The sequence below is a fragment of the Pseudoalteromonas sp. CO348 genome (genome assembly GCF_004208845.1).
In the GTDB taxonomy this organism is placed as follows: Bacteria; Pseudomonadota; Gammaproteobacteria; order Enterobacterales; family Alteromonadaceae; genus Pseudoalteromonas; species Pseudoalteromonas maricaloris.
In genome coordinates, this window is record NZ_SGPI01000021.1 from 173,014 (window position 1) to 288,356 (window position 115,343).

The 115,343-nt window shown below is 43.0% G+C and carries 102 protein-coding genes and 1 tRNA gene (2 of these 103 only partly in view); 15 read left to right on the forward strand and 88 right to left on the reverse strand.

All coding sequences use genetic code 11. The features are described 5' to 3' along the window. The 24 genes from EXT48_RS10985 to EXT48_RS11100 all read right to left on the reverse strand — a co-directional run. Positions 1 to 1,054 carry the 5' portion of a chemotaxis protein CheA gene (locus tag EXT48_RS10985; protein ID WP_010369102.1) on the reverse strand. 1,178 nt of this gene lie to the left of the window's left edge, so only the first 1,054 of its 2,232 coding nucleotides appear in the window; the start codon lies at positions 1,052 to 1,054; the stop codon falls past the left edge of the window. Positions 1,055 to 1,067: 13 nt separating this feature from the next. Then, positions 1,068 to 1,844, reverse strand: a complete 777-nt coding sequence (locus tag EXT48_RS10990) for a protein phosphatase CheZ (RefSeq protein ID WP_039492497.1) — start codon at positions 1,842 to 1,844, stop codon at positions 1,068 to 1,070. 19 nt (positions 1,845 to 1,863) lie between these two features. Next, a complete protein-coding gene (gene cheY, locus EXT48_RS10995; protein WP_010369104.1) occupies positions 1,864 to 2,247 on the reverse strand; it encodes a chemotaxis response regulator CheY in 384 nt (127 codons plus the stop codon). 42 nt (positions 2,248 to 2,289) lie between these two features. Beyond that, positions 2,290 to 3,024, reverse strand: a complete 735-nt coding sequence (locus EXT48_RS11000) for an RNA polymerase sigma factor FliA (protein ID WP_010369105.1) — start codon at positions 3,022 to 3,024, stop codon at positions 2,290 to 2,292. Between the two features lie 2 nt (positions 3,025 to 3,026). Then, positions 3,027 to 3,887 carry a MinD/ParA family protein gene (locus EXT48_RS11005; protein WP_010369106.1) on the reverse strand — a complete coding sequence of 287 codons (861 nt, stop codon included), beginning with the start codon at positions 3,885 to 3,887 and terminating at the stop codon, positions 3,027 to 3,029. After that, complete coding sequence (gene flhF, locus EXT48_RS11010) at positions 3,880 to 5,355, reverse strand: flagellar biosynthesis protein FlhF (protein WP_130164486.1); 1,476 nt, start codon at positions 5,353 to 5,355, stop codon at positions 3,880 to 3,882. Before flhF ends, EXT48_RS11005 begins: the two co-directional genes overlap by 8 nt. 19 nt (positions 5,356 to 5,374) lie before the next feature. Then, a complete protein-coding gene (gene flhA / locus EXT48_RS11015; RefSeq protein WP_039492505.1) occupies positions 5,375 to 7,477 on the reverse strand; it encodes a flagellar biosynthesis protein FlhA in 2,103 nt (700 codons plus the stop codon). Between the two features lie 83 nt (positions 7,478 to 7,560). Further along, positions 7,561 to 8,691 carry a flagellar biosynthesis protein FlhB gene (gene flhB / locus EXT48_RS11020; RefSeq protein ID WP_069018764.1) on the reverse strand — a complete coding sequence of 377 codons (1,131 nt, stop codon included), beginning with the start codon at positions 8,689 to 8,691 and terminating at the stop codon, positions 7,561 to 7,563. 9 nt (positions 8,692 to 8,700) lie between these two features. After that, on the reverse strand, positions 8,701 to 9,480 hold the full coding sequence (gene fliR, locus EXT48_RS11025) for a flagellar biosynthetic protein FliR (RefSeq protein WP_130164487.1): 780 nt from the start codon (positions 9,478 to 9,480) through the stop codon (positions 8,701 to 8,703). Positions 9,481 to 9,482: 2 nt separating this feature from the next. Then, positions 9,483 to 9,752, reverse strand: coding sequence for a flagellar biosynthesis protein FliQ (fliQ, locus tag EXT48_RS11030; RefSeq protein ID WP_039492511.1), 270 nt, complete (start codon positions 9,750 to 9,752; stop codon positions 9,483 to 9,485). A 1-nt stretch (position 9,753) separates the two neighbouring features. After that, positions 9,754 to 10,491: a flagellar type III secretion system pore protein FliP gene (fliP, locus tag EXT48_RS11035; RefSeq protein ID WP_010369122.1), complete on the reverse strand. Its 738-nt coding sequence runs from the start codon at positions 10,489 to 10,491 to the stop codon at positions 9,754 to 9,756. Continuing rightward, complete coding sequence (fliO, locus tag EXT48_RS11040; RefSeq protein WP_039492513.1) at positions 10,484 to 10,942, reverse strand: flagellar biosynthetic protein FliO; 459 nt, start codon at positions 10,940 to 10,942, stop codon at positions 10,484 to 10,486. The genes fliP and fliO overlap by 8 nt, the downstream gene beginning before the upstream one ends. Next, positions 10,942 to 11,340 (reverse strand): flagellar motor switch protein FliN, encoded by a 399-nt coding sequence (fliN, locus tag EXT48_RS11045; RefSeq protein WP_010369124.1) that lies wholly within the window; start codon positions 11,338 to 11,340, stop codon positions 10,942 to 10,944. Before fliN ends, fliO begins: the two co-directional genes overlap by 1 nt. 72 nt (positions 11,341 to 11,412) lie before the next feature. Then, positions 11,413 to 12,507 carry a flagellar motor switch protein FliM gene (fliM, locus tag EXT48_RS11050; protein WP_010369125.1) on the reverse strand — a complete coding sequence of 365 codons (1,095 nt, stop codon included), beginning with the start codon at positions 12,505 to 12,507 and terminating at the stop codon, positions 11,413 to 11,415. Positions 12,508 to 12,517: 10 nt separating this feature from the next. Further along, on the reverse strand, positions 12,518 to 13,042 hold the full coding sequence (gene fliL / locus EXT48_RS11055; RefSeq protein ID WP_039492515.1) for a flagellar basal body-associated protein FliL: 525 nt from the start codon (positions 13,040 to 13,042) through the stop codon (positions 12,518 to 12,520). A gap of 43 nt (positions 13,043 to 13,085) precedes the next feature. Then, entirely contained in the window at positions 13,086 to 15,173 is a 2,088-nt protein-coding gene (locus EXT48_RS11060) for a flagellar hook-length control protein FliK (protein WP_130164488.1), read from the reverse strand. Between the two features lie 142 nt (positions 15,174 to 15,315). Then, positions 15,316 to 15,762: a flagellar export protein FliJ gene (fliJ, locus tag EXT48_RS11065; RefSeq protein ID WP_130164489.1), complete on the reverse strand. Its 447-nt coding sequence runs from the start codon at positions 15,760 to 15,762 to the stop codon at positions 15,316 to 15,318. Then, positions 15,762 to 17,093, reverse strand: coding sequence for a flagellar protein export ATPase FliI (fliI, locus tag EXT48_RS11070; protein ID WP_130164490.1), 1,332 nt, complete (start codon positions 17,091 to 17,093; stop codon positions 15,762 to 15,764). Before fliI ends, fliJ begins: the two co-directional genes overlap by 1 nt. 72 nt (positions 17,094 to 17,165) lie before the next feature. Continuing rightward, positions 17,166 to 17,981, reverse strand: a complete 816-nt coding sequence (gene fliH / locus EXT48_RS11075; RefSeq protein ID WP_039492521.1) for a flagellar assembly protein FliH — start codon at positions 17,979 to 17,981, stop codon at positions 17,166 to 17,168. Positions 17,982 to 17,984: 3 nt separating this feature from the next. Next, positions 17,985 to 19,025 carry a flagellar motor switch protein FliG gene (gene fliG, locus EXT48_RS11080; protein ID WP_010369151.1) on the reverse strand — a complete coding sequence of 347 codons (1,041 nt, stop codon included), beginning with the start codon at positions 19,023 to 19,025 and terminating at the stop codon, positions 17,985 to 17,987. After that, positions 19,018 to 20,736: a flagellar basal-body MS-ring/collar protein FliF gene (gene fliF, locus EXT48_RS11085; RefSeq protein WP_130126591.1), complete on the reverse strand. Its 1,719-nt coding sequence runs from the start codon at positions 20,734 to 20,736 to the stop codon at positions 19,018 to 19,020. The genes fliG and fliF overlap by 8 nt, the downstream gene beginning before the upstream one ends. A gap of 20 nt (positions 20,737 to 20,756) precedes the next feature. After that, positions 20,757 to 21,089, reverse strand: coding sequence for a flagellar hook-basal body complex protein FliE (gene fliE, locus EXT48_RS11090; RefSeq protein WP_010369155.1), 333 nt, complete (start codon positions 21,087 to 21,089; stop codon positions 20,757 to 20,759). Positions 21,090 to 21,346: 257 nt separating this feature from the next. Next, positions 21,347 to 22,726 (reverse strand): sigma-54 dependent transcriptional regulator, encoded by a 1,380-nt coding sequence (locus EXT48_RS11095; RefSeq protein WP_130164491.1) that lies wholly within the window; start codon positions 22,724 to 22,726, stop codon positions 21,347 to 21,349. Continuing rightward, on the reverse strand, positions 22,723 to 23,823 hold the full coding sequence (locus EXT48_RS11100; RefSeq protein ID WP_045961672.1) for a PAS domain-containing sensor histidine kinase: 1,101 nt from the start codon (positions 23,821 to 23,823) through the stop codon (positions 22,723 to 22,725). The genes EXT48_RS11095 and EXT48_RS11100 overlap by 4 nt, the downstream gene beginning before the upstream one ends. Before the next feature lie 236 nt (positions 23,824 to 24,059). Between EXT48_RS11100 and EXT48_RS11105 the strand changes: the two genes are divergently transcribed. Continuing rightward, positions 24,060 to 24,659, forward strand: coding sequence for a DNA-3-methyladenine glycosylase I (locus tag EXT48_RS11105; RefSeq protein ID WP_130164492.1), 600 nt, complete (start codon positions 24,060 to 24,062; stop codon positions 24,657 to 24,659). A gap of 268 nt (positions 24,660 to 24,927) precedes the next feature. Here EXT48_RS11105 and EXT48_RS11110 read toward each other — a convergent pair whose 3' ends face one another. After that, complete coding sequence (locus EXT48_RS11110; protein ID WP_039492533.1) at positions 24,928 to 26,367, reverse strand: sigma-54 dependent transcriptional regulator; 1,440 nt, start codon at positions 26,365 to 26,367, stop codon at positions 24,928 to 24,930. Between the two features lie 148 nt (positions 26,368 to 26,515). Then, the gene (locus tag EXT48_RS11115) at positions 26,516 to 27,301 is read right to left on the reverse strand and encodes a flagellin (protein WP_039492535.1); all 786 of its coding nucleotides are present in this window, start codon (positions 27,299 to 27,301) and stop codon (positions 26,516 to 26,518) included. A 223-nt stretch (positions 27,302 to 27,524) separates the two neighbouring features. On the opposite strand from EXT48_RS11115, the gene pseB reads away from it, so the two are divergent. From pseB to EXT48_RS11135, 4 genes are read left to right on the forward strand one after another with little or no spacing between them, the layout of a single operon-like run. Beyond that, entirely contained in the window at positions 27,525 to 28,526 is a 1,002-nt protein-coding gene (pseB, locus tag EXT48_RS11120; RefSeq protein WP_039492537.1) for a UDP-N-acetylglucosamine 4,6-dehydratase (inverting), read from the forward strand. Continuing rightward, on the forward strand, positions 28,523 to 29,665 hold the full coding sequence (gene pseC, locus EXT48_RS11125; protein WP_045989532.1) for a UDP-4-amino-4,6-dideoxy-N-acetyl-beta-L-altrosamine transaminase: 1,143 nt from the start codon (positions 28,523 to 28,525) through the stop codon (positions 29,663 to 29,665). The genes pseB and pseC overlap by 4 nt, the downstream gene beginning before the upstream one ends. Further along, positions 29,662 to 30,543 carry an aldo/keto reductase gene (locus tag EXT48_RS11130; RefSeq protein ID WP_069018751.1) on the forward strand — a complete coding sequence of 294 codons (882 nt, stop codon included), beginning with the start codon at positions 29,662 to 29,664 and terminating at the stop codon, positions 30,541 to 30,543. Before pseC ends, EXT48_RS11130 begins: the two co-directional genes overlap by 4 nt. Before the next feature lie 15 nt (positions 30,544 to 30,558). After that, on the forward strand, positions 30,559 to 31,707 hold the full coding sequence (locus tag EXT48_RS11135; protein ID WP_239652680.1) for a Gfo/Idh/MocA family protein: 1,149 nt from the start codon (positions 30,559 to 30,561) through the stop codon (positions 31,705 to 31,707). A 309-nt stretch (positions 31,708 to 32,016) separates the two neighbouring features. Here the strand turns inward: EXT48_RS11135 and EXT48_RS11140 are convergent, their stop codons facing one another. The 29 genes from EXT48_RS11140 to EXT48_RS11280 form a co-directional block, all read right to left on the reverse strand. Continuing rightward, on the reverse strand, positions 32,017 to 34,341 hold the full coding sequence (locus EXT48_RS11140) for a glycosyltransferase (RefSeq protein WP_130164493.1): 2,325 nt from the start codon (positions 34,339 to 34,341) through the stop codon (positions 32,017 to 32,019). Positions 34,342 to 34,373: 32 nt separating this feature from the next. After that, the gene (locus EXT48_RS11145) at positions 34,374 to 35,885 is read right to left on the reverse strand and encodes a class I adenylate-forming enzyme family protein (RefSeq protein ID WP_130164494.1); all 1,512 of its coding nucleotides are present in this window, start codon (positions 35,883 to 35,885) and stop codon (positions 34,374 to 34,376) included. Continuing rightward, the gene (gene pseG / locus EXT48_RS11150; protein ID WP_130164495.1) at positions 35,878 to 37,449 is read right to left on the reverse strand and encodes a UDP-2,4-diacetamido-2,4,6-trideoxy-beta-L-altropyranose hydrolase; all 1,572 of its coding nucleotides are present in this window, start codon (positions 37,447 to 37,449) and stop codon (positions 35,878 to 35,880) included. Before pseG ends, EXT48_RS11145 begins: the two co-directional genes overlap by 8 nt. Beyond that, positions 37,449 to 37,694: a phosphopantetheine-binding protein gene (locus tag EXT48_RS11155; protein WP_039492552.1), complete on the reverse strand. Its 246-nt coding sequence runs from the start codon at positions 37,692 to 37,694 to the stop codon at positions 37,449 to 37,451. The genes pseG and EXT48_RS11155 overlap by 1 nt, the downstream gene beginning before the upstream one ends. Next, positions 37,694 to 38,734, reverse strand: coding sequence for a pseudaminic acid synthase (gene pseI / locus EXT48_RS11160; RefSeq protein WP_130164496.1), 1,041 nt, complete (start codon positions 38,732 to 38,734; stop codon positions 37,694 to 37,696). Before pseI ends, EXT48_RS11155 begins: the two co-directional genes overlap by 1 nt. 2 nt (positions 38,735 to 38,736) lie before the next feature. Next, positions 38,737 to 39,501, reverse strand: coding sequence for an NTP transferase domain-containing protein (locus EXT48_RS11165; RefSeq protein WP_082083462.1), 765 nt, complete (start codon positions 39,499 to 39,501; stop codon positions 38,737 to 38,739). Between the two features lie 48 nt (positions 39,502 to 39,549). After that, the gene (locus tag EXT48_RS11170; protein WP_083229820.1) at positions 39,550 to 40,053 is read right to left on the reverse strand and encodes a GNAT family N-acetyltransferase; all 504 of its coding nucleotides are present in this window, start codon (positions 40,051 to 40,053) and stop codon (positions 39,550 to 39,552) included. Between the two features lie 52 nt (positions 40,054 to 40,105). Then, positions 40,106 to 41,413 carry an aminotransferase class III-fold pyridoxal phosphate-dependent enzyme gene (locus EXT48_RS11175; RefSeq protein ID WP_130164497.1) on the reverse strand — a complete coding sequence of 436 codons (1,308 nt, stop codon included), beginning with the start codon at positions 41,411 to 41,413 and terminating at the stop codon, positions 40,106 to 40,108. Between the two features lie 347 nt (positions 41,414 to 41,760). After that, the gene (locus tag EXT48_RS11180) at positions 41,761 to 43,839 is read right to left on the reverse strand and encodes a 6-hydroxymethylpterin diphosphokinase MptE-like protein (protein ID WP_069018745.1); all 2,079 of its coding nucleotides are present in this window, start codon (positions 43,837 to 43,839) and stop codon (positions 41,761 to 41,763) included. A 4-nt stretch (positions 43,840 to 43,843) separates the two neighbouring features. Beyond that, the gene (locus EXT48_RS11185; protein WP_130126599.1) at positions 43,844 to 44,140 is read right to left on the reverse strand and encodes a hypothetical protein; all 297 of its coding nucleotides are present in this window, start codon (positions 44,138 to 44,140) and stop codon (positions 43,844 to 43,846) included. Beyond that, positions 44,133 to 44,561, reverse strand: a complete 429-nt coding sequence (fliS, locus tag EXT48_RS11190) for a flagellar export chaperone FliS (protein WP_039492563.1) — start codon at positions 44,559 to 44,561, stop codon at positions 44,133 to 44,135. Before fliS ends, EXT48_RS11185 begins: the two co-directional genes overlap by 8 nt. 15 nt (positions 44,562 to 44,576) lie before the next feature. Further along, complete coding sequence (fliD, locus tag EXT48_RS11195) at positions 44,577 to 46,001, reverse strand: flagellar filament capping protein FliD (RefSeq protein ID WP_130164498.1); 1,425 nt, start codon at positions 45,999 to 46,001, stop codon at positions 44,577 to 44,579. Between the two features lie 20 nt (positions 46,002 to 46,021). Then, positions 46,022 to 46,429 (reverse strand): flagellar protein FlaG, encoded by a 408-nt coding sequence (locus EXT48_RS11200; protein ID WP_039492567.1) that lies wholly within the window; start codon positions 46,427 to 46,429, stop codon positions 46,022 to 46,024. A gap of 78 nt (positions 46,430 to 46,507) precedes the next feature. Beyond that, on the reverse strand, positions 46,508 to 47,479 hold the full coding sequence (locus tag EXT48_RS11205; RefSeq protein ID WP_039492670.1) for a flagellin: 972 nt from the start codon (positions 47,477 to 47,479) through the stop codon (positions 46,508 to 46,510). A 154-nt stretch (positions 47,480 to 47,633) separates the two neighbouring features. Continuing rightward, complete coding sequence (locus EXT48_RS11210; RefSeq protein WP_130164499.1) at positions 47,634 to 48,608, reverse strand: flagellin; 975 nt, start codon at positions 48,606 to 48,608, stop codon at positions 47,634 to 47,636. Between the two features lie 688 nt (positions 48,609 to 49,296). After that, complete coding sequence (locus EXT48_RS11215; protein ID WP_039492570.1) at positions 49,297 to 50,268, reverse strand: flagellin; 972 nt, start codon at positions 50,266 to 50,268, stop codon at positions 49,297 to 49,299. Positions 50,269 to 50,584: 316 nt separating this feature from the next. Then, positions 50,585 to 51,820, reverse strand: a complete 1,236-nt coding sequence (gene flgL, locus EXT48_RS11220) for a flagellar hook-associated protein FlgL (protein ID WP_039492572.1) — start codon at positions 51,818 to 51,820, stop codon at positions 50,585 to 50,587. Between the two features lie 2 nt (positions 51,821 to 51,822). Continuing rightward, a complete protein-coding gene (gene flgK / locus EXT48_RS11225; protein ID WP_039492574.1) occupies positions 51,823 to 53,835 on the reverse strand; it encodes a flagellar hook-associated protein FlgK in 2,013 nt (670 codons plus the stop codon). Between the two features lies 1 nt (position 53,836). After that, complete coding sequence (gene flgJ, locus EXT48_RS11230) at positions 53,837 to 54,811, reverse strand: flagellar assembly peptidoglycan hydrolase FlgJ (RefSeq protein WP_130164500.1); 975 nt, start codon at positions 54,809 to 54,811, stop codon at positions 53,837 to 53,839. A 108-nt stretch (positions 54,812 to 54,919) separates the two neighbouring features. Next, the gene (locus EXT48_RS11235; protein ID WP_010606307.1) at positions 54,920 to 56,020 is read right to left on the reverse strand and encodes a flagellar basal body P-ring protein FlgI; all 1,101 of its coding nucleotides are present in this window, start codon (positions 56,018 to 56,020) and stop codon (positions 54,920 to 54,922) included. 19 nt (positions 56,021 to 56,039) lie between these two features. Further along, entirely contained in the window at positions 56,040 to 56,723 is a 684-nt protein-coding gene (gene flgH, locus EXT48_RS11240) for a flagellar basal body L-ring protein FlgH (RefSeq protein ID WP_010369278.1), read from the reverse strand. A gap of 16 nt (positions 56,724 to 56,739) precedes the next feature. After that, positions 56,740 to 57,528 carry a flagellar basal-body rod protein FlgG gene (gene flgG, locus EXT48_RS11245; RefSeq protein WP_130164501.1) on the reverse strand — a complete coding sequence of 263 codons (789 nt, stop codon included), beginning with the start codon at positions 57,526 to 57,528 and terminating at the stop codon, positions 56,740 to 56,742. Between the two features lie 16 nt (positions 57,529 to 57,544). After that, positions 57,545 to 58,309, reverse strand: a complete 765-nt coding sequence (locus EXT48_RS11250; protein WP_010369280.1) for a flagellar basal body rod protein FlgF — start codon at positions 58,307 to 58,309, stop codon at positions 57,545 to 57,547. A 123-nt stretch (positions 58,310 to 58,432) separates the two neighbouring features. Then, positions 58,433 to 59,833 (reverse strand): flagellar hook protein FlgE, encoded by a 1,401-nt coding sequence (gene flgE, locus EXT48_RS11255; RefSeq protein WP_039492582.1) that lies wholly within the window; start codon positions 59,831 to 59,833, stop codon positions 58,433 to 58,435. A gap of 41 nt (positions 59,834 to 59,874) precedes the next feature. Further along, positions 59,875 to 60,558, reverse strand: a complete 684-nt coding sequence (locus EXT48_RS11260) for a flagellar hook assembly protein FlgD (RefSeq protein ID WP_010606303.1) — start codon at positions 60,556 to 60,558, stop codon at positions 59,875 to 59,877. A gap of 17 nt (positions 60,559 to 60,575) precedes the next feature. Then, on the reverse strand, positions 60,576 to 61,007 hold the full coding sequence (gene flgC / locus EXT48_RS11265) for a flagellar basal body rod protein FlgC (RefSeq protein WP_010369286.1): 432 nt from the start codon (positions 61,005 to 61,007) through the stop codon (positions 60,576 to 60,578). A gap of 2 nt (positions 61,008 to 61,009) precedes the next feature. Further along, the gene (gene flgB, locus EXT48_RS11270) at positions 61,010 to 61,420 is read right to left on the reverse strand and encodes a flagellar basal body rod protein FlgB (protein ID WP_017218088.1); all 411 of its coding nucleotides are present in this window, start codon (positions 61,418 to 61,420) and stop codon (positions 61,010 to 61,012) included. Between the two features lie 280 nt (positions 61,421 to 61,700). Further along, on the reverse strand, positions 61,701 to 62,534 hold the full coding sequence (locus EXT48_RS11275) for a protein-glutamate O-methyltransferase CheR (RefSeq protein ID WP_010369291.1): 834 nt from the start codon (positions 62,532 to 62,534) through the stop codon (positions 61,701 to 61,703). A gap of 15 nt (positions 62,535 to 62,549) precedes the next feature. After that, the gene (locus tag EXT48_RS11280; RefSeq protein WP_010606301.1) at positions 62,550 to 63,482 is read right to left on the reverse strand and encodes a chemotaxis protein CheV; all 933 of its coding nucleotides are present in this window, start codon (positions 63,480 to 63,482) and stop codon (positions 62,550 to 62,552) included. A 140-nt stretch (positions 63,483 to 63,622) separates the two neighbouring features. Here EXT48_RS11280 and flgA point away from each other — a divergent pair, with 140 nt between their 5' ends. From flgA to flgN, 3 genes are all read left to right on the forward strand, one after another. Next, positions 63,623 to 64,330, forward strand: a complete 708-nt coding sequence (gene flgA, locus EXT48_RS11285) for a flagellar basal body P-ring formation chaperone FlgA (RefSeq protein WP_130164502.1) — start codon at positions 63,623 to 63,625, stop codon at positions 64,328 to 64,330. Between the two features lie 72 nt (positions 64,331 to 64,402). After that, a complete protein-coding gene (gene flgM, locus EXT48_RS11290) occupies positions 64,403 to 64,726 on the forward strand; it encodes a flagellar biosynthesis anti-sigma factor FlgM (RefSeq protein WP_010369298.1) in 324 nt (107 codons plus the stop codon). Then, positions 64,719 to 65,147: a flagellar protein FlgN gene (flgN, locus tag EXT48_RS11295; protein WP_045961738.1), complete on the forward strand. Its 429-nt coding sequence runs from the start codon at positions 64,719 to 64,721 to the stop codon at positions 65,145 to 65,147. The genes flgM and flgN overlap by 8 nt, the downstream gene beginning before the upstream one ends. Before the next feature lie 74 nt (positions 65,148 to 65,221). Here the strand turns inward: flgN and EXT48_RS11300 are convergent, their stop codons facing one another. Further along, complete coding sequence (locus tag EXT48_RS11300) at positions 65,222 to 65,698, reverse strand: LPP20 family lipoprotein (protein ID WP_039492591.1); 477 nt, start codon at positions 65,696 to 65,698, stop codon at positions 65,222 to 65,224. Positions 65,699 to 65,903: 205 nt separating this feature from the next. Here EXT48_RS11300 and EXT48_RS11305 point away from each other — a divergent pair, with 205 nt between their 5' ends. Further along, positions 65,904 to 67,100, forward strand: a complete 1,197-nt coding sequence (locus tag EXT48_RS11305) for a flagellar assembly protein T N-terminal domain-containing protein (RefSeq protein ID WP_130164503.1) — start codon at positions 65,904 to 65,906, stop codon at positions 67,098 to 67,100. Between the two features lie 110 nt (positions 67,101 to 67,210). Here the strand turns inward: EXT48_RS11305 and EXT48_RS11310 are convergent. The 16 genes from EXT48_RS11310 to rppH form a co-directional block, all read right to left on the reverse strand. Continuing rightward, a tRNA-Arg gene (locus tag EXT48_RS11310) sits at positions 67,211 to 67,285 on the reverse strand. 332 nt (positions 67,286 to 67,617) lie between these two features. Next, positions 67,618 to 68,259 (reverse strand): FlgO family outer membrane protein, encoded by a 642-nt coding sequence (locus EXT48_RS11315; RefSeq protein ID WP_240703376.1) that lies wholly within the window; start codon positions 68,257 to 68,259, stop codon positions 67,618 to 67,620. Positions 68,260 to 68,269: 10 nt separating this feature from the next. Beyond that, complete coding sequence (locus EXT48_RS11320; protein ID WP_017218092.1) at positions 68,270 to 68,923, reverse strand: FlgO family outer membrane protein; 654 nt, start codon at positions 68,921 to 68,923, stop codon at positions 68,270 to 68,272. A 14-nt stretch (positions 68,924 to 68,937) separates the two neighbouring features. Then, the gene (locus EXT48_RS11325) at positions 68,938 to 69,519 is read right to left on the reverse strand and encodes a FlgO family outer membrane protein (RefSeq protein ID WP_010369312.1); all 582 of its coding nucleotides are present in this window, start codon (positions 69,517 to 69,519) and stop codon (positions 68,938 to 68,940) included. 54 nt (positions 69,520 to 69,573) lie between these two features. Further along, positions 69,574 to 70,179 (reverse strand): SPOR domain-containing protein, encoded by a 606-nt coding sequence (locus EXT48_RS11330; RefSeq protein WP_130164504.1) that lies wholly within the window; start codon positions 70,177 to 70,179, stop codon positions 69,574 to 69,576. Beyond that, positions 70,166 to 73,108 carry a hypothetical protein gene (locus EXT48_RS11335; protein WP_240703377.1) on the reverse strand — a complete coding sequence of 981 codons (2,943 nt, stop codon included), beginning with the start codon at positions 73,106 to 73,108 and terminating at the stop codon, positions 70,166 to 70,168. Before EXT48_RS11335 ends, EXT48_RS11330 begins: the two co-directional genes overlap by 14 nt. 19 nt (positions 73,109 to 73,127) lie before the next feature. Then, positions 73,128 to 73,910, reverse strand: a complete 783-nt coding sequence (locus EXT48_RS11340; RefSeq protein ID WP_188249491.1) for a molecular chaperone — start codon at positions 73,908 to 73,910, stop codon at positions 73,128 to 73,130. Positions 73,911 to 74,178: 268 nt separating this feature from the next. After that, positions 74,179 to 74,625 carry a DUF4402 domain-containing protein gene (locus EXT48_RS11355; protein ID WP_130164505.1) on the reverse strand — a complete coding sequence of 149 codons (447 nt, stop codon included), beginning with the start codon at positions 74,623 to 74,625 and terminating at the stop codon, positions 74,179 to 74,181. Between the two features lie 15 nt (positions 74,626 to 74,640). Further along, positions 74,641 to 75,222: a DUF4402 domain-containing protein gene (locus EXT48_RS11360; RefSeq protein ID WP_130164506.1), complete on the reverse strand. Its 582-nt coding sequence runs from the start codon at positions 75,220 to 75,222 to the stop codon at positions 74,641 to 74,643. Positions 75,223 to 75,319: 97 nt separating this feature from the next. Continuing rightward, positions 75,320 to 75,829 (reverse strand): hypothetical protein, encoded by a 510-nt coding sequence (locus EXT48_RS11365; RefSeq protein ID WP_045989513.1) that lies wholly within the window; start codon positions 75,827 to 75,829, stop codon positions 75,320 to 75,322. 101 nt (positions 75,830 to 75,930) lie between these two features. Then, positions 75,931 to 76,815, reverse strand: a complete 885-nt coding sequence (galU, locus tag EXT48_RS11370) for a UTP--glucose-1-phosphate uridylyltransferase GalU (RefSeq protein ID WP_130164507.1) — start codon at positions 76,813 to 76,815, stop codon at positions 75,931 to 75,933. Between the two features lie 8 nt (positions 76,816 to 76,823). Then, positions 76,824 to 77,657, reverse strand: a complete 834-nt coding sequence (locus EXT48_RS11375) for a thymidylate synthase (protein ID WP_130164508.1) — start codon at positions 77,655 to 77,657, stop codon at positions 76,824 to 76,826. Positions 77,658 to 77,670: 13 nt separating this feature from the next. Further along, positions 77,671 to 78,483, reverse strand: coding sequence for a prolipoprotein diacylglyceryl transferase (lgt, locus tag EXT48_RS11380; protein WP_017218100.1), 813 nt, complete (start codon positions 78,481 to 78,483; stop codon positions 77,671 to 77,673). Between the two features lie 9 nt (positions 78,484 to 78,492). Next, complete coding sequence (locus tag EXT48_RS11385; protein WP_130164509.1) at positions 78,493 to 79,302, reverse strand: sulfite exporter TauE/SafE family protein; 810 nt, start codon at positions 79,300 to 79,302, stop codon at positions 78,493 to 78,495. A 47-nt stretch (positions 79,303 to 79,349) separates the two neighbouring features. Next, the gene (ptsP, locus tag EXT48_RS11390; RefSeq protein ID WP_017218101.1) at positions 79,350 to 81,638 is read right to left on the reverse strand and encodes a phosphoenolpyruvate--protein phosphotransferase; all 2,289 of its coding nucleotides are present in this window, start codon (positions 81,636 to 81,638) and stop codon (positions 79,350 to 79,352) included. Between the two features lie 15 nt (positions 81,639 to 81,653). After that, positions 81,654 to 82,178: an RNA pyrophosphohydrolase gene (rppH, locus tag EXT48_RS11395; RefSeq protein ID WP_010369331.1), complete on the reverse strand. Its 525-nt coding sequence runs from the start codon at positions 82,176 to 82,178 to the stop codon at positions 81,654 to 81,656. A 439-nt stretch (positions 82,179 to 82,617) separates the two neighbouring features. Here rppH and mutH point away from each other — a divergent pair, with 439 nt between their 5' ends. Both mutH and EXT48_RS11405 read left to right on the forward strand, forming a co-directional pair. Further along, positions 82,618 to 83,292, forward strand: a complete 675-nt coding sequence (gene mutH, locus EXT48_RS11400) for a DNA mismatch repair endonuclease MutH (protein WP_130164510.1) — start codon at positions 82,618 to 82,620, stop codon at positions 83,290 to 83,292. A 100-nt stretch (positions 83,293 to 83,392) separates the two neighbouring features. Continuing rightward, positions 83,393 to 83,584, forward strand: a complete 192-nt coding sequence (locus tag EXT48_RS11405) for a hypothetical protein (protein WP_010369334.1) — start codon at positions 83,393 to 83,395, stop codon at positions 83,582 to 83,584. Between the two features lie 57 nt (positions 83,585 to 83,641). Here EXT48_RS11405 and eno read toward each other — a convergent pair whose 3' ends face one another. From eno to rlmD, 5 genes are all read right to left on the reverse strand, one after another. After that, positions 83,642 to 84,934 carry a phosphopyruvate hydratase gene (gene eno / locus EXT48_RS11410; protein ID WP_130164511.1) on the reverse strand — a complete coding sequence of 431 codons (1,293 nt, stop codon included), beginning with the start codon at positions 84,932 to 84,934 and terminating at the stop codon, positions 83,642 to 83,644. Positions 84,935 to 85,176: 242 nt separating this feature from the next. Continuing rightward, positions 85,177 to 86,811 (reverse strand): CTP synthase, encoded by a 1,635-nt coding sequence (locus EXT48_RS11420; RefSeq protein ID WP_010369341.1) that lies wholly within the window; start codon positions 86,809 to 86,811, stop codon positions 85,177 to 85,179. Between the two features lie 157 nt (positions 86,812 to 86,968). Further along, positions 86,969 to 87,793, reverse strand: coding sequence for a nucleoside triphosphate pyrophosphohydrolase (mazG, locus tag EXT48_RS11425; protein WP_130164512.1), 825 nt, complete (start codon positions 87,791 to 87,793; stop codon positions 86,969 to 86,971). Continuing rightward, positions 87,777 to 89,930 (reverse strand): GTP diphosphokinase, encoded by a 2,154-nt coding sequence (relA, locus tag EXT48_RS11430; RefSeq protein ID WP_010369348.1) that lies wholly within the window; start codon positions 89,928 to 89,930, stop codon positions 87,777 to 87,779. Before relA ends, mazG begins: the two co-directional genes overlap by 17 nt. Before the next feature lie 92 nt (positions 89,931 to 90,022). After that, entirely contained in the window at positions 90,023 to 91,342 is a 1,320-nt protein-coding gene (rlmD, locus tag EXT48_RS11435) for a 23S rRNA (uracil(1939)-C(5))-methyltransferase RlmD (RefSeq protein ID WP_130164513.1), read from the reverse strand. A gap of 78 nt (positions 91,343 to 91,420) precedes the next feature. On the opposite strand from rlmD, the gene barA reads away from it, so the two are divergent. Together barA and EXT48_RS11445 are read left to right on the forward strand one after the other, a co-directional pair. After that, positions 91,421 to 94,186 (forward strand): two-component sensor histidine kinase BarA, encoded by a 2,766-nt coding sequence (gene barA, locus EXT48_RS11440; RefSeq protein ID WP_130164514.1) that lies wholly within the window; start codon positions 91,421 to 91,423, stop codon positions 94,184 to 94,186. Between the two features lie 210 nt (positions 94,187 to 94,396). Next, positions 94,397 to 95,182, forward strand: a complete 786-nt coding sequence (locus EXT48_RS11445) for a MipA/OmpV family protein (RefSeq protein WP_130126609.1) — start codon at positions 94,397 to 94,399, stop codon at positions 95,180 to 95,182. Between the two features lie 85 nt (positions 95,183 to 95,267). Here the strand turns inward: EXT48_RS11445 and purF are convergent, their stop codons facing one another. The 10 genes from purF to EXT48_RS11495 all read right to left on the reverse strand — a co-directional run bounded on the left by purF (position 95,268) and on the right by EXT48_RS11495 (position 109,518). Beyond that, positions 95,268 to 96,800 carry an amidophosphoribosyltransferase gene (gene purF, locus EXT48_RS11450; RefSeq protein WP_010369357.1) on the reverse strand — a complete coding sequence of 511 codons (1,533 nt, stop codon included), beginning with the start codon at positions 96,798 to 96,800 and terminating at the stop codon, positions 95,268 to 95,270. A gap of 18 nt (positions 96,801 to 96,818) precedes the next feature. Continuing rightward, the gene (locus EXT48_RS11455) at positions 96,819 to 97,313 is read right to left on the reverse strand and encodes a CvpA family protein (RefSeq protein WP_010369359.1); all 495 of its coding nucleotides are present in this window, start codon (positions 97,311 to 97,313) and stop codon (positions 96,819 to 96,821) included. 61 nt (positions 97,314 to 97,374) lie between these two features. After that, positions 97,375 to 98,001, reverse strand: coding sequence for an SPOR domain-containing protein (locus tag EXT48_RS11460; protein ID WP_039492635.1), 627 nt, complete (start codon positions 97,999 to 98,001; stop codon positions 97,375 to 97,377). A 36-nt stretch (positions 98,002 to 98,037) separates the two neighbouring features. Next, positions 98,038 to 99,294 (reverse strand): bifunctional tetrahydrofolate synthase/dihydrofolate synthase, encoded by a 1,257-nt coding sequence (folC, locus tag EXT48_RS11465; RefSeq protein ID WP_130164515.1) that lies wholly within the window; start codon positions 99,292 to 99,294, stop codon positions 98,038 to 98,040. Between the two features lie 26 nt (positions 99,295 to 99,320). Beyond that, the gene (gene accD, locus EXT48_RS11470; RefSeq protein WP_017218111.1) at positions 99,321 to 100,196 is read right to left on the reverse strand and encodes an acetyl-CoA carboxylase, carboxyltransferase subunit beta; all 876 of its coding nucleotides are present in this window, start codon (positions 100,194 to 100,196) and stop codon (positions 99,321 to 99,323) included. Positions 100,197 to 100,330: 134 nt separating this feature from the next. Beyond that, complete coding sequence (gene truA / locus EXT48_RS11475; protein ID WP_017218112.1) at positions 100,331 to 101,125, reverse strand: tRNA pseudouridine(38-40) synthase TruA; 795 nt, start codon at positions 101,123 to 101,125, stop codon at positions 100,331 to 100,333. Positions 101,126 to 101,267: 142 nt separating this feature from the next. Beyond that, positions 101,268 to 106,646, reverse strand: a complete 5,379-nt coding sequence (locus EXT48_RS11480; RefSeq protein WP_130164516.1) for a FimV/HubP family polar landmark protein — start codon at positions 106,644 to 106,646, stop codon at positions 101,268 to 101,270. A 289-nt stretch (positions 106,647 to 106,935) separates the two neighbouring features. Continuing rightward, positions 106,936 to 107,952 (reverse strand): aspartate-semialdehyde dehydrogenase, encoded by a 1,017-nt coding sequence (locus EXT48_RS11485; RefSeq protein ID WP_130164517.1) that lies wholly within the window; start codon positions 107,950 to 107,952, stop codon positions 106,936 to 106,938. 37 nt (positions 107,953 to 107,989) lie between these two features. Continuing rightward, on the reverse strand, positions 107,990 to 109,114 hold the full coding sequence (locus tag EXT48_RS11490) for a 4-phosphoerythronate dehydrogenase (protein ID WP_130164518.1): 1,125 nt from the start codon (positions 109,112 to 109,114) through the stop codon (positions 107,990 to 107,992). Positions 109,115 to 109,197: 83 nt separating this feature from the next. Then, positions 109,198 to 109,518, reverse strand: a complete 321-nt coding sequence (locus EXT48_RS11495) for a DUF6419 family natural product biosynthesis protein (RefSeq protein WP_130164519.1) — start codon at positions 109,516 to 109,518, stop codon at positions 109,198 to 109,200. A 532-nt stretch (positions 109,519 to 110,050) separates the two neighbouring features. Here EXT48_RS11495 and fadE point away from each other — a divergent pair. Then, positions 110,051 to 112,504 (forward strand): acyl-CoA dehydrogenase FadE, encoded by a 2,454-nt coding sequence (gene fadE / locus EXT48_RS11500; RefSeq protein ID WP_039496080.1) that lies wholly within the window; start codon positions 110,051 to 110,053, stop codon positions 112,502 to 112,504. 117 nt (positions 112,505 to 112,621) lie between these two features. Here fadE and EXT48_RS11505 read toward each other — a convergent pair whose 3' ends face one another. Then, positions 112,622 to 114,880, reverse strand: coding sequence for a DUF5916 domain-containing protein (locus EXT48_RS11505; protein WP_130164520.1), 2,259 nt, complete (start codon positions 114,878 to 114,880; stop codon positions 112,622 to 112,624). A 189-nt stretch (positions 114,881 to 115,069) separates the two neighbouring features. Between EXT48_RS11505 and EXT48_RS11510 the strand changes: the two genes are divergently transcribed. Beyond that, positions 115,070 to 115,343, forward strand: the beginning of a protein-coding gene (locus EXT48_RS11510; RefSeq protein WP_130164521.1) for a winged helix-turn-helix domain-containing protein. Its footprint extends 1,694 nt past the window's final position; 274 of the gene's 1,968 nt are visible here — the first part of the coding sequence; the start codon lies at positions 115,070 to 115,072; the stop codon falls past the right edge of the window.

The following is a 115,343-nucleotide window of genomic DNA, read 5'->3' on the forward strand; positions in this document are numbered from 1 at the left end:
TCGCAGCGGCTGGTGTGGAAGCTTTTGCAGCCTCGGGCTCTTTTTGCGGTGCTGGTGCTGGAGTCGCAGGCTTAGCTTCAACTTTGGGCGCAGGCTTTGGCGCAGGTTTCGGCGCTGGCGCGGCTTTAACAGGCTCTGGTTGCGCAGGTTTAGTCTCTGAAACCTCTACTGGCGATTCATCGACCGCTTTAGGTGCACTGCCTTTACCATGAAGCTCGTCCAACAAAGCTTCAAACTCATCGTCGGTAATTTCTTCGTCGCCAGTAGACCCACTTGGGGCTGCTGGTGAGGTTGATTTAGCCTTAGGTTCACTCGCTTCTGGGGCAACAGCATCTTCTGCATTTGGTGCTCCACCGAATTTACCAACACCATGAAGTTCATCTAAGAGGTTATCGAATTCGTCATCAGTGATATCACCATCATCTGTGGTTGATACAGCTTCAGGTTTAGTTGCCGGAGCAACAGCAGGCGCATTACCCGAACCGTGTAATTCATCTAAAAGATTTTCAAATTCTTCTTCTGTTATCTCATCGATGCTGGAGCCGCTATCATCGCCTGAACCAACATCGGCGTCGAATAAAATATCATCAGCACTTAAATCTGGCACCACAGGTTCTGGCTCAGAAGTAGGTTCGTCAATCACTTCACTGACTTCGTCTTCAGATGCAGGCTGGCTAAGTTTGTGGAGTGTTTCAAGCAACACAGGGTCGGCCGCTTCTGGTTCCTCACGGTTTTGAATACAAGCGAACATTTCGTTGATCGTATCCAAAGATTGCAAAATAACATCCATCAGTTCGGAAGTTACTTTTCGTTGCCCTTGTCGTAGTACATCAAACACGTTTTCCGCACCGTGACAGGCATCGACCAGTTCGGTCATACCTAGGAAGCCAGCCCCACCTTTTACGGTATGGAAGCCACGGAAAATCGCATTGAGAAGTTCTTTATCTTCAGGATTATTTTCTAGTTCAACAAGCTGTTCAGATAACAGTTCTAATATTTCGCCTGCTTCAACAAGAAAGTCCTGCAAGATATCTTCATCGACTTCAAAGCTCATACACACTCTCCAACTAGAAGCCTAAACTAGATAGCAAGTCATCGACTTCGTCTTGACCAGAAACCACGTCATCTCGCGATTCAGCGTCAATAATTGGACCTTCAGGTCCAGACAATTCATCACTGATAGTCTCGGTTGTTTTTATTTCGTTTTCATTCGCTTTCACAGCAGTTGAAGGCGCTTCATCTGAAGTACCAAAAACAGTCAGGAGGTGAATGAGACTATCTTCTACTTCTCTCACAAGCTCAATGACGCGCCGAATAACCTGCCCAGTCAAATCCTGATAGTCCTGAGCCATCAGCACATTAGTCATTAAACCTTGTAATTCGTCTGTACGTGTCTTTGAAGTCTGCATAAAGCTGTCGAGATCATGACACAGAGATTTAAACTCACCGAGTTGAATGTCTCTGCTCATCAATCGATCCCAAGTGGGCTTTATTTGCGCTAACTCATCCGCTAGGTTCTGCGCAAGAGGTAAGCTTTCTTCGACCGCGTCCATCGTTTTGTTAGCAGCGCTTTCTGTCATTTCCATAACATAATTAAGACGCTGCTTGGCGTCAGGAATAGCCTCTGTCGTGAGATCTGCGAGGCGAGTATCCAGCTCAAAGTTCTTCAAGGACTCGTGTAATTGGCGAGTCAGCTTTCCGACTTCTGCAAATAACTCCGATTGCTCTTTGTTAGCAGCTTCTAAAATCAGCTGGTCAGCTTTTTCTTGTTCACCTTGCTCTAGAAGCTCAACAAGTTGCTTAGCTTGTTCAAGTGTAATTTGAGGCGCAGCATTTACAGACATAGGCCATATCCCCTTGCTGTTAGCCTAGTCGCTCAAATACTTTTTCAAGCTTAGTTTTGAGCGTACCTGCAGTAAACGGTTTAACAATATATCCGTTCACCCCAGCTTGCGCTGCTGCAACAATTTGTTCTTTTTTCGCTTCTGCGGTAACCATCAACACTGGAATGTGCTTAAGCTTTTCATCTGCGCGTATTGCACGAAGCAAATCAATACCTTGCATGCCCGGCATATTCCAATCAGTTACTACAAAGTCAAACTCCTGATTTTGTAGCATCGGAAGTGCTGTACTACCATCATCAGCTTCTTGAACATTGGTAAAGCCTAAATCTCTTAATAGGTTTTTGATTATTCTTCTCATAGTAGAGAAATCATCAACCACGAGAATCTTCATGTTCTTATCCAAAACTTCCTCCAGTGAGGTTCGAACCCAACTATTTTATGTACTCTAATTTATCCAGTCATTGATTTTAGCTTTAAGCTTTATCATTGCCTGACCGTGAATTTGGCTTACTCGAGATTCACTGACATCAAGGATGGCACCAATCTCTTTTAAATTCATTTCGTCGTTATAGTAAAGTGATAAAACCAGAGCATCCCTTTCGGGTAACGCTTTGATAGCATTTACTAAAGACTCGTTAAAACGTTCATTTTTAACGTTATTAAACGGTTTGTCTAGCGCAAAATCGCTGTTTGCTGGGGTTATCACGTCTTCATCAACCCCAAGATCCTCAATACCGATGACTTTACTTGCATTTACATCATGTAAAATATGATGGTACTCATCTAGAGATATATCAAGTTTTTCAGCGATTTCAGTGTCTTTTGGTTCTCGACCAAGGAGAGATTCTAACTCGGAGATAGCTTCTGCAACCATTCTGCTATTTTTGTGAACAGAACGAGGCGCCCAATCACCACGACGGATTTCATCCAGCATTGCGCCTCGAATACGGATCCCCGCAAAGGTTTCGAAACTAGCGCCTTTAGTTGCATCGAAATTTTTAGATGCTTCAATCAATCCAATCATACCTGACTGGATCAGATCGTCGAGTTGCACACTTGCCGGAAGTCGAGCAATCAGGTGGCATGCCACTTTTTTGACAAGTGGAGCATGCCGTTCAACCACCTTATGAATGTGGTCTGAAGTTTGATATCCCGCAGCTCTATTGACCGGAGAAGCCATAATCACCCGTTTACAAGTTGTTCAATGAAAAATTCTAGATGACCAGAAGGTTGATGCGGAATTGGCCATTTAACTGCCTTAGCAGCTAGTCCCTTAATCGCAATCGCCGCAGGGGAACTCGGAAATAAATCCACGATAGCTCTTTGTCTGCGAGAAGATTTACGCATGTTTTCGTCAAACGGTACGGTGGCCACTAATTCCAGTGCTACATCAAGAAAACGGTCTGTAACTTTTGAAAGTTTAGCAAATAATTCTTGCCCTTCACGCATACTGCGGACCATGTTGGCAACAATTTTAAAACGATAGACACCATGCTCTCTGCTCAAAACTTTGATCAACGCGTAAGCATCTGTAATGGAAGTCGGTTCATCACACACCACAACCATCACATCTTGTGCAGCTCGAGAGAAGCTCAGAACCATATCTGAGATACCGGCTGCGGTATCAACAATTAAAACATCAAATTGCGTGTTAAGCTCGCTAAATGCACGAATAAGTCCTGCATGCTCTGCGGGAGTCAGCTCTACCATACTTTGAGAGCCTGAGGTCGCCGGTACAATTTTAATTCCAGCGGGACCTTCTACGAGAATCTCATCTAGTTCACATTCACCCGACAACACGTGCGACAGGTTTTTTTCTACCCTTAGACCTAACATCACATCACAGTTTGCCAAGCCCAAGTCCGCATCTAAAACGAGAACTCGCTGTCCTTGTTGGCCCATAGCGATGGCAGTATTGAGCGAGACGTTGGTTTTACCCACCCCACCTTTTCCACCGGTCACGGCTATTACTTTTACACCCTGGTTGCTATTTTGACTCATTCTACGCAGGCCACTTGCTTGATCTAAAACTGTGTTAATCATACATTCCTACTGACTCTGACGCTACAGGTACACGTCGAGAGTGCTGTGCTTTTATTCTTTTTAAATACAATTGCTCAGCCTTTTTTACTAGCTTTTGAGCATTTGCTACGCGAATGTCTTCTGGCACTCGCTGACCGTTGGTAAGATACCCTATTGGCAAGCGATTTTGAATCGCTATGCTAATTATCTCACCTAAACTTAGACTTTCATCAAGTTTTGTGAAAATACAGCCACTTAAATTTACTTTTTTGAAGTGTCTTACTGTTTCTTGTAACACATTCATCTGTGCTGTCGCACTTAATACTAAATAGCTGCGAATATCTACTCTCGCGCTACGCATAAGTGTATTTAACTGTTCAGTTAAGCGCAAATCTCTTTGACTCATTCCCGCCGTATCTATTAATACTAGACGCTTATTGCGTAAATGATAAAGCACTTCTGCAAGTTCATTTGCATCTTTAACTTGCTTAACCGGACAACCAATGATTCTACCATAGGTAGCTAACTGCTCGTAAGCGCCTATTCTGTAGGTATCAGTCGTTATTAACGCCACTTTATCTGCACCGTATTTTTGTGCACCTAATGCCGCTAATTTTGCAACCGTTGTGGTTTTACCAACACCAGTTGGACCCACCATCGCAAATACTCCACCTTGACGAAGAATATCATTGTTAGTGGTGTGCATTTGGTTGATCACCATATTTAACAATGCATTCCAGGCTTCTTTACGAGAAACATCATCAGGGATAAAGCATGCCATTTGCTCAGCAACGTCTTTGTCTATGCCCATTCCTTCCAGACGATCTACAAGACACGCACGGGTTGGGTCGCGACGAGCCATTTCTTGTTTCATCAGACCCGATACTTGATGTTCAAGTAATTGACGAATAGCGTTCATTTCTTCGCGCATTGCACTCATTTCGTCAGGCTTGGCATTTAACTCAGGTAAATCATCACCAAAACCGTTGTCTAACTCATCCGACTCGCCCCAATGCTGTGGCTGCTCAAATGCATCATCATCAAAGTCAAAAGATTGGCGACGAGCTTGCTGTGGCTTCGCTTGGTGCGTCGGTGCAGCAGTTTGTGTTTTACGTTGGCTGCTTAACATTTGCTCTGTATCTATCCCCGACTGGGAGAACATAGAAGCAAGTTCTGGTGAGCGTGGGCGCGGTGCCTGACGCTCTAGCAATGCCGCTAAGCTATCGGCAACTTGCGCTTGTTTTGCTGGCTGTGCTTGGCGAGGCTCTGGACGGACAAAGCGGGTCGGAGCCTCGTTTGAGGCAGTCGCACGGGCAGCTGGAGCTTGCTTAACAGGTGCAGCAGCACGGTCATTGTCAACTGCTGCGACGATTTCAACACCATCTGCTAACTTTTTGTTAGACATAATGACAGCATCTGCACCAAGCTCTTCTTTTACTTCATTTAAAGCCGTACGCATATCTTTTGCGAAGAAACGTTTAATTTTCATGTTACAGCCCCTTTATCCTCTATTGTCCAACCGAGCTCACTATCTTAATTTGTCTTTCTTCCGGCACTTCTTGATATGACATCACTCTAAGACCTGGAATTGTATGTTTAACAAATCGAGATAACACACTTCTTAACATACCTGAGGTTAATAAGATGGACGGTTCCCCTAGCATTTCTTGGTTGTGATGTGCTTCTCTTAATGATTCTTGAAGCCTCTCAGCCAAGCCAGGTTCAATACCTGCCCCCTCATCACCTGCGTTCTGAAGTGACTGATGCAACATCTGTTCCAACTCAGGCGCCAATGTTATGACAGGAATTTCTTCTTCGCTTCCAACGGCATCTTGAACAATCAATCTACGTAATGAAATTCTTACCGCAGCCGTTAATACATCAGGGTCTTGGCTACGTGGTCCGTACTCAACTAAGGTTTGTACAATCGAGCGCATATCTCGAATTGCAACGCCCTCATTAAGCAGATTTTGTAGCACTTTTACCACGGTAGTGAGCGGTAAAATATCAGGTACTAAGCCTTCTACTAATCTAGGGTGACTTTTCGCAAGCATATCTAATAGATTTTGTACCTCTTCATGACCAAGTAATAGTGACGCATTATTCGTTAATAATTGACTAATATGTGTTGCCACCACAGTTGCAGCATCTACTACTGTATAGCCAAGTGAATGCGCCTCATCTTTTTGGTCTGGCTTAATCCATACTGCATCTAGGCCAAATGCAGGATCTTTAGTCTCTATGCCTTTAATCGGCCCAAACACCTGCCCTGGGTTAATTGCGAGCTCATCGCCATGCTTCAACTCACCGGTTCCTGAGCCAACTCCCATTAAAGTAATATTGTATGCATTTGGATCTAATTCTAGGTTATCGCGGATATGTACCGGCGGTACTAAAAAGCCCAGTTCCTGAGATAGCTTTTTACGCACCCCTTTAATACGACTGAGAAGTTCCCCGCCTTGGGCTTGGTCAACTAGAGGAATTAGGCGATAACCTACCTCTAAACCAATCACATCAACAGGTTGTACATCATCCCAACCAAGCTCTTTTTGATCTTGTTGATGGCCTCCTTTGGCGGCAGGCCCTTTGGCAGCTTGTTCCGCCTTTTCAATCTCCGCCTTTTTCTTTTGCTGACTTGTGTAATAGGCTATATAGCCAAGTAATACGCCTAATCCTAAGAAGGCAACATGTGGCATGCCTGGAACGAGTCCCATGGTGATCAAAATGCCTGACGCGATAGCCAGCGACTTTTCATTACCCAGTTGGTTTTTAAACTGATCGCCCATGTTGTGCGATTCATTTTGACGCGTTACGACAATTGCAGTGCCAATTGAGAGTAAAAGAGAAGGAATTTGCGCGACCAGACCGTCACCGATTGTCAGCATGGTATATACTTCCATCGCGTGACCAAAGCTTAAATCATGCTGGATCATCCCAACGAAAAGGCCACCTATTATATTAATGGCAAGGATCACGATACCTGCAATAGCATCACCTTTAACGAATTTACTTGCACCGTCCATTGAACCGTAAAAGTCAGCTTCTCGAGTCACTTCTTCACGACGAGCCCGGGCGTCATCTGCAGAGATAAAACCGGCATTTAAGTCCGCATCAATGGCCATTTGCTTACCCGGCATAGCATCAAGGGTGAAACGCGCAGACACCTCAGAAATACGACCTGCACCTTTGGTAATTACAACAAAGTTAATAATAATAAGGATAAGAAATACAACTAAACCGACGGCGTAGTTACCACCAATAACAACACTACCAAAGGCTTCGATCACCTTACCTGCCGCATCACCACCATTATGACCTTCAAGTAATACGACGCGAGTACTCGCTACGTTTAGTGCCAATCGCATGATAGTCGCGATCAGTAGTACCGCCGGAAACATACCAAATTCAAGTGGCTTCAAGGTATAAACAGTCACCAATAGCACCACAAGTGCCAATGCAATGTTGAAGGAAAATAGAATATCAAGCAAAAAAGGAGGTAGCGGCAGAATAACCATGCCAAGTGCTGCAAGCACCAACAATGGAGTACCCACACCTTTAGCATATTCTTTTTTATCTCGATTGAGTTGTTGTAAAACTGCTTTAAATTCCATAACTTAACACAAGCAAAAAATTGACACATAGCAACAAATGCAATATGCGTTCCAATTAATAGCTTATTTTTATGAGAGCAATTTTAATGCTTCAAATCGTCTGGGATTGGTAAATCTCGAGTAAGTGCAACGGGTCTTTTCCCTTTGCCCTTTTGAAAACGATTCAGCTGAAATACATAAGCAAGTACCTGTGCAACCGCAGTAAACAATTGTTCAGGGATTTGATCACCTACTTCTGTGGTGTGATAAAGTGAACGAGTCAATACGGGTGACTCCACAATCGGCACTTCATTTCCTTTGGCTATTTTCCTAATTTGCATCGCAAGTTCATCAACCCCTTTTGCAATAACTATAGGCGCTCCCGCTCGTTCAGTGTCGTATTTAAGCGCAACCGAATAGTGAGTAGGGTTGGTCACAACAACATCTGCATCTGGTACATCTTGCATCATACGTCGTTGCGACATTTCTCTTTGTGTTCGACGGATCCGCGCTTTTATCTGAGGGTCACCTTCTGAGTTTTTGTATTCATCCTTGACTTCTTGCAGCGTCATTTTTAGCTGCTTATGGTGATTATAACTTTGATAAGGGGCATCAATCGCTGAAATAATGATCATAGTGCAACTAAGTGCTAAGAACATCCACGCAATGATTTCTAACGCATGCTCTATACTCGATGGGATTTGCTCAATACTCAAGTGTAATATTTCGTTAAAATACATATTGATAAGCAAGATTGCAAAGCCAGCTACTAATACAAACTTAAGAACGGACTTCAATAACTCTATGGCCGCTTGCGGGCCTAACATTCGCTTCAATCCCTTCATTGGGGACATTTTACTTGCTTTTGGAGCGGCTGCCTGCCAAGAAAAGTTAAAGCCCCCGAGTAACGTATTCCCCACTATTCCTGCAATTGCGATGATAAAAACAAACATGGCCATTGGAAATAGCAGTTCAGCAGCAATATCTCCCCACACAGCAAACATCTTGGTTGTGTCGTAGGTTTCATTCCGATTAAGCGACAACATTCGCCCCATAACATTGTAGAGCGCCTTCCCAATTCCAGGCCCATACAAAAGTAGAGCTATTGCAGAAAACAATAACACAAACGTCGTGCCGAGTTCTTTTGAACGGGCTATTTGGCCCTTCTTCCTAGCATCGTCTATTTTCTTGGAGGTGGGTTCTTCGGTGCGTTCTTGACCGGAATCTTCTGCCATTTCAGACTCCTATACCGTGCAACCAATTAGATCGCACATCAGCTCTGTCATTTTGAGCCATTGAAATTCAAATTGTGCTAAAAAATTACCCAATGTCGCCCAAATAATGGTAAGCCCTGCAACTAAGGTAAAAGCAAACCCCACAGAGAAAATGTTCATTTGAGGCGCGGCTCGAGTCATAATCCCAAATGAGATATTGATAATCAACATTGCAGTTAACGGAGCTAATGCAAGTGCAAGAGCCGTAGAGAACATCCATCCCCCCCAATTAACTATTCGCCAAAAATTGTCTACCGCCCACCAGTTCCCTGCAATGGGAAAGCTTTCAAAACTATACACAACCATTTGGATCATCATCAGATGGCCGTTATAAACAAAAAACAGTAATGTCGCTAATATTAAATAGAACTGACCGACAGCAGGTACACTCAACCCATTGGCCGGATCTACAACAGATGCGAAACCAAGGCCGGTTTGCATAGCAAGGATTTGACCCGCAATGATAAAAGTATTCAGAAGTAGCAATGAACCAAACCCAATAGCTACCCCAGTGACCATTTCTTGAATAACAACTAAAATCATCGAAAAGGAGAACAAATCGATAAATTCTGATTTGGGCAAAACGGGGACCACGGCAAAAGTGACGACCACGGCGAGTGCAAACTTAATTCGGGCAGGTACACTCTGTGCCCCAAGCCCCGCCATTACCATCATCATTGAACTTATCCGCACCAGTGGAAGTAAAAAATCACTTAGCCACTGCATGATTACCGCAAAGGTGAACTCCATGATTAGCCTGCAATTTCAGGGATGCGCATCACCAAAGAGGTAAAATAGTCCATTAGTTCTTGAGTGAGCCAATGGCCGCCAATGATCAGCGCAAGGATAGTAATAATGAGACGAGGTAAAAAGCTTAATGTTTGTTCATTAATCGATGTTGCTGCTTGAAACACAGCAACAACTAAACCAACTAGAAGCCCAGGTACTACAATCGCCGCCACCAGCTTGATGACTAAAAACAATGCATCACTTAAGATATCAACAAAGACTTCTGGTTCCACATTACACCCCCAATCCGAAGCTTCTGGCCAGTGTACCCATGACCAAACTCCAACCATCGACGAGCACAAAAAGCATAATCTTAAACGGCAAGGAAACTATCATTGGAGATAACATCATCATACCCATGGCCATCAAGACACTGGCTACGACTAAGTCGACTATCAAAAATGGAATAAAGAACATAAAGCCGATAATAAAAGCCGTTTGCAGCTCGGATGTAACGAAAGCCGGAATAATAACGATAAACGGCGTGTCTTCAGGGCTATCAAGCTTGTCATAACCCGCTATCTTGGCAAAGGTTTCAAGGTCTTTAATTCGAGTTTGTGACAGCATAAAGGCTTTCATCGGTTCTTTAGCACGTTCAAGTGCTTGGATTGACGTGATTTCTTCCTTTATGTACGGCTGCACCGCCTCATCATTTATCTGCGAAAATATGGGTGCCATTATAAACAACGTCAAAAACAACGATAAACCGAGTAAAATTTGATTCGATGGCGACTGCTGCAGACCAATCGCCTGTCTCAAAATCGCAAGCACAACAATTATTCGAGTAAACGAAGTCATCATGATAACAGCTGCTGGAATAAAACTCAGCGCTGTCATAATGGCGAGTACTTGAAGTGTCACTGAGTACTCTTGAGAGCCATCAGGGTTTGTTGTAACGTTTATTGCTTCTATCCCTTCTGCAGAAGCTACCCCAGAAAACAGTAATAAACAGAGTATCAGCAATCTAATCATGACTTTTCTTATTATGGTTATTGGCTACTCGCCCTTTGCCCGCTAAAAACTTTTGTAACTCATTTGCAAATGGTGTTCGGCTAACATCATCTAACGGTGTTTCCAACTGGTATAAGTAGTTGATATTATTTGGTGTTACTCCAAGCAAATGCTGCTTTTCATCCAATTCGATAACCAGCAAACGTTCTTTCGTACCGAGCGATATACTGCGGATCACCTTAAAGTCTTTCTGGTTTACAATATTGGGATTTAAACGTTTTAAAACGAACGCTAAGCCTAAAATAAGTAGGATCACCAACATCAGAGACAACCCCATGGAAAGTAGCTCTGAGCTTAACCCCGCGGTACCTGCCCCTACAGAAGATTTAGGTACTGTCTCTGAGGTTGTTGCAGTGACAGCCCGTGTATAAAAAGCGATGCCAAACACTGCTAAAGACCAACCCCAGCGCATTAACGTAGCTTTTTAATACGCTCAACCTGACTAATGACGTCCGTTAAGCGAATACCAAACTTGTCGTTTACTACAACCACTTCACCGTGCGCTATCAATGTGCCATTAACAAGCACATCTAACGGTTCACCGGCCACGCGATCAAGCTCAACAACAGAACCCTGATTTAGCTGGAGTAAATTACGAATATTAATTTTAGAACGGCCAACTTCCATAGAAATGGTGACTGGAATGTCTAAAATGGTATCGAGTTTACGTTTTTCATCTGACGATAATGCAGGCGCTGAATCTTTGAGTTCATCTAACTCTGCAACTTCTGGCTCACTGCCACCTTCGGCACCTTCGGCTTCAGCGAGTGCTGCTGCCCATTCGTCCATAGTATCTTGATCATCGCTCATTGGATTACTACCTGATTAAGTTAATTTGTTGTCCATAATTAGTCTCACGATTTTGCCTATACAAGTCCGCGACTACCAATCTAAATCTACACCTTCGGAAAGATGTAGATCTTCTTCTAATTCTGCCAGTTCAGCATCAGAATCGAGCTTTTTACCACCTTTGGTAAATACATGAAGCTCAGACTTAACTGATTCTGGACGTTTAATTTTTTCACTGATCTGTAACGCGACATTGTCACGAGAACGGCCCATTTTTGCTCTAAACGTTGGCAATTCCTCAATAAAAACCGTTACATGTTCTGGCATTTCGACAGGAATAACATCACCAGCTTGAAGCTTCATTATTTGCTCAAGCGATAAGTCAACTTCCAGTAGCTGGGAAGAAATCTCAACTTCTACATCCATAATCTCATCACGAAGCGCCTTACTCCAACGCAGATCGGTATCTTCAGTATCTGATTGAACACCAGCATCGAGTAACTCTCGAATAGGTTCCAACATAGAGTAAGGCAGTGAAATATGGAAATCGCCCCCTCCACCGTCTAACTCGATGTGAAAAGAGCTAATCACCACCACTTCTGTCGGTGACACAATATTAGCCATCGCTGGGTTCACCTCTGAGTCGAGGTATTCAAATGACACATCCATCACCGGCGCCCAGGCTTCTTTGTAATCTTCAAAGATGATTTTAAGGAGCATCTGCACGATACGACGTTCCGTTGGTGTAAACTCACGCCCCTCTATCTTGGCATGATAACGACCATCCCCACCAAAAAAGTTGTCTACAAGAATAAAGACCAGACGCGCTTCCATGGTTATCAGGCCAGTACCTTTTAGCGGTCTAAAGCGCACCATATTCAAGCTGGTAGGAACGAATAGAGTATGGATATATTCGCCAAATTTCAGCATTTGTACGCCATTGATAGAGACCTCAGCGGTGCGGCGCATCATGTTGAAAAGGCTGATCCGCATATGGCGGGCAAATCGTTCATTTACGATTTCAAGCGTCGGCATTCGCCCACGCACAATTCTATCTTGAGACGAAAAGTCATACTGTAAGGCACCTGCACCTTCGCCGTCACCACCGTCGCCGATTTCGTCTTCTTCGACCTCATCTACACCATGGAGTAGCGCATCAATTTCGTCTTGGGATAATAAATCGCTCACAAATACTACCTTATTGCATTACAAAGCCAGTAAACAACACACGTTCGATTACTTTGCTACCTTCAACCCCTTCCATCGCAGCTTGGACTTTATCTAGCGCCGTTAAGCGCAAAGTTTCTTTACCTGCACTCGTGCTTAGCTCATCAGCCGTAGTCGTTGAAAACACGCTCAGTAAAGTACCTTCAATCAAGGGAATATGCTTCTTTGCTACTTCTTCATTAACATCACCGCGAACCAACAGCTGAACTTTAATTTGCACGATTCTATCGCGACTGGCACCTGGCACATTAAAAACAAAAGGGCGAGGCATAGCAACGTACAGTGCGCTCCCCATTTGCGCAGCGCTACCTTGCTCCGCTTTAACTTCGCTTGCTGTTGTTTCTTCCGCAAGGGATTCTTCTGGTGCGTCTGAGCCTGAAAATAAGAAAAACCCTGCGACACCGCCGAGTACCAATACCGCCGCGGCAATAATGATAATCAGCTTTTTCTTAGAACCACCCGTTTCTTCTATTTCTAAGTCGGTTTCTTCAGCCATAGCAAGCCCTTATGATCTTTATTAATTACAATAATAGCAGGTGTTAGGCATAGTAATCTATTGCAGAATCAGTATTTCTCTGTTGCGGCGATTGTGAATTATCAGAAACCCCCGATTCATCACCTAAAGTTTGCTGTCCACTCGTATTGCCACCAGCAGTTTGCGACTCTGATTCAGTATTTCCACCTTGCTGATGTGATATTTGGCTGTCACCCAGCTCAATACCCTGCTCAGCTAACATTTCTCTTAGTCTTGGAAGTGATTGCTCTAACAACTCTTTAGCTTGCTGATTTTGCACCACAATATTCACTTGAGCCTGCTCTGCATCGCTTTTTATCCGAATTTGCATCGCCCCTAGCTCTGGCGGGTCTAAGCGAATTTCAGCTTCTTTATTGTTAAGATTAAGCATCAGCCCTACCCGTTGATGAAGCTCTTTAGCGGCATCTTGACGCGCTATGTTAATCGCCTGTTGAAGATTAGCATCTGTTGCTTGTTTTGTCTGTGTTGTACTTTGGTTTGTTGGCTGAGACTGTTGAATTTGCTGAACTTCTTTCAATGTTTGGTTTAGTGAGCTTGTGTCTTGCGATGCACTTACAGGGCTTGCTTCAGGCTTGGCTGGAATTGGTATCGCTGTTGCGGTATTGGCCGATTGACGCTCATTTTTGACAGCCTCTTTCGCGATGCTTGCTTCCGCTTGCATCAGCTTACTATTTTCTTTATCAACTACCTTTTCACTTATTTGTTTTTCTAAGTTCTGTTTTTCTGAACTCTGCTTCTCTGCAGCCAACTTTTCATCGCTAGTCAATTTATTTACAGCTATATTTTTTTCAGCACGTTCACCCTCTTTAACTGCCACAGCCTGCTGCTCACTATTGTTAGACTTTTCTTGCGTGCTATTTACATTAAAAGACGCTTGAGTAGTATTTTTAACATCTGTAGCAGCTTCTTGCGGCGTGTTTGTTGAAGTTTGTGTTACGACAGAGGATGGCACAAATGCTTTAAACGGCTGTACATTTGCGATATCAACACCTTTACCAATTAACTGAGCTACGGCTTTTTGTACACTTGGTGACGCATCGTAAATATCCAGCTTACCAGCCATCACGGCTTTTAATTCTTGTTGTTGCTGTACGGTCAACTTTTCTACCATGGTTTGCACATCTGTAGTGCTTTTTGTACTTACTGCGTTTTTGTCTTTCGCAGTTTGTGTACTAGCCTCAGAGACGATTTGCTTTGTCTCTGATTGCTTAGCTTCAGATGAGGAAACCGATTGAGCAAGCTCTGATTTCTTAGCGGCTAAGAGTTCTTTCAGTTGCGCGGTTTCAGACTCATCTTCAACTTGAGTCCCAACTGACTTATCAGCACCTAGATCCCGCTTTTCTACGTTTGTATTGGTAACCAAGGCTTGAGTGCCAGTATCCTTTTGCAACTTAGGCTGTAATATTTGCTCTTCAGTCTCTGCGCTGTCGTTTCTTAACGAAGGTTTAGCAACCTCACCGTCTGCGTCTTGACTATCCAAAGAAACGGTTGGTTGTAGCAAAGTATTTGTTTTAGTGCCGGCGTTTTCAGTTTGGCCTTTCTCCCCTCGAATGAGTTTACTTGCTTCGTCTTGTAGCGGCTCCTGAGATGGCGCACTATCGCTAGCTACAACCTCTTCATCAGTCAAAGAAGCATTGCCCAATGCTTCTTTGACTGATTGCGCAATTGCTGTTGGGGATTGGCTCAATGAAGTGCTCTGCTGTTTTGCAGCGTTGATCTGAGCATACAAGTCATTATCCGGGAGATCAGGAAGCGGTTTGTCCACAACTACCTGACCTTTGTCAGTGTAGCTAACAGTAGAAGTTGGTACTTCCCCTTGCTGCTTAGAAGAAGAGGCTTGTGCTTTACTATCTGCCTGCGGAGCATCATCTGATGCGACTTCGCTATCTATTGGCGCATCCAGATCTAAGGTTACAGGATCTGCAGATTCTTTTACCTGCTTACTTGCACTCTCTTGTTCCGCTAGCTCAGCCATTAAAGCACTAAACCCAGAGCCGCCCTCAGAACCCTCAGCATCCATATCTTGGGATTTTTCTTTAATATCAACCTCGTTACTGCCTCGTTGCAGCATGGATGCAAGCATTAGATTCATCTTAAAGCTACCTCATAAAGTGGCAATGTCCTGCCGTTGTAATACACCGTTAAAAACCAACACTATGAATATTAGTGACTTTTACGAGTGAACTACCTAAATAATAAAACGCTAATTATTACGAAGCATATTTCGAGCCAACTTACCAAGCACGCTCTCTTCGTACAAACTGATTCGTTGCAAACTCATCAAGCATCTTTTGCTCTGCTTTGGCAAGACGAGTTTGCTTCGCGAGGGCTTGCTTCTCGATAAGCTTTTCAATTGCCTTCGTTTTAGCCTGTTGCGCTAGCCATAGCTTGCGACGTTGTTCAACCACCTGCTTCGCGGTGTTGACCGTTTTTGCTTGCTGATCAATTGCCTGCTCAATCTTATTAATAAAGTTATGATATTGATTGAATCCGCCACTAGACAGACCAACTTGTGCTTTAGTATGAAGCTGCATGCTGTATTCCAGACGAAAATCGTTTAGTCCCGATAACCGTTGTTGGTTTGTTGCTAAGTGCTGCTGGGCTTGAACAAAGTTCGCTCGAAGGCTATCTTCTTTGTCTTTTTCTAGCTTAAGCAATAAAGTCAGTTTGTTATTTGCCATTATGCTTGTCCTAGTAGCTTAGCGAGGCCTTGTAAACACTCGTCATAATTGATCACGTCTTTCATGCCTTGCTGAAGGAAGTTATTCATCGCAGGCATCATATTTATCGCCTGATCTAACATCTGATCACTGCCACGTTGATAAGCACCTAAGGTGATCATGTCTTTATTTTGCTGGTACATTGAATAGACTTGTTTGAGCACTCTGGCTTGCTGCATATGTGCCTCTGATACCACTTGAGGCATGACTCGACTAATGGACTTTTCAATATCTATCGCTGGATAATGACCACTATCGGCAAGCTCTCGTGATAACACAATATGACCATCCAAAATAGCTCGAGCAGCATCGGCAATGGGGTCTTGCATATCATCACCTTCACTCAATACCGTAAAGAATGCGGTAATTGAGCCTTGTCCTTCACCACCATTACCTGCGCGCTCAACCAATGCTGGGAGCTTTGCAAACACGGAAGGCGGATATCCTTTTGTGGCTGGCGGCTCACCAACCGCAAGCGCTATCTCACGCTGTGCCATGGCATAACGCGTCACCGAATCCAGTAATAACAGTACGTTTAATCCTTGATCGCGGAAATACTCCGCAATAGTCACTGCACTCTCACAGCCTTTTAAGCGCATCAGCGGTGAGGCATCGGCGGGAGCGGCAACCACGACGGAGCGGCGTCTACCCTCGACGCCCAAAATCTCATCAATAAATTCTTTCACCTCACGACCGCGTTCACCGACCAAGCCAACGACGATAACATCCGCCTCACTGCCTCGTGTCATCATGCCAAGCAGTACCGATTTACCCACACCACTCCCTGCAAACAGACCCATACGTTGGCCTTGACCCACTGTCACGATCGAATTTATCGCGCGTACACCTACGTCCATTGGTGAGTCGATTGGACGCCTTGCAAGTGGGTTAATGGGCGCTGCGGCAAATTTCAGATGCTTCTCAGCGTCAATGGCTCCAAGGCCATCTAGTGGCCTACCAAGTCCGTCAACCACGCGGCCAAGTAGACCCATTCCGACAGGTAATCCAGCATCCTTAACTTTTGGGATCACTCGCGCTCCAGGAAGGACGCCTGTAATATGATCGTTTGGCATAAGGTAAAGCGTTTCTTGATTGAAACCGATGACTTCTGCATCAATAAAACCGCCCAGTGTCTCGATTTTACATTGGCTGCCGACGGGAGCACTTAGCCCCCTAGCTTCAAGGGTGAGGCCAACCACACGGGTGAGGCTGCCTGCAACCGCAACCCCATATGGTTTAATAAATTTCTGATACTTACTGATGCGCTCGCTCATAGCAGCAGATGTCGACATGTTCGCAATTACCTTAGGAAGGCATCGTTATCCTGATTTGATTGCTTCGCTTATCTAGATAACAGTGCAGTATTATTGGTTTATACCGCTATCTTGCAAAAATGATTCCAACACTTCGCTAATACGGTTCTTAAGCGTCATATCAATGGATGACTGTGGCGTTTTCACCTCGCAGCCACCTCTGTCCAACGTCGGCTCTGGAAGTAACTGCCAATGCTGTGATTGTATATGTTCTTCGCCGTACATGGCTTGCACTAAGGCCAAATCTTCTGGATGCAGATGGATGCGTACTGTTTGATCTTTGACAGGCAACGCGTCCATTGCTTTTTTCAACGCGTTTAAAATGAGGTCAGGCGTGGTCTTAAGCTCTTTAAAAATAACCTGCTCCGCCAATAAATTGACAAGTACAACCAGCTGCTTTTCACACTCATCATCAACCTTTTTCAGTGGGGTTTGCATGCCATCTAGTATAGTGGATAGCGCCTTCATCCTCTCTTCAATAAGCGGTTGTGCTTCCTCAAGTCCCTTTTCTTTACCTATTTCTACGCCTTCTTTATAACCGGCTTCTTTACCTTCAGAAACCCCTTTGTCAAAGCCTTCAATATAGCCCTGCTCATGGCCTTGCTTTATTCCTTCGTCGTAGGCGTCCTGGCGGATCTGCTCTAATTCTTCAATGGTCAAAGTAGGAAATTCAGGCTCTTGTGGCTCAGGTTCGGGGTGTGCCTGCTTTTTCGTATACAACTCTTCAAGTGGTGTACCGAATGCGGTCGAACGACCGCGGAATTTTTCGGGCTTATCCGTAACATCTGGAATGGGCCAGTTTTCTAATAACTCATCCAGCGCTTCGGTGCTGACTGGGCGGCCTTTATACAACTTTTTATCGACCATGGTTTATAGGAACTCCTCACCACCACCGCCACCAAGCATAATTTCGCCTGAGTCAGCCAAACGTCTAGCCGTTGCCAAAATTTCTTTTTGTGCAGCTTCCACTTCACTGATCCGCACTGGAGGCATAGCCTCAAGGTCATCTTGCATCATCTCAGCAGCACGCTTAGACATATTCTTCATAATCTTTTCTTTTAAAGATTCGTCCGCGCCTTTAATTGCTTTCATCAGTACGTCTTGCTGCACTTCACGCAGTATGGCTTGGATACCTCTGTCTTCTACATCCATCAAGTTTTCAAACACAAACATGAGGTCTTGAATTTGTTGCGACATTTCTTCGTCATGTTCTCGGATTGAATCCATCAACTGACCTTCAATATTAGTATCCAAGTAGTTCATGATATCTGCAGCGGCTTTTAAGCCACCCATTTTCGCTGCTTGTGCACCAGCTTGACCAGCGAACTGCTTCTCCATGATCTCGTTGAGTTCTTGTAGTGCCGCAGGTTGTACTTCTTCTAAGTTTGCAATACGCATTGTTAAATCTAAGCGTACTTTCTCAGGAAACTGAGACAAGATTTCGGCGGATTGCTCAGGCTCGAGATAAGACAATACAATCGTTTGGATCTGCGGGTGTTCGTTGCGGATAATATTGGCAACTTGCTTCGAGTCCATCCACTTCAACGAATCCAACCCTTTTGCACCGGAGCCCATAACGATTTGGTCAATAAGACTTGCCGCTTTATCTTCACCAAGTGCTGCGGTTAGCGCCTTCTTAATGAAATCTTCCGATTGGAAACCAATTGTACTAAAACTTTGAATTTGTTCGATAAACAAATTGTGCACAGCTGCTATTTTAGCCTGAGATAGGTCATCCATGGAGGCCATTGCCATACCGACCTTTTGCACTTGTTTTGGCTCTAAGTGTTTCAAAATCTGAGCCGCATCTTCTTCAGTCAAACTAAGCAGTAAGATGGCAGCCTTGTCGACGCCATCTAGCTTGTCAACGTCAAAGGCTGCGGGCAATTGTTTTTGTTCTTGATCAGTCATCTTCTGTCAACCACGCTTTCACAACTTGTGATGAGAGTTCTGGTTCGTTAGCAACTAGGGCACGTACTGCTTTGAGTAAGTCCTCGTCGCCATGTAAGTCTGGCAATTGTAATCTACCGTCAGAAGAGAAGCCAACCGCAGACTCATCGAATTCGTTATTTAGCATATCGAGTGTACTGTCACCTAAATCTACACCACTGGTCAACGCATCTTCATCAAAATCTTCTAGCGTATCATCTGGGTAAATTAGACGCTTAAGCATAGGTCTTACTACCGCTAAGATTAGCACAATGATCACTAAGGTACCTGCTGCAAGACGGATTGTCTTTTGGAACCAATCTTGCTCCCAAAGTGGTATCTCTTGCATTTCAGTGAGGTCTTCACGTACGAATGGCACAGTCACTACCTCTAGCGCATCACCTCGCTGCATATCAAAGCCCACACCACCTTGTAGCAAACGACGGATGTTATTTAACTCTTCTTGCGTACGCGGCGCCATTGCCATGTTACCTTCAGCATCAGGTTTTGCGAGGTAGTCAACGGCCACACTCACACTGATCCGGCGAATAACCCCAGTTTGCTGACGTTTATGGCTAATAGTGGTATCTAACTCATAGTTACGGGTTGCTTCTTTTTGATTACTGCTTGGTGTTGCACTTTGACCATTGCCGCCTTGACCCGCAATCTCTGGGATATTCGAGTTTATGGGAGGTTGATTAGTCAGTGCCCCCGGAATACCTACAGCTAAACCACCAATATTATTTTCTTCATACGTCGTTTCGCTACGAACCGCAGGTAAATCTGGGTTATAACGTTTTTGCGTTTCTTCAACTGCGCTGAAGTCCATCGTTAAGTCAACCTGCGCGGTAAAGTTACCAAGACCTACAGTTGGGATCAGGATGCTATCAATTTTTTCTAGATACTCTTGTTCACGCTTACGTTCGATTTCATACTCTTTTCTCGAGCGTGCAGCTAAAGAGTCTTGAGAACCAGAGTTGAGTAGACGACCGTTTTGATCGGTGACGGTCACGCGTGAAGGTTCTAGGCCTTGTACCGCTGATGCCACGATGTCTACGATTGAATCAACTTCTTCGCCGCCAAGCGTTTTGCCACGTTTAAGGGTAATAACTACGGTTGCTGAGGGCTTTTTCTCGCGACGCGCAAAGACGTTTTCTTTTGGTATTGCAAGCAACACTTTTGCACGATTTACGTCTTGTAACTCTTCAATTGTTCTCGCAAGTTGTTGCTCACGGCTATGCTTTAAGCGCTCTCTTTCAAGACGTTGGCTAACACCAAAACCCATATCTTGCATCAGAATATCAGTGCCAGAACTCGGAGACTGGGTAAAACCGTCACGCGCCATGCGTAGTTTTATGTCTTGATAGTCCGACTCAGCGACTAAAATGGTATTACCATCTAATTGGTATTCAATTTTTTGTTGGTCTAAAAAGTCTAACGTTTCAACGAGTTCTTCTGTTGGATATTTACCAAGTGGGCGCATATCTGGTTGGCGCGCCCAAATGATAATAAAGATTGCGATTGCTAAACAAATAGCAAGGGCAATAACCAGAGTAACCTGGCGCAACATATCAACACCGCTTAGCGCACTGAAGTAGCCTGATTTTTGCTCTTGTTGCTCATCCGAACCGCTGTCATTATTCAGCGCTGCATCGGAAAGCGTAAGATCTGTTGATTGATTAGTAGCCACGATTACTCTCCACAGTCACTCAATTAAACTGGCATGCTCATGATTTCTTTATAGGCCTCAACAAGTTTATTACGAACTTGCACTGTTGCCTCAAAAGCGACCGACGATTTTTGTTTCGCTATCATGGCTTCTGCAAGAGAAACGCTTCTGTCACCCATTTCAACAGCGGTGACTTTTTGTTTCGCTTCTTGTTGTAAGCCATGAACCGTATTAAGTGCATCTGAGAGTAAATCGCCAAACTGAGCCGACGAAGATGCCGCAGTCTTAACCGGCTGCACTGATGGCTGTGTGTTTCTCGTCGCTTCTGCAGCCATTGCCTGCATTTCTTGAAATAGCGCTGATGATTGTACTTTCATGATGCTTTACTCAAAATAACTCTTAGTTACCTGTAATAAAGCAGAAAACGTGCCAACTTAAAACCATTTATTTTCAACATCTTACAACATTTTAACCATGTCGAAAAATTGGCAGTACATAGAAGTGAAAACTAGGCGCCTAAGATCTGCTGATCTTTATAGGCACCTGATTAAATTTGAATTAACAGATAAAGCTTAGCCTGAGATGTGGATAAACAACGAACTAACTCATTGTTTTTAAGCTCAGCTAACCTAGGTTAAGCGGGTAGCGCAATCCCTAAATCTCGCATTTTTGCCAGCTTGTAGCGAAGTGTGCGAGGACTCATACCTAATACCTCCGCCACCTCTTTGCGTTTACCATTAAACTTTGCCAGCGTATCTAAAATAATTTGGTGTTCTTTATCCTGTAGCTCATCTTTATAGCTAATGATCTCATCCTCACCTTGAGATCGCTCCATTAAAGCTGATGCTTCATTATTTACAAGTGGTGCTGACTCAATCAAAGCCATCGGTGAGAAATTTTCGATAAAAATATCATCTTCTTGAATTTCATTACCTTGGAACAAAATCAGGGCACGTTGAATAACGTTATCTAGCTCTCTTACGTTTCCAGGCCAACTGTGCGAACTGAGCTTGTGCTTTGCACCGCTGCTTAATATAGGTGTTGGCTTGCCTGCTTTTTGCGTATGTCTTACCAACAAATGCTCGGCTAACACAGCGATATCACCCGCTCTATCCTTCAGTGGCAACCACTCTAGCGGGAAAACATTGAGGCGATAATATAAATCTTCTCTAAATACCCCATCCTCCACCGCTTCTTTTAAATCGCGGTTACTGGTTGCCAACACTCTGACGTCCAGTGAAATGGTTTTTCTGCTGCCTAAACGCTCTACCTCGCGCTCTTGTAACACGCGAAGTAATTTTGCTTGTAATCCCAAATCCATCTCTGTGATCTCATCAAGCAAAATCGTTCCCTTTTGTGCTTGCTCAAATTTTCCAGGACACGCCTGAATGGCACCTGTAAACGCCCCCTTTTCGTAACCAAATAGAGTCGCTTCGAGCATATTTTCCGGGATTGCAGCGCAGTTAATTGCGATAAAGGGCTCGTCTGCTCTGTCGGATTTATCGTGAATATAGCGAGCCAACACTTCTTTACCTGAACCGCTCGGTCCAAGTACCATAACGCTGGCATCTGACTTAGCTACTTTTACAGCCAGTTCAAGTAGTTTAATACTCTTTGGATCGGCAACAATGGGGCCGTCTGTCTCTTTTTCCTTCTCAGGTAGATAACGTCCAACCATATTGAGCAATACTTCAGGCGCAAACGGCTTAGCCATATAGTCGATGGCACCCAATCTCATCGCTTCAACCGCATCATCAATGGTCGCGTATGCTGTCATCATCAATACCGGTAATTCGGGATAGTTGAGTTTAATGGTCTTTAACAAGTCAAGCCCACTCATGGCACCCATTTGCACATCACTCACCACCAAAGAAAAGGTTTCCTGCTTTAGCAATAAAACGGCTTGTTCCGCACAACTTGCTTCTACGCACTCGATATTTGAAAGCTGCAATGTATCGATGAGTGCTTCTCTTAAACCAGCATCATCTTCAACAACTAAAACTCTGTTACTCATAGTTCCTCCGCCTCAATTAGTGGTAGTACCAAACTAAAACGTGCGCCCTTACCTTCAACATTGTCTGCCTGCGCAAACCCTTTGTGCGCGTTAGCGACCGAATTAACCACCGCAAGTCCTAGCCCAGTCCCCTGCGACTTAGTTGTAAAAAATGGTTCAAACAACTTGTCGACTAAGGTTTCATCGATGCCAGGTCCATTATCAACAACTGAGATACGTACATACTCGCCACACGGCTCGCGCTCTGCATTAAGTTCAATGTGTGCCGCACTGCCAATTATTTGAATACTGTTGTGGATCAGGTTTTGGATCGCACTTGCAAGCGCAGTACGATTACCTAATATTTCGATATCTGGCTCGGGTAAAAATGCTTCCAATTTTGCTTGGTTAAGCTCAACCATAGCGTCAGCACCCGCTTTGACTTCACTTAATAATTGTTGCATTGACACTCGCTCAACCACTTGTTGTTCACCGCTTTTAGCGAACAACAGCATGTCATTAACTTGGCTTTCTAAGTCTTTTAACCGAGACATCAACTTATCGTGAAACTTTTCTCGAGAAGCCGGAGGAAGATTAGCTGCACCTAGATTTGCACCATATAACATCGCAGCCGATAACGGCGTACGCACTTGATGCGCCAATGAAGCAACCATTTTTCCCAACGCACTTAACCTTTGCATATGCGCAACACGACTTTGGAGTCGGCGCGTTTCGGTAAGATCTGTCATCAAAATGAGTTGCCCAGGTTCCGGTGTTAGCGCGGTTATATCTAACTTAATTCTTCTGCCATCTTTAAGAGAGACTTCATGACCATCGTCCTGCTGTGGTCGAAATGAACGCTGAATAACGCTAAACCACTTTTCACCTTCGAGTGGTTCACCCAACATATCCATCGCGATTTGATTCGCCTTGGCAATCATACCTTGACCATCAAGTACCACAACACCTGCAGGCATAGTATCAACTAGATGACTTAACCAACTCGCCTGCTGTCTAAGGTCGCTCAATTCACCAACGTAGGCTTCTTGCAGCAAACAGGGATTGTAGCGATTCGTCGTTGGTACAAATTGTGGATTAATAACATGTGCTAATGCCATTTTTCCGCTCTCTTAAAAATAAACTCAATGGATAAAAGCAAAAAACGATCCAACTTTATATTTGATATAAAACATAGAGTTACAGAACACTTAACAATATCAATTTATTGACACTGTTTTTATATACAGCATTATGCTAGAGTTTTTGAAAGCCAAATGTGATGCCGCAATGAGTAGTTGGCGTAGTAAATCATTTAGCTTATTCATACTCACAATTAGATAGAAGAGAGCCAACAATGACAATACGATGCGGCTGGGTAGACGAGAGCAAACCCGATTATGTTGAATACCATGATAAGGAATGGGGAAGACCTGTACTAGATGACCAGAGCTTGTTTGAGTTTATCACATTGGAATCTGCACAAGCTGGCTTAAGCTGGTATACCATTTTGAAAAAACGTGAAGGCTATAGAAAAGCATTCCACGATTTTGATGTACACAAAGTGAGCCAGATGACAGAGCAAGATGTCGAGCGGCTATTAGCATTTGACGGAATTATCAGAAACCGTGCAAAAATCGCAGCCACGATAAACAACGCTAAGCGATTTATTGAAATTCAGCAAGAGTTTGGCAGCTTTGCAAAATACCAGTGGCAATTTGTTAATTACAAGCCTGTTATCAATCCCATACATGACAAACACGATGCCGTTGCCACCAGTGAACTCAGCGACAAATTTGCCAAGGACTTAAAAAAACGTGGATTTAAGTTTTTAGGCTCAACGACCGTGTATGCACATATGCAAGCTTGCGGCATGGTTAACGACCATGCCGATAACTGTTTTTGCAAACAAACCATTATTGCCAGTTATCAAGACTTGGATTTTACTCGACTTTAAACAATAAAACACAAGGCCGCGTATTAAGCGGCCTTGTTGAGTTGATTAGGTAACCTGAACTTGGAATAACAACTTGTTCTCTAGCAGCTGTTACCCCTTACTACTGCGTTAAATTTGCTTACAATAGGCCAGCTATTGACGCACAAATTTGCCTTGTATTAAGAAATAACTTCTGGCTAGAGTGATACTTCGCTTTTGAATTTAGTGATTTTAGTGGATTAACTTACTTCTTATCCCGAGTTCAGGTTAGGTAGTAATTGATGAACTATCAATCACGATTGAGATTATACTTTTTCATCTTCTCAACTAATGTTGTACGGCGAACGCCCAAGATTTCAGCCGCGCGAGCAACCACATAATCGTAGCGCTCTAAAGCTTGAGTGATCAAATCAATTTCAAGCTCTGCTAAATATTCTTTTAACTCTATCCCCTCGTCCGGCAGTAAGCCAACATTCGATGCTTGCGGCGCAAAATCTTCTGCTACCATATCCTCTTCATCGTCACTAAAACCATCGCTAAATAGTTCGTTGAAGGCATCTTTTTCCAAAAGTTCTTCTGGATATTCAGGCTCAAACGCTTCGACTTCTATATAGCGGTACTTTTGTGGTAAATCAGTCACATCGACAACCTTGTCTGGGAACATAATCACCATTCGTTCCACAAGGTTTGCAAGCTCTCGAATATTCCCAGGCCAAGCGTGCGACTTTAAGCTGTCTACGGCTCTATCCGTAAACTTAACCGAATTGCCCGTTTGTTCATTTACTCTACGTGTTAGTTCTTTTAGCAGTAGCGCAATATCTTCCGCACGCTCGTTTAAAGAGGGGTTTTCAATGGGGAATACATTGAGTCTATAAAATAAGTCTTCGCGAAACTTGCCGTCTTCAATCATGGTTTCAAGATTACGGTGCGTTGCGGCAATCACACGAACATCCGCCTGAATCGGCTTTGTGCCCCCTACTCGTTCATAGGTGCGTTCTTGTAAAACTCGTAACAATTTCACCTGCATTTGCAGTGGCATATCACCGATTTCATCGAGAAAAAGCGTACCTCCTTGCGCCAGTTCAAAACGCCCTTTTCTGGCTGAAATCGCGCCAGTAAACGCGCCTTTTTCATGACCAAAAAGCTCGCTTTCTAACAACTCCCCAGGGATAGCACCACAGTTAACTGGCACAAATGGTCCCTGTGCACGTTTAGACAATAAGTGTACGTTACGTGCAACCACTTCCTTACCGGTTCCCGATTCACCCAAAATAAGGACATTGGCGTCGGTTTTAGCCACTTGAGAAATCAAGAAACGAACGTTTTTAACCGCTTCGGTTTCCCCAACTAAACCATCAAAGCTCTTATTTAGTAGCTTGTTCTCTTTATTTGGAAGCATACGTAAATATTGCTGACAGTCATGTAGCAATTGCATCGTGACTTCTTGCCCAAAGGGTTCGGTGATAAGCCCTATTACATTCGGTAATGCAAGTAGCGGCCTGAGCGTTTCACCTATTAATAAAAACGGGACGGCGGGATGAGATTTTATCAACGCTTCGTGTGTTAAGCTTTGCAAAGCGCCTAGCACAAAAATTGGTTCTTGGTTGTTATCAAGGATCTTGGGCTCATAACGCTCTTCGGCCAGCACTTCATTTGCTTGACCGACAAAACTAAGTGCCGCACCTAATCCGATCGCTCTTTTGTTGTTGTTATCTAAGATCAAGACCATTGCTTGAGAACCAATCTACTTAAAATTTTTTCAATAGTTAGATTGTAAGAGAGATTAAGGGGGATGCAATACCTAAGTGGCAACTTTTTGACATTAACGCCAAAAAATCGCCACTAGAGCTGTTCTATATCAATACTTTGGTATTAATTTATAATAAACCTAGTACCGATGATGCAGACTGATTAGCTTGACCACGCAAAGCAATAGAAGCTTGCGATAAAATATCGTTGGCAACTTGATCGCTCACCGCTTGCGCGTAATCGGTGTCTTGAATTCGACTTTGGCTCGCCGCAATGTTCTCACGTTGGTTACTTGCAGAGCGAATTGTACTAGATACCGCATTTTCAAATGCGCCAAGCTCCGCGCGTTGGCTGTTTAAATCCTCAGAGACTGTATCTGCCGCATCAATGGCAGCTTGTGCGCCCGCCTGCGTCGAAATGTCTACACTCAATATTGCACTGGCAAAACCACCATCAGTCTGCTGTAGCGACTGAGTGGTATTAGCGTCGGGACCTACCTGAAAACTACGAGACTCACCGTCAAAAATTTGTGCGCCACCAAATGTAGTATTTTCAAACGTTTCGCTGATTTGCGTTTGCAACTGCGATACTTCCTCTTGCAACGCTTGACGGTCACTATCTGTCAGCGCCCCATTACCGGCTTGAATCGATAATTCTCTAATTCGGGAAACCGCATCATTCACACCAGATAATGCCGAGTCAGCAGTTTGCGAATACGAGATACCATCATATGCGTTACGAATAGATTGACTGTAGCCGTCCTGTTGAGACGTCAAACGATTAATGATCTGCAAAGCCGCAGCGTCGTCTGCAGCAGAATTAACCTTCTTACCAGAAGCCAGCTGTTGATTGAGTTTATTAGCAGTCTGCTCCGTACGATTAAAAAAAGCAGTACTTTGTGATTGGATTTTCATATATACCCCCATTCACTATCATTAGGTTAAATCTACGCTATTGTGAGCAAAAAGTCACCATAGCCGTTAAATTTCCTGCAATGACTGGCATAAATACTGCAAAACACATAGAAGTGATATAAAGTATTGAGTAGTAGCTAATTTATTGTATCGGTGAGATATCTAGAGCAGTTTCGATACTCGATACTGTAAAGTTTTGATTGCACCTGTAGGTGGACACCCTATGTTTGATAATAAAACCATTTTAATAACCGGCGGCACAGGCTCTTTTGGCAAAAAATATGTAAAAACTTTGCTCGAGAGATACAAGCCTAAAAAAATCATTATCTTTTCTCGAGATGAGTTAAAACAGTTTGAGATGCAACAAGAGTTTAATCAACGCTGCATGCGATACTTTATCGGAGATGTACGAGATAAAGATAGGTTACGAAGAGCAATGCAAGGCGTCAACTACGTCATTCATGCCGCTGCATTGAAACAAGTTCCTGCTGCTGAATATAATCCTATGGAGTGTATTAAAACCAATATTAATGGGGCTGAAAATGTGATTGAAGCCGCTTTAGATAATGATGTAGAAAAGGTTATCGCACTTTCTACAGATAAAGCAGCAAATCCAATTAATTTATACGGTGCTACGAAGCTCGCATCAGATAAACTTTTCGTCGCTGCGAACAATATTGCAGGTGGACATAAAACTCTTTTTTCCGTTGTCCGTTATGGCAATGTTGTCTGCTCCAGAGGCTCTGTAGTTCCTGTCTTTCAAAAGTTCATTGATGAAGGTAAAGATCACATTCCTATCACACACCCTGAAATGACCCGTTTTTGGATAAGCCTGCAGCAAGGGGTTGACTTTGTACTGAAGAATTTTGAGCGGATGCTAGGTGGTGAAATCTTCGTTCCAAAGATACCTTCCATAAAGATTACGGATTTGGCGACCGCGATGGCCCCCAACTTACCGCAGAAAATTATTGGTATACGTCCAGGCGAAAAACTTCACGAAGTAATGTGTCCTGCAGACTTATGCTTTGATACTTTTGAATATGACGATCATTTCGTTATCGCTCCAGGTATAAAGTTCAGTAGTCGAAGTAACGACTTTACGATCAACGCAATTGGCGAAAAAGGCCACCCTGTTAGTACTAACTTCGAATTTAACTCTCTCGATAACCCTGATTATATGTCTGTTGAAGAAATATTGGCATTTAACATTGAGGCAATTAAATGATCCCATATGGCAGACAAGATATTAATCAAGATGATATAGATGCTGTCATTGAAGTTCTAAAGTCAGACTGGCTAACCCAAGGCCCTAAAGTTCAAGATTTTGAGTTAAAAGTTGCGCAACACTGCAATGTTGAACATGCTATAGCATGTAATAGTGCTACTTCTGCTTTGCACATAGCGTGCTTAGCATTAGAAATCGGTCCAGATGATATCGTTTGGACATCACCAGTCTCATTCGTAGCAAGTAGTAACTGTGCCCTATATTGCGGTGCAAGCATCGACTTTGTTGATATAGACACCCAAACGGGTAATATGTCGATTCAAGCTTTGACAAAAAAACTTGAGCAATCAAAATCTGAAAATAAATTACCCAAAGCTATCATTCCAGTGCACCTTGCAGGTCAGCCTTGCGATATGTATGAAATTGCTGAACTGTCGAAAAAATATGGATTTAAAGTAATAGAGGATGCCTCCCACGCTATCGGTGCGAATTACAAAGGGGAACCTGTAGGAAACTGTAAATACAGTGATATCTGCGTATTTAGCTTTCATCCAGTAAAGATTGTCACAAGTGCTGAAGGAGGCATGCTTACAACTAAGCATGGACAATTAGCACACAGAGCCAAGTCATTTAGAAGCCACGGTATTACCTCTGATCCAAAAGAATTAGTCCAGCAAAGTCACGGCCCTTGGTATTATGAACAGCAATCTTTAGGCTTTAATTATCGACTGACAGATATACAAGCTGCTCTCGGACTAAGTCAAATGTCGCGCCTAGAAGATTTTGTCACTCGGCGAAACCAGTTGGCTGAGATTTACAGTGATAATTTGCCTAAGCAGCTTTGCCATTTAACTCGGCTATCTAATCGTCGCTCCTCCTATCACCTTTATATCGTGCTGCTACCTGAAGGCTTGGACCAAAAATACGTGGTCACACATTTACGCGATAAGGGAGTGTTTGCACACGTCCATTATATCCCGATTCATTTACAGCCGTTTTACCAATCTCTCGGATTTAAAAAAGGTGATTTTCCCAATGCGGAAGCGTACTATAAACGTGCCATTACTTTGCCTCTACACCCTAATTTGACAACACAAGATATTGCTTACATCTCGTCCATATTGTCGGAGCTATTATGAAGTTAGCACTAGGTACCGTTCAATTTGGTTTAGATTATGGAGTGAGTAATTTTGATGGCAGACCGGGCACAGCAGAAGTGGCTCAAATTCTAGAGATTGCTGAAAAAAATAATATCAACTTGATTGATACTGCTATCGGTTACGGCAATAGTCACAACGTCCTAAACGATCATCATGTAGCCAAACGTGATTTCAATCTGATCACGAAACTTCCTCCGCTCAACAAAGCTTACTTCGAAAAGTCGGATGTAGACCATTACCTGCAATATATTGAAAGTGCTTTTGAGGAACTCGGCGCCGACTCTTTATACGGCGTGTTATTTCACCAAAGTGCAGATCTCCTAAAGCCCGGAGTAGAAGCAATCTGGCAAAGACTAACAGCCCTTCAAAGTGAAAAAAAAATTTCAAAGCTAGGTGTATCGATGTATGCCAATGCTGACTGTAAACAGCTCTTATCACTTTATCAGCTTGATCTAGTTCAACTACCATACAATGTATTGGACAGATACTTTGAACAGACAGGATGGTTAGCTCAATTCCGACAACGAGGAATTGAAGTTCATGCTCGAAGTATATTTCTACAGGGGTTGCTTTTGATGGAATCTGACAAAGTACCGCCTTACTTCAAGCCTTGGATAAGCAACCTTGAACAGATTTCAAAACTCGCAGAGACCTTCAATACCTCCAAGTTAGTTATTAGCCTCGCTTATGTATTACAGCAAAAAGCGATAGATCACTGTGTTGTTGGAGTAAATAAGGCTCGAGAGCTTACTGACATACTATCAGCTTTTGAGAATGCGATTCACATAGCTTCAAGTGACTTGCCAGATTTGAGTGTGGATGATTTAGCGTTAACCAACCCCGCACTGTGGCCATAACGAATAGGAATTAAAATGCAAATGAAGACAAACCAGTCCCCACTAAAGCTTGCGTTCATTGGTGGTGGCAATAATTCAGCTGTCGGTTATGTACACTTTGCAGCCACTCAACTCGACAACAAATTCACCGTTGTTGCTGGTGCTTTTTCACGAGATACGGAACAAAACATTGCAACCTCAAATCGCTGGGGTATATCAGAGCAACGCACTTATCGTTGCTGGAAAGAGCTTATAAAAAAAGAGAAAAGTAACGTAGATGCATTTGTTATACTGACACCTACACCCCACCATATCGAAGTTCTCACAACTTTGTTGGAGCAAGATATACCCGTAATTTGCGAAAAATCATTAGTTTGCGGCCCACTTGAAATAGCAACTCTCGAGAAGACTTATAACGCCAGTAAGCACTTCTTAGCAGTTACCTATAACTATTCAGGTTATGCCATGATCAGAGAGCTAAAGCATCTGATTAAGCACGATAAGCTGGGAACCATACAGAAAGTTCATTTAGAGATGCCTCAAGAGGGTTTTCGTAGACCTCCAGATATTGCGGGGAAAGCTTCTAGCCCTCAGGCTTGGCGCTTACACGACAGCGAAGTTCCAACAATTTGTTTGGATTTAGGCGTTCATTTACATCACTTGTCCACTTACTTGCTCGACATTGAACCAAACGAAACCATAGCAGAATTTGCGAATCACTCGCAGTACCCAAATTTAGTAGATGATGTACATATGCTATTAAAATATCCATGTAATATTAAAGGTAGTATGTGGATGTCTAAGACAGCAATAGGACATAGGAATGGCTTAAAAGTGCGCATTTATGGTGAAAAAGGGAGTGCGTTTTGGTATCAACTCAACCCAGATGAACTTGAACTCAACTATAATGATGGCCGCAGAGAAATTTTGGACCGCGCTGGGCAATGTGAGTACGCAGGTCAATTTCGGTATAACCGTATGAAGCCAGGCCACCCTACCGGGTTTGTCGAAGCATTCGCTAACCTATACGCAGATATACACCACGAGCTATGCTTATATCTGGAAGGTGAAAAGAAAAGCAATGACTACGTATTTGGCCTAGAGCAAGCTAAAGCAGGTCTGTGCCTATTTAAAGCCGCCAAAGAATCTGTACACTCTGGTACTTGGGAAAAAATAGCGAATTAATATCGTTTCAATAGACCTTATTTATTCCCTAATCAATTTTAGGGAATAAATTTTCAGCCAATTGCATCAAACACTTCGCTCTTGAGTTCTGAATGAGCCAAGCTTTGCTAACGACTTTTACCTTCGGTTTAGCTCTTCATACCACTAAAATAAAAATCACTTTCGGGATATCTCCCCCTTGCATAAGGTGTTGTTCAACCTATCTTTTGTAGCTCACCTTGTGCTGAACATAATAGTGCTTTTACATCGTGTAGCCTCAAAGCCAGCCGTAAACGTGCAATCGGCCTTCCAGTTTGTCCGCTGTTCTGATTAGATAATAAGCTTGTTAATCAAACGGCTGTCAGGCAAGCGTAGTTGCTTAAATTCTCTATATATCGGAGCATAGTACTGAACCGCTGCGATAAACACCGGTGTCTGGGTTTTTGTCAGCATATCTGGTGCATAAATCGGTTTACCCATAAACGTGGTTCCAATTTTATTGGGGTCTGGATCAACAAAATAAGCTAACTCGACTCTTTTGAAGTAGTTGCTATGCTCCAATAACAGACGTGCTGTTTCTCCTGCCCCCCAAAGAGCAACAGGCACTTTGGAGTCCGCTAACGCGACGATATCATTCAGCCCAGCCAGCTCCAATTTATCCGCTAACAACGCCTCTTCATCAGCGCTTAACTCTCCGATACGCATGAGTATCAAGTCGTCTAAATAAACCACGTGTGCGCCAAGCTGCTTTAATGATTTATATAAACGCACAATAAGCACCAAATCATCGCTGCTAATACGCTCTTCTTTAAAATCAAAACTTATCTGAAAATTACAAGCTTTCAGCTGATATCGATCAATTAGCTCGGCAAACGCACGAATTTCCGCTTGAAACTTATTTCCATCCGTGAATATGTATTTAACCGTAACGGCTTCGGCATTAGCACTGGAGTACTTTACAAGGTTTTCCATCACCTTATGTAAGCTGTTTTTACCCCTTATCTTGACAAACGTTTCTTCAGTCCCCGCATCTATACTCGTAAATATGCTAACTTTCTTAGCGAGCAGTAGCTCATAGATCGCTTTATTAAACACTACCGCATTAGTTATAACCCGGTTGCTTGATAGCGGTAATCGCTCCGTTGTCTGCAAAAGTAATTTAGAAAAATGCTTATCAGAGGTAGGCTCCCCCCCACCCCAAATGCAAAGCGCTTTTTCACTCAGTCGTTGCTCATCTAATAATGCTTTTTGCAAAGCCAGTACGTCGTAAGCTGGCTTTTCTCCACCGTAGTAAGTATCGCTACAGTAGCTACATTTCAAGTTACATACTGAGTGATGCTCATACGATACCTTTGTAATTTTACTAGATTCAATCGCCCCCCACTGTTTAAACTCTAGGTAAGGGCAACCATCGCAACCTGTCGGCTCACCCATATTGATATCTGCAAATAGCTTTTTCTTTGCATCCATTATCGTTTTTACTAGATTTTCGGATTGCTCTAGCTGCTCACTATTAACAATAGTTACGTCGCCACGCATTTCGTTGTCAACAAAGAAACGCTTACAGCAAGTACGAATTTCTTTTGGTGCAAGAAACGCGGAGTGATGTAAGTCTATACAGCTCCACTTTTTCCCTTCGTTTTCTTCTAGGAATTCATCTATTACTTCACTTCGGCGCTGCGCTGCGGTTTCATGCGTCATCATGGTATTAAGAAAGTGTTTTACTAACAAACTGTAATAGGTTTTGTCCAATGGTAGGCTATCAATAGGCACAGAAAAATCGTTAAGTTGTTTAAACGTATATTCATAGAGAGGCTCTCGAAGCTCCTTACTTGGCGCTTTTAAGAATATTTTCCTGATGCAAGTAGCAACCAACCCAATTACACCGGTTAAGAAAGCAGTATACAGGCTTTGGTTCTTTGAAACTGATTTGAGGAGTGTGTGGATCACTGCATAAGAACGATAAAATCCTTTGATGTGAGACGTGCTAACCGAATTCACTATTGAACCAGGTCGTGGGGTTTTTAAATAAATAACTTCATCCAGTAATTTTACTTCCCTTGCATGCCAGTACACTAAAAAGGTAAAGTCAATATCTTCATGGAAGCCACCAGCAAAGGACACCTGATGCTCTATCAATAATTGACGCTTGATCATCAAGTAAATTGCCGAATGATCCATTCTAAATTTTACGTATTTTTCTAACAACAACGCTTTTTCATTTGTAAATTCAGGTTTATCAAACCGACCTTCAAAATGAAATGTCTCATTGTTAACGTTATCTTTTTTATATCGCCAGTCAAAAGCCACCACATCACAATTAACGGTTTCGGGATCAACAAATTGTATCAACTGCTTTAACGCTAGATCAGTCAATGCGTCATCACTGTCAACAAATAAAATCCACTCCCCTTTAGCATGCTCTATACCCAAGTTACGCGCAACTCCCGGACCACTATTAGTCTCAGTCTGGAGCACATGCACAGCTTGATTGCGCTCTGCAAAAGCTGATAACAACGCAAAAGTACCATCCGTTGAGCAATCATCAATTACGATGATCTCAGCGAAATCTTCTAATTGAGTCACCAAACTTGCAAGACAAGCTTGAATATACTCAGCGCTGTTGTAAGTTGGTACTATTAGTGAAATCTTCATGCTATTACTCTCTAAAGTGCTTATCTACCTGACTAGCTGTATGTCTCTTTGACTTGCTGCCGGAGTACTTTTCCCATCGCATTTCGGGCTAAATTGTCACACTTTTCAATAATCCGAGGCTGTTGATAATCGGTCAATTCAGCGAAGCATAATTTACGTAACGCTTGCTCAAGGCTTTCTTCTTGTTGTACTTTCGCCTGCTCGTAGACTACTTTAATGACTTCTCCTAAAGTAGGATCGGCAACGCCAAAAGCAACGCAATCAGTAACTAAGGGGTGACGTTTTATTACCTCTTCAATATCTTGTGGGTAAATATTGATGCCACCACTTGATATTACCTCTTTTTTGCGACCCACATAAAATAGAAAACCGTCCTTACTCAGGTAGCCCAAATCGCCTGTGTAAAAATAACCTGTATCATCATATGCAGCTTTTGTTGCCTCTAACTGTTTCAAATAACCTGAAAATTGAGTTGTAGTTTTACAGGCAATTTCTCCGACAACTCCGATTTCAACAAGTTTTCTGTGGCCGTCACAGATCTTTACATCAACAAATGGGAGAGGTTTACCTACACTGCCCTGATTTCCACCTTCATCATCGATACAAAAGTCCGTTACTACCCCCACTTCAGATGCACCATAGCATTCATGAAACTCGCAGCTAAGTAACTTTAATAACTTCCCTTTCGTCACTGTATTTAAAACAGCTGATGAAGACACAAGTATTCGGACGGAGGAAATGTCTTTGTTTTCGACACCTTGGGCAACTAACCCCTCTAGCTGTGAAGACACCGCAAACAAGAAACTGACTTGATACTGTTCGATAGCACCTAGCCAGCTTTGTAACTGAAACTTAGGTAAAATCACAGTTGTAGCGCCGAGCATTAACGGCATTAATACCCCCCGTTGGGCAAGGGAATGATAAAGCGGTGTTGCGACCAAAATGACATCATCTGACGTTAATTGATAGTAATTTATCGTTGCTGAAAACGCGCGTTCAATCTTACACTTTTGACTTAACACGATTGGTTTTGGTGAACCTGTTGAGCCTGACGTCATAGTCAAAATAAAGTCCAACTCAGGCGCTGCATCCGAGTATTCTTCGTCATGTTCTACATCGGTGAAAATATCTTCCCAACAACGTTCACCGAGAACGCTTTCACCTATAGTTATTACCTCATCTTCTCTCACAACCGCACTTTCCAGTAAAGTACGACTAACAGTGGGCCAACAAATGGCCATACTTACAGGAGTCTTCTTCAGCGCTATTTCTAACGCAGCTCCCTTTAGGGTTATTGGCAACGGTACCACAGCTAAACCCAATTTCGCAGCAGCTAGCAATACAACAGGGTATTCAATGCCATTGGGTGCAAACAATGCAATTCGCTGCCCCGGTGTTAGACCCTGCTCCTTAAAAAAACGACTTAAAATTAGGACGTAATTAAACAACGAGCGGTAGGTAACTTCCGTTCCTGAAAATACTACTGCTACCTTATCTGGCGACTTTTCCACATTTCGATGAAAAAGGTGGTATATATTAACCATGCTCGTTCTCTCTCGTTAACATTACATAATTAAACTTTTTAGGATCAGCTGATGGGAAAATTGATTGTGTAACCTGAAAATGAGGACTATCGACCTCAATAGCTTTGAAACCATTATGCTGATTCAGCAAATTAACAAACTTATTGTCTTTATGGATTACTGCAAGCCAAATACCATCAGGATATTCTTCCTCACAGAGTTTTAGCTGCCAGTTTAATGCCAACTGGACATACGCAAAATTAACCTGCTCAAGGGCTGAAAACCAGCCGCCATATAAGTATGTTTGTCCGTTTTGCTCTAGTGATTGGTGCCAAATATAGATGAGAGGATTACCATCTAATTCAACGACAAAGTTTTCACGCTGATTTTGATGCCACCACTTGTAGTGACCAAGTGTCGGGATAGCTTCCGTGATAGTCATTCTGACGTTATTATGTTGACTATTGCGGGCGTGTAAATAGCGATTAATATCAAAAAAGTCTACCATCCTAACGGTTAAATCTGCTGCTATAGGTAGATATTCACGTATACAAAGTGACTGTATTTCCGCTTCAGACTGTGTCTGTTGTGATAATAAATAACTTGAAACTCTAGCAGCTCCCCTGCCATCGACGCAAACTTTACTGTGGTTTCTGTACTCAGCTAGCTTGTCTGAATTATCAAGTAATATATTAATTAATTCAACGACTTCCAACGGATCACTAGATAAAAACTCAGGCAGATGTAAACAGTGCCCTAAATCATCCAACCAGCTCTGATTATGCTCTTGATTTTTAGCCATACTAAATGTTAGTGCAGGTGTTTTTGTTGCAGCAAGTTCATACAACGAAGTACCCAACGCACCAACAAATAACTGTGCTCTAATAAAGCTTGGGTACAAACTCTCTGGACTTCTGTTTATCTCAACTTGTGGATAAATATGCTGCAATGATATTATCGAGTCATAATTTGTTGCAGATGGTCCTAGGACAATTTCTATCGGCTGACATGGCCTAAGCTGACACACTAATTCAATTATAGGAGTCAATAACTCCCAATCCCCGCCACCACCGAGAGAAAATAGCAGATGAGAACGTTCTATATCTGCGCGCGAACTGTCGTGATATACACTTTCAAGTAAAGCATATTTAGGTCCCAAAAGCGTTTCACAGTCATGAGATACCAAATGATGATAATAAGCTTCGGTTTGATCTCCTCGCCATCTAATATCTATTAATGTATTGGCTAAATGTTCACGACCCAAATCATCTATTACAACAAGTTTAAATTGATCTTGAATTTGGCTTTCCCACTCTCTACCTAATAGATAAGAGTCAACAACGATAGCTTCAGCACCTACTTGGTAAGCGATAGATAAAGTTTGTTGGGCATCATCATATTCACTCGTCCCATGAGCAATTAAGGTGACGCTGTAGTTAATACCACTGATATAGTCACTCAGACAGTCATTTTCATCTAAAATGAAATGACTACCACAACCCCGAACACTAAGCTCCTTAGCCAAATTCAAGCATCGTTTTAGGTGGCCAATTCCTTGAGTGCTGTTAACACGAAAAACAAACATCAAGACCTCAAGATTACATCAATGAGGCCACCCACTGTCGCTGAGTCTGGTCTCAACATTTGCTCAGGTGTTAGGCGAACCCCAAAATCGGTTTCGATCTGCATTACCATTGATAACATTTCAAATGAGTCTAATAACCCGGACTCCATAAAATTAAAACTTTGTAGCTGTTCACTCTTAACGGCTACACCACGAGCTAATAGAAAGGTCTGAAAAAATTCAAGTAGCTGAGTTTCGCTAGGCATTAACAAAAATCCTCCCATTTAAGCTGAGTACCTGCAGGTAAAGACTTATTTACTCGTCGCCCGATAAGCGATGGCAAGTGCTTTGGTTGAATTTCGCCTCCACCAGGGCGCATTTGTCGCAAATGCATATTAGACAGCGTTTCACCCGATTCAACGTCCTTAATAAGGTAAACACAACGGCGTTTTTGACAAGGAGTATCTGGGTAATGTACTCGCCCCATTGCTTTCTCAATCTGTCTTATTCCATGTACAAGGTTTTGTAATTCTTCTGGTGTCATTGAGAAAAAGCTATCTGCAGTTTGATCATTTTTATCCATTACAAAGTGCTTTTCGATAACACATCCACCCACAGCAACCGACGCTAAAGGCACATCGTTCCCTAGTGTATGATCTGACAAACCAACAGGAACCGAAAAAGCTTCTCGCATATGCGGTATTGTTCTTAGATTAATACTATCAGCAGGTGCCGGATAAGTACTGGTACACTTTAACAGGCATAATTCAGTGACACCGGCATCTTTTGCTACTTTTACTGCGTCTGCAATTTCAGGCAGCGTCGCACCGCCAGTAGACATAATCACAGGCTTGCCGGTTGCGGCAACATCACGAATAAGTTGATGATCAATCAGCTCTGGAGACGCAATTTTATATGCCGGCGCATCAAGTTGTTCTAATAAATCAACAGCTGATTTATCGAATGGTGAAGAAAAGCAAGTAATCCCTATTTTTTTAGCTAATTCAAAAAGTTCAGCATGAAACTCCCAGGGCATGTACGCATGTTGATAAAGATCGTATAAATACTGCCCCTTCCACGGCCCATCTTTAATAAAAAAATGTGGTAAGTCACACTTAATTGTAAGCGTGTCGGCACTATATGTTTGTAATTTAATTGCATCGGCACCCGCTTCCTTTGCCGCATAAACCAACTCTTTGGCTCGACTTAAGCTTTGTCCATGGTTTGCTGACATCTCAGCAATAATATAATTTGGGTGTTGATGTCCGACTAGACGCCCATCTATTTTAAGCTCTTGTTTAAACATATTTATCCAACTTTTACTTGCTCAACATGTTTATTTATGTCGAGTACTTCTGGGTGTGCTTTTAATTTTCTCTTCAGTTCAGGAAAACTAAATTCAGTCTTATTATCGAAGAGCTGAAAAACTTTCTGTATTGCTAGATAGTCATCTGGTTCGTCTAAAGTCAAACGCCAACCAGATAAATCCTCATGATAACTATAATCAGCGACCTTCAAGTTTTTCACTATATACTGTGTCAGGTGCTCTCTCTCAAAATCTTGGCTAGCACTGGCATGTGCTTGTGCTAGCGCTGCGAATGTAAATACCTCGGTGTCAAGGCCATTTGGAAATCCACAATGAGGACCCGCGCATACATAATCAAAATTGTTGCGGATATTAAAGAAATGAGAAACGACCTTAGCGGTTTCATAGGCATCAATCAAAGGGCAATCACTAGTACAGCGAACAAGTACTGTATCTGGTTTCGCGTTTACTAACTCTGCTGCTAAGTAATACCTGCTGAGCACATCGTGAGTATCCCCCTCAACAAACCTTACCCCCAAAGACTTGCACAGTTCGGTAATTGGGGTTTGGGAGCCATCATTGGTTGTTGCTACAATAATTTTGTCTTTGAAAGGGGATAAACGCTCAATCATAACCTGAAGCACTGGACGTCCACACAAAGGCAACATCACTTTTTTCGGCAAGCGAGTTGATGTCATCCGCGCCTGAATAATAATATGAAAGTCCTTATTTTTTAAGCTTTCATAAATAGAGTCACTTTGATTCATACTAATAACTAAAATACTTCAATGCTTTGTTATCGGCCAAACCAATAACTAATTTAATAACAATTCCATTTTAACCCCAGAGAGACTTTCATCATCGAGCTGATCAGGTTCCAAAGTCTTGAAACCCATTTTAATGTACGCTTTCACAGCTGGGACATTAGACTTATCAACGCCCAAAAACACTCTCTTAAGGTTGTATTTGTCTTTTGCTATTGTGATAAAAGCAAAAATTGCCTCTTTCGCAACTCCCTTGCCATGCCAATTTTTATCGCCAATCAAGATCCCCATTTCAGCCGAGGTCCCACCAGAATATTCTGAAAGAATAAACTTCACGTTGCCAATATGCTGCTCAGCTTCCTTTGTAAAAATTCCATACAAATAAGTATCTGGCGTATTATTTTGTGTATTGATATATGTCACTAAATCGTCGGTCGTTTGTTGTCGGTTTAAAATAAACTGACTGACGTCACTATTTAACCATGAAAGATAATCAGCGGTTGCGTCGGACGGAGTTAACCCTCTCATTTTGAAACGCTCGGAAACAATCATCATTTTGTGCTTTCCCGTCTAATATCAAATATCAGTCTTCAAAAAGTTGTTAATATTAATTTAACCTTTTAAAACCAGCAGTTGTCGGAGTAACCTCCTTCAGCACTTCAGGATCATGCAGAGCGACTTTTACTGCTTTAAATGCATTGTCTACTGCAGATAGATATTCATCTACGTGTTCTTCTTTATGTGCATACATTGCATAGAACATATTTGTAGCTAACACTCCTTGGTTTATCATCTGCTCTATAAAATACGCCTTCAACTGCAGTGGGTTATCATGCTCGAAAGAAAAATGACACAGGGCATCAATACCAGAAATATGAATGCTCAAGCCATGTTTTTCAGCAAGAGACTGCCAACCGGCTTTAACCAGTGCACCAATTTTTTGAAGATGATCATGCACGTTATTTGCTTCATAATAACGTATAGTTGCTAGTGCTGCGGTTGGACCCACTCGCTCCGTCCACATCGTACTGGAAATGAAACTTGATTGTGCAGCATCCATCCACTCCTCTTTTCCGATTATTGCGGCCATCGCATAACCATTCGCTAGTGCTTTAGAAAACACGGCAATATCAGGTTCTATACCAAGCAGTAAATGCGATCCTCCACAATTAATTCTGAAACCCATCGATATTTCATCAATTATTAATGGGATACCCAGTGATTTGGCTATTTTTCCAACGAAACTCCAATACTCTGAATTAGGTGCAATATTACGCATTGGCTCCATAACAATAGCGCCCAGCTCAGGGCCATGTTGCTCGACGACCTCTTTTAGAGAGTCAATGTCATTATATGAAAATGGTATTGCAGTGCCGGCCAACGCTTTTGGAACACCCGCTGGAGATAAACCCGCAATTAAATGCTCATCTAGGTTTTCTTTCGAGGACACATTTGCCGCCAAGTACCAGTCATGCCAGCCATGGTAACCACAAAATGCAATTTTATCTTTTCCCGTCGCGGCGCGAGCAATTCTTACAGCAATTGTCATTGCCTCTCCACCGCACCTTGCGAATCGGACTTGATCTGACCATGGATGCAGCTCTACTAATTTCTCTGCCAACATGACCTCTTCTGGACAGTTTAAACTAGAACTAACCCCATTATTGATTGTTTCAATTACAGCCTGATCGACGGCAGGCTCAGCATACCCTAGAATGTTTGCCCCTATGCCAGATATCGACATATCAAGATATCGTTGCTCATTGAGGTCCCAAACATAACAACCTTTCGCTTTGCTGAAGTAACCTGGCCACACACTTTGATTAAACATGTCGGGTCGCTTTGACAATAATTGTGAAAGACCAGGGATCAGTTGCTTCGCTTTTGCTTGCATTTCAGTATTTTTATTCGTCATGATTTCTCAACTAACATTTTCAACTTCACTGATGAAGCAAAGTTAGTACCAATTAGGTGGTAACTAACCTTTAAATTTGGCTTGAGTCACTTTTAATCTTCAGTAAACAACTCCTTCAGGGAAATCAAGGGTAGTTTTACTGATATTTTTCACTCAAGAATCAGATTTCAGTAAAGTGTAAGGGAATTTTAAATAAACAGCTAATTTTAAAAGAAAATGGGGGGAAACGTAGAGAGTAACAAGCCATGCAAAACGTTTATTATTTCTGGTTTAAGCTGGCTCCGAAGTGTCTACTCATTAACTTCGGAGCCGCGACAAAATCTTGTCACCCTTTTACATATCGACTTTTACTGACAAAGTCTATTTCTTTGGCGGTAGTATTCAGGACATTGCTTAAGAAAATCAACCCAAGCCTTTAACGCTTTTCTAAAATACGGAACCACTTCGTAATCATCACCAAAGTTATGAAGAATTGAAATTAATATTGATGACGTATAAAGAGCTTCACCTTCTAGTAACTGATACAAGCCTAAATGATCTGCAGAATTTCTAAATGAGTACAAATACCTGAGACTTTTCAGTAAAACTTCTTGCGCAGATTCTCGACAATCAAACTCTTCTTCCAAAAGCTCCACCATTGTGCCGCACAGCTGCTCAAACTCTTCTTCACAAAGTAGCTTTTCCATAGATTCAATGTCAGCTTTAGCTGCAAAAAGGTTAGTTTTGATATGCTCCACAACTTGGTGTTTATCAACTCCCCTTTCAGGCAACAAAATGTCTTTACTCTCCAGTGGTATAGAGTGCTTAATCTTTGCACCATTACTACAGTTGTAACAGTTTACATTTTCTTTAAGAAATGATTCTAGAATCCTTTCCATTTGACAGTTGCCAACATACATAAACTCATCAGAAAGTACCGTTTCACAAAAGTTTCCTGGGATCCTGACTTGCCCCCCTATTTTGGTTGGTTCAATGACAGTCTCACCTTCTTCACTGTAATAAAAGCTTGCCTTACTATGATGATGTTCAGGGTCTATGTAGCCATTATCCACACCAAACAGATAGATGTCTTTAAATCCAAGATGACATGCATAACTCAGCGCAGTATTGCCCACGAGAGGATTTGAAAATGAAAGGCTTCGAAGCACTTTATTCTCATTCCTGTAATGAGATAGTTGCAACATTTGTGTACCTGACTCACCAGGTTTAAGCGCCATTCCCGCCCATCCAAATAGACCAGCCACATCTGGATGCATCACATTAGTAACAAGCAAATTTAAGTCTTTGCGCATCGATTCGGGTATATGCTGCTTGAGGAAATAATAGGTTGATTTAGTTCGTTCCAGTGCAACGTGAAAATCGGGAATAATCCCATGCTTTATTAATGCTGTAGTCGCTGAGTTACACGCGAATATAATGACTTTATCTTGGATCCGTTTTAGCGGTTCAATATTGGCGTCTAATGAAGGACCGTTTGCAACCACTACGGCTGGTATATCATGCAATAGCGCTTTATCTTGCTGTTCATTGGCAGAAAACATGAAGTTGCAGTTGTTTTTAACATTCCCCAATGAGTTAGCTATCCCGATCATAGCATCATCGAAGAAGCCAAATCCCGCGAAAAACTGGTGGTAATTCTTTTTAAATTCCGCGATCCATTTATTTACTTCAACTGATGGGTAATGCTGATAAAACCAAGAGTGGCAGACACTGGCTACACTTATTTCTCTTGAGCGTGAATAAACCTTTTCGTAAATTTCATGTTCTGTGACCCCTACACCTAGATAAAGGTAAGCACCTTGAGCCTCAATTTTTTCAAGTATAGAAACCCAATCGGAAACAAACAAACTAGCAAAAAAGTAGTCTTCATTCGGTTCAAAAATATTTACGTAACCAGCTTTACAAGCATCGATAACGTCTTCAAGGTGATAGCCAAGCCCAATACCGAAAATCATCTTGTTTGGAACTGCACTACCTAACTTCTTAAATGGCGCTAAGTTCGATTTCGTCTCAACAAAGATTTCCCCTAAGTTTCGCATCAATTCAACATGAAGAAACTCGATGTCACCATTTTCAACAAATGCAACACCGGAGTGGTCTAAACGTCCAAGAATTGGATTTTCGATATTTTTCTGTGTCTGCTTTTGTATTTGTGAAACTGGGTCTTCGCTATACATCGGTACACCAGTTTTATAATCAATAATATTGGCGCTGCCGTTAGGATTAACAAATAAGTTAAACAGCGAGTTTGGCTCGTAGGTTAAGTATTTTTCGTAAATTTCTGGAAAATGTGATTTGAAGGCTTTGAGGTTTCTTTCAAATTTTAAATTGGCAGCTTCTATAAACAACTCTTCTCTAAGCGCCTGTTCTTCCACGGCCTTTAATTTTACTTCAAGAGTTTCTAACTGGGACTTAATTGGATCCATGATATTATTTGAACTCGTTATATTTCTTGATTGAGGATTGTTTTCGCTGAATCTTCAGCAACTGCTCTCGGGTACTTCTTTTTTCTTGATTCATACGTTCAATCACTTCATTCAACATTGCGATTGACTCTTCTAAGTAGACCCTTTTTTCTTCAACATCTTCTATCAAGTCTGAACGCTTTTGAATATATAAACAAAATTTCTTTGTTTCTGTTTCAGCGAGTTCCATCTCACCTCTTTGAAGGTGTTCGAAAATCAAACACAACAATTCCCCAAGTTCGTCTCTATGCTGGCTATCCATGACTAGCGTCTTGAGAAGCATTATTCAGTGTTTTAATGCGGACATCTACAGGGATCGCATCCCAAGCTGATTTAATTTCTTTCAACAGGTTAGACACTTCATCTACGATGGCTGAATCATTTTGTACTGATGCATCCAGTAGCCTATCCATCATATAACTGTACAGGGCATATAAGTTTTCTGTTACTTCACCACCAACATCAAAGTCCAAGCATTCACGTAACGCTTCAATAATTGCTGATGCTCTTGAAATATGTTCGGATTTGGCTTCAAGATTTCTTTTATCAATAGCTACCTTTGCCAGTACCATTTTTTCAATAGCGCCTGCCATCAACATCTGGATAATTTCATAACGATCCGCACCTGCCACTCGAGTTTTAAGCGCTTCTCTCTGGTAATTCTTAACTTTTGCATTATACATGTTCAATCCTCTCTATTACTTGGATTTGGTAAAGCCTGGAAGATTAGAAAGTTGAGCTCCCAAATAAGATTGAGTTTGCTGCATTTGCGCGATAAGTACATCAAGCCCTGCATATTTTTGACGTAAGCTAGCTTCAAATGACTTCATACGCTCCTGGTGATTTATGACATCGTCCTCTAAATCGTCAAGTTGAGCATTCAAACTAGTCTCACGTTGTTTCATAAGTCCATCTGAATCGACGTAGTTTCCGAGCAATTCTTCTAATTTTTTGGCTACACCATTTTCCCCTGCAAATGCTGTACCAATATCATCGTAATTATCATCCATTGCTTCGTTTAAGCTGCGAACTAGTGATGACTTTTCTAAATAACCTTCTTTATTAACACCAAGGCCCATGTCAAACACTGACTCAAATGGTCCAGCATCAGTCAACGTAGAACCCAGAGTAGAAACCAACTGATCACTCAATGCTCTCATCGAAGCATCACCATTTAGAGGCTTTCCGACTCGAGTTTGCAGGCCAATCATTCCAACGAGATTATTGTAATTTGTAATCAACTCATCGACGAGCTTAGTGACAGACTCTCTGTCATAATCTACGTCCAATTTAGCTGTTAATTTTGTACCAGATGTGTCCTCAGGGCTAACTTCGAGTGCTCTTATCGTCATATCTTGAACAGCATCTTTAAATGTGTTTGTATCGCTGTTAACTGTAAGGCCATCTACCGTTATAATTGCATCTTGCGCTTTGTCTGCATCCGCAATTACCATGCCACCAGACGGGTTTGTTGTCGCGTCATATGTCTCAATAGCATCAAGCTCAGTAGTATCACTTGTAATCACTAGGTCGTTTCCATCGCCACTGACATTTGACGTAAAAACAAGTTTGGAGCCTACATCGGGATCACCTGTGTTAATAATATTGGCAGTGATACCGAAGTTGGTATCTGATGCATTAATAGCATCTCTTAACTCAGCCAGAGTCATTCCAGCAGTTACTTCTAAATCAAATGATTTATCCGCACCTGCTGAAAAAGACAAAGTACCACCACTTGCACTAACAACTGCGTCGGCTGAAGCAAAAGCACCGTCCGCAGAAACGGCTCGGCTTCCTTGCGCCAATTGTTCTACAGCAATCTTGAAATTACCCGTAGAAATATCTGACGTTGGTGTTACGCTGATTATTTCAGCACCATCTGGTTGACGAATATTCGCGATTCGCTTGCCAAAGTTATCGATGTCCGCTAGTTTTTCAATTGTGTCTTTAAGTTTTGAAATGGCAGATTTAACCTCACCGACAGAAGACAACTCAACTTTCAGTGATTCTTGCTTTGCAGCAAACCTTTGCATCTTGGGTACGTTTTCCGCATCCACAGAAGCTTTTATAATTGACTCTAAATCAAGCCCTGAGCCAACACCCGCAGATGTAATAAGTGGCATAATCTACCTCCAAATCTATATCAGGCGGTTCTATCAAATAACACGCCACGCTTTGTAAGTTTATCGGCAAACTCTTCCAAAGCCTTAGCTACTTCCCTAAACTCTTTTGAAGGAATTTCCCTAATTACTTCATTGCTAGACTTATCTAAAACAAGAACAACTGGAGGATCACCCTCTTCATCAAGTTGAAACTGTAAGTTCGTAGCCGTAACGGGGATAACATCGTTTAGTCTAGCTAAATTGTCTTTAACTTCTGATATTAACTGTTCATTACTGCTAGCACCTTTGCCATTATGCTCAGGTGAATCTTCAGGCTTTACTCCATCTGGAGTATTACCGCGTTCATTGTTTAATTCTTGTCTTGGTTGCTTAATCAGTTGGCTATCAACCGAATAGTTTAGCCCTTGAGAAATTTGAACATCACTCATCTAGACCTCCTGTAAAGCCTATAAAGAGTATACGCCAAGTTCGCGAACATTCCCAAACTTGACGCTTTTCTCAGAATATTACCCAAGTAACGATAGTGCTACCTGTGGACGCTGATTAGCTTGGCTCAAAATAGAGCTACTCGCTTGTTGTAAAATCTGCATCTTAGTCAGGTTGGCTGTTTCTTGAGCAAAATCGGTATCTCTAACTCGAGATTGAGCTGCTGATAAGTTTTCTTGGATATTTGACTGGTTACGAATAGTTGACTGGAATCGGTTTTGTACCGCACCAAGCTCAGCACGTTTCTTATCAACTACCGCAATCATGGTATCCATTGCAGCCAGTACTTGCTGTGCATTTTCTTGCGAAGATACACTAATTACGGTGGCAGCCATGTTGGTGAAACCAGCGGTAGCCTCTGTAACTCCAGTACCAACATTACTGATACCAGCAGCTAATGTTGACATTGTTTTTCCTGATACTGCTGACGCAATGCCGGCGATACCAGACATTGTGAAGCCACCATTTGCTGTCAAAGAGTTAGAGCCGTTTGAAGACGAACCAACGTCTTTCATACTAAAGCTTATAGTCTGAACGGCATCAGAGCCAACTTGGAAATTTGAATCATAGGTGCCATCTAGTAGATTTTGACCACCAAAAGTTGTGTCTTTAGCAACACGGTTAACTTCCGACGCCAATGAGCGAATTTCTTCTTGCAGTGCTAATCGGTCTTCGTCTGTATTCGAACCATTTGATGCTTGTTGCGCTAGCGTACGAATACGCTGAAACATTTGTGTCGTCTCATCCAAAGCACCCTCTGCGGTTTGCGCAAGAGAAATACCATCATTCGCATTTCGAATACCTTGGTTTAATCCGTTAATTTGTCCTGTTAGACGGTTCGAGATCTGCATACCTGCAGCATCATCTTTTGCACTGTTTATTCTAAAGCCTGATGACAATCTTTTAAAAGAAGTATCAAGCGCACTACCTGAGTTCATCAATTGTCTTTGTGCATTCAATGAACTGACATTGGTATTAACGTAAATAGCCATAATAGCCTCCGCTTTATAATACATATTTCAATGCTGCGGGATACCCCTACCCTGCAGTATTGAAGAGGTTAGAGTACTAGATTGATAGTTCTCTAACTCTTCTATCGACTATAAAAGAGGAAGCTTTAGCTTTTTTTTTAAAAAATTTAACTCATTAGCCTTGTAGTAGACTTAAAGCTGCTTGAGGTCGTTGATTTGCTTGACCTAATATAGTTTGGCTAGCTTGTTGTAAAATCTGATTCTTCGTTAACTTTGCAGTTTCTAAAGCAAAGTCCGCGTCTTTTACTCGCGATTTCGCTGAGTTTAGATTTTCAGATACGTTCGACTGATTTCGAATGGTCGACTGAAAGCGGTTTTGAACAGCACCCAGCTCTGCACGTTTTTTATCCACCACTGCTATCATTGCATCCATCGCTGCGAGAACTTGTTGTGCATTTTCTTGCGAAGAAACACTGATCAAAGTTGCAGCCATGTTCGTAAAACCGGCAGTCGCTTCTGTTACTCCGGTGCCAACATTACTAATACCAGCAGCCAACACTGACATCCCTTTACCTGAAACCGCAGACGCAATCCCCGCTATTCCAGACATAGTGAAGCCACCATTGGTGGTCATTGAGTTGCTACCGTTAGCAGAAGAGCCAACTTCCTTCATGCTAAAGCCAATTGTTTGAACGGCATCTGCACCTACTTGGAAGTTTGCAGAGTAGGTTCCATCAAGTAGATTTTGACCACCAAATGTTGTATCACTTGCGACTCGATTTACTTCAGCTGATAGCTGACGAATCTCTTCTTGGATCGCTAAACGGTCTTCATCAGTATTAGAGCCGTTTGCAGCCTGTTGTGCAAGCGTCCTAATTCGCTGGAACATAGAGGTGATTTCGTCCATTGCACCTTCAGCTGTTTGAGCAAGAGAAATACCGTCATTCGCATTACGGTTGCCTTGTTCAAGTCCCATGATCTGTGAATTTAATCGGTCGGAGATCTGTAAACCTGCAGCATCATCAGCAGCACTGTTTATCCGCAAACCAGATGATAGACGCTTGAAAGAAGTATCTAGTTCATTACCTGAATTAGTCAATTGTCTTTGTGCATTAATTGCACTGACATTGGTATTTACATATAAAGCCATAACTCACTCTCTTTTTGCCAAATCAATATCTAATTGATAGATAGTTAAATGACAAAGCGGCATGCATGTTTCAGGTTTTCTTTTTACTAAGGCAACCAATTGCCACTTTGACGCCAAAATTAACTCTACTGGGTTTAAAGCAAGTTACAGGCCAAAAAGACACAAGGTTATAGACATAGCTAAAAATTTAATTTAAAACCATGATAAATATGAAATTTATAGATTTCTATTTTGAAATTTGGATATAGATATTATCTTAGCGTCAATTTACTGTGCTTATTTGAGCGGTACTCATATACCGTGTGAGCGATGCTCACCAATAAATCTTAGACAAAATAGCCTAGGCATTGAAGTCGCTGGTTAAATAATCTGTGCATCGAACATCTAATGCCTTATCCAAACCTCATACATTGATTTAGCGGCAAACAAACAGATTTTACGCTCTATATATAGTTGGTATAAAGGAAGTTATATGAAGTAAAAGAGGGGCTGGCTAGCCCCTCTTTAGTAAGTTTGAGAGTGAGTGTCATTTTTTTAACACAAACTTGGCATGGTATGTGCTTTAATTAACGTGTTCATTGTTTTAATGAACGCTATTGGATTTTTTAGCTCCTCCGCTTTATCATCCAATTCGGTGCCTAAGCAAATACCCCATCTGGCTTAGGCACCTTTTACCATCCTAGTTAAATTATCCTAGTAGACTTAGTGCAGCTTGAGGACGTTGGTTAGCCTGGCTTAGAATTGTTTGGCTTGCCTGCTGTAGAATCTGCATTTTAGTCAAGCTAGCTGTTTCTTGAGCAAAGTCAGTATCTTTCACTCGAGATTTTGCAGCTGATAAGTTTTCCTGAATATTCGATTGGTTACGAATAGTTGATTGGAATCGGTTTTGTACCGCACCAAGCTCAGCTCGTTTCTTATCAACTACTGCAATCATTGAATCCATCGCAGCTAACACTTGTTGTGCATTTTCCTGTGACGATACACTAATGATTGTAGCTGCCATGTTGGTGAAACCAGCTGTCGCTTCTGTAACACCTGTACCAACATTACTGATACCAGCAGCAAGGGTCGACATTGTTTTGCCAGTTACCGCGGAAGCGATCCCCGCGATACCAGACATTGTGAAGCCGCCATTTGCTGTCAAAGAGTTGGAACCATTCGCAGACGAACCAACGTTTTTCATGCTGAAGCCAATTGTCTGTACTGCATCAGCACCGACTTGGAAGTTAGCCTCGTATGAGCCATCTAGTAAATTTTGTCCACCAAAAGTTGTATCTTTTGCTACACGGTTAACTTCTGATGCTAAAGAACGGATTTCTTCTTGAATCGCCAATCTGTCTTCATCAGTATTCGAACCGTTTGAAGCTTGTTGAGCTAGGGTACGCATACGTTGGAACATTGAAGTTACTTCGTCCATTGCCCCTTCTGCAGTTTGAGCAAGAGAGATACCGTCGTTCGCGTTACGGTTACCTTGATTAAGACCATTGATTTGTGAAGTCAAACGGTCAGAAATTTGTAGGCCTGCAGCATCATCAGCAGCGCTGTTGATACGAAAGCCTGAAGATAGACGCTTAAATGATGTATCTAGTGCGTTACCAGATTGCATTAATTGTCTTTGTGCGTTCAATGAACTTACGTTAGTATTTACATAAAGTGCCATGATGGTTCTCCCACTTTAAATCGAGTCTTTCACTCTCAAACTTAGAAACTTTCCAACCTTTGAATGTTTTTCACTCTCCGGCTTGGTTATTTAAGTTATCGGTCGGCAAAAATTTTCCTTTAGTGTTTTTTTTAAAAAAAACATAAACAACTGATTTATCGAGACTTTTTGTTTTATATGGAACAAAGGACAGGAAGTTATGGCTATGAGCTTATACTGAAGAAATGTATTGAAAGTACTATTACTTTCAATACATTAAATTAGATAGTAGTGTTTTAGGCTGTTTTGAAGAAGGTAACCTTTAAAGGCCACCTTTTTAACGAATGTAGTCTAATAAAGAAAGGTTAGTTAGGCGGCCAAATGTTGCCTGAGAGGCCTGTAATGCAGTTTCATGCTTGGTGAGCTCTGAAATCGCTGAATAAAAATCGACTTCAATCAAAGCCGCTTTATTTGCTTTATTATCAACGTCCAAGTCTGAATTTGCATCAGATACAAGCTTTGCAGCATTTAACCTGCCACCAAGCCCCGCTTGTCCTTGCGATATTTTAATCTTGGCATTATCTAGGCCAGTAATGCCGTCAGCCAGTACCTGTTTGTAATCATCACCCGTAATGCTGGTGTCTCTCAATGACGTAATCATAGATTCTAATGTATTTAGAATGTTTTCCTTCTGAGGTTTTTCCAAATCAAAGCTTATTTGGCCTGGCGCAGCACCAGCGAAGTCAAACTCCATGCCAGCGACTTTAATAGTTCCGCCTTCTGCAGTACCGGTTGAAATAACCGTTCCCCCCTGCTCAAGCTGGTAAGTATTTGGCGTACCCGCTGTCACCACTAAGTCAAAGGTGTTTGCACCTGCAGGCGCACTTGGATCCGCGTTGTAATTCGCTTTATGAAACTTATCAAACACAGCTTGCTCATCTACATAAACCGATGCAGAGGTGATACCACCAGAAACCACACCTGTATTTGAAGTAATATTCAGTCGCTTCTCTGCACTTTCAAATACATCAAAACCGTTATCACTGGAACGTATCTCGACCCCTTCAGAGACTTTTATTTTATGCTGTCCTTGGTCACCGTTATATACGTACTTTCCAGTGGCTGAATCGAAACTATAAGTTTGCGTATTGTCTTGGTAGCCGGAAAATATAAACTTACCATCTTCACTTTTTGAGTTCATCAAATCCAAAATAGTATCTTGGATTGACTCTAGCTCGTCAGCGATTGCTTGGCGGTCAACATCGGATAACCCACCATTACCTGCTTGTATCGACTTGGTATAAGCACTATCAATGGCCGTTTTAATATTTTCTAGTACTGACTCTTGAGTGTCTAATCTCGAAGACAACATAGTCAAATTCTTAGTAAACTGATCGTTTGCTTGGATCCGGTCGTCAAAAAGCATGGCTCTAGCAGTCGCTGAAGCATCATCAGAAGCACTCAACACCCGCTTTTGCGTGTTCAACTGCTGTGTTGCTTTATTCACGTCTTGCTGATTACGCAAAATAGAATTGAGATTAGAATTAAAAATTTGATTTTGAGATAAACGCATAATTACCTCGCTGCACTTAATAAGGTATCGAACACAGTTCTTGCTGCCGAAATGACTTGCGCCGAAGCCGAGTAAGACTGTTGGAAACGTAACAAGTTAGCCGCCTCTTCATCTAGGTTCACGCCCGAAAGAGACTCAAACCATGCGCTTGACTGATTGGCTAACGCTTCAAATGCCGCGCCATTGGTTTTCGCTTGATTGGTAATAACCCCTACACCAGTGACAATATCGGCATATGCTTCATTAAAGGTTTTATGGCTTTCTGTACTACCTGTAGACTCTACATTTTGTCTAACTAAATCCGATGATTTCAGACCATCGAGCGCTGCACCATTACGGTTGTCATCAAAGCCACCAGTGTTAAAACTAATCTCAAAACTATCACCGGTATTCGGCGTACCCTCAATATCGAAAGTGAAGCCAAGATTATCAAAAGGTGCAGGCGCAGCTCCCACTCCAGAAAGAATATCTTTGCCATCCGCAGGAGCCGTAAAGGTATGCGTTGTACCTGAATTACTGGTTAACGTATATTCGTTAGCATTGGCTGTTTTAGTCAAAGTATAAGGACCATCATTCAACGTTGGCGGCGTTCCCGCAGTAAACGCACTGGTCGTGGGATCGGTATCAGTGACGACTCCGGCTGAAATGGTCGCCGTACCATTATTGTCTGCTGATTTTTCAGTACGAATTGGCGACGCTAATGCGAGTGCTTCTGGTCTTTGAGTTGCAAGCTCCAAGCCAGTTGCAGCCTGTTGATTTAATTTCACAAGAAATCTATCACCTGTTGCACCACTACCCGTTACGTTCATTTGTAAGCCAAAATAATCGCCCGTTCCCGTGATGACTCCACCTGCAATATTACCAGTCGTCGGAGTACCGATAGGATTGCCTTTGGCATCTACAGCTGTTATTTCAACGGTTGTTGCACTGGTATAAGTAACTTGGAAATCGGTAGCTGGCAACTCATTGCCGCGCCCTGGCTCAAGGGTTGCCGTAAGCGCTGCGGTGCCTGTATTTTCGCTGTAAGCAAAGCCACCCACGGTAGGTATTTTAAATATATCTCCACCTATGTTGCCATCTAAGTCCATTCCCAATCTATTTTGCTGATTAAAAGCATCTGCCAATGCGAGGCCAATTTGACCTAGTTGGTTTTGTGCCGGGATCAACACTTCATCTCTAAACGCCAGTAACCCACCGATTTTGCCTTTCAAGCTGCCGCTATCTAACTCGAGCTGCACAACATTTTTATCTTTAATGTCTAGGATTAGTTCTTTATGGTTAGGATCTGGGTTGCCTTTCATCGCGAATAAATTGAAGGCTCCACCTTGCATCACAAGTGCATCCCCAGTGCCTAAAAATACGAGCTTCTCGCCATTTTCACCATCGAGTGTTTCTATATCTACAAGTTCAGCGAGTTCCTTGATAGCTTGATCTCGCTCGTTAAGTACACTGTGATCGACATTGTTCAGATTGAGTGCTGATTTACTCGCTACTTGTTTATTTAACTCGCTGATTTTTTGAACAAGGTTGTTAGCTTCTTCTGAGAATATATCCAATTGCTCGTTCACAATACTGTTTTGATCAACAACTATTCCTGACAGTCTATCCATTTGATCAACAAGACCTTGAGCACCCGTCATAAATAAAGAGCGGTTAGTTGTCGATGAAGGCAAGTTAATCGCGCTTTGTAAATTGTTAAACATAGAGTTGATGCTCTTGCTCAGACTGTTTGAGTCTTGTGCAAACAACGTATCAACGCGGCTTGCCTCAGTGACAAACTGCTCATAGTAAGACTGATTAGAAATATCACGATTTAATTGCTGCTGCGCAAATTGGTTGAGCAAACGCACGGTTTCACCGCGGCCAACCATGCCACCTATCATTGTTCCGTGTTCAGTCCGTTCACGGATATACCCTTTGGTATTTAGGTTAGCGATGTTTTTACTGGTGGTTTGTAGTAACTCAGAGTTAGCCCTAACCCCTGCTGCACCAATATTTAATAGATCAAATGACATCTCATCTGACTCCCTTTGTTAGCGCACCGGATAAGAAATCGGATACATCAATACGCTTTAAAACTGACTTAATTTTGTTGGCATAATTCGGATCGGTCGCGTAGCCTGCATTTTGAAGCTCACTTAAATAAGCATGACTATCACCAGCCTTGTTTAAGGCTTGCTCGTATCTCGGATTACCTTTTAGGAAACTCACATAATCATCAAAGCTTTGTTCTAGCGACTTATAAGCACGGAAATCGGCTTGCTTTTGCACCGGTAACCCTTGCTCAAATTCAAGTGTCGATTTTCTGGCACTTTCACCACTCCAGCGGCTATCCGCTTTGATATTGAATAGATTAAAACTGCTACTACCATCTTTTTTGCTGATGATGTGCTTACCCCAACCGGTTTCCAGTGCAGCTTGTGCAACCATTACCGCAGGGTTCAAGCCTAACTTTTTCGCCGCTGTTTGAGCGTATTCCCAAATTTTGTCGACGAATTCCTCAGGAGAAGCAAAGCCTGTTTGTTCATCGCTTGAGGTATCTGCCTTAACATTGACAGCCTGCGGTTCAGGTTTACGTACACTCTCACTCGCTGTCGCCTGTCTTTTAAAGGAAATATCGCCGTCAGCTCTCATTACTGAGGCAGGCTTATACTTTTCAGAATTAGGAGACAACTGCTGCACAATCAGATCTGCAAGTCCTAAGCTGCCCTGCTCAGATAAATGCATCGAAAGTTGCTGATCATGCATTTCTTCAAAAAATTTGACACCACTAGAGTTAAATGGACTGTCTTTATCCTCTAGCGCCTCATTCGCTTTACGCATGCTTTGTAACAACATTTGCGTAAAGATAGACTCAAACTGTTGTGCCGCCTTTTTCAATGCCTGATCTGAGGCACCTTGATCGCCAGCACCTTTCAGCGCCTCTTTACGGATCGAATCAAGGTTTCCTAGGTCAAAAAAGCTTTGATTTTTCAATTGGTCGGTGTTCATACACTCAGCACTGTTTGACGTTAATAACTATACAAATAGAAATGCAAAATCCGAGCCAAAAAAAAGCCCCACAATTGTGAGGCTAACTAGTTGATTAATAATAGAACATCAAATGACGACTAATTGACCATTTATTGCGCCCGCTTCTTTTAGCGCTTCAAGGATCGCCATTAAATCACCAGGCGCTGCGCCAACTTGGTTAATTGCCCTAACCAAATCATCAAGGCTCACGCCTGGGTCAAACACAAACGCTCGAGAGTCGTCCTGATTTACGTCAATAATACTTTGCTGCGTCACTGTTGTTTCGCCATTTGCCAGCGCATTAGGTTGAGACACATTTTGTTGCTCAGCAATCGTTACGGTAAGACCGCCATGAGTAATTGCCGCAGGCTGCAACTTGACATTTTTGCCGATAACGATAGTACCTGTGCGCGAGTTAACGATGATCTTCGCAGCGGTATCCGCTGGTTTGAATTCAAGATTCTCAAGCGTAGATAGATACGCAACGCGCTGAGACGGATCTCTTGGTGCAATTACTCGAACTGAAGCTGCATCCATAGGTTTAGCACTGTTTGGTCCAACAAGACCATTGATAGTGTCGGCCAAGCGCTTTGCGGTAGTAAAATCCGGCCTATTCAAGTTAAAGGTAATGTAATCACCCTGAGTAAACGGACTAGGTACTGCTCGCTCCACTGTCGCGCCGTTTGCCACCCGACCTACTGTCGGGGTATTGATCACAACTCGACTCCCGTCGGCGCCATCAGCGCCCAAACCACCGACAATCAAGCTACCTTGCGCAATTGCATATACGTTACCATCAACCCCTTTAAGAAAGGTCTGAAGTAACGTGCCGCCTCGTAAACTACCAGCACTACCAATAGATGACACAGTAACGTCAATGGTTTGACCGGGTTTAACAAAAGGTGGTAAGTCAGCATGAACCGCAACAGCCGCGACATTTTTAATTTTTGGCTTTAAGCTTGCTGGCATCGTGATCCCAAAGCTATTCAACATCGCTTTAAAGCTTTGCTCGGTAAATCTGGTTTGCTCACCGGTACCAGGTAAGCCCACAACTAGGCCGTAACCAACCAGTTGGTTTGAACGAACACCTTCAACCATACTGACATCTTTAACTCGCTCAGCAGATGCCAAAGAAGAAAAACCAACCAACGTAATGGCCGCACCGATAAGCAAAATATTCTTAAGCATATTGTTCATTTTCAGCACCTTAAAACGGCATCAGCGCGCTCATAAAGAAACTCGTTAACCAACCTGCACTTTGCACTTCTTGTTGGTCGCCTTTACCTGAATATTGAATTCTAGCGTTTGCCACTCGATTGGATTCAACGGTGTTATCTGCGGTCACATCCTGAGGCCTTACTAACCCTTCTAAGCGAATAAACTCTTCGCCAGTATTGAGCGTTAACCACTTTTCGCCACGGATCACTAAATTGCCGTTTGGAAGTACTCGGGTGACATTGACCGATATATTACCAAATAGGCTGTTTGACTGATTGGCTTGAGAATCACCAGAGAATGAAGAGCTTGAACTTGCTCCAAATTGTATCGCTTCCTTACCAATATTGATGGCATTGCCACCAAGGCCAATAATCGGATCAAGACTAGCGTCACTAGATTTATCAAGTTGAGAATTCGCAGCTTTGGTCGCCTGGGTCGTTTCTCTGAGTACAATGGTAATAATATCACCGACTCTTAACGCTTTTTTGTCAGCATAAAGATCATTGGAAAACTGCGTATTAAACAATGACCCTGTTGCCACCATTTGGGCTTGATTATCCTCGGGATAGATAGGTGCATAATACGGGTCGTCACGCACCACATTTTTATTTTGTGTTGTACTACATCCAGATAATGCAGCGACCGTTACGATGGCTAAATATAATGCACGCATAATACCCCCTACCCAATTACAACTGTTGATTAATGTAGCTCAGCATCTGATCTACCGTTGAAATCACTTTTGAGTTCATCTCATACACGCGTTGTGTCTCGATTAGATTTACAAGCTCTTCGGTCACATTAACGTTTGACGTCTCAAGTGCGCCTTGAACTACTTTACCTAGCCCTTCAACGCTTGGATTACCTTGTACAGGTGCACCACTTACCGCAGTTTCTGTGTACAGATTTTGACCAACTGGCTCAAGACCTGATGGATTAATAAAGTCACTGATCGTCAATTGCCCAATGACAACGTTTTCAGCTTGCCCTGCAACGCGCACTGATACTTCGCCATCTTGAGAAATAGTGATTGACTGTGCATCGTCGGGCACATTCATCTCTGGTAACACAGGAAAACCCGCCCCAGAAGTAACTATCCGTCCCTCTTCATCCGTCGTGAACTGACCGTTTCTTGAATACGCAGTTGTGCCATCTGGCATCTGAATCTCAAAAAAGCCCGGACCTTGGATCATCCAATCCAAAGAGTTTTCGGTACTTAACATATTACCTTGAGAAAAATTCTTTTGGTTAGCGACCACTTTGGCACCTGCACCAAGCATTAAGCCTGATGGTAGTTCTGTATCCTGAGAGCTGCGGCCACCTGGTTGATTGATGTTTTGATACAGCAAGTCTTCGAATATCGCCCGACTCTTTTTGTAGCCGACGGTACTGGCGTTCGCCAAGTTGTTCGAAATAACTGAAATATCAGTTTGCTGAGCATCTAAGCCTGTTTTACTTATCCACAATGCTGGATTCATAATCTCTACCTCACTCTTAAACTATGCGTAGGAGCGAAGTGTGTCGCTCATCTATTTCTTCAGCTGTTTTCATCAGCTTAATTTGCATTTCAAATTGTCTTTGATGGTTGATCATATCCACCATCTCATGAACGGGATTGACGTTGGACATCTCTAAGAAGCCACTCATTACTTTTGCAGTTGGAGATATTTCACAAAAGCCACAGATCCCATCTTCTAGCTTATCTTCTTTTGGTCTATACAGGCCGTCATTGCCCTTTTGTAGCTTACTATTATCTGCTTCAATAATTTTCAGCCTATCAACCACCTCAAGAAAGTTAGCGGGGGCACCTTGTGGACGCACTTGAATAGAGCCATCGTCACTAAACACCACTTTATCAACGGGAATAGGTAAAACAATAGGTCCACCTTCGCCAATAAGTTGACGCCCGTGAGCTGTGACTAACGCACCGTCATTACGAATATTAAGCGTGCCGACTTTGGTGTAAGCTTCTTCGCCCGAGGCGTCAACGACGCTGATCCACGACTTATCATCTACTGCAATATCAAGCTCACGACCAGTTTCAACGATTGCACCACCGGTCATATTCGTACCAGGACGTTCTTGCATAGCAAAAACCCGAGAGGGTAACCCTTCTCCGAATGCCTGCATTGAACGCGCTTGAGCAAAATCTGCTTTGAAGCCAGTCGTGTTGGCATTAGCAAGGTTATTCGCTTTGAGTGCCACACCGCGTAAGCTCTGCTTAGCGCCTGACATTGCGATATACACCATTTTATCCATGACGATGACCTATAAAATTCAAACTTAATCTAGTTAATGCAAACACAGTGCCAAAGTGATGAGATGTTTTTGACGGGCATAAAAAAGGCTGCCTTTGTAGCAGCCTTTGGAGGGCATAATATATTATCGGATCTGTAATATATTTTGTTGTAATGTTGAGTTAACCTCAAGCGCTCGAGAGTTCGCTTGGAAGTTACGCTGGGCACTGATAAGGTCAACCAACTCGTTTGTGAGGTTGACGTTCGATTGCTCTAACGCCGATGAACTAATACCACCAAGCGTACCTGTGTTTGGCTCGCCTGCTAGGGGCTCACCGGAAGATAGACTTTTCTTCCACTCAGTATTACCAATCGCTTGGAGGCCTTGAGAATTCGGGAAGCGTACGAGCGCGACTTGCCCTAGGAAAGTCGAGTCACCGTTAGTGTATGAAGCTACTACTTTGCCATCAGTACCAATATCAATACCAGCTAGTCGACCTACGGTTGCACCGTCTTGTTCCAGCGCTTTCACTTCAAATCGACCTGATGAATATTGTGTCGGTAACTTCTGAGCCGTGTTTGCTTCATCACGCCAGTTAACAACAATATCATTCGGGAAGGTTGCGCCGTTTTCTAACAAGTTTGACATACCAATAGTTGGATCGACCGCATCTTGAGGACCTGCAAGACTAAGCGGGTTAAACGTCGTACCCGTATTGTTACTAAATGTCAGTGGTGAAGCTGATGGATCATCCGCTGTTTGTGAAGGAATACCACTTGCGTCAAAACGAAATACGCTTACTGGAGTGTATGGCACAGGTGGTGTAGCGGTTGGATCAATTTGCTGCGCATTGTGGTTAAATGGCTTATCGTCCATTGTTGCGTAAGTTGACCATTCATTATCCGCCGTTTTTCTGAAGAATAGCTGCAGTGTATGTGATTCACCCAGTGAGTCATATACCGTAATTGCCGTTCTTGAGTTATACGATGCACTTTGCGTAGGATCGAATGCAATCGTAGGTGGCTGCGCCGTTGCATCTAGATTAAATGATGTATAAATTTGCGATGTTGCTCGAGGAGACCCTGATGCATCTGGAATTTGAATTGGCGATGTTGTGCTTAGACTCAAAGACGTTGTATCACCTGTTGATGGATCAACAGGGAAGCCTTGCAAGTAGTCACCTTTTGCATTCACGATAAAGTTGTCTTTATTTAATTTAAATGCACCAGCTCGAGAATACGTAAAATCCTGTGATTGAAGAGAATTTGACATGGCAAAATAGCCTTCGCCCTCAATCGCCAAGTCTAGCGAGTTCTGCGTGAACTTTAATGACCCTTGGTGAAACTGCTGCGCTACCATAGTAGTTTGTACACCATCACCATTTTTCGTTTTGCCAGAGCTAAAAACCGAAGACGCGTAAACATCAGCAAATTCTGCGCGAGATTCTTTAAAACCCGTCGTGTTCACGTTAGCAATGTTATTTGCTGTTACGTCCAAGTCTTTTTGCGCGGCGGCAATACCTGTCAGTGCTATATTGAAACTCATACTCTCACCTCTAAGTTCTTAAGGTTAATTCTTTAAAACTACTATGCTATTTCAGCAATATCAGTTAAGCGCACCGCGCCTTCTTTGGTATTAATGACGATGCCGTTAGCACCATTAACATTAACACTGTCAATATTTCTAAATGTGGCCGAAGGTAAAGTCTGATATTCACCTTCAATCATGCCTTCGGCTTTTATGGTGTATTCCCCAGGGGGCATCATCTCGCCATCTTTATTCTTACCATCCCACTCAAAACGCACAGCGCCTACACTTTGCTCACCAAACTCAAGCGTCTTAACAATCGCTCCAGATTCGTCATAAATACCCACAGATAAATTCTGCACAGGCTCTTGGACAATCACCGAGCCCTTTGTAAGTGCATCATCACCATGTTCTAACGTCGTTGATTCGAGTAATGCTTTTTTACCAATCAGCGTTGATGCTTGAAGCGCTGAGTTAGAAGTCATTGATGCAGCTAACGAGTCAAAATTCTCATTTAGCTTCGAGATCCCCTCAGCCATGGTAAAACTGGTCATCTGCGCGATCATCTGATCGTTGTCCGCAGGCTTACTTGGGTCTTGGAAAGAGAGCTGTTGAGTAAGCAGCGAGAAGAAATCTTCTTGCGATAGCTCATCTCTGGGCTTTTTCTCCTCGGCCTGCTTTTGCCTATCCCAGTAGAGTGAATCTACACCCGTTGAAGAAGTGGCATTTACATTATTACTCATCAGCTGTTACTCCCAATTTAGCGCTGGCCTAGTTGCAATGTTTTACTAAGCATTTGCTTTGCAGCGTCTGCAACTTGAACATTGGTTTGGTAAGAGCGAGAAGCAGAAATCATGTTTGCCATCTCCTCTACCACATTCACATTCGGTTTATAAATGTAGCCATTTGCGTCAGCACTTGGGTGGTTTGGGTTGTACTCAACTTGAAGCGGCTTGTCGCTTTCAACCACACCTAAGACTTTTACTCCAACTGAAGATCCCGCAACATTGTTCTGGGAAGCTGCAGCTTTGGAAAGTTCAGCGGCAAATACAGGGTGTCTAGCGCGATACACAGTATCCTGACTAGAGCTCACTGAGTTTGCGTTTGAGATATTACTTGCGGTGGTATTAAGTCGCACATTCTGTGCGCTCATTCCTGAACCCGCAATATCGAAAACGTTATATAGACTCATTGTTATGCCCCTTGCCCGCCGAGTGCCTTTTTAAGGCTACTGAACTTACCACCAAGAAATTGCAAACTGGCTTGGTACTCTAATGCATTCTGTACATACAAGTTTCGTTCCACTTGTATATCAACTGAGTTACCATCACCTGTATCTGCTTGATTTGGCGAACGATATAGCTCAGATGAATTACTCATTTTGGTACCACCAGTGAGGTGTTTTGCATCTGTTCTAACCATATCATTGCCGCTTCTTTGCATTGTCTTTGCCGCTTTTAAAGCACTAGCAAAGTCAATATCTTTAGCTTTGTATCCTGGAGTGTCTGCGTTTGCGATATTGCTTGCTAGAATTTCAGCGCGCTGTGAGCGCAGCAGCATCGTATGCTGATGTATACCCAACGCTTTATCGAAACTAATTGCCATTATCTGACTCCAAAAAATTGACTCAGGTATGATAAAGCAATCTTTAGGCCAGTTTTAAAACAAGATTTATTCATTAAATTTCAATGTGTTACATTGTGTTTTTGGAATAATTAAACTTGAGCCAATATTGAGGAGTGAAATAAATAAGAGGAAGCGTCTGAAGAGTCAGCGGTTGAACTTAGAAAATCCAAGGTTAATTAGTGTAGACACTGGAACTGCGACTGAGTACAAATATTCAATACCTAATTATAGCGAACGTCCCTGCCGCTATATGTGAATATTAAGTCTTTTTCTGATAGATAATACCAGGATTACAACGGATCATATTAAAGTCGTCACTTAAACCCGCCATCGATTCTGACGCACCTAAAAACAAATAACCATTAGGATTTAACGACTGAGCAAATTGCGAAATGATTTTGGCTTTCACTTCCGGTGAAAAGTATATCAGGACGTTACGGCAGAAAATTACATCAAACTTACCCATCAATGCATAAGAATCTAGCAGGTTTAAATGTCTAAAACTGACCATTTTACGGATCGGTTCAACAACCTTAGCCATTCCATTGCCACTATCCATAAAGAACTTCTTTCTACGCTCAGGCGACAACCCTCGCGCCAACGCTAGCGCGTCATATTCAGCATTCTTACACATATCCAGCATGGTGTTAGAAATGTCTGTACCGACGATCTGCACCCCCATTTTCAGCGCGCCAGGGCTTTTACTCACATACTCACTCGCAGACATCGCGATTGAATATGGCTCTTGTCCTGATGAACTTGCCGCCGACCAAATCTTAACTGGACGTCTTAAGTCTTTAAACTCTGGTAAGATTTTCGATTTAATTAGCTCGAACGGATAAGTATCCCTAAACCAAAGCGTTTCATTCGTTGTCATCGCGTCCACCACAGCGGCACGCAATTGCCGCTCATGGGGACTGAGTGTTTTAGCTACTAAGGACGAAAGTGTTTCCACACCAAAGCGAGCCATCAGAGGAGCGAGTCGGCTTTTGACCAAGTACAATTTATTGTCACCCAGTACAATACCGCACTGTTGCTCCAAAAAGGTTCTAAATTGATCGTACTCTTTTTGCTCTAAATGCTTATTTTCCAAGTGCTACCACCAGCTTTAATCACAATGAACCCATTTTTTAACCGCTGAAGCTAATTCATCTGGGTTAAACTTAGCAATAAAATCATCAGCGCCAACTTTCTCAATCATGGCCTGATTAAATACACCACTCAGTGAAGTATGGAGTATCACATGCAATGGCGCTAATTTTGGATCAGCTTTTATTTCAGCCGTTAGCGTATAACCATCCATTTCCGGCATTTCAACGTCAGAAATTAATAGCCCTACTCGCTCAGTGACATTATTTTGACAGTCCATTTCCGCAATTTCACGAAGCCTGATAAGTGCTTCTTTGCCGTTCTTCGCAAGTTCAGTCTGAACACCTAATGGCTCCAATGCGCGTTTGACCTGATTACGAGCAACTGCGGAGTCATCAGCGATAAAGACAATACGTTCGCCTAAATCTTTTTGCATTTCACCATCAGATACAATGTCAGCACTGACTTCTGTGTTGATTGGGCAAATTTCATTGAGGATCTTTTCTACGTCTAATATTTCAACTAGCTCGTTTTCAATTTCTGTAACCGCTGTCAAATAGGAATAACGACCAGCCCCAGATGGCGGGGGCATTATTTTTTCCCAGTTCATATTCACAATGCGTTCTACCGCACTGACTAGAAAACCTTGAACTGAACGGTTGTATTCTGCAATCACAATAAAACAGTTACGAATATCTTGAATAGGAGGTCCACCTACCGCAAGTGACATATCAATTACGGATATAGTTTGGCCTCGAATATGAGCAACCCCTCGGATAAGCGGGTTTGACTTGGGCATGCTTGTCAATGCTGGACATTGAAGCACTTCTCGGACTTTGAAAACATTAATGCCGAAGCGCTGTCGACCTTGAAGTCGAAAAAGTAATAGCTCGAGACGGTTTTGTCCAACCAGCTGTGTACGTTGGTTAACCGAGTCTAAAATACCTGCCATTTCAATCTCCTACTGTATAAACCGCTAATCGGAACGATCTTTGCTTCGACTCTGATATGGTTTACCACCCTTGATTAGGTGCAGTTATTAAAGCAGAATCTTTATACCTTGTTTCACCCCATAAGCATAGTCGAAACATCATGAGTTTGTTAAAAAAAACCCATTACATTCAGTTTTTTTGTTTGTTCGCTTATTTTATAGGCGTTGACTATGGTTATTGTCAGCAATATGACAACAAAACTTTAGAACAAAACGCAATAGAATTTGTTGAACCGAATGTAGAGCAAGATCCCGATAGTCAGCTGTCACTGACTGCTATACCACTTGATTCAAGAATTCCAGCACGGGATTGTCAATCGCCATTACAATATAGTACAGCGATGGCTCCACCTTTTGATACTCAAGTGACAGTTCAAATTAGATGCAACGATACCCTCAGCTGGACTCAATACGTCCACGTACGTATCGATCACCTCTTCCCCATATTAGTTAGTGCAACCATGTTAGAAAAAGGCCGTATTATTCAAGATGAAGATGTAAAAATAGAGTATCAGCCAAAACGTTTTCGCAGAGTTTCTTATATAGAAGATAAGTCAATACTAATAGGCAGTCGCAGCAAACGTAATATAAGGGAGGGCCAAGCCTTTACCCAAGCCCATATTTGCATGGTCTGCAAAGGCGATACTGTGACGATTATTGCTAAATCAGGTGGACTCGTGATCAAAACTCAAGGAGAAGCACAGCAAGATGGCAACCGTGGTGAACTTATTAATATTAAAAACTCTCGCTCTGGCAAAACCTTACGTGCTAGAGTAATAGAAGTGGAAACAGTAGAGGTGAATTTATAAAAAATTTGCTAAAGTAATACTACTAAACGCCGATAACAAGGCTGAGAGTATAATTTTATTGGGTCTACAATCATGGTTAATCAAGTTAACGGTCAGAATCAGTCTACATCCGTTGCTAATAATGTTAAGCAACAGAAAGCTGAATTGCAAAGAAATGATGCCAATAGCGCATCAGTTAAATCACCAGCTACACCGAAAGCAGCGGCGGATTCAGTCAGTCTGACTCCACAAGCGCAACAGCTGAAAACAGTCAACGAAAAAGCGCAGCAATCATCAGGCTTTGACGACAAGAAAGTCGAAGAACTGAAAAAAGCGATAGCAGAAGGCAAGTATCAAGTTGACGCGGAAAAACTCGCCAAAAACATAGCTGCATTTGAGTTCGAAATATATGGATGATTTGGTTCGGCTTTGCCACCACAAACTTTCAGAACAAATCTCGACGCTAGAAGCGATGACCCAGCTTCTAGCGCGTGAGCTTGACGAGCTTGCGTCCCGACGTGGCGACAATTTAAAAGAAATCGCTCGTGAAAAGCTAACTCTCATTTCAAAACTGCAAAAGCTCGACAATGAATTGTCAAAAACTGAGTCTCACGTCTTTGAACACAATGAAGTAGCCCCGCTCGTCGCTAAAGTGCGAGCATTACTCAGTGAGTGCCAAACCAAAAATGAAATCAATGCTAAAACGGCTCATCAGGCCAATGTAAGCACACGTGAACTAAAAGGGATCTTAATTGGCGCACCAACTTCGATTACATATGGTCAGGATGGTAGTGTGAAAAGTAGCGACAGTGAGTTAGTACGTAATCTAAAGGCGTAGCCACGCCAGCCATATTTTAGTTTTGAAGAACAACCGAAGTGAAGCGCATTAAGTAAGCAACATGCGATGGGTGCTTACTTAAAGCTGTAAGATATCTTCTTAATTTTCTGCGGCTTGACTTGAGTAATATACAAATCATAAACGCGTTTCATATCAAGCTCTAATTCCGTAGCGTAAGTATCACCAACAGCGTAACTTTTCAGCACCTTAGCTCCTCGTACGAGTCCATTTACTTGGCTCTTAAGGCCGTCGTTTTGGGCAATAGCACCTTTTACCGTAATAGTGGATGTCAAATTCTGGCCATAGAGTTGCTCAGCCAATTCTCGATAGGCTTCTAATTTTGAGACTTTAATGGCCATCAGCTGCTTCTCACCCGCAGTTTTACCCGGCTGAGCACTCAAAGGCGCGTACCCCACTGCCCGTAAAACAGGAAAGGTTTCCGGTTGCACCGTTTCATATTCAATGTGCTTGTCAACGAGGCTTGAACAGCCACTGAGTCCCGCTAGCGAACAAACCATAACAACTGCACTGATAGAATTAGTGATACGCATTTCACCACACTCCGCTACAATAAATACCAATCAAAATTTAACACTTCCCCAGCATCGTGGTCTCGCAAGGGTTGTTGTGGTTTCATCGAGTATTGGCAATAAATAAAAATTAACTTTCATGATCTATGATTATGCACGAACCTTGCCAAAATTTGGCACAGGTATTGCTGAGTTAAAGAGTAGTTTTTGATCTGGGCATTTAAACATGAAAAAGCAATTCACGATCAGTCTATCACTGTTGTGCATCACCTTAACTAATCCAGCTTATGCCGAATGGTTTGAAGTGACCGGCATGGCTGACGTTAAAAATGGCGATCATCAAAAAGCCAAAAGAAAGGCCGTAAACGACGCCATCACACAAGCATTGCTGTTTTCTGGTGCTTCTGTGAGTAGTGTACAAACCGTCACCGATGGTGTGCTCACCCAAGATCAACTTAAGATCCGCTCAAATGCCGAAATCCAAAGCGCCAACGTGATTGCTGAAGCAAAAGTCGGTGATTCATGGCAAGTAACATTGCATATCGATATTACCCCACAAAGTACTCAGTGCCCAACCAGTGCTTACAATAAACAGGTTGCAGTCACACAAAGCCAGCTAAAAAATAAACATCAAGCAACTTTAGGTCAAATTTTTGACATAAATAAAGCCGTGAGCGAGCGCCTATATCAAACAATGACTGAACAAAAGTCGAGCATAGAACCCGTTCCCTATTTTGCACAGACCATAGATGTTAGCCGCTTTTTCAGTCAACGTTTTGATTATAATGAGCAGCTAATCGAGACCATTACAGCAAATACCAACAGCCAATTTGTACTACTGAGTCAAATTACTGATATTGCTAGTGTCGATAAACTTAATAGTGACCTCGCATTTTGGCAAAGCGATAAATACTTAAGAAGCTTCAAGGTAGACTTTGCGCTGTTTGATGCACTTTCTCATGAAAGGGTGTGGCAAAAACAATATGCCACTCAAGGCGTATGGCCGTTTAAGAAAACCAGATTAATCGATGTGTACAGTGAGCGCTTTTGGCAGACAGATTATGCTGATGAGATCCAAACCACGCTGACACAAATCGCAACTGATTTAAACGCAGCGGTCGCCTGCTTACCAACCAATGGCAAAATCCTACATATCGATGATGAACAAGTCGTTATTAATTTAGGCCGTATGCATGGCTTAGAGAATGGCCAGATCCTTAACGTAGCGCATAGTAATCCGCTAACTAATGTCGATGGTAAAGTGTTTATGCATCAAATTAAAACCATCAATAAACTGCAAGTGATCCAAGTGAATGCGCAAAACGCCATTGCAGTAAATATCAGCAATCGCCCACTTCACAATGTGCAAATTAATGATTTGGTTGAAATTCAAATAGAAAATGAAAATGAGTTTGAACTGTAAGTGCTGAGCCTTCCTTTAGCAAAAGGCAAGATTTTCGATGACTTTACACCCTTTGCATCATGCTTCCATCACCCATTTACTTTGGTCATTCCACGCAGAAATGATACCAATGGCGTCCCCAGTAGGAATCGAACCTACATCTAAGCCTTAGGAGGGCCTTGTTTTATCCATTAAACTATGGGGACAATCTCTAAAGTCAGATAACAATCGCCTTTTTTGACCTTCACTAGCGGGATCTGCGGAACTTAATACCAATGAAAGTCGAGAATTGTTGATTCTCTGTTGTACTGCATCTCAGTGACTTCGCTTTAGTATACTGATCTTAATGAACTTTTAAAGATTAATAGTCAATTTATTCGCGGTAATAAATGAGCTGGTTCAGTAGGTGAATACGCAGCAGTAAAGACCCACTACTGCACTATCAGTTACTTCGCTTGAGGTGTGAATAAGAAGTAGGATAGTTCTTCGTTTAATAAAACCTAAATGGTATTTCTTTCAAAAAACGCTATTTGAAGTACTACCTTGAAGCGGTCGCCTGATCATCAAGGATAAAATACGGGATGGTCACCACCGTGCTTGCGATCACTAAGTTAGTGTTAAACTCTAACAATCTTGCATTTACCTCCACGCCTCGTGGACGATAAACCATAGTGCCTGTGAGCAAATGACTGGGCGATTGCGTGTTTTTCAAGCGGCTTGCGTTACGCGAAAAAGTCAAATCACCACTGGATGTCACTTCAATTTTCCCTAATGCTTTAAAGTCTAATGCTTGATAACCCAGCTTTTGCATTTGATGCATTAAAGACTCAGCCAATTGGTTTCCTAGCTGGTTTGTATCCCTTAATGATTCATTAAAGTTGACAAAACTGGCTACCGCTATCGACTCAGGCTTTTGCCCTAAAACAGTATCTGACAGTTCCAACGCAATTTGATTGGCGTAGTTAGCAATTTCTTTGCGATGCCGATAGCTAATGAAGCCAATATCTTGCGATACCACGGCGTGTGAATCTTCATTGCGCTCTTGCTCTTCCATCATGGCATATAATATTTCCATATCGGATTGCTGAGTTTCTGTAGATTCAGGAGCAGTCTGTTTTGTCATTTCGCAGCCACCGAGTAATGCAAGTGTCGTCGCGAATAGCACTACATTTTTCATCATCGCCTCCGAATTAGTTCGCACGCTCTATACGAATGCCATCGTATGCCGCACCATCTTGTAGGGCGTTAACTACGTTTTGCGGTAAAAAGCCTTGAGCAGAACCCACGACACTTTTACTTCTAAGCCCAACCACTCTGGCATTAACCATAACTCCACCCTGATGATTCACCAAAGTACCACCTAGCACGTACAAAAAAGGATGGTCGTCAGATAGCTCTAAAAAGTCACGGCTAAAAATAAAATCGCCTTCAGGTGTCACCCGGATATAGTCTGTTGTTTTAAAGTCCACAACAGGGATCCCAAACGCATGAAGCTCATGGATAAAGCTTTCAGCCAACTGATTACCCAGCAAGGAGCCTTTATCAAATTCTTTATCTAAAAATACAAAGCTTGTCACTGCTACCGGTGTTTTCTCATTCACGTGTTTCAAGTTTGCAACCATGTCTTGCATAATAGACTGGACATAGTGAGTGACATTTTTACCAGCCATTTGCTGAGAAACAGAAAATTGCTTCATACCGTTTGGATTACTTTGATACATCGAAGATTTCTCAAAGCCATTACGCACGGGCTCAGCCTGAGCATTATCCACCGCAAAAAAGTTACTCTGAGCACAGCCAACCATCAATGAAAGCGGCAAAACCAAACTTAATACTTTTTTCATTACTTTCATCTCCACTAATATTGGCTTCGTATAATCTGACCGTCACGATTTGTGACACGCTCCGTACCCCACATCACAGCTTTAGGAATGCTGATTGATGCGGCTGAGACGGCTCGATTATGTAAGGTATCAACCAGCCTCGCATTGACCAAATAGGTATCTCGACTTTCTACGATTGTCCCAACCACCACGAGGTCAATTTTCTGGCGCTGATTTAGCACATTCAATTCTCGACTTAACATACTATCGGCAGAACTTTGTAAAGATAAAGCGTTTCTGAGTCGATATTCCACGACATCTGCCCCCATTTGACTTAAATGGGTCATGAGGGATTCTTGCAAGGCCACGCTCAAGCCTGAACCTTGCCCAGCAACGGTATCATCCAGCTGATTAGCCTTAAAAAAACTCGTCACAGCAAGCGTTGAATTCGGCTTGAACGGCCGTACATACTGCCCAAGTTCCGCGGCTAACTGAGCGCCAAACCCATCTAAGTCAGGTAAGATTTCTTGCTGCTGGGTCGCTTCTCTTTTGCCAACCTGTTGGCTGTTTGTACACCCCGCCAACAACATAATCACTATGAGTGCTAGATATTTCATTTCACCAAGCCCACGATAAACTTATTGGTTAAAATGCAAAATACGCACCAAGTTTTAAAGTCGATGACTGGTGTAATGGCTAACCAAACAGCTTAAACCTGCACGCTTAAGCTGCTGGCAACCTTTGTATGCAGAGGCCTTATCTGCAAACGCACCTAATTTGAGCCGATAATATTTCGTATTTTGAATATCTATTTGCTCGATATTCACTTCGCTTGTTGCAAAGTCTTGCGGTAACTTATCCTTGAGTTGCTCGTAGGTTTGCCTAAGCTTGGTATATTCCGTTGTAGAGGCCAATTGAATTGCAAATTCAGCCATCTCTACAGGCTGTTCTTGTTTCTCGGTAGGCTTTGTTTTTTGCTCTATCACTTGCTCGGGTTGCTCTGCTAAAAGCTCGGCATCCTTTTGCTTTGCAAGCGAATTTGATAGTTGTATCGCAATAACATCTAAATCTTCCTGCACTTCTTCAAACTTAGCAACCTGCTGTTTTAGCGCTCTGAGCTGCTCTACTTCTTGTTGTAAGGTGCTTACCTGCTGTTCCAGTAAAGATAACTGCTTCTTCATTTGTAATGAGTCAAGTTGACTCTTGCTCGCAGTTGCTTGGCAACCACTTAACGCAACGAAACTGAGTATAATGAGATGCCACTTAATTGATTGCATTGTTTTCTCTTTCATAAATAGTTAAGGCTTCCACCGTGCAAGAAACTTTGAAGGGAAATAGATTTTGGCAAATATTTGCCGCATTTTGTGTGGCGTCATCTCTTAATATAAGTAAATAAGTGGCGTCGCCTTCTTTTTGCGCATACCCAAAACCACCGCTTAATAACGCGGGATAACGCTTAGCCAAAATCGCCGCATACACTTTTAATATCGTTAATGTCTTGAAGCGTCCAACTACAGCAAACTCTTGCGTGGTTGCGCGCTGTCGTTGTAATTCGTGATTTACATCAAGCAGCAAGTCTCCCTCTGCACTTAACTCCACTTCTATCTGTTGAGTACTAGCTACCGCGAGCCTTTTCGCATCACTTATCGCTGTACGGTAAGTCCCTGGCTTCAAACTAGTAAATACATAGTAGCCGTCATATGCTGTCTGAGTGCGAGCGACTTCGTTACCCGTTTCATCAAGTAAACTCACGGTGGTGAACCCTGCAGGTCGGCGCTCAGTACCCTCATTGATTTCAACAATACCTTCAACTTCCGACGAGTTTACAAATGGTATTTCAACATATTCAATATGACCGGGTCTTGGAGTGAATGAAAAGCCATCGTTAGCGGGAATTAAAAAGGGTTCGGGGATCGTTTCTTTGTCAACAATAATATCTGTTCGTTTGTAATTAACCATTGCGGGTAATAGAGCCACACCGTCATCGTCAGTTTTACCTTGTGCAAAGTTTTGTAATGCTTTTATAGTTACCCCCTTCAGCGGTAACTCCCCATCGTCAAGATAGCCGTTATTATTTTGGTCGATAAAAGCACGAACCATCAAAGAGCCAAACTGCGACAAGCGTTTGCCAGTTAAAAAAACCTGATCTACGGTTTCGCCCGCTCCAATACTTACTTGTCCAGAGAGGCCTATTTGCCAATTATCATCAATATCGTATTGCAAGTCTGTTAACAACCTAAACTTATCATGGTTCCAGCTCAATCCAAGTTCGGTTTTATAGTAATCCGCAGCAAAGTCTTTGTATAAGGTAATGCCAAGATCAAGCTCCGGACTTAGCTCTTTGCTCAACTCTAGCTCTGCGGCTGTAATTTCATTAGAAGGTTTTATGTCATACCAAGTAGTAAAACGACTATATATCCCAAAAATCCTTCGCTGCCAGCGCAAGTAGCCACTCATATCGCTGGCTTGATTTGCCTGCTCTTGCCACACAAATTGGTTACTGAAAGTGCCCCAATAATTACCCGTACTAAACAGTAGCGACGCTTGCTCGGTGGTGTCTATATTAGCTCTATTAAGCTGAAAGTATTCAGCACGATAGTAAATCTTAGCGGCATCAAAAAGAGACCAATCTCCCGCCGCCGTTAATTTTATCTCGGTCGCATTTTCATCCCGTTCTAAATCTTCCTTTAGCTCAACTTTAGCACCTACCTGCTGGCCAAATAGACGGGTTCGAGTATTTGCAGAGAGACGCTGGTTCAATTCGCTCTTACTATAGTCAACATCCAGTAATAGTCGTTTATTAATATTGGTGTTAAACCCTGTAGAAAAGTACTGTTCTGAGGCGCTATTTTTCACACCTTGACGATGCTGAAAACCTGCATACACCGCAAAGTCTGTCGTAAGACCGTAGTCAAAGCGGCCATTTACTTGCCAGCTTGACTTCCCTGATGCTGCGGTCTTGTCGCCCAGTATACTTTTGCCCGTCTCAGTAATTGATACGGCAAAAAAGCCTTCATCTTCGTTTGTGGTGCTCTGTTCAACATAATAGGTCTGCACTTCTTTTGATACTTGACCTTGGCCTCCATACATCACTAGTTCAAAGGTATTTTCGCCAAATAGTAAATCAATATTTTCAAACTCATAGCGCCCAGATTGGACATTATTTTCTTGCCCTATTAGCAATCCATTTCGATAAAGTTCTACGTCCCACCCTACCTGAACTGGACCTGAGATGACAATGCGCTGACGGTTCGTACGCCTATCTAGCGGCGCGTTACTGAAGCTCACTCCTCGCCCTTCTTCATTTAGCGCATCGACTCCAACTTGAATACTCTGGACATCACCGAGCGATACCTTGGTAAAATTCCCAAACGGTAAAACATCGGCCTTTTTAGAAGCACGGTTGAGGGATAATCGTGAGCGATTAATCACATCACCCTCTCTACCAGCAATAAAATACTGAGCTTGCCAATAGGCGATGTCTTGCGAACCAATAAGGGAATAAGACGTCTGGCTAATGTCTTCAGTCAGCTGTGCATTTATCTGAGCATCCAGCACTGGCTTACCGATACTTTGATAAGGACTTGGTCGCCACGGTAATGTTGCGCTAGCATTGCGGTCAAAACTGACAACCTCTCTTCCTAATCGCTGTTGCTGTGCTTCTATTGGCAGAATTTGCCTACTTTTAACCGTAAGAGATAAATCCTGTATATCGGTAAACAGGCTCACATCGAATAAGGTCGCAACGATATAATCGGCGAGAAATACCTCACCATTGATAACTTGAACGTCCTTATCACTCAATTGCGTTCGCTGGCCTTTGCTCTCAACTAAATGCGCTTTGGCATTAAGACTAAAGGTGTTTTCAGGAGTGAAGAACCAGCCATCAAAAGTTCCTGATACATCTTCTGATACCACAAACCCCAAAGCTGAAAACAAGCTCAAGAGTTCCACATTGACGCCTTGTTCCGACGTCACCGCGATCACTTCACCTAAATATAAATTTCCTTTATAGGCGGATAAAAACAGTTCCGTACCAACATCAACCCGAGAGACCACCCGCTCACTTTGCTGTATCGCAAGTTTTGCTTTCACTCGTTCAACCCGTTCTAATAGCTGTTGCAAAGTATCAACCTGCGATGCCATAGCTGGTTGATAGCATAGCATGCCTATTAGTAACGCGCGCCAAATAACGTGGGCTCTCATTACGTTCGCTTACCCTAAACTACAAAGATACCGAATCATCTACAAAGGTGCGGTCAGTGTACTCATCATCACCCACATACTTGATTAAGACCTTGCCTGATGGCCCGAGCTTGATTGCAGGGTCTATCGAGAATTCTACACTCCTTTGATTAAGCTCTGGATATACGGCAAACTTATTTAATACTCCGATCCGCACTGGTTTAACGTCATTTTTCCCCTGCCAATAAGCGGATAATTCGCCAAAGCTACTATATTTCCCAGTTCGATTAAGTAGTACCGTAATTGCCTGACGACCATTTTTTGCGTTGCTTACAATGACATCCTCAAGCTGAACTTGCGGGTTCGCATCACCAACTCGTAGCATCACCGGAATGCTATAACTCATCAGCACGTCAATATTGATACCTTCTTGCAGCTTGCCTTTATTATTCGGCAGCTCCCTAAAGAGCAAATGTGAGCGATACTCTCCTTGTTCCATATTCGCCTTTCTGCGCACAGCCAGCTTTATTACCTGACGCTCACCAGGCCCCAGTGTTACTTGCCTAGGTGAAATACGGATGAAATGGCTTGCAGCCATAGGGTTCATTTTTTGCTCGGCAAAGTTGGCATAACCACCTTCTTTAAGTGCTAGCTTCTCTTGAAATTCAAGTCGATAAGATTTGGTCACATCACCATTATTAATGATTGTAACCCTCTCAATTCTCTGACGCTCTTCGAAAGCAACCCGTGTTGGGGTGATCATCAGATTGGCGCTTACTTTACAGCAACAAAACAAAAGCAGCGTTAATATTAATTTATTCATAATTTAGGGCCTGTTTATCTTTCAAGTTTGTTTTTGCAGCAGTTTGATTGCCATTTATACAAGGCAGAGCCTGCGTAGCATAGTTATTCTATGTGAGTCAGGCGATAACACAGTAGAAATGCCAATCAAGCACTGCCCTTTGGGTTCCCCTGAGTGCGCTTTGTTCATTGTTGCTCAACTTTTGCTTAGATTACTAGGCGGCAAGTCGAGCGCCGCGACCAAAACCCACTCAGGGGAACAAAAATCAAACAGCAAAGGTCAACAGACCCTAGTAAGACAAAGTTATTTCAACGTTCAAGGTTTGCACCCCATCCGATAGCGATTTACCGTTGCCAGCAAAACGCAATTGACCACCGACCTTAAACTCACCAGACCCAACACTATCGGTGTAAATCGCCTTCTCGTGATATAGCTCAGTCAATTGGAAGGCATCGGATGCACCAAGATTCCAATAGCCAAACCAGTCATTGTAAACGGTAGATTGGACGCTAATTTGGCGATTATGAGGAAAATCGGTCAAGAGGATTTCTGCCGCATGACCAAACTCTACGAATAGAATATTGCTTGAGGTTTGTGGCCTAACATTAGGTTCTATCGTCACTGTGCCTGCGCTATTTTGGTCAATAATCGCAATAGTGCCAAAGCTCAATTTCTTAACGACCGATATATCTTGAGCTTTGGCCAAGTGACTGGCAAAAAGCAATGCCAGTACCATGTAACGCCACATGTTTTAGTAAGCGATTTCGATATCAACTTTACTGGTGTATACACCACCGCCATACGTGTCTGTTCCAGAAAGTGCTTTCGTACTTAACGTCGCACCAACTGAAAGCGTTGCGGCACCATTTGCATCAACCCTAAACTTGTTGTTTGTCACTTCACTGTTAGGCTGTGCACCGCTTACCACATAAAATTCAAAATCCTTTAAATCAAAAGAGGCATTACCTACGCTATCAACAGTAGTTGCGGCCGGAACCGTAATCGTTAACTCAGTATTTGGCGCAGCATCGGTGATATTGATAGAGCCAGCTCCACCTGTACTAATAAGGTTTATTATTGCATCACCAGTATTCTTGATTTCAGGATCGGTCAATGTTGGATCCGCCTCAATCTTCATCGTGGCGACATCAGCTGCATCGCCCTGCACTCGAATGATACCGAAATCAAGCGGATCACCGGCTTCAGCTGAAAATAAGTTTTTAACTTCTACTTTTACTTCAAGACGAGCAGTATCCTTAGCAATTGCTGAAGAAGTAAATAAAGCAGCGGAAATAGAGCTTGCAATAAGCGCAGATTTAATCAGTGTTTTCATCTTTAAATTCCTTTAGAGGTCATTTTTATCATCACCGCAATACCGTTTTTGGTGACTTACTGTTTATCGTTCCCAAATGGGAAAACTTTAGTAAAAATTAAAGCATTAATCTTCTACAATCAATGCTTTGGATAGAAAATAGTCTACAGTAGACTTTTGCTTCTTGAGTTGATCTTAATCCTGAAACTGTTGCCCAATCTCGCATTTCAAACGCTTGAATTTGCAATTCTGCCTCAGAAAATATACTAGGAAACTTTCGCTTTACTGCCGCTAATAGCGCTTGATGCTGCTCAACTTGAGGCATGGAATTGATAGATAGGGGAAACAACTTGAGTTGAATTCCAGTCGTTTGATTCGCCTTTTGTTTACTCGCTGAATAACGCTTAACCTCTACGTCAGTATTCGATGTTGCTTGGATATTATTGACGCTTGCTTGAGACTCTAACAAAGTCAGCAAGTTTGTGAGATCCTGCTCTAACGAGCTCAATCGCTCAATACTTTTGAGCTGCTGCTCACTTAACAGCGAAGGCTCTTTAGATGAATGACTACAGCCACCTAAGGTGATTAAAGAGCCGAGTAGTAAAAATTTAAAAAACCGAATATCCACAATAAGTTATAACAAAAATCCATTTTCTGCTATGGTACATAAATCGCGGTAAATAACCAAATGCTTTTACCGCAAATATCGGTACATTTAACTTTATGTAATTACCTTTTAGCAATTAAATCGATAAGAGAAGCAAGCTCAGTTGAATACTCTTCTCTTCGCATCGCATGCTCAACTATCGCTTTTAAATAGCCAATTTTACTTCCGCAATCATGGCTTTTTCCACGTAGCGAGTATGCATCAACTTGCTCTCGCTCCATCAACATGGCAATCGCATCGGTCAATTGAATTTCACCACCAGCACCTAGCGGTGTTTTTGCCAAAAGTGGCCAAATAGATTTATTTAACACGTAACGACCAACAACAGCTAAGTTTGAAGGTGCACTTTGCAGTTCAGGCTTTTCGACAATAGACTGCATCGCGCCTGACTCTCCTTGCGCGAGTGCCGCTCCTCCCAAGTCCACAATACCAAACTGAGAAACGAGTTCAGGCGCTACCGCTTCTACCATCACTTGGCTATTACCTGACGCTTTAAAACGCGCGATCATATCAGCAAGATTATCTTTTGTTAGATCGCATGCAGCGTCATCGACTAATACGTCAGGCAGCATAACCACAAAGGGCTCATCGCCAATCACAGGGGCAGCGCAATTGATGGCATGACCAAGACCTCGAGCCTCACCTTGACGCACATGGATCAGCGTAACGCCTTTGGGGCATATAGATTGTACTTCCTCTAGCAATTGACGCTTCACCCGTTTTTCCAGTGTCGCTTCCAGCTCAAAGCTCTTATCGAAGTGGTTTTCAATTGAGTTTTTACTTGAATGGGTTATCAGGACAATTTCTTTGACGCCAGCCGCCGCAGCTTCATCTACTACATACTGGATCAGAGGCTTATCGACAATTGGCAACATTTCTTTTGGAATGGCCTTCGTCGCGGGTAACATGCGAGTGCCAAGACCCGCCACTGGAATAACGGCTTTCATAAATGCTCCTAAATCGCGACCGGTGCCTTTATATGCGGGTGACATTCGTAATTCACCAACTCAAAGTCTTCAAATTTAAAACCAAATATGTCTTTTACTTGAGGATTGATCTGCATTTGTGGCTTCGCAAACGGCGCTCGGCTTAGCTGCTCTTCAACTTGTTCCATATGATTTAGGTATAAATGGGCATCGCCGAAAGTATGTACGAAATCACCCACTTCTAAGCCACAAACTTGTGCAATCATCATCGTTAACAGCGCATAGCTTGCGATGTTAAAGGGCACACCTAAGAAAATATCCGCACTACGCTGATAAAGCTGACAAGAAAGCTTGCCATCTAGTACATAAAATTGGAATAACGTGTGGCAAGGTGGCAACGCTTGTTTGCCCATCGCTGCATTTTCTTTCGGTGAATAGTTAGTATCAGGTAAAAGCGCAGGGTTCCAAGCACTCACAATCAGGCGACGAGAGTCAGGGTTGGTTTTGATTTGCTCTACAACATCTTTGATTTGATCTATCACTTCACCATTTGGCCCCGTCCAAGAGCGCCACTGGCTACCATAAACCGGCCCTAAGTCCCCGTCATCCGTTGCCCAGCCATCCCAAATGCTAACGCCATTTTCCTTTAGGTATTTGATGTTAGTATCGCCTTGCAAGAACCAAAGTAGCTCGTGAATAATCGAGCGTAGATGACACTTTTTCGTCGTTACAAGCGGAAAGCCTTCTTGCAAGTTGAAGCGCATCTGGTATCCAAAAACACTCACTGTGCCAGTGCCCGTGCGGTCTTCTTTTTTTGTGCCATTATCACGCACATGGCGCATCAGTTCTAAATATTGCTTCATTGTTCGCTACTCTTTAACTTTTAACTTGCCCGGTAGATGGGTTGCTACCTTCACGCTTATATGCCCACACCATAAGGATAGCGCCTGCAATCACCATAGGGAGGGATAAGATCTGACCTTGAGAAATAAAGCCACCATATAAGCCAATATGTGCATCTGGTTCACGGAAATACTCGATTGAGAAGCGGAAGACACCGTAACCGGCTAAAAATAGACCTGCTACACTGCCCGCTGGGCGCGGTTTCTTCCTAAACCATACCAACATCACAAACAATACCAACCCTTCAAAAAACGCTTCATAAAGTTGTGATGGGTGGCGCGGCTGTGGTCCGCCCGTTGGGAAAATAAATGCCCAAGGAACATCCGTTACGCGACCCCATAATTCGCCATTAATGAAGTTACCGATACGACCAGCAAAAAGCCCCACAGGCACCATAGGAACGACAAAGTCACCTACCGATAAAATCGAACGTTTGTTTTTAAGCGCATACACGATAATCGCCGTGATAACGCCCAATGCGCCGCCATGGAAAGACATACCGCCTTGGTCCACCCTAAACAAATAAAGCGGGTTTTCAATAAAATGAGAGAATTGATAAAACAGCACGTAACCAATTCGTCCGCCCAAGATCACACCGAGCATACAGTAAAAAACTAGGTCGCCAACTTGGTCTTTATTCCAACCAGAGTTTGGTTTTTTTGCTTCTTTCCCTGCCCACCACATGGCGAACATAAAGCCGATCAAATACATTAATCCATACCAACGAACACTTAACGGTCCGATGGAAAAAATCACAGGGTCTATCTGTGGAAACTGCAAAGCCATAGCCTTTCCTTAATTCATTAACATATTGCCAGCGATAACAATGAGTAACGCCGCAAACACTTTCTTAATCGTTGTGACTGGTAAGTGGTGCGTAGCTTTAGCACCAATAGGCGCCATAAACCATGAAGTTGCCACTATACCAAACAAAGCCGGTAAATAGACAAAACCTAAAAATCCATGTTCAATATCCACATGTTGGCTGCCAGAGGCGATATAGCCAAAGGAGCCAAAGATAGCGATAACAATACCACTGGCAGACGCACATCCTATCGCTTTTTTCATATCAACAGAAAAAAATGTCAGTAGTGGGACGATTAATGCTCCCCCGCCGATACCAATCATTGCAGACAGCGCCCCCGTTACCGAGGTTAGCATCGCAAGTATCGGTCCTTGCGGTATAACTCTGGTTGATTGTGGCGGTCTTCTGGAACTCCACGCCATTTTCAATGCAATGCCCACAACACTAACCACAAAAATAATTCTGACCAGTTTTTCAGGCAACATCACTGCGGCAAAACCACTACCCAACGCGCCGACTGCCACACCTAACATCACCCATGGAGCAATGTGCCATGGAACATTGTCATTTTTATGATGCGCTTTGGCTGAAGATGTCGAAGTGAAAATAATGGAGGCGAGAGACGTCGCAATTGCAACCAACACCACTTGTTCTGTGGGTATAACATTAAATTTGGTCAAGATGACAGATAAAATAGGGACTATCAACAGCCCGCCGCCGATACCAAGCAGACCTGCCAAAAAGCCAACTGCACAGCCGAGCAAAGCGCAAAGTACAACGATGAGTATAATAGTTTCCATCAACAAGCTCTTATTCTTATAGCGCCGTAATGGTAGCGTAAATAGCCTTAAGAAGCACCCTTTGCTTGGTGGCTGGTATAGAGTAATTCTGCAAAATGATGCTCTATCATGAATTCTTTAATAATTCGACGCACTTGCTTAGATGACGGCTGTGCTAAACAATTTTCAAGTAAAGCTTCCATATCCGTTACTCTCAATCTACGTAACACCCATTTCACTTTGTTCAGTGATGAAATATTCATGCTCAAACGGCGATACCCCATTGCAATAAGCAAGATTGCTCCCTCAGGCTCACCGCCTAACTCTCCACATAGGCTAAAAGGCAGCTCGTGTAATTCACACTGCTGTGCAATCTGGTTTAACACTCGCAATACACTGGGATGATAAGGGTCAAAAAGATCCGCCACTTGTGCGTTGGTTCTATCAACGGCTAATAAATATTGCGTCAAATCATTACTGCCCACAGAGCAAAAATCGATTTTTTTCGACCACTCAGGTAACAAGTACACGCTAGACGGTACTTCAAGCATTACGCCGATTTCTGGCCGATCAATGGTATAAAAAGGATCAGCCCATTCGTCTTGCAGCTCAAAACAAGCCTGCTCAATGAGTGCCATCGCTTCATCTATTTCCTCACTATGGCCCACCATAGGCAACATGATCTGTAAATTGCCAAGACCCGCGTTTGCTTTGATCATGGCTTTGATTTGATCCAAAAAAAGCTCGGGATGATCCAACGATACACGAATGCCCCGCCACCCTAAAAAAGGGTTTTCTTCTTTGATATCAAAGTAATCTAGAATTTTGTCGCCACCGATATCTAAAGTCCGCATCACTACGGGCTCAGGGTGATAACGTGATAGCACCTCGCGATACCAGACTTCTTGCTCCGATTGTGTTGGGAATTGGCCTTTTTGCATAAACCAAGACTCAGTACGATAAAGACCAACGCCATCGCAATAACTGGCGCTTAATGTCTCGGTCGAAAGATCGAGCCCAGCATTTAAGAGTAAATTTATACGCTCACCATCGAGTGTAATAGGCGGCAAATCATGTTCCGCTTCAAACTTATCATGCAGAATGTTGTCTTTACGTTTGATTTCAACGTACTCATTGACCAACATTTGCGAAGGCGAAATATAAAGCCGCCCAGAATACGCATCCATGATCATGGACTTACCATCAAACTGTAATAATGGAATGTCTTCTATGCCCCAAATAGCGGGGACGCCCATCGCGCGAGTCAGAATGGAAGCATGAGAGTTGGCCGAGCCATGCACACTGACTACCCCTTTGAGCTTTTCTTTTGGTACTTGCGCTAACATAGTCGGGGTCAAGGTATGGGCGATTAGAATCGTATTATCTGGATAGTGTTTAACAGCTTGCTCAGTCGAGACTAAATGTTGGAGCACGCGCAGGCCAATATCATTAACATCAATCGCACGCTCTTTGATATAAGGGTCACTCATCATATCAAACTGAGCCACAAGCTTTTCGATAACAAGCTTTAGCGCGGTTTTTGCGTTCCAGCCTTGTTGTATCTCAGACTCAACTTGTTTACCTAAACTCTTGGCATCCAAAAGCTGTTGGTAAACCTCAAACACAGCTACCGCTTCTTTTGGAATATCATCACTCAGAGTTTTGGCTAAAATATGAAACTCTTGCCGAGTCGCGGCCACCGCTTGATGAAACAGCTGAATTTGCTGCTGAATATTGTCACTATGCTGCGGTTCAATACTCGCAAAATCAATATGGGGTAACACCACATAACCATCACCTAAGGCAATACCTGGTGCACTCGATACCCCTTTTAACACTGAGGTTCTGTGACTGCTTGCATCTTGTTGAAGTAAAGTTTGAATTTCGGTGTTGGCAAGCTGTGAAGCCAATTGCGCTGAAAGCGTAATAAGAAAGGACTCTTCATCATGGCTAAATACACGAGCAATCTTTTGCTGCACCACAATAACCCCAAGTACTTTACGCTGATGTACAACGGGCACTGACAAGAAAGCATTGTAGCCTTCTTCATTAACCTCAGGTGACAATTTGAATCTTGGGTGTGATTGGGCGTGGGCAACGTTAATTGGCTCTTCACGCTGGGCAACAAGACCGACTAGGCCTTCGGTAAATCCCATTCGGAACTTTCCGATTGCTTCAGGGTTTAAGCCATCCGTTGCCATCAAGATAAAGTTATCTTGACTGTAATCGGCAAAATAAACTGAGCAGCATTCAGTGTGCATGGCATCTTTGACCATAGTAACAAAGCAATTTAACGCGCTTTGTAGGTCACTTTGCTGTGCCACTGACTCAGCAATCGATCTTAACGTTGCTAACACCTGCTGCTCCTATTTTTATCGTTTTGTGCGCCAGAAATCCTTTTGCCCTTGCTGTTCACGTTTACCAAATGGCATCGCAAACGGAGCGAATTCCTTCATCACTCGACGATAGACATCACGCTTAAACGATACAACTTGACGTACTGGATACCAATAGCTGACCCAGCGCCAATCATCAAACTCAGGGTGATGCGTACGTAATAAGTCTACGTCTTCATCTTTACACCTAAGTTTCAATAAAAACCATTTCTGCTTTTGCCCGATACAAACTGGGCTTGAATCTCGTCTAATTAACCTTTTTGGTAGTTTGTAACGTAACCAATGTTTAGAACTTGCTACTATTTCAACATCTTCTGGCCTAAGTCCAACTTCTTCATGAAGTTCACGATACATCGTTTGCTCAGGTGTTTCCCCTTGATCTATTCCGCCTTGAGGAAATTGCCAAGAGTGTTGTCCGTAACGACGGGCCCAAAAAACCTGCCCCTGATTATTACAAATCACTATTCCGACATTGGCACGAAACCCTTCGGCATCAATCACCTTAGTGCCTCATTTATAAGTCGATTTTTAATGATTGTTCCACAACTCCCGCGTCACGGCAAATTTAATTCCATTCTATACCTAAATTATCTCAGCATACTCTCAAGTTACCCACAACTTGTGCATAACTAAGTATTTTCCAGTTCAAATTACGAACAAATCCACAATTACACACTTAAAACCTCAGGTTTTCCACATATTCTGTGGATAATTATGTTTATAGTCTTGTATTTATCCAAAGCCATAAGATTTTCAAGCCACTCCGTCTGTAGCAAAATAAAAATAACTTCATATTTATCATATAGATAATAAAGTTATTACTTTAACCATATGGTGAAATAACAAGCCGAACTTAAGTTGAGCGCAAAATAACCAACTTACTTCACCACATGATTTCTTTTATAATCGTGTTTTTAAGGGATAGACTCAGGAGTATCGCTTGCCACCAGTTACACCACCACGCTCTGTGGGCGAACTTATGCAACGCGTTGAAAACATAGCCGGTTTAACATTAGGTGAACTCGCTCAGCAGCTCTCGTTTAAAACACCACAAGACTTGCTCAAAGAAAAAGGCTGGGTAGGACAACTCATAGAAGCAGCCTTAGGTGCCACCGCGGGCTCAAAGCCTGTGCCTGATTTTGAGCATATTGGCGTTGAACTCAAGACTTTGCCAATAAGCTATCAAGGCAAACCGCTAGAGACCACCTATGTTTCTGTCGTGCCGCTGACTCAGTTAACAGGATTAACGTGGGAAGCGTCGAGTGTTAAAAAGAAATTAGCTCACGTTCTTTGGCTACCCATATTAGCCGAACGAGAAATTCCTTTAATAGATAGGGTTATTGGACACGGCTTCTTATGGCGGCCAGACGCGCATCAAGAACAGTTGTTACGAAGAGACTGGGAAGAACAAATCGAGTTAATCGCTACGGGTCACGTAGAGCAAATCTCAGGGCATCTTGGCGAAGTCATGCAGATAAGGCCAAAGGCGGCAAATGCCAAAGCGCTCACCGACGCCATAGGGCCTAACGGTAAAATAGTGCAAACTTTACCAAGAGGTTTTTATTTGAAAATCAATTTCACTCAATCGATATTAGCGCAAGAGTTTGGTGCTTAAAAACACCTGTTGACTTTTTGTACAAAAAGTACAAATGTAACACAACCAACATCTTGTATAGATTTGGTTAACATTTATATTTTTATAGAAGGAGACGACAATGAAATTAAAGTTCAACAAAAAATCGATTAAAGAACTTAGTGTGAACAAAACACTTGCTACTAAGATGACGCCGGCTGTTGCTGGAGGTAATGGTCCTGCAACGATGGATGATGCTTGTAATTCACTTCAAGTCTGTTGGACATTTAGAAATGGCCAAGCAAATTGTGAGATTTGGGGCGACGACCGCTAGCAATAAAAAACGCCAGTAGCTAAACTGGCGTTTTTACAATACATCAAGTAATGCTAATTACTGACCTTTGATTTCACTACGACCTTTGTATACCGCTTTTTCACCTAGCGCTTCTTCAATACGTAGTAACTGGTTGTACTTAGCTACACGATCCGAACGGCAAAGTGAACCTGTCTTAATTTGACCTGCCGCTGTCGCCACTGCTAAATCAGCAATGGTAGCGTCTTCAGTTTCACCAGAGCGGTGTGAAATAACGGCAGTAAAGCCAGCATCTTGCGCCATTTTAATAGCATCAAGCGTTTCAGACAGTGAACCAATCTGGTTAAATTTAATCAAGATTGAGTTACCAATGCTTTCTTCAATGCCACGCTTTAAAATCTTAGTGTTAGTAACAAAGAGATCATCACCCACTAGCTGAACTTTATCGCCAATTTTATCTGTTAGGACTTTCCAGCCAGCCCAGTCGCTTTCGTCTAGGCCATCTTCGATTGATACAATTGGGTAACGTGCTGCAAGATCGGCCAAGAAGTCTGCAAAACCTTCCGAGTCGAATGCTTTACCTTCACCCTTTAGGTCATACTTGCCATCGACATAAAACTCAGACGCTGCACAGTCAAGTGCTAGTGTTACGTCTTTGTTCATTTCGTAGCCAGCTGCTGCAACCGCTTCAACAATCACTTCTAGCGCTTCTTCATTTGATTTAAGGTCTGGAGCAAAACCACCTTCATCACCAACAGCAGTGTTCAGGCCACGAGACTTAAGTACGTTTTTCAAGCTATGGAAGATCTCAGCACCCATACGTAGTGCTTCACGGAAGCTCTTTGCGCCAACAGGCTGAACCATAAACTCTTGAATATCAACGTTGTTATCCGCGTGCTCACCACCATTGATAATGTTCATCATCGGAACTGGCATTGAGTACTGACCTGCTGTACCGTTGATGTCTGCGATATGCTCGTATAGCGCCACGCCTTTGTCTTGTGCAGCTGCTTTTGCTGTTGCTAGAGATACCGCAAGGATGGCATTCGCACCTAGTTTTTCTTTGTTTTCAGTGCCGTCTAAGTCCAACATGATTTGGTCGATTGCACGTTGCTCTAGCGCGTTTTGACCTTCAAGTGCTGCCGCGATTTCGTTATTTACGTAGTTCACCGCTGTTAATACACCTTTACCTAAGTAACGAGACTTATCACCGTCACGTAGCTCTAGTGCTTCACGGGTACCCGTAGATGCACCTGATGGCGCACATGCACGGCCCCATGCACCTGACTCTAGGTGTACGTCCGCTTCTACTGTTGGGTTACCGCGTGAGTCCATAACTTCACGGCCAATCACTCTAACGATTTTTGACATCTTGATTCCTCTTATTCCCAAAGTGGTGTGTGTTGCACTGCTTCTGTCGCAGGCGAATTCAGGGTCAATAAACCCGCTTTAAAGTTTGCCTTATCTCTGTTGCTTCGCAAAGTGAAGAATTTACACGTATCACATTGACGCGCCGGCAGATAAGAAAAAGTTTGGCGATAAACACTACACTTAGCGCCTATTGCAAAACCTTCTGCAACAAAAAAGCCGTGCAAGAGCACGGCTTTTTCTTATTACGAAGATGCTTTTTGGTGGCTGTATGCCGCCGCAACAAAGCCTTCAAATAATGGGTGACCATCACGAGGCGTTGACGTGAACTCAGGGTGGAACTGAGCCGCGATAAACCAAGGGTGATCTTTATTCTCGATAATCTCAACTAGTTTCTTGTCTTCTGACAGACCAGTAAATTGCAGACCCGCTTTTTCAAGCTCAGCAACATAGTTGTTGTTTACTTCGTAGCGGTGACGGTGACGCTCCACGATTTCGGCATTACCGTATACTTCACGCACCTTAGAGCCCTCTTTTAAGTGGCAAAGCTGCGCGCCAAGACGCATAGTGCCACCAAGATCAGAGTCGTGGTCACGTACTTCAATCTTACCGTCTGCATCTAACCACTCAGTGATCAGACCAACTACTGGGTGTGGGCTTTCAAGATCAAATTCAGTTGAGTTAGCACCAGTCAGACCTGCAACGTTACGCGCATACTCGATTAACGCAACTTGCATCCCTAAACAAATGCCTAGGTATGGTACTTTGTTTTCACGTGCATATTTTGCAGCTAAGATCTTACCTTCAACGCCACGGTTACCAAAGCCACCTGGTACTAAGATAGCATCAAGGTGTTCAAGTAACTCAGTGCCTTTGCTCTCGATATCTTGAGAGTCAACATATTCAATATTCACCGTTAAACGGTTTTTCAAACCAGCATGCTTCAATGCTTCGTTAACTGATTTATATGCGTCCGGTAATTCGATGTATTTACCAACCATACCAATTGTCACTTCACCAGTAGGGTTTGACTCTTGATAAAGTACTTGTTCCCACTCAGATAAATCCGCTTCCGGACGTTCAAGATAGAAACGACGACAAATGATGTTATCAAGCTCTTGCGACTTCAATAGCGCAGGGATCTTATAAATACTGTCTACGTCTTGTAGCGAGATAACTGCTTTTTCTTCCACATTAGTGAATAGGGCAATCTTCGCGCGCTCGTTCGCTGGTAGTTTACGATCTGAACGACAGATCAAAATATCAGGTTGAATACCGATTGAACGAAGCTCTTTCACAGAGTGTTGAGTTGGCTTAGTTTTCACTTCACCCGCAGGGCCTAAGAAAGGTACTAGCGTCAAGTGCATAAACAAAGCGCTCTCACGACCAAGCTCTGTGCCTAGCTGACGAATTGCCTCTAGGAAAGGTTGTGACTCGATATCACCAACCGTACCACCGATCTCTACGATAGCAACATCATGGCCTTCCGCGCCTTCAAGCACGCGACGCTTGATGTCGTTTGTGATGTGAGGAATAACCTGAATAGTGGCACCTAAGTACTCACCTCTACGCTCTTTGCGCAACACGTCTTCAAATACACGGCCCTGTGTAAAGTTGTTACGCTTGGTCATTTTAGTGCGAATAAAACGCTCGTAGTGACCAAGATCAAGGTCGGTTTCCGCGCCGTCTTCGGTTACGAATACTTCACCGTGTTGGATAGGGCTCATAGTCCCAGGGTCAACATTGATGTAAGGATCCAGCTTTAGAATCGTTACTTTCAAGCCACGTGCTTCTAAAATAGCGGCTAAAGAAGCAGCTGCAATACCTTTACCCAAGGAGGATACTACTCCGCCCGTTACGAAGATAAATTTTGTACTCATGCGAACCCTAGAAATTTCAGGAAAATTGGAATTTAAATAAGAATCAAGACGGGGCGATAGTATAGCAAAAGCACCTAAGTCATTCCAGCTAAAAATGACTTAGCACGGTAATATATTTTATCAGGAGGTTGTTTTAAGTAACGAACAAACCGTAAAATCAGTCTCTGTTTTTACTGCGGTGACGACGTTTCACTGCCTCCCAAGCACCATCCATCTCCTCCAAGCTCGCATCTTTAAGTGATAGTGAGGACTCATTCAAAACGGCTTCAACTTGCACAAAGCGATTTTTAAATTTCTCATTAGCTTGGCGTAGCAGCTGCTCCGGATCTCGTTTTATATGTCGGCTCACATTCACAGTTGCAAACAACAAGTCGCCCACCTCTTCCGCCGTATGTTCAGAGCGTGGATCAACTTGTAGCGCCTCGCTCACCTCTGCGACTTCCTCTTGTACTTTATCCCACGCGCCGTGGTAACTTGGCCAGTCAAATCCGAGTTTGGCTGCTTGCTTTTGAATTTTGTAGGCTTTTGATAATGCAGGCAAGCTGCTTGGAATATCTGCCGCGAATGCCCCTTGTTTTTGTGCCTGTTTTTCTTGCAGTTTAATGGCGTGCCATTGCTGCTCAAGCTCTGCTTCGCTTAAACTTTCCTGCTTTTCAAATACATGAGGGTGACGTCTCACCAATTTATCATTGAGGGTTTGCACTATGTCAGCAAAATCAAACAACCCCTGCTCTTTTCCAAGCTGAGCATAAAAAATCACTTGGAACAGCAAGTCCCCCAACTCTTCTTTTAAGTGAGCAAAGTCGCCTTGCTCGATAGCATCGGCAACTTCGTGTGCTTCTTCTAACGTATGAGGGACAATGGTTTTAAAGGTTTGCTTCTTATCCCAGTCGCATCCAGTGCTTGGGTCGCGCAGCTGCGACATAATCTCTAGCAGCTGCTCTATCCCCGTTGCTGTAGAAGGCTTAGAGTCGTTTGGCATCAAAAACACCTTCGATTTGCATCAATTTAGTCAGCAAGCGATGCATAGCAGAAAGGTCATCCACCTCTACCTTCATCATAAATACTGCTACGTTTTTATCGTCTTGTGTTTGTACGTTCATATTGAGCACATTGACTTTTTCATTGGCAAGCACAGAGCTAATGTCTCGGATCAGCCCTTGGCGGTCGTGTGCTTCAATTTTTAATGTAATGGCGTACGACGCTTTAACATCATCTGACCAACTGACCGCAATCTCACGCTCTGGATGTACATCCGTAATATGAGCAAACGACTCACAATCAGAGCGATGCACAGCAATACCTCGCCCTTGCGTGATGTAACCCACAATTTCATCGCCCGGTACCGGCTCACAGCATTTCGCCATATGACTCATCAAGCTGCCAACCCCATCAACGACCACTGCGTTTTTGTCGCCTTTCGTGTGTTTTGGCGAGGAGATTTTTAACTTAGGTGTATCCTCAGGTTTATCTTGAACGTAGTTCAGGAATTGGTTGATACGAATATCACCGGCACCAATCGCCACCATTAAATCGTCGAGCTCTTTAAAGTTAAAGCGGTCAATCGCGGGTTCTAAATCTTTATAGGTAATATCTAGTTTTTGCAGATGACTATCTAAAATTTCCTTACCCGCTTGAAGATTTTTGTCTCTATCTTGCTGCTTAAACCAGTGATGGATCTTACTGCGCGCTCTTGAAGAATGAATATATCCCAGCGACGGGTTTAACCAATCTCGACTTGGTGAAGCATTTTTCTGGGTAAGAATTTCTACCTGATCGCCTGTGCGCAATGTGTAAGTGAAAGGCACTATTTTACCAAACACTTTTGCACCAATGCAGCGATGTCCAACATTGGAATGAATGTAGTAAGCGAAGTCCAGTGGCGTCGAGCCTAGCGGCAAATCAAAGATATCGCCCTTGGGCGTGAATACATAAACACGGTCTTCGACAACCTGATTCTTCAGCTCATCTGCTATTTCACTGCCATCTACCACTTCTTCTTGCCACTGCAACAGTTTGCGTAGCCAGCTAATTTTTTGCTCGTATCCTGAGTTTCTGCCCGGCAATGCACCTTCTTTGTACATCCAATGTGCCGCCACCCCAAGCTCTGCATCTCGATGCATGGCCTCAGTGCGAATTTGGATTTCTACCGTTTTGCCCTCAGGACCAAATACCACGGTGTGGATAGACTGATAGCCGTTTTGCTTAGGCGTAGCAATATAGTCGTCAAACTCTTTGTTTAAATGCCGCCAGCTGGTGTGCACAATACCCAAAGCGGCGTAGCAATCTTGAATTTCATCTACCACCACACGCATCGCGCGAATGTCGAACAACTGTTCGAATTCATAGCTTTTCTGCGCCATTTTTTTATAAATGCTGTAAATATGCTTAGGGCGACCGTAGACCTGCGCTTTAATGCCTGCATCCGCAAGTTTTTGTGCCACCGAATTAACCATATTTTCCATATAAGCTTCGCGGTCTAGGCGTTTATCAGAAAGCTTCTTGGCAATAGACTTATACGTATCCGGATGCAAATAACGGAAAGAGAGATCTTCAAGTTCCCATTTTAATTGGCCAATCCCCAAACGGTTCGCAAGTGGCGCAAAAATATTGGCTGCGGCTTTTGCTGCAACGACTCTTTCTTCTTCCGATGCTTTCTTAACCGCACGTAAATGGCAGATTTGCTCAGCAAGCTTAATCACCACGGCACGCACATCTTCCACCATAGCGAGTAACATACGGCGGATGTTGTCGACTTGTACCTTACCCGAGCTTTGGTGTGCCAAAGTGCTAATGGTGTCCATATTCTCCACCCCTCTTAAAAGCAGAGAGATATTTTTGCCAAGCGCTTCCTCTACTTGCTCAAGGGACAACTTTCCAGCAACAAAATAAGGAGTTAAAAACGCAGTTGCTAAAGATTCGCTATCAAAATTTAAGTCTGCAAGGATCTCTACCATTTCGATGGCATTATTGAGATGTTCCGTTGACTCATCCGCGGGACAAAGTTCATAGGCCTTTTGCAGCCAGTCCCTTTGATCCTCTGACAAGTTTAAGATAGTGAGTCGCGCATCAAACTCTAGTGGCAAAGTGGTTTGATGCGACTGCCGAGTAGCAACCATGTTTTGATACCTCCTTAAAATTACTTACCCGCCTCATTTTCGGGTAAATTATCTAGCCTAATGCTCGGGCAACAACGGCCTCAAAGCTCAGGTTATTTACACTGTTTTTTAAACAGCGCCATGGTTTCGATATGTCCCGTGTGGACAAACATATTCATTAAGCCAAGCTTCTCTAATTCAAAGCCTGCCTGTGCTATTACCAAAGCATCGCGCGCCAGTGTCACAGGATCACATGACACGTATAAAATACGGGTAAACTGCGTCAACGGTAATTGCTGTAGAACCTCAAGTGCACCAGGCCTTGACGGGTCAAGTACCAACACATCCAGATTTGCGTCGAACCAAGCAGCTTCTGTAATCGACTGAGTTAGATCAAAACAGTGAAACTGAACATTGCTGATTTGATTAGTTTGCGCATTTTGCTGAGCCATTGCAACCGATTGCGCTTCACCTTCTACACCAATCACATTTTTTGCTTGTTTTGCGAGCACCAAAGAGAAATTCCCCACCCCACAGAAAAGGTCGAGCACGCTTTCATCGTTACTCAGCTGTAGCCAGTCTGTGGCTTGGCGCAGCATTGCTTCGTTTACAGATTGATTTACTTGAATAAAGTTGTTCAATTTAAACTCAAGTGTTAAGCCAAATTCATTAAGGTGATAGAATGGCAACTGAGAGTACACAACTGGCGTCTCGCCATCGTCAAACAGGACCTGACAATTTTCCAGCGCGTTCTGTAATGTTTCGCGAGTCGAAGCGGACAGTGGCTTTGTATGACGACACAACACATAATTATGATTGTCGGCCTGACAAAGCTGAATATGACTGATCAGCCTAAACTCACTTAGCGACTGTGCAAGCGCACTTAACGTGTTAACAATACGATCAAAAGGCGACACCAATACATCACACTGCGCTATTTCGATAATCTGCTTCGACTGACTTGCTCTAAAGCCTAACTTCATGCTTTTGCTTTGTTTATCATAAATACATGCCAAACGAGCTGCACGACGATAATGAAGCGGCATAGAGGTGATCGGTGCTTGCCAAGGTAAGTGTTTAATGTTGGCAAAACGCGCAAAAAGTTTTTCAACTGCATGTTGCTTTTCATTGAGCTGACCATCAACACTTTGATGCTGCAAGCTACAGCCACCACACTGCTGGTAATGCGGGCAAAACGGCTTAACACGCTCATTAGAGGCATTAAGTACTTTGGTCATCTTCGCTTCCAACAGTTTAGACTTGGCCTGTACAACCTGTGCTCTCACTCGCTCACCAGTCAAGGCACCAGCCACAAAACAGACCTTACCTTCATGACGAGCAACACCTCGCCCCTGATGATCCATTGATTCTATGTTTAATTCTATTTGCTTTGACGGCTTAGCAGCTTTCTTAGCACGAAAAATCTGTGCCATTGGGTTCCTCATTTGTTTGCTTATCACGTCGGTAAAAGATAATCTTAGTTACAGATTTCTCTGCACTTTTTTGACCCTATGACAAAATTAAACCTGCGTGACAGTATTTTACTACTCACTCTTTTGCCAACCCTTTTGGTTGGCTTGCTACTTGGTGGTTATTTTACTATAAATCGCTACGTAGAGCTTGAGGAAATTCTGATAAGTCAGGGAAATCGCATTGCAGATTCTCTGGCCATGTCAGTAGAATACCCAATAGAAAAACAAGATAAAGCGCATTTACACCGCATTTTAAGCCAAGCACACAATAAACACGCACCACTGGTAAAAAGTATCGCGCTGTTTGATAACCAAAATCAGCTTATTCTTACCAGTAATTATCATAGTGAATTCGACAAATTACATTATTTTGGTGAAGTGCAAAAGCTACAAACCACCGAAGTTACTACACTAAAAAATACCTTTGTGTTTTATTCACCAGTTAAAAACCATTTAGCCAAAAAAACCGATTGGCATAGTGCTGAGCCAGCTACGCTCGCGGTTTTAGTTGTAGAGATCAGTAAAGACCAAGCGTTAATATCGCAGCAGCGCGCGCTGATCTTGAGTGCTATTGTTATTATTTTCTCCTTTTTACTTAGTGTTATGTTGGCCATGCGATTATCACGTATGCTGACCAAGCCGATTGCCAGTTTGATTTTAGCCACCGACAAACTCAACGAAGGTAAACAAGACATCGCTATCAATGAGCCGATGCGGGGTGAATTTGAGCTGTTGCGCCAAGGCTTGATTGTTATTGGCAGAAAGATGGCCAATCAAAAAGACGAAATGCAAAAGCACATTGATCAGGCAACTAGTGATTATCGCGAAACCCTAGAGCAGTATGAAACGCAGAATATTCAGCTCAATATTGCCAAAAAAGAAGCACAAGACGCTAACCGCGTAAAATCGGATTTCTTGGCTAAGATGAGTCACGAACTTAGAACGCCGCTCAATGGGGTCATTGGCTTTACTCGTCAACTTTATAAAACACCATTAAATAAGCACCAAAAAGATTATTTAGATACCATAGAGCTATCCGCAAATAGCCTGCTTACCATCATTAGTGACATCTTGGATTTCTCAAAACTAGAAGCCGGTGCTATGGAGCTGGAGAATATCCAGTTTGAATTACGCGACGCAGTTAATGAAGTCATGACCTTATTAGCGCCAAGTGCCCACGACAAGCAGCTAGAGTTTTCGATTTCTGTTAATCGCCAGGTGCCGGACAACTTAATTGGCGACCCAACACGATTTAAACAGGTATTGACCAATCTAATTAGTAATGCCATCAAGTTCACGGAAAAAGGCTCAGTCAAAGTGGATATTAACCATCGCTTGATGGATGAATCTCAATCCTCATTGTTAGTGTCTGTCAGCGATACTGGGGTCGGTATTGCGCAGGATAAGCAAGACGCGCTATTTACGCCGTTTGCTCAAGCCGATACCAGTATCACCCGTAAATTTGGCGGCACAGGTCTGGGTCTTATCATCACTAAGCATATTGTTGAAGCGATGAATGGCCGTATCACTCTGAACTCGGCACCTGGAAATGGTACCTGTTTCTCATTTAATGCCGTCTTTGCCCTGCCAAATCGTCTCTACAACGACGATTTGCCAAGCAAGCCGCTGGAAAATAAGCGCGTGCTTTACTTCGAACCGCAAGAGCATACTCATTACGCTGTAATGGCCCAGCTACAGGCATGGGATATGCAAGTGACTCGTTGCCTCACCGAAGAAGAGTTTGATTCAGCCTTGGCGCAGGATTTTAATTACGATATCTGTCTAATCGGCTCTATGGCAAGCGTCGATCAAATGCAGACGGTTAAGAGTTACATCAAGCAAGCTCGCGGCTCCGCAGACTACTTATACTTGATGGTTAATACCGTGTCTCATAATATGCGTGAGGCGCTTATTGGCAGTGGTGCTGACGCTTGTTTAAGCAAACCACTTAATCACAGAAAGTTATGCGAAATGCTTGCAGCCCCTTATCGTTTAGACCACCCAGACATGAGTGCCAACGAAATAGAAGCCACAAGTTTACCACTAAAAGTGCTTGTTGCGGACGATAACGACGCTAACTTAAAGTTGATCTGTACTTTGTTAGATGAACAGGTTGAGGCAATAGATACCGCACACAATGGTGCTCAAGCAGTCAGTTTATGTAAATCAAGGAAATACGACCTGATATTTATGGATATTCAAATGCCCATAATGGATGGTATAAGCGCCTGTAGAAGCATAAGAGATTCGTCCTTAAATGAGGATACCCCTATTATCGCCGTCACCGCACATGCACTTGCTGGCGAAAAAGAGCAACTGCTTAAAGATGGCTTTAGTAACTATATGACTAAACCCATAGATGAAGATATGCTCAAGCAAATTATTTGCGACCATAGCGCATCTTCACCAGTCGCGAGACAAAAAAATATCGAGAGTCATCAGCACAGTGTGCCGCCATTTAATAGCCAAATGTTAGATTGGGGGTTAGCGTTACAGCGAGCGGGTAATAAACCTGATTTAGCATTGGAGATGCTCAACATGCTGCTTTCTAGCGTACCCGAAACGTTGCAGCAGTTGGAGTCTGCGCAAGACGCAGAGGATCTCCCAACGCTGCTCAAAGTAGTGCATAAGTTTCACGGGGCATGTTGTTACACTGGCGTACCAACCCTGAAGAAATTGGCTGAAACCATTGAAACCGGATTAAAACAAGAAAAACCACTCAGTGATATCGAACCTGAACTATTTGAGCTGGTTGATGGACTCACTTTATTGCTTTCTGATTCCGAGCCCACACAATCCAGCTGACCTTTATGTTCACACTCTTCTATTCGCTACTTTCTATGCAAACAACCATGGAATAGCGAATAGATAGGAAGTGTGGCACATAGCTCCTAACACACCAGGCAACGCTTCCCGACAATTTATTACACTTTCTAACAGCACTTTCCCAAGTCTTGTAACAAACTTCTTACATTCTAAATTCTCACAATCTTTAACTTACGAAAGGAATTCTGTATGTATCTCATCAAGTCAGCTCTTACGTCTGCTGCCATCTTCACTCTCGCTTTTGCTTCTTGTAGCCACGCCATTGAAACGTCATCTGACGAATGGCAAGTTCGTCTAGGAGGAGGAGCTGCCGCTGCAGATTTGCCGTGGAAAGGCATTGAAAGTGAGCTGATCTCAATTCCTATTATCGATATCCAAAAAGGAAACTGGTTTATCAACAAAGACAGCTTAATTGGCTATCGCTTTCCTATTACCGAAGATTTATCTGTCTACTCCGGATTGGGCTATCGTCAAGACGGCTATGACGGCGTGTTCAGAGATGCGAAATCTGAGGACGAGGTTTTTGAAGGATATGACGCACCGGATGGCGATGTTACCGTTAACTATGGCGTCACCTATCTGTGGTTTACGCTCGCTGGTCACAGTGATATTTCCGATAATTCAGATTCAACCACGGCTACTTTTTCGGTATCAATCCCACTGTACAACGATGGCCGAGGATTTAAAATCTCGGCAGTAGGTAACGTAGAGTGGCAGCAATCAGATTACGTCAATTATATTTACGGGGTGAGCGGGAAAAACATCGATATAAGCCGTGGTCGAGTGGGCTATTTAACTGCTGATGACGCCGTGAATTATTCGGCAGGGTTTACCGCACATTATCAGTTAAAAACACAACTCAGTTTGGTTGGTGGGATAACACGAACTAAGCTCGATGATGTAATTGCCAATAGTCCTTTGCTAGACAGAGACACCAGTGACCTCGCTTATGTTGGCCTAGTCTATCAATTTTAGGCTGTTGCCCGGGTTAAAATTAAATAAAAAACCCAAGTTAAACTTGGGTTTTTTATCTTAATGCTTATGCACATCATCAAATAGTTTAATCGCTTTCGGCGCTTTCCGCTTCTTGATTATGTAGCTCAAGGCTTGCAGACATCGCAGCTTCACGATTAGACTTTGCCGAATCATTGCGCAGTTCATCAATGTGATTGAGGTAGTTTTGATCAACATCACCTGTGATGTATTGACCATCAAATACCGAAGTCTCAAAGCGAGCGATCTCTGGGTTTTCTTGACCAACGGCTGCAATCAAGTCGCTTAGGGATTGGTAGATCAAACCGTCCGAGCCAATACTCGCATTGATATCTTCCACTTCACGACCATGAGCGATTAGCTCTGATGCAGAAGGCATATCGATGCCATATACGTTCGGGAATCTTACCTCTGGTGCTGCTGATGCAAAGTACACGTTCTTCGCACCCGCTTCACGCGCCATCTCAACGATTTGCGCTGATGTAGTGCCTCGCACAATCGAATCATCGACAAGTAGCACGTTTTTACCAGCAAACTCTCTGTCAATTGCATTAAGTTTACGACGTACAGACTTCTTACGCAGCTCTTGGCCCGGCATAATAAAAGTACGGCCAATGTAGCGGTTCTTAACAAACCCTTGACGATAAGGAAGTCCTAGCACGGAAGCAATTTCAAGTGCGATATCACATGATGTTTCAGGGATTGGGATAACCACGTCGATATCTTTATCGCCCCACTCAGTTGCGATTTTCTCACCGAGCTTGGTACCCATATTCACGCGAGTCGCATAAACAGACATTTTATCAATGTTTGAATCTGGACGAGCAAAATATACAAACTCGAAGATACAAGGTGCAAGCGTCGTTTTAGCAGCGCAGATCTGAGAGAAAAACTCACCTTTTTCGGTTACGTAAATAGCTTCACCTGGTGCAACATCTCGCACAAACTCAAAGCCATCCGTTGCCAATGCAACACTCTCTGAAGCGAACATGTATTCCATGCCACGCTCAGTTTCTTTCTTACCGAAAACAAGCGGACGAATACCGTGAGGGTCTCTAAATGCCAAAATACCATGGCCGATGATCATCGCTATACTCGCGTAACCACCAGAAACAATAGACACAACCTCAGTTACTGCCGTAAACATATCTTCCGCGTCTAATTTCATCTTGTCTGTTTTGCCAAGCTCGTGAGCTAAGATATTCAGCAAGATCTCTGAATCAGACGTAGTATTAACGTGGCGACGCGCTTGAGTAAACAAACGCTCTTTTAATTTTTCTGCATTGGTTAAGTTGCCGTTGTGCGCAAGGGCAATACCAAATGGAGAGTTTACGTAGAAAGGTTGAGCTTCTGCTGAGCTTGAAGAACCAGCAGTAGGATAACGTACATGACCAAGACCAATGTTGCCCTGTAGGCGTTTCATGTGTCTTGTATGAAATACGTCTTTCACTAGACCGTTTGCTTTTCGTAAGCTAAACGTATTGTTGTCAATGGTAATAATGCCAGCCGCATCTTGGCCGCGGTGTTGCAAAACAGTTAAGCCGTCATAAATCGCCTGATTAACAGGAGACGTTCCGACTATCCCAACGATACCACACATTAAAAATTTCCTCGCCGATTAACGGTTTACTGAATCTAAAAAGCTCGAGTTATGTTCAAGATAGGAGAAAAACCACTCTATCACAAAGCCAAATTCAGGAATTAAGTTTGATGTTTTCCACCACTGCGTGTCTGGTGCACTGGTAAACGCATCAAGGAAAAAGAGTAAGGCGCTAACGACCAACACACCTCGAAGTCCACCGAATACAATCCCAAAGATCCTATCGGTGCCTGAGAGCCCAGTTCTTTGAACCAGTTCACTCAAGACATAATTAACAAGCCCACCTAACATCAAGGTCGCAAAAAAGAGTATGGCAATTGCGGCTGCATTTCTTAAAAGGGGTTCTGAAATGAATGTTAGGAAGGTTGCGAGATATTGGTAAAAAATACTAGAGATGAAAAAAGCGCCGATCCATACGACAAGTGACATCGCTTCTTTGACAAAGCCTCGAAGCAAGCCAAAGATAGTCGATAAACCAACAATACCAAGAATGGCGTAATCAACCCAGATCATAGTAACCAATAAGTCGTTAATGTGGGGCGCATTCTAAAAGGTTTGGCATCTAAATGCCAGATCATTTTGTCACTTCAAATTGTGTCAAACGACCATTTAACTTAGTTAATTTCTTTAATTCTGGTAACTTAGCTTCAAGTTCAGCTTTATTTAAAGCTGGTCCGACAAACACTTTTGTCAGTGTACCATTGGGCGTTTTAACGGGTTTAGTAAAAGTTTTAAAGCCATTATCTGCAAGCTTCTTCGTCAGTGCATCGACGTTCGACTTATGCGAAAAGCTACCAAGCTGAATGACATAGGCCATTTTTGAAAAGTTAGCAGTCTCAGGACGCGTTAATTTCGCCACCTCAACTTTGTCGGTCGTTGCGACGGGTTTCGCCTCAACGTGTGTAGGTGACGTATCTGATTGCTGCGTATTGGCTAGCGTTGTCTCTTCTGTGCCTTCTAGCTTAGCATCATCGGCGTCAATATCTTCCAGCGGCTCAGAGGGCAACTCAGGCGCAAGCTTGGCTTGCGCATCCACTTTTTCTTGCAGATCAATTGTTTTGAACTCAGGTCTTTCAGGGATCGCTTGAAACCCTTCCTTGTAGTGGACCTTTTCACCATCAAGGATATTTGGAATAAAGATCACCGCAGCTACGACGACGATACTTGTTCCAACAAGGCGATTTATAAATACTGAGTTCACAACTTTACTCTCTACTTTACATTAAATCATCTATAACTATTTTCGCCAGTACTCCATTGCCTCAGCAACGGTAAAGAACGAACCAAATATCACTAGTACCTGCTCGCTCGCAAGTGTATCGAGCTGAGTATCAAGTGCTGCTGTAACGCTATCGAATAAGGTGACATTGCAACTTGAGTCAAGCAATGGCTTAAGGTTTTCCGCACGCTCTCCACGAGGTCCAGAAAGCGAAGCTAAGCACCAGCTATCTACATATTGGGTGACTTCTTTCAGCACACTGGCTTTGTCTTTATCCGCAAGCATAGCGACTAAGGCATGAATTTTAAACCCTTTTTGCTTGAGTTCTTGTAACTTAGTTGCCAAATATCTTGCAGACTCTGGATTATGAGCAACATCTGTATACACTAACGGCGTGGCATTGAGTTGCTGAAAGCGACCCTCTACTTGCAAATTTGCCAAACAAGTCTTCACGGCATCATAGCTAGGTAGCAACTCAAGTTTAGCTAATACCGTTAACGCTGTCGCAGCATTTTGTGCTGGAATGGCTGGTTTGTCGAAGTGCCAATCAAAATCAAGATATTGCCATCTAAACTGAGAATCTAGCGGGGTAAAATAAAAATCGCGCTTTGATAACACCATATCTGCGGCAATTTCGTCGCCATAGTCCGTAACCGTATGTGGAATATTTAAATCACCAACGATTGCAGGCTTACCACTGCGGAAAATGCCAGCTTTGTCATAGCCTACCAGTTCTCTAGTATCACCCAGATACTCTTTATGATCTAAGTCGACAGTCGTGATAACAGAGGCAAATGGCGAGACTATATTTGTCGCATCAAACCGCCCGCCTAAACCAACTTCAAGCAAAATATAATCAACCTTACAGCGCTTGAAAATACTGAGCGCACCAAGCGTACCAAACTCAAAATAAGTTAGCTGAGTGTCTTTGCGGGTGTCGTCGAGGAATTTAAATGCATCGATATGATACTGGTCTTCAAGCTCTGCCCCATTCACTCGGACACGCTCATTGTAGCGTACTAAGTGTGGTGAAGCGTAGGTACCAACCGACAACCCTTGTGCGAGCAACAACGATTCCAAGCACCTGGCTGTTGTGCCTTTACCATTGGTTCCACCAATTAGAATAATTTTGCTGAAAGGCTCAAGTAATCCGGCTTGCTCGGCAACTTGCGCTACACGCTCAAGTCCCATTTCAATGGTGGCTGGATGAATTGCTTCTAAATAACAAAGCCAATCATCAAGGCTTGATGATTGGCTAGGCTGTTTAACCGTCATAAGTTGAGTAGCTCAATTTGAAAAATTTACGCTACTCTATGCTCTTGTTCAGTGGAAGGCAAGTCCATAAACTTCGCCAAAATACGCGCTAACGTATCGCGCATTTCACGACGGTCGACGATCATGTCAATCGCACCGTGCTCTAATAAGAACTCACTGCGCTGGAAACCATCAGGTAGAGTTTCACGTACCGTTTGTTCGATAACACGTGGACCCGCAAAACCGATAAGTGCTTTTGGCTCTGCCACATTGATATCACCAAGCATCGCCAATGATGCTGAAACACCACCCATTGTTGGATCGGTCAATACAGAGATAAACGGCAAGCCTTTGTCACTCATTTTTGCCAATGCAGCACTTGTTTTTGCCATTTGCATCAATGACATAAGTGCTTCTTGCATACGAGCACCACCAGATGCAGAGAAACAGATTAATGGCATGTTATGTTCTAAACAAACGTTAACTGCATCAACAAATCTCGCACCAACAACTGACGCCATTGAACCACCCATAAAGGAAAATTCAAAAGCAACAGCAGCAACAGGAATACCCTTTACGCGGCCTTTCATTGCAACTAAAGCGTCTTTCTCACCGCTTGCCTTTTGTGCTTGAACGATACGATCCGAGTATTTTTTAGAGTCTTTAAACTTTAATACGTCTTGTGGCTCATGCTCTGTGCCAAGCTCTTGACGATCTGCATCATCTAAGAAACTTTCAAGACGTTTACGTGCCGTAATACGCATGTGATGATCACACTTAGGACATACGTTTAAAGACTTTTCTAATTCCGCTTTGTATAGGATTGAATCACAATCTGTACACTTCGCCCAAACCCCTTCTGGGATCTCTTTTTTACCAGAAGATTTAGTGGTTTTAGGTAAGATCTTTTCTAACCAACTCATTTGCAACTCTCTATCGTGCTTTATTCTGTTCCGTCAGCAAAGACAGACATCTTTTCCCAATTAAATCATGATTTAGCTATAGGTGATATAAAAAACTGGTCTTAAGAGTATAAGGTACTACATAAATATGACCGTTACACTAATTCCTCAGGCAAGAATAAAGGCCCAAGCGGCATCTTTTCTATTTGCCATTGTTCAGGGTAGTCCACATCAACTAAATACAATCCGTTAGGCTTTGCCGTAGCACTTGCTAAGGTGCGGTCTTTGGCAACAAGCAGCTCCGCCATCCACTCAGGCTCTTGCTTGCCGACACCAATATCAAGTAAACAACCTGTAATATTGCGCACCATATGATGCAAAAACGCGTTCGCTTTAATATCAATGACGATATATTTGCCAATGCGTTTCACCTCTAAGTGATGGATATTACGAAACGGCGTATTAGACTGGCAATGTACCGCCCTAAAAGAAGTGAAATCTTGCTCCCCTATCATCACAGGGCATGCAGCTTTCATTCTTTCAACATCAAGCTCGTGGTGAAAATGCGTTACGCCACTGCGTAAAATGCCCGGCCTGTAGGTGTGATTATAAATAACGTAGCGGTATCGACGAGCTGTCGCAGAAAAACGAGCATGAAACTCAGGGTCGACTTCTTTAGCAAATCGTACCGCAATGTCGTCGGGAAGCTGAGAGTTCATTCCTAATGTAAAAGCGCTCATATCGCGAGCAGAATCCGTGTCAAAATGCACGAGTTGACCCGTTGCATGAACCCCCGCATCAGTGCGCCCTGCGCAAGTTATCTCAACGGGATGATTACAGATATTCGATAGCGCTTTTTCTATTTCTTCTTGGACACTGCTGACATGATTTTGCCTCTGCCAACCACTATAATTTGCACCATTATATTCAATGCCTAACGCTACTCGCATACTTTTTCTATCGCAACCCATAACAAAAACGACATTTTATGCGATTGGCGATGTGAATTAAAGCGCTTAAGCTAAGAAGTAGATGATGATACCGGCCAAACAAGGCAATTACTTTGTTTGGTCGGTATCGTTGATGTGAGTATTAAGACTCTGTAAGACCGGATTTAAGCGACTTAGCCTCAGCTTGCACCGAATCTGGGCCGTTCTCAATAACATCGTTGAGCGTTGATATAGCCGAATCATAATCTTGAATTTCGATGTAAGCTTTTGCTAGATCTAATTTAGCGGCAAATCCTTCATCCTCTAAATCAACATCCGTGGTATTCTCACCCGCTAACAGCTCTTCAAAATCGCCAAGCCCAACGTCCATATTTGCGCCAACGTAAGGTTCAACATCGCTATCAAGATCGTCGCTTTGTTCAAGTAGATCTTCAATTTCTAAGTAGTCTTCTGAACCTTCGGCGTCCGTTGGTAGCGCTTGGGCTTCTCCTGCGACCAATTCGTCTTGTAACAAGCTATCGAAATCTACTTCAAAATCTTCTGCATTTCCGGCATCAAAGTCACTGGGATCGTCCAGTTCGCTGAGTAGATCATCGAAGTCTGCTTGGGTGAAGTCAGCCATAAATTCTTTTTCAATTTCGGCTTCATTAACCTCTGGTAATTCAGATTCAGTTTGTGGCTCAGAAAGTAGAGTTTCCAAGTCATCTTCATCGTTTAATTCTGGCAGAGCCTCTTCAATTTCAAGCTCTGGCTCATCTTCAAGCAAAGTTTCTTCGTCAAAATCTGCGGTTAACTCTGGCAGCTCGTCTTCGATTTCCAGTTCAGGTTCAGACTCAAGCGTATCACTTGCAGCTTCTTCGAGCGTTGCTTCAGCTTCGTCTTCAAGCAGAGCCTCTTCATCAAAGTCTGCATTTAACTCTGGCAGTTCGTCTTCGATTTCAAGTGCAGGTTCAGACTCAAACGTGTCGCTTTCTGCTGCTTCGACTGACGCTTCAGGTTCGTCTTCAAGTAAAGCCTCTTCATCGAAATCTGCATTAAACTCTGGCAGCTCGTCTTCGATTTCAAGCTCAGGTTCAGACTCAAGCGTATCACTTTCAATTTCGTCGAGCGGCGCTTGCGCTTCAGAGTCGTCTTCAAGCAAAGTCTCTTCATCGAAATCTGCGTTTAATTCTGGCAGCTCGTCTTCAACTTCCAGTTCAGGTTCAGACTCAAGTACGTCACTTTCTGCTGCTTCAACTGGCGCTTCAGGTTCATCTTCAAGCAAAGTCTCTTCATCGAAATCTGCGTTTAACTCTGGCAGTTCGTCGTCGACTTCCAGTTCGGGTTCAGACTCAAGCGCATCACTTTCAGCTTCGTCGAGCGGTGCTTCTGGTTCGTCTTCAAGCAAAGTCTCTTCATCGAAATCTGCAGTTAACTCTGGCAGTTCGTCTTCAACTTCCAGTTCAGGTTCAGAGGCAAGCACGTCACTTTCGGCTGTTTCGACTGGTGCTTCTGGTTCATCTTCAAGCAAAGTTTCTTCATCGAAATCTGCAGTAAACTCTGGCAGTTCGTCTTCAATTTCAAGCTCAGGTTCAGACTCAAGCGTATCACTTTCAGCTGCTTCGACTAGTGCTTCTGGTTCGTCTTCAAGCAAAGCCTCTTCATCGAAATCTGCAGTTAACTCTGGCAGTTCGTCTTCAATTTCAAGCTCAGGTTCAGACTCAAGCGCATCACTTTCAGCTGTTTCGACTGGTGCTTCTGGTTCATCTTCAAGCAAAGTTTCTTCATCGAAATCTGCAGTAAACTCTGGCAGTTCGTCTTCAATTTCAAGCTCAGGTTCAGACTCAAGCGTATCACTTTCAGCCGCTTCGACTAGTGCTTCTGGTTCGTCTTCAAGCAAAGCCTCTTCATCGAAATCTGCAGTTAACTCTGGCAGTTCGTCTTCAATTTCAAGCTCAGGTTCAGACTCAAGCGCATCACTTTCAGCTTCGTCGAGTGGCGCTTCAGGCTCGTCTTCAAGCAAGGTATTTTCGTCGAAATCCGCACTAAATTCAGGCAAATCAACTTCATCAAAGCCAGAGATTTCATCGTCGAGAAGATCGTCATCAAGCCCGTCCTCTATATCAAATTGAGCGTCATTGGATAATGCTTCTGATAATGCTTTTTCGGTTTCGCTTTGCGAGTCAGTAGTTTCAAGTTCTTCGCCGAGCTCCAGCTCAGGGTAACTCTCTAGCTCTGCGCTTGGTTGCAGATCTTCTTCGTCAAGAAACTCTTCTTCTGCCAGTAAATCCACTTCGTCATTAAGTGGATCATCTCCCAGCTCAATTTCAACTTCTTCATCCGAAAAGTCGTCTTCAATTTCAGCATCCAACTCAAACTGTTCTTCGGCTTGAAGCTCCTGTAATAGCTCATCAACACTTTTTAAATCAGGATCTTCAAATTCGCTGTCTTCGTCAGCTTGAACATTTTCATCACTAAAATCTGCTTCATTGGCTAGATCGGACTGTAATGTATCTTCCACCGGTTCTTCAGATGATTCCGGAATAGCATCCTCTTCATCCAACATACCCGACAAGTGTCCTGACTCCGTTTGCTCAGGCTCAGCTAAAGGCTGTTTAGACTCCAGTTCAGGCTCGTCAGGTTCCTCTTCCAGCTCCGGAAAACCATCTTCTGGCGCTTCGTCTAGTAATGCATCGAGATCGTCATTTGCCAGTTCATCAGATTCTTCTTCCAGCTCTGGCAAAACATCTTCTGGTGTTTCGTCAACTAATGCATTGAGTTCGTCATCGGCCAGTTCATCAGATTCTTCTTCCAGCTCTGGCAAAACATCTTCTGGTGCTTCGTCTAGTAATGCATCAAGATCGTCATCGGTCAGTTCATCAGATTCTTCTTCCAGCTCTGGCAAAACATCTTCTGGTGTTTCATCAACTAATGTATCGAGTTCGTCATTTGCCAGTTCATCAGATTCTTCTTCCAGCTCTGGCAAAACATCTTCTGATGTTTCGTCAACTAATGTATCGAGTTCGTTATTTGCCGGTTCATCAGATTCTTCTTCCAGCTCTGGCAAAACATCTTCTGGTGTTTCGTCAACTAATGCATCGAGTTCGTTATTTGCCAGTTCATCAGATTCTTCTTCCAGCTCTGGCAAAACATCTTCTGGTGTTTCGTCAACTAATGCATCGAGTTCGTCCTCGGCCAGTTCATCAGATTCTTCTTCCAGCTCAGATACTGTATCTTCCTGTGCTTCATCTAATAAAGCATCGATATCATCACCAGCGAGATCATCGGACTCTTCTTCTAATTCCGGCAACGTATCTTCTTGCGCTTCATCTAATAAAGCATCGATGTCGTCACCAGCAAGATCACTAGGCTCTGCTTCTAATTCCGGCAACGCATCTTCTTGCGCTTCATCCAATAAAGCATCAATATCGTCACCAGCTAGATCATCAGGCTCTTCTTCTAATCCCGGCAACGTATCTTCTTGCGCTTCATCTAATAAAGCATCGATATCATCACCAGCGAGATCGTCGGACTCTTCTTCTAATTCCGGCAACGTATCTTCCTGTGCTTCATCCAATAAAGCATCGATATCGTCACCAGCTAGATCATCGGACTCTTCTTCTAATTCCGGCAACGTATCTTCCTGTGCTTCATCTAATAAAGCATCAATATCGTCACCAGCTAGATCATCGGACTCTTCTTCTAATTCCGGCAACGTATCTTCCTGTGCTTCATCTAATAAAGCATCAATATCGTCACCAGCTAGATCACTAGGCTCTTCTTCTAATTCCGGCAACGTATCTTCTTGCGCTTCATCTAATAAAGCATCGATATCGTCACCAGCTAGATCGTCGGACTCTTCTAATTCTGGCAACGTATCTTCCTGCGCTTCATCCAATAAAGCATCGATATCATCACCGTCGAGCGTATCTGACTCTTCGTCAATTTCAGCTAACGCATCGTCTTGCACTTCATTTAACAGGGCATCAATATCATCACCCGCAAGCTCAGTACTTGGTTCCTCAAAATCAGGCAATGCATCATCGTCAGCATCTTGAGAGGCATCAAGTAGCGCATCGATATCATCAGCATCGACTAAGCTCTCACTATCAAAATTGCCGCTAAATTCGGGCTCTTCATCTAGCGCACCATCAAGAATTGAATCGATATCATCATCGTTTGCACCAGCATCCGCTTGCTCATCTGCGAGTTCCTCGCTCAGGGCGGCAAGGGCATCATCGCTAACATCAATTTCTTCATCTTGAGATTCATTGAACAAATCATCAAGATCGCTGTCACTTAAAATATCTTGGCCATCATCAACATCAAGCGAAACTTCATCACCAGCCTCGTCAAAGCTCTGTTGCATAAAGTCTTCGTCATGATCATCATCAAACGAAATATCTTCATTTAGTAAGCTATCTAATTCATCTTGGTCTAACGTATCACTTCCTTCATCGAAGTCGTCATCAAGTGAGTCAAAGGTAATTTCATCGTCTTCAGGTAAGATATCGTCATCTAACTGTACGCTTGCGCCCAGTGCGTCTTCATCGTCGCCCATTCCGATATCAAGTGGGTCTGGCTCAGGGTCAAATGCAGTCGCAGCGGTTGCAGCTCCCGCCGCCGCAGTACCTGCAGCCACCGATGGTGTTTGCGGAAGAAAATCATCGTCATCTGTCGACGCTTGAGATTGGTTTCTTCGGCGTAGGTACATTACTAATCCAGCAATTGCCAGTAGCGCTGGTAATGTGGCAAGTAATGCAATGCCAGCTGGTGAGCTAAAGAATGTGCTTAACTCGCTACTTTCTTGCGCTTTTGCCTGAGCCGCCTGCTGGTCAATCATTTCATTTTGCAAGTCAATAACAGCCTTGAGCTGTTGCTGGATTTCGCTGTCTTTACCAAGTTGGGTACGAACCGTTTGAAGTTCAGTAGAAATAGCGCCGAGCTGCTGTTTTAATTTATTGTTTTCGGATAGGATTTCTTCAACATTACGCACCGAGGATTTGAACTCTTTTTGTAAGTCCATCAGGCGCATGTCCTGTTCCATCTTTAAAGAGCGCAGTTGATTAGTCAGGTCTTCTTTAGCTTCTTCTACATCGACTTTACGAGCTTGTGTAACCTTTTTTTCAGCTTCGTTTATTGCATTTGGATTCAATAATCCCTTACGCTTCATTTCCCAAAGTTTGTCATCTTGATCCGACTTTTGCTTTGCCAACTCAGGGTTTACACTGCGAATTTCATTGATGGTAGGAATACGTAAATACGCCCCATCCTGCATATGGTTGAGGTTTTTATCTAGAAATGAATTAGGATTTTTATCGTAAAGCGCCTTCATCACCTGATAAATGGTGACCGAGTCATCTGGTCGCACTTTTTGTGCTATACGCCACAATGTATCCGTGGGTCTGATAGGCCCTATTGACCGACCTTGAGCCCCATAATCAACCCCTTTAGGGCCTTTTAGCACTACCCCCTCTTGGGTATATACTGGTGTGGCAATCAGTGCGAATACAAAGATACTAAATAAGGCTAAACCGCGCATGCCGATCCTTTACTCAAATGTTTAACACCCGTTAAACGACATTTTATTATTATGGCTTTGAAGCAAGCTCTATTCCAAATGCAAACTATAAACCAGATATGTTGGAATATCCATTGCAACGTATTGAAAGTTAACATGGTTATAATGCTTTTTACTGATTTTGGAATAGTTGATATAGGTGAAGAATAGTCAAGTATTTGACCTAACGGCAAACTTCTTGGCAGAAGTTTGCCGTTATAACGCAGAATAGTAAGCAAAATTTTGCTTACTTTGCGATATCAATGGGTACTTATAGATAGCTTTCTACAAGGGCTTCTGCAATTTGGATGCTATTTGTTGCTGCACCTTTTCTGGTGTTGTCTGATACCACCCATAAGTTTAAGCCCAATGGATGTGAAATATCTTGCCTTACACGACCCACATAAACGGTATCGTTACCACTTGCATCACTTACCGGTGTTGGGTAGTCGTTTTCGTCTTCAATTAACTCAACACCCGGCGCATCAGCAAGTAACTGCTTAACATGTTCAAGATCATAAGGCATGCGCGTTTCAAGATGAATGGCTTCAGCATGACCAAAAAACACAGGAACGCGAACCGCAGTCGGGTTAACTAAAACACTCGAATCGCCCAAGATTTTTTGCGTTTCCCACACCATCTTCATTTCTTCTTTGGTGTAACCATTTTCTTGGAACGCATCAATTTGAGGAATGACGTTAAAAGCGATTTGTTTGCTAAACACTTCGTTTTCCATCGGTCTTGCATTCATTAAGTTTGCAGTTTGCTTAGCCAACTCATCTACCGCTTCTTTACCTGCACCAGATACCGCTTGGTATGTTGAAACATTAATTCTGTCAATGCCATAGGCATCATAAATTGGTTTAAGCGCCACTAGCATTTGGATTGTAGAGCAGTTTGGGTTAGCAATGATGTTACGATTTCTAAAATCTGCGAGGCTGTCTTTATTCACCTCAGGAACGACTAATGGAATATCAAAGTCGTATCTAAAATGTGAGGTGTTATCTATCACAATGCAGCCAGCTTCAGCGGCGATTGGTGCATATTTCTCCGACACGGAACCACCCGCTGAAAACAAACCGATATGGGCATTAGAAAAGTCAAACTCTTCAACATCCAGAACTTCGATTTTTTCACCCATAAAGTCAATCTCTTCACCCGCGCTTCGGCTACTCGCGAGTGGGTATAATGTGTCGACAGGAAATTTTCGTTCCGCTAGTAATTCGATAATTTGCTTGCCAACAAGACCTGTTGCGCCAAGTACCGCAACATTATATTTTTGCGACATTATTTTTCCTCATTCTGTAATATACCAACCATAGCACTTAACTCTTGTGCTCAGAAAAGCCAAGTTGGTAAAGCTTTTCACTGATTGGTGAGTCATTATTGACTGCAATTGTACTAAATTCTCGACGCACGGGATATGCTTTACGCAACGTATCAAAGCCCAATGTGTTTAGCTGTTTTCTCATGATGCCATCATCACGACGAATGTCATAAACAAGATGCGCTAAATTGATAATATCCTGCTCGTTGGCTGTGCTTTGCAACTGGCAGCCAGTGACACTTGGTTTAGGGAGAAAATCACTAATCGTTTTGCTGGCTGGTATATCGAATTCTCGGCATACGGCTTCGTATAACATTTGCGTGCCTCGCGCCTTACCCTCTAGCGTATGGCCGGCAATATGCACAGATGCAAAGCGAGTATATTGCAATAATGGCTGCAAAATATTCGGCTCATTTTCCCAAACGTCTAAGATCAGCTCAAGCGTTTGCCCACCCTCTACCGCATGCAAAAGTGCTTGATTATCGATAACATCTCCACGGCTTGCATTGATTATCACCGTGCCCGGCTTTAATGCCGCTATCCGCGATGCATCAAGTAAATGAACCGTTTTATGCGGGCCCTGCTTAACTAATGGAACGTGAAATGTCACGATATCCGCGCGAGCCAAGGCTTCATCTAAAGCTACATGTGAATCCAATGTCCCTGCTTGCTGCCTGACTGGGTCACACAATAATATCGTAAGACCAAGCCCTTTAAGCTTTGATGCTAAACACGCGCCAATATTACCAACACCAATGATGGCAATCGTTTTATCTTTAAGTGCCGTGGAGGTTTCTTGTGCGTATGCAAGTAGAGCGCTTATCACGTATTCGGCAACAGCTATCGCATTACAGCCTGGTGCGCTGCTGAACGAGATATTGGCGCTGGCCAACAATGAGCTATCAATATGATCAATCCCTATTGTCGCAGTCCCCACAAACTTCAGTCTATCGGCTTGTGCTAACAGGGCCTCATTGACCTTAGTGACTGAGCGAGTCAATAGAATATCGACGTTTTTCAGCTCGTCAGGTTGAAGGTTACGGCCATCAAATCGTGTTACCTCACCAATTTCGCAGAAGAATGACTCAACTAAGGGCATATTTTGATCGGCTAATATTCGCATGCGGGTTTCCTGTCACCTATTGTCTCGAGTACTCAAGCGATAACACATCGCCTGAGTCGAGTTTAACATGGCAAGGTAGGCGACTAATAATAAAACCTTTTATTTTGTGTCACCGCTTTATTGCAACCAAGCGCTATTGCAAAAAACATCACACAGCATACAAAAACGACCGCTCCCTTGAGGCTTAACCAGCCACCTGAATCAAGCAAAGGACAAAACGTCATGGCCAACACGTTAATACAACACAATAATAAAGCCCAACGGGTATAAGCTCGGTAGCCAAGTAATGCGGCAAACAAACTGCTAAAAACATTAAAAATTACCGCTTCAGGAAAGAGATGAAAGGCCGACAACATAGCCGCAAAGGCCAAAATAGTGACTAGATAAAAAATACTCTGCTGCATCTTGTTTCTCCTTAACATGGACAGCAATATCAACCGCTACACTAGGTTGTGGCGGTAAATCCTAACTCACATAGCTACCAAGAAAATGGACTGCATTTGCTACTCCTTAGCAACTCTTAAAGCACCATTTTATCGCTATGCTTAACCCAATTGTAGAAACATTAACGTGTATTTCAATGCAAATCAGACATGAAGTTTTGGCAATTATAATGCACATATTAGGCACTTCGCTGAAAGAAAATTCATGTGCAGTTTCGCCACATTGCACTATGTTCATTACACTTAAATATCGTTCAGTAATTAATAACGTTGAAAATCCTCTTAGGTTGTAGATGGGGTTTAGTCAAAGTAACCTTCAAATTAACAACAAGAGAGGCATGAGTCATTTAACACTCAGATTAAGTACAAACGTAAATAATATGTCACAACAAGGCATCAACTAATTCGCATAGAGGGTATGAAGACGCTTGAAATATCAGCGTTAACCAGCTAGTCTAACTGGGTGGTCAGACCTCTTATAAGGAAGAACAACATGACACTTATATTTGTTCTCGCGTTGTTAGCCTTGCTCAGTGCAGCAAGCTATCATCGCGCAAGCTGGAATACCGCTCTAGGTATTGCAGCAGTTACAATGCTAGTTGGCACCTTTGCTGGTGCGTTTGGCATTATCTCTTGGTTAATTTTCTTAGCGATTGTTATTCCGCTTTCAGTAACGAACCTGCGTCAGCAGTACATCGTGGCTCCAGCATTTAAAGCGTTCAAAAAAGTTACGCCGACAATGTCAGAAACCGAAAAGTCAGCGATTGATGCAGGTACGACTTGGTGGGAAGCCGATCTATTTTGTGGTAACCCAAACTGGGATAAACTTCATCAGTTTCCAAAGCCACGCTTGAGCGTTGAAGAGCAAGCGTTTTTGGATGGCCCAGTGGAAGAAGTGTGTGCCATGCTTAACGATTGGGAAGCAACACACGAGCTGACTGACTTACCGCAAGACGTGTGGCAATACTTAAAAGACAACAAGTTCTTTGCGATGATCATCAAAAAGCAATACGGTGGTCTTGAGTTTTCAGCTTACGCGCAATCTTGTGTACTACAAAAGCTTACCAGTAAATCAACTTTACTTTCGTCTATCGTGGGCGTACCTAACTCGTTAGGCCCAGGTGAACTACTTCAGCACTACGGTACTGACGAGCAAAAAGAACACTACTTACCTCGTCTAGCAGTGGGTGATGAAATCCCTTGTTTTGCATTAACGTCACCAGAAGCGGGCTCTGATGCTTCATCTATCCCTGACTTTGGTGTGGTATGTAAAGGTGAATGGGAAGGTGAAGAAGTATTAGGTATTAGCCTAACGTGGAACAAACGTTATATTACTTTAGCACCTGTTGCGACTGTACTTGGTCTGGCGTTTAAGATGCGCGACCCGGATGGTCTATTAGGTGATAAAGAAGAGCTAGGTATTACTTGTGCGCTTATTCCTACAAACACGCCTGGCGTAAAAATTGGCCGCCGTCATTTCCCACTGAATGTGCCATTCCAAAATGGTCCTACCCAAGGCGAAAACGTGTTTGTACCACTCGACTTCATTATCGGTGGCGCAAAAATGGCAGGACAAGGCTGGCGCATGCTGGTTGAGTGTTTGTCGGTTGGTCGTGTTATTACGCTACCTTCAAACTCTGCCGGTGGTATTAAATCTCTTGCAGTTGCAAGTGGCGCATACAGTCGCATTCGTCGCCAGTTCAAACTTCCTATCGGTAAGATGGAAGGGATTGAAGAGGCACTAGCGAAACTTGGTGGCTATGCGTATAGCTCTGATGCTGCGGTGACTATGTCAACTGGCGCAGTAGATTTAGGTGAAAAACCTTCGGTTGTTTCTGCCATTTTGAAGTACCACTTAACCGAACAAATGCGTGCTTCAACCATCCATGCCATGGATATTCATGGTGGTAAAGGGATTTGTCTAGGACCAAATAACTACGTTGGCCGTGGTTACCAAGGTGCACCAATTGCAATTACGGTAGAAGGTGCAAACATCCTAACCCGTAACATGATCATCTATGGTCAAGGCGCTATTCGTTGCCATCCTTTTGTACTGGCTGAACTTGAGGCTTGTTCTATCAAAGATAAACAAGAAGCGCTTGATAGTTTCGATAAATCCTTGATGGGTCACATCGGTTTCACTATGTCGAACTTGGTAAGAACTAAGTGGTTAGCGCTAACCGGTGCACGTTTCACCAAAGTACCATTTAACGATGAAACTGCGGTTTATTATCGTAATGCTGCTCGTTACAGTGCATCATTGGCATTAATGTCTGATATTTGTATGGCTGTATTTGGTGGCTCACTTAAGCGTAAAGAGCGTATTTCTGCACGTTTGGGCGACTTATTAAGCTACCTTTATTTGGTTTCTGCAACGCTTAAGCGCTATAACGATGAAGGTCGTCGTAAAGAAGACTTACCGTTTGTGCAATGGTCTTGTCAGGAGCACCTGTACCTTTGTCAACGTGCCCTTGCTGACTTAATCAACAACATGCCTTCTGCTGCATTACGTGGCCTGTTGAAAGTGGTACTGTTCCCATTTGGTCGTCCGGTTCGTAAACCAACCGACAAAATGGAGCACAAGCTTGCTCAGCTACTTCAAGTACCTAGCGAAACGCGTGATCGCCTTGCAACACACATCTACTTAAAAGATGAGCCACTGTGCTTGCTTGGTAAGCAAGAGCAAACGCTAAAAGACATTCTTGCCGTAGAGCCGTTATTTGAAAAGGTATGCCGTGGTACTGGTAAAAAGTTACCGTTTATGCAACTTGATAAAGTAGCAGCAATGGGGCTTGAAGCAGGTGTACTGAGCGAAGACGAAGCAGCAAAATTGACTGCCGTTGAAGCAAAACGTCTTGCCGTTATCAACGTTGATGACTTTGACCCTGAAGAGTTACTTGCCGGTAAAGCAAGAACTAAGGAATCAAGTAAAGCAGACGCAGCATAACTATTTTTGTTTAGGTAGTGTTCATACTACCCTAGCAATTAGCGTGGATATAAAGGTCAGAATTTTCTGACCTTTTTTCTTGGCAGATTAGAGCCGGGGAAACACAGCTCTAGTGATTTAAAATAAATATCGCACTTTAAACGTCACTAAGTCTTGCACTGGTTGTTGCCATAAATCGGCGACACTACCAAACCAATCTCTGCGCCCGACCTGCGACTTTTCAAGTGTCGAAAAGTTTGCACCTCCTCGTTGATACACTAAAAAAATATCTGAATATGCACCCATGCGATAACGCAGTTTTATCTGGCTTGCTAAGCGCCTGTCGTCAAAACTGGTGTCACCATGAATTTCGCGAAGCTCTCCGTTGGTAATTTGATAAATCGTCTTACTTTGCGCTTCAAGTATCGTCCACTGTAGCGAACCACTGAGTTCAAGGTTGTCAGTGATCCGACCGTTAAATTCCAATTTATTGGAAAACTCATCTCTGTCGTATTCACTCAAGCGATTTTGCCCGTTCGCCATCAGCCAGCCATCGCCGCTTCTAAAGAAATTACTCAACTTAAGGTTCCAGTTGTAGTGTGGCATCCAAGTCAAATCCACGGCGTATTGCTGTGCTGAGCCTGATATTCCTTCTTGGTCAAGCTCAATACTCGCAGCCCAAGAAAGATCCCCCACATAAGGGCTTTGATAAAAGACCCTAGACTCTACACGGCTGGGCATCTCAAACACCTCAGTGCCTCGCCCTAAGTTGTCTTGTTTACCGCTAGTGTAATAATCTAGCCCGAGGTTGAGCTGACCACCATTTGCCAACAAAAACTGCGCTAAATATGCTTGTCTGGCCGCTAAACCAGTTCCTGCATTATTTTGCTCATGCCTCAGTGTGAGTGACTGCTTTAATCTGGTAAACCAGCTGTCTCTTGGGTGCATCGAGTATTCACCATAAAGCTCGCTCACCTGCCAGTCATTGCGTTTCATATAGCCGAGATCACGGTTATCAAATTCGTCATCCACAGCAAAATAGCGCGCAGCGAACTTCGTCTGTAAAGAAAGTTGATACTCCGCGTCTAGCGATACACCTTGACCTGTAACACTTTGCTTTTGTGTTTCTACCTCAGTTTGTAATAGCGCGCCTTTGAAAGACCAAGTATCACTACGATACTGTCCATCAAGGGCATAACTCATGGCATCGCTCTCAAGAAACGGTCGGTCTGTTTTGGTCGCAAGTACACCGGCCTGCCAATCTTGCGTGCGATAATTAGCTCTTGCTGCAAAAAACTGCTTACCAATATCGTCCGAAAAGTCCGACTCAGACACAGCAAAAGTACCAAATTGTACCGACTTTCCTTTATGTACAAATCGTAGCGCCGCATCTATGGGGGTGATTGCGCGTGTACCATTATCACTTGATGCCCCTATACGACGAGTATGAATAAGCTTAGTGCTTTCAAGTGCAGCAACTTCAAAAAGGCTGATATCTTGGGTGAAAAATGGACGTTTATCGGTGCGAAGCGTTTCTACGGCTGAATAATTCACGTCAACATCATCGATATCCACCTGACCAAAGTCAGGATTCACGGCAAGACTCACCTTCTGATGATGAGAAGGCTTGTAAAACAAATCAAAGCCAAGATCGGACTGGTGCTGACGCTCGGAAGGTGAAGTGCTTAGAGGTGCAAATTGAGTCTGATGCGCGAAGTAAGGCACAAATGCCAATTGAGAATGTGCGGGGATCTGTGCTGCGATCTTTGGCATAGTCAGGAAGAAATCGCTATTTGCTGTTGTATCCTCATGGTTTGCATAGATAAAATTACTTTTAAGTTCATACAACTGTACCGAAACCCCAATCTTTGTAAGCCCCTGCTCATCTCCTGGCTGAAACGACACGGTATGCCAAGGGATCAATAATTCCGTGGTCCAATACGTATCGTCAATATGATTGGCATAGTGCCAGTCCCCATCCCAATCGTAATCCACGTTTAAGCTTGGGGTTACAACACCATCTTGCGAGCCGCCACCTAATGTCACCGAAAATTGATATGCACTACTACCGTCGCCTGAAAAGTCCACAACGACCCGATTGAAGTCAGCTTGCATAAAGCGGTCATGAATATTGAATTGTCGCTTGCGCTCGGCTTTATTCTGGAAATTTTTAATACCAATATAAACGCCGTCGGCGGTTGCAAAGGCTTTTGCGGTAATTTTGTCATTGGCAGATGCCAAAGTTACAGGCACAACCTGAACAAATTGTTCAAAGTGCGTAGCAGAACCCCACTGCGCTTCATTCAACTTACCATCAACCACGATAGGCTCCGCAAGTACAGCGCCTGCCATCATGGGATAACTTAAACCGAGCCAAAATTTATTGCTTTTATTCATACATACTTTCCTCAGAGTTATGCCTGCTATTGCAACAAACTTTGCCGTAAAAAGTTCTTAACTTTTTCTGAAGAAAGCTGACTTAACCTTTATAAACATTGACTTAATCTTAAGAAACGCTAACGTTATGGGAACAATTGGTTTTGATTATTGAAATTGGTACTCAGCGTGCAGGCACAGGAAGTAGAGATGGTTTGTTTTGGACATTGGCAGTTTGATCTCCAGCAAGATTGCCTAACACATAGGCAAAGCCAAGAAACCGTAAAACTTGAACCACAAATGGCAAGGTTACTCGCGCTTTTTATTGAGCATCATAACGAAGTGCTAGAGAAATATTGGCTTACCGAGCAGCTGTGGCAACACGCGGTTGTCGAACCCAATAGCCTTTATCAACTTCTGACTAAACTGCGAAAAGTGCTCGGGGATGACCCTAAAAACCCGATTTACATCAAAACCATCCCAA

Coding starts and splice junctions, on each gene's coding strand:
- EXT48_RS10990 (WP_039492497.1), bottom strand. CDS start 1,844: ATGTCTGTAAATGCTGCGCCTCAAATTACACTTGAACAAGCTAAGCAA.
- EXT48_RS11000 (WP_010369105.1), bottom strand. CDS start 3,024: ATGGCTTCTCCGGTCAATAGAGCTGCGGGATATCAAACTTCAGACCAC.
- EXT48_RS11005 (WP_010369106.1), bottom strand. CDS start 3,887: ATGATTAACACAGTTTTAGATCAAGCAAGTGGCCTGCGTAGAATGAGT.
- flhF (WP_130164486.1), bottom strand. CDS start 5,355: ATGAAAATTAAACGTTTCTTCGCAAAAGATATGCGTACGGCTTTAAAT.
- flhA (WP_039492505.1), bottom strand. CDS start 7,477: ATGGAATTTAAAGCAGTTTTACAACAACTCAATCGAGATAAAAAAGAA.
- flhB (WP_069018764.1), bottom strand. CDS start 8,691: ATGGCAGAAGATTCCGGTCAAGAACGCACCGAAGAACCCACCTCCAAG.
- fliR (WP_130164487.1), bottom strand. CDS start 9,480: ATGGAGTTCACCTTTGCGGTAATCATGCAGTGGCTAAGTGATTTTTTA.
- fliP (WP_010369122.1), bottom strand. CDS start 10,491: ATGATTAGATTGCTGATACTCTGTTTATTACTGTTTTCTGGGGTAGCT.
- fliO (WP_039492513.1), bottom strand. CDS start 10,942: ATGCGCTGGGGTTGGTCTTTAGCAGTGTTTGGCATCGCTTTTTATACA.
- fliN (WP_010369124.1), bottom strand. CDS start 11,340: ATGAGCGATGATCAAGATACTATGGACGAATGGGCAGCAGCACTCGCT.
- fliL (WP_039492515.1), bottom strand. CDS start 13,042: ATGGCTGAAGAAACCGACTTAGAAATAGAAGAAACGGGTGGTTCTAAG.
- EXT48_RS11060 (WP_130164488.1), bottom strand. CDS start 15,173: ATGAATCTAATGCTTGCATCCATGCTGCAACGAGGCAGTAACGAGGTT.
- fliJ (WP_130164489.1), bottom strand. CDS start 15,762: ATGGCAAATAACAAACTGACTTTATTGCTTAAGCTAGAAAAAGACAAA.
- fliI (WP_130164490.1), bottom strand. CDS start 17,093: ATGTCGACATCTGCTGCTATGAGCGAGCGCATCAGTAAGTATCAGAAA.
- fliH (WP_039492521.1), bottom strand. CDS start 17,981: ATGGTCGATAAAAAGTTGTATAAAGGCCGCCCAGTCAGCACCGAAGCG.
- fliG (WP_010369151.1), bottom strand. CDS start 19,025: ATGACTGATCAAGAACAAAAACAATTGCCCGCAGCCTTTGACGTTGAC.
- fliE (WP_010369155.1), bottom strand. CDS start 21,089: ATGAAAGTACAATCATCAGCGCTATTTCAAGAAATGCAGGCAATGGCT.
- EXT48_RS11095 (WP_130164491.1), bottom strand. CDS start 22,726: ATGAGTAACAGAGTTTTAGTTGTTGAAGATGATGCTGGTTTAAGAGAA.
- EXT48_RS11100 (WP_045961672.1), bottom strand. CDS start 23,823: ATGGCATTAGCACATGTTATTAATCCACAATTTGTACCAACGACGAAT.
- EXT48_RS11105 (WP_130164492.1), top strand. CDS start 24,060: ATGACAATACGATGCGGCTGGGTAGACGAGAGCAAACCCGATTATGTT.
- EXT48_RS11110 (WP_039492533.1), bottom strand. CDS start 26,367: ATGGTCTTGATCTTAGATAACAACAACAAAAGAGCGATCGGATTAGGT.
- EXT48_RS11115 (WP_039492535.1), bottom strand. CDS start 27,301: ATGAAAATCCAATCACAAAGTACTGCTTTTTTTAATCGTACGGAGCAG.
- pseB (WP_039492537.1), top strand. CDS start 27,525: ATGTTTGATAATAAAACCATTTTAATAACCGGCGGCACAGGCTCTTTT.
- pseC (WP_045989532.1), top strand. CDS start 28,523: ATGATCCCATATGGCAGACAAGATATTAATCAAGATGATATAGATGCT.
- EXT48_RS11130 (WP_069018751.1), top strand. CDS start 29,662: ATGAAGTTAGCACTAGGTACCGTTCAATTTGGTTTAGATTATGGAGTG.
- EXT48_RS11135 (WP_239652680.1), top strand. CDS start 30,559: ATGCAAATGAAGACAAACCAGTCCCCACTAAAGCTTGCGTTCATTGGT.
- EXT48_RS11140 (WP_130164493.1), bottom strand. CDS start 34,341: ATGAAGATTTCACTAATAGTACCAACTTACAACAGCGCTGAGTATATT.
- EXT48_RS11145 (WP_130164494.1), bottom strand. CDS start 35,885: ATGGTTAATATATACCACCTTTTTCATCGAAATGTGGAAAAGTCGCCA.
- pseG (WP_130164495.1), bottom strand. CDS start 37,449: ATGTTTGTTTTTCGTGTTAACAGCACTCAAGGAATTGGCCACCTAAAA.
- EXT48_RS11155 (WP_039492552.1), bottom strand. CDS start 37,694: ATGCCTAGCGAAACTCAGCTACTTGAATTTTTTCAGACCTTTCTATTA.
- pseI (WP_130164496.1), bottom strand. CDS start 38,734: ATGTTTAAACAAGAGCTTAAAATAGATGGGCGTCTAGTCGGACATCAA.
- EXT48_RS11165 (WP_082083462.1), bottom strand. CDS start 39,501: ATGAATCAAAGTGACTCTATTTATGAAAGCTTAAAAAATAAGGACTTT.
- EXT48_RS11170 (WP_083229820.1), bottom strand. CDS start 40,053: ATGATGATTGTTTCCGAGCGTTTCAAAATGAGAGGGTTAACTCCGTCC.
- EXT48_RS11175 (WP_130164497.1), bottom strand. CDS start 41,413: ATGACGAATAAAAATACTGAAATGCAAGCAAAAGCGAAGCAACTGATC.
- EXT48_RS11180 (WP_069018745.1), bottom strand. CDS start 43,839: ATGGATCCAATTAAGTCCCAGTTAGAAACTCTTGAAGTAAAATTAAAG.
- EXT48_RS11185 (WP_130126599.1), bottom strand. CDS start 44,140: ATGGATAGCCAGCATAGAGACGAACTTGGGGAATTGTTGTGTTTGATT.
- fliS (WP_039492563.1), bottom strand. CDS start 44,561: ATGTATAATGCAAAAGTTAAGAATTACCAGAGAGAAGCGCTTAAAACT.
- fliD (WP_130164498.1), bottom strand. CDS start 46,001: ATGCCACTTATTACATCTGCGGGTGTTGGCTCAGGGCTTGATTTAGAG.
- EXT48_RS11200 (WP_039492567.1), bottom strand. CDS start 46,429: ATGAGTGATGTTCAAATTTCTCAAGGGCTAAACTATTCGGTTGATAGC.
- EXT48_RS11205 (WP_039492670.1), bottom strand. CDS start 47,479: ATGGCTATTTACGTTAATACCAATGTCAGTTCATTGAATGCACAAAGA.
- EXT48_RS11210 (WP_130164499.1), bottom strand. CDS start 48,608: ATGGCTTTATATGTAAATACCAATGTCAGTGCAATTAATGCACAAAGA.
- EXT48_RS11215 (WP_039492570.1), bottom strand. CDS start 50,268: ATGGCACTTTATGTAAATACTAACGTAAGTTCATTGAACGCACAAAGA.
- flgL (WP_039492572.1), bottom strand. CDS start 51,820: ATGCGTTTATCTCAAAATCAAATTTTTAATTCTAATCTCAATTCTATT.
- flgK (WP_039492574.1), bottom strand. CDS start 53,835: ATGTCATTTGATCTATTAAATATTGGTGCAGCAGGGGTTAGGGCTAAC.
- flgJ (WP_130164500.1), bottom strand. CDS start 54,811: ATGAACACCGACCAATTGAAAAATCAAAGCTTTTTTGACCTAGGAAAC.
- EXT48_RS11235 (WP_010606307.1), bottom strand. CDS start 56,020: ATGCTTAAGAATATTTTGCTTATCGGTGCGGCCATTACGTTGGTTGGT.
- flgH (WP_010369278.1), bottom strand. CDS start 56,723: ATGCGTGCATTATATTTAGCCATCGTAACGGTCGCTGCATTATCTGGA.
- flgG (WP_130164501.1), bottom strand. CDS start 57,528: ATGAATCCAGCATTGTGGATAAGTAAAACAGGCTTAGATGCTCAGCAA.
- EXT48_RS11250 (WP_010369280.1), bottom strand. CDS start 58,309: ATGGATAAAATGGTGTATATCGCAATGTCAGGCGCTAAGCAGAGCTTA.
- flgE (WP_039492582.1), bottom strand. CDS start 59,833: ATGAGTTTCAATATAGCACTGACAGGTATTGCCGCCGCGCAAAAAGAC.
- EXT48_RS11260 (WP_010606303.1), bottom strand. CDS start 60,558: ATGAGTAATAATGTAAATGCCACTTCTTCAACGGGTGTAGATTCACTC.
- flgC (WP_010369286.1), bottom strand. CDS start 61,007: ATGAGTCTATATAACGTTTTCGATATTGCGGGTTCAGGAATGAGCGCA.
- flgB (WP_017218088.1), bottom strand. CDS start 61,420: ATGGCAATTAGTTTCGATAAAGCGTTGGGTATACATCAGCATACGATG.
- EXT48_RS11280 (WP_010606301.1), bottom strand. CDS start 63,482: ATGGCAGGTATTTTAGACTCGGTTAACCAACGTACACAGCTGGTTGGA.
- flgA (WP_130164502.1), top strand. CDS start 63,623: ATGAGTTTGTTAAAAAAAACCCATTACATTCAGTTTTTTTGTTTGTTC.
- flgM (WP_010369298.1), top strand. CDS start 64,403: ATGGTTAATCAAGTTAACGGTCAGAATCAGTCTACATCCGTTGCTAAT.
- flgN (WP_045961738.1), top strand. CDS start 64,719: ATGGATGATTTGGTTCGGCTTTGCCACCACAAACTTTCAGAACAAATC.
- EXT48_RS11300 (WP_039492591.1), bottom strand. CDS start 65,698: ATGCGTATCACTAATTCTATCAGTGCAGTTGTTATGGTTTGTTCGCTA.
- EXT48_RS11305 (WP_130164503.1), top strand. CDS start 65,904: ATGAAAAAGCAATTCACGATCAGTCTATCACTGTTGTGCATCACCTTA.
- EXT48_RS11315 (WP_240703376.1), bottom strand. CDS start 68,259: ATGATGAAAAATGTAGTGCTATTCGCGACGACACTTGCATTACTCGGT.
- EXT48_RS11320 (WP_017218092.1), bottom strand. CDS start 68,923: ATGAAAAAAGTATTAAGTTTGGTTTTGCCGCTTTCATTGATGGTTGGC.
- EXT48_RS11325 (WP_010369312.1), bottom strand. CDS start 69,519: ATGAAATATCTAGCACTCATAGTGATTATGTTGTTGGCGGGGTGTACA.
- EXT48_RS11330 (WP_130164504.1), bottom strand. CDS start 70,179: ATGCAATCAATTAAGTGGCATCTCATTATACTCAGTTTCGTTGCGTTA.
- EXT48_RS11335 (WP_240703377.1), bottom strand. CDS start 73,108: ATGAGAGCCCACGTTATTTGGCGCGCGTTACTAATAGGCATGCTATGC.
- EXT48_RS11340 (WP_188249491.1), bottom strand. CDS start 73,910: ATGAATAAATTAATATTAACGCTGCTTTTGTTTTGTTGCTGTAAAGTA.
- EXT48_RS11355 (WP_130164505.1), bottom strand. CDS start 74,625: ATGGTACTGGCATTGCTTTTTGCCAGTCACTTGGCCAAAGCTCAAGAT.
- EXT48_RS11360 (WP_130164506.1), bottom strand. CDS start 75,222: ATGAAAACACTGATTAAATCTGCGCTTATTGCAAGCTCTATTTCCGCT.
- galU (WP_130164507.1), bottom strand. CDS start 76,815: ATGAAAGCCGTTATTCCAGTGGCGGGTCTTGGCACTCGCATGTTACCC.
- EXT48_RS11375 (WP_130164508.1), bottom strand. CDS start 77,657: ATGAAGCAATATTTAGAACTGATGCGCCATGTGCGTGATAATGGCACA.
- lgt (WP_017218100.1), bottom strand. CDS start 78,483: ATGGCTTTGCAGTTTCCACAGATAGACCCTGTGATTTTTTCCATCGGA.
- EXT48_RS11385 (WP_130164509.1), bottom strand. CDS start 79,302: ATGGAAACTATTATACTCATCGTTGTACTTTGCGCTTTGCTCGGCTGT.
- EXT48_RS11405 (WP_010369334.1), top strand. CDS start 83,393: ATGAAATTAAAGTTCAACAAAAAATCGATTAAAGAACTTAGTGTGAAC.
- eno (WP_130164511.1), bottom strand. CDS start 84,934: ATGTCAAAAATCGTTAGAGTGATTGGCCGTGAAGTTATGGACTCACGC.
- EXT48_RS11420 (WP_010369341.1), bottom strand. CDS start 86,811: ATGAGTACAAAATTTATCTTCGTAACGGGCGGAGTAGTATCCTCCTTG.
- mazG (WP_130164512.1), bottom strand. CDS start 87,793: ATGCCAAACGACTCTAAGCCTTCTACAGCAACGGGGATAGAGCAGCTG.
- relA (WP_010369348.1), bottom strand. CDS start 89,930: ATGGTTGCTACTCGGCAGTCGCATCAAACCACTTTGCCACTAGAGTTT.
- rlmD (WP_130164513.1), bottom strand. CDS start 91,342: ATGGCACAGATTTTTCGTGCTAAGAAAGCTGCTAAGCCGTCAAAGCAA.
- barA (WP_130164514.1), top strand. CDS start 91,421: ATGACAAAATTAAACCTGCGTGACAGTATTTTACTACTCACTCTTTTG.
- EXT48_RS11445 (WP_130126609.1), top strand. CDS start 94,397: ATGTATCTCATCAAGTCAGCTCTTACGTCTGCTGCCATCTTCACTCTC.
- purF (WP_010369357.1), bottom strand. CDS start 96,800: ATGTGTGGTATCGTTGGGATAGTCGGAACGTCTCCTGTTAATCAGGCG.
- EXT48_RS11455 (WP_010369359.1), bottom strand. CDS start 97,313: ATGATCTGGGTTGATTACGCCATTCTTGGTATTGTTGGTTTATCGACT.
- folC (WP_130164515.1), bottom strand. CDS start 99,294: ATGACGGTTAAACAGCCTAGCCAATCATCAAGCCTTGATGATTGGCTT.
- accD (WP_017218111.1), bottom strand. CDS start 100,196: ATGAGTTGGTTAGAAAAGATCTTACCTAAAACCACTAAATCTTCTGGT.
- truA (WP_017218112.1), bottom strand. CDS start 101,125: ATGCGAGTAGCGTTAGGCATTGAATATAATGGTGCAAATTATAGTGGT.
- EXT48_RS11480 (WP_130164516.1), bottom strand. CDS start 106,646: ATGCGCGGTTTAGCCTTATTTAGTATCTTTGTATTCGCACTGATTGCC.
- EXT48_RS11485 (WP_130164517.1), bottom strand. CDS start 107,952: ATGTCGCAAAAATATAATGTTGCGGTACTTGGCGCAACAGGTCTTGTT.
- EXT48_RS11490 (WP_130164518.1), bottom strand. CDS start 109,114: ATGCGAATATTAGCCGATCAAAATATGCCCTTAGTTGAGTCATTCTTC.
- EXT48_RS11495 (WP_130164519.1), bottom strand. CDS start 109,518: ATGCAGCAGAGTATTTTTTATCTAGTCACTATTTTGGCCTTTGCGGCT.
- fadE (WP_039496080.1), top strand. CDS start 110,051: ATGACACTTATATTTGTTCTCGCGTTGTTAGCCTTGCTCAGTGCAGCA.
- EXT48_RS11505 (WP_130164520.1), bottom strand. CDS start 114,880: ATGAATAAAAGCAATAAATTTTGGCTCGGTTTAAGTTATCCCATGATG.